The sequence below is a fragment of the Epilithonimonas zeae genome (genome assembly GCF_023278365.1).
GTDB lineage: Bacteria > Bacteroidota > Bacteroidia > Flavobacteriales > Weeksellaceae > Epilithonimonas > Epilithonimonas zeae_A.
On record NZ_CP075338.1, the window covers coordinates 2,363,623 to 2,478,965 of the forward strand.

Annotated in this window: 115 protein-coding genes and 1 riboswitch (2 of these 116 only partly in view); of the genes, 47 read left to right on the forward strand and 68 right to left on the reverse strand. The window is 36.2% G+C overall.

All coding sequences use genetic code 11. The features are described from left to right. The 31 genes from KI430_RS10535 to KI430_RS10685 form a co-directional block, all read right to left on the reverse strand. On the reverse strand, positions 1-171 hold the 5' end (the start) of the coding sequence (locus KI430_RS10535) for a DUF4403 family protein (RefSeq protein WP_248874626.1). Its footprint begins 1,209 nt before the window's first position; 171 of the gene's 1,380 nt are visible here — the first part of the coding sequence; it begins with the start codon at positions 169-171; its stop codon lies off the left edge, out of view. A 218-nt stretch (positions 172-389) separates the two neighbouring features. After that, positions 390-2,396, reverse strand: a complete 2,007-nt coding sequence (locus tag KI430_RS10540) for a glycoside hydrolase family 97 protein (RefSeq protein WP_248874628.1) — start codon at positions 2,394-2,396, stop codon at positions 390-392. Between the two features lie 110 nt (positions 2,397-2,506). Further along, positions 2,507-3,022 carry a 50S ribosomal protein L17 gene (rplQ, locus tag KI430_RS10545; protein WP_248874630.1) on the reverse strand — a complete coding sequence of 172 codons (516 nt, stop codon included), beginning with the start codon at positions 3,020-3,022 and terminating at the stop codon, positions 2,507-2,509. An 8-nt stretch (positions 3,023-3,030) separates the two neighbouring features. Then, on the reverse strand, positions 3,031-4,026 hold the full coding sequence (locus tag KI430_RS10550) for a DNA-directed RNA polymerase subunit alpha (protein WP_248874631.1): 996 nt from the start codon (positions 4,024-4,026) through the stop codon (positions 3,031-3,033). Positions 4,027-4,057: 31 nt separating this feature from the next. Then, positions 4,058-4,666, reverse strand: coding sequence for a 30S ribosomal protein S4 (rpsD, locus tag KI430_RS10555; protein WP_074236364.1), 609 nt, complete (start codon positions 4,664-4,666; stop codon positions 4,058-4,060). 19 nt (positions 4,667-4,685) lie between these two features. Next, a complete protein-coding gene (gene rpsK / locus KI430_RS10560) occupies positions 4,686-5,075 on the reverse strand; it encodes a 30S ribosomal protein S11 (RefSeq protein ID WP_027383298.1) in 390 nt (129 codons plus the stop codon). A 12-nt stretch (positions 5,076-5,087) separates the two neighbouring features. Beyond that, a complete protein-coding gene (rpsM, locus tag KI430_RS10565) occupies positions 5,088-5,465 on the reverse strand; it encodes a 30S ribosomal protein S13 (protein ID WP_074236363.1) in 378 nt (125 codons plus the stop codon). 14 nt (positions 5,466-5,479) lie between these two features. Beyond that, positions 5,480-5,596, reverse strand: a complete 117-nt coding sequence (gene rpmJ / locus KI430_RS10570) for a 50S ribosomal protein L36 (protein ID WP_007839480.1) — start codon at positions 5,594-5,596, stop codon at positions 5,480-5,482. Between the two features lie 10 nt (positions 5,597-5,606). After that, positions 5,607-5,822, reverse strand: a complete 216-nt coding sequence (gene infA, locus KI430_RS10575; protein WP_027383300.1) for a translation initiation factor IF-1 — start codon at positions 5,820-5,822, stop codon at positions 5,607-5,609. A gap of 8 nt (positions 5,823-5,830) precedes the next feature. Next, positions 5,831-7,210 carry a preprotein translocase subunit SecY gene (gene secY / locus KI430_RS10580; RefSeq protein ID WP_248874633.1) on the reverse strand — a complete coding sequence of 460 codons (1,380 nt, stop codon included), beginning with the start codon at positions 7,208-7,210 and terminating at the stop codon, positions 5,831-5,833. 10 nt (positions 7,211-7,220) lie between these two features. Continuing rightward, the gene (gene rplO, locus KI430_RS10585; protein ID WP_074236361.1) at positions 7,221-7,670 is read right to left on the reverse strand and encodes a 50S ribosomal protein L15; all 450 of its coding nucleotides are present in this window, start codon (positions 7,668-7,670) and stop codon (positions 7,221-7,223) included. 83 nt (positions 7,671-7,753) lie between these two features. Further along, positions 7,754-7,930, reverse strand: a complete 177-nt coding sequence (gene rpmD, locus KI430_RS10590; protein WP_027383303.1) for a 50S ribosomal protein L30 — start codon at positions 7,928-7,930, stop codon at positions 7,754-7,756. An 11-nt stretch (positions 7,931-7,941) separates the two neighbouring features. Beyond that, positions 7,942-8,460, reverse strand: coding sequence for a 30S ribosomal protein S5 (rpsE, locus tag KI430_RS10595; RefSeq protein ID WP_074236360.1), 519 nt, complete (start codon positions 8,458-8,460; stop codon positions 7,942-7,944). Positions 8,461-8,479: 19 nt separating this feature from the next. Next, positions 8,480-8,833, reverse strand: coding sequence for a 50S ribosomal protein L18 (rplR, locus tag KI430_RS10600; protein WP_074236359.1), 354 nt, complete (start codon positions 8,831-8,833; stop codon positions 8,480-8,482). Positions 8,834-8,844: 11 nt separating this feature from the next. Further along, complete coding sequence (gene rplF / locus KI430_RS10605; RefSeq protein ID WP_248874635.1) at positions 8,845-9,390, reverse strand: 50S ribosomal protein L6; 546 nt, start codon at positions 9,388-9,390, stop codon at positions 8,845-8,847. Positions 9,391-9,408: 18 nt separating this feature from the next. After that, positions 9,409-9,807: a 30S ribosomal protein S8 gene (gene rpsH, locus KI430_RS10610; protein WP_027383307.1), complete on the reverse strand. Its 399-nt coding sequence runs from the start codon at positions 9,805-9,807 to the stop codon at positions 9,409-9,411. Between the two features lie 126 nt (positions 9,808-9,933). Next, complete coding sequence (rpsN, locus tag KI430_RS10615; RefSeq protein ID WP_248874637.1) at positions 9,934-10,203, reverse strand: 30S ribosomal protein S14; 270 nt, start codon at positions 10,201-10,203, stop codon at positions 9,934-9,936. A gap of 3 nt (positions 10,204-10,206) precedes the next feature. Continuing rightward, a complete protein-coding gene (gene rplE, locus KI430_RS10620; protein ID WP_248874639.1) occupies positions 10,207-10,758 on the reverse strand; it encodes a 50S ribosomal protein L5 in 552 nt (183 codons plus the stop codon). Positions 10,759-10,768: 10 nt separating this feature from the next. Beyond that, a complete protein-coding gene (gene rplX, locus KI430_RS10625; protein ID WP_074236355.1) occupies positions 10,769-11,089 on the reverse strand; it encodes a 50S ribosomal protein L24 in 321 nt (106 codons plus the stop codon). 18 nt (positions 11,090-11,107) lie between these two features. Next, positions 11,108-11,476, reverse strand: coding sequence for a 50S ribosomal protein L14 (rplN, locus tag KI430_RS10630; protein WP_027383311.1), 369 nt, complete (start codon positions 11,474-11,476; stop codon positions 11,108-11,110). Next, on the reverse strand, positions 11,476-11,730 hold the full coding sequence (rpsQ, locus tag KI430_RS10635) for a 30S ribosomal protein S17 (RefSeq protein WP_015806738.1): 255 nt from the start codon (positions 11,728-11,730) through the stop codon (positions 11,476-11,478). Before rpsQ ends, rplN begins: the two co-directional genes overlap by 1 nt. Positions 11,731-11,742: 12 nt before the next feature. Continuing rightward, positions 11,743-11,928, reverse strand: coding sequence for a 50S ribosomal protein L29 (gene rpmC, locus KI430_RS10640; RefSeq protein ID WP_074236354.1), 186 nt, complete (start codon positions 11,926-11,928; stop codon positions 11,743-11,745). Positions 11,929-11,939: 11 nt separating this feature from the next. Then, positions 11,940-12,365 carry a 50S ribosomal protein L16 gene (rplP, locus tag KI430_RS10645; RefSeq protein ID WP_074236353.1) on the reverse strand — a complete coding sequence of 142 codons (426 nt, stop codon included), beginning with the start codon at positions 12,363-12,365 and terminating at the stop codon, positions 11,940-11,942. Between the two features lie 78 nt (positions 12,366-12,443). Then, positions 12,444-13,181 carry a 30S ribosomal protein S3 gene (gene rpsC, locus KI430_RS10650; RefSeq protein WP_248874641.1) on the reverse strand — a complete coding sequence of 246 codons (738 nt, stop codon included), beginning with the start codon at positions 13,179-13,181 and terminating at the stop codon, positions 12,444-12,446. An 8-nt stretch (positions 13,182-13,189) separates the two neighbouring features. Then, a complete protein-coding gene (rplV, locus tag KI430_RS10655; RefSeq protein ID WP_074236351.1) occupies positions 13,190-13,585 on the reverse strand; it encodes a 50S ribosomal protein L22 in 396 nt (131 codons plus the stop codon). 2 nt (positions 13,586-13,587) lie between these two features. Beyond that, positions 13,588-13,866, reverse strand: a complete 279-nt coding sequence (gene rpsS, locus KI430_RS10660; protein ID WP_027383317.1) for a 30S ribosomal protein S19 — start codon at positions 13,864-13,866, stop codon at positions 13,588-13,590. A 2-nt stretch (positions 13,867-13,868) separates the two neighbouring features. Then, the gene (gene rplB / locus KI430_RS10665; protein ID WP_074236350.1) at positions 13,869-14,690 is read right to left on the reverse strand and encodes a 50S ribosomal protein L2; all 822 of its coding nucleotides are present in this window, start codon (positions 14,688-14,690) and stop codon (positions 13,869-13,871) included. Positions 14,691-14,709: 19 nt separating this feature from the next. Further along, positions 14,710-15,000: a 50S ribosomal protein L23 gene (gene rplW, locus KI430_RS10670; RefSeq protein WP_074236349.1), complete on the reverse strand. Its 291-nt coding sequence runs from the start codon at positions 14,998-15,000 to the stop codon at positions 14,710-14,712. Positions 15,001-15,004: 4 nt separating this feature from the next. Continuing rightward, on the reverse strand, positions 15,005-15,634 hold the full coding sequence (gene rplD / locus KI430_RS10675; RefSeq protein ID WP_074236348.1) for a 50S ribosomal protein L4: 630 nt from the start codon (positions 15,632-15,634) through the stop codon (positions 15,005-15,007). Continuing rightward, positions 15,625-16,251: a 50S ribosomal protein L3 gene (gene rplC, locus KI430_RS10680; protein ID WP_248874643.1), complete on the reverse strand. Its 627-nt coding sequence runs from the start codon at positions 16,249-16,251 to the stop codon at positions 15,625-15,627. Before rplC ends, rplD begins: the two co-directional genes overlap by 10 nt. A 215-nt stretch (positions 16,252-16,466) precedes the next feature. Continuing rightward, positions 16,467-16,919 carry a low affinity iron permease family protein gene (locus tag KI430_RS10685; protein WP_248874645.1) on the reverse strand — a complete coding sequence of 151 codons (453 nt, stop codon included), beginning with the start codon at positions 16,917-16,919 and terminating at the stop codon, positions 16,467-16,469. Between the two features lie 119 nt (positions 16,920-17,038). Here KI430_RS10685 and KI430_RS10690 point away from each other — a divergent pair, with 119 nt between their 5' ends. Both KI430_RS10690 and KI430_RS10695 read left to right on the forward strand, forming a co-directional pair. Continuing rightward, the gene (locus KI430_RS10690; protein WP_248874646.1) at positions 17,039-18,028 is read left to right on the forward strand and encodes a hypothetical protein; all 990 of its coding nucleotides are present in this window, start codon (positions 17,039-17,041) and stop codon (positions 18,026-18,028) included. Further along, positions 18,025-20,541 (forward strand): hypothetical protein, encoded by a 2,517-nt coding sequence (locus tag KI430_RS10695; RefSeq protein ID WP_248874648.1) that lies wholly within the window; start codon positions 18,025-18,027, stop codon positions 20,539-20,541. Before KI430_RS10690 ends, KI430_RS10695 begins: the two co-directional genes overlap by 4 nt. 73 nt (positions 20,542-20,614) lie before the next feature. Here the strand turns inward: KI430_RS10695 and KI430_RS10700 are convergent, their stop codons facing one another. The 5 genes from KI430_RS10700 to rpsL form a co-directional block, all read right to left on the reverse strand. Next, positions 20,615-22,843 carry a zinc-dependent metalloprotease gene (locus tag KI430_RS10700; protein ID WP_248874650.1) on the reverse strand — a complete coding sequence of 743 codons (2,229 nt, stop codon included), beginning with the start codon at positions 22,841-22,843 and terminating at the stop codon, positions 20,615-20,617. 238 nt (positions 22,844-23,081) lie between these two features. Beyond that, complete coding sequence (rpsJ, locus tag KI430_RS10705; protein ID WP_002661363.1) at positions 23,082-23,387, reverse strand: 30S ribosomal protein S10; 306 nt, start codon at positions 23,385-23,387, stop codon at positions 23,082-23,084. Positions 23,388-23,404: 17 nt separating this feature from the next. After that, positions 23,405-25,522 (reverse strand): elongation factor G, encoded by a 2,118-nt coding sequence (gene fusA, locus KI430_RS10710; RefSeq protein ID WP_072953604.1) that lies wholly within the window; start codon positions 25,520-25,522, stop codon positions 23,405-23,407. A gap of 6 nt (positions 25,523-25,528) precedes the next feature. After that, the gene (rpsG, locus tag KI430_RS10715; RefSeq protein WP_089745130.1) at positions 25,529-26,005 is read right to left on the reverse strand and encodes a 30S ribosomal protein S7; all 477 of its coding nucleotides are present in this window, start codon (positions 26,003-26,005) and stop codon (positions 25,529-25,531) included. A 23-nt stretch (positions 26,006-26,028) separates the two neighbouring features. Continuing rightward, the gene (rpsL, locus tag KI430_RS10720) at positions 26,029-26,442 is read right to left on the reverse strand and encodes a 30S ribosomal protein S12 (protein ID WP_031503575.1); all 414 of its coding nucleotides are present in this window, start codon (positions 26,440-26,442) and stop codon (positions 26,029-26,031) included. 225 nt (positions 26,443-26,667) lie between these two features. Between rpsL and KI430_RS10725 the strand changes: the two genes are divergently transcribed. Then, positions 26,668-27,144: a Dps family protein gene (locus KI430_RS10725; RefSeq protein ID WP_248874652.1), complete on the forward strand. Its 477-nt coding sequence runs from the start codon at positions 26,668-26,670 to the stop codon at positions 27,142-27,144. 46 nt (positions 27,145-27,190) lie between these two features. Here KI430_RS10725 and KI430_RS10730 read toward each other — a convergent pair whose 3' ends face one another. Continuing rightward, the gene (locus KI430_RS10730) at positions 27,191-28,786 is read right to left on the reverse strand and encodes a hypothetical protein (RefSeq protein WP_248874654.1); all 1,596 of its coding nucleotides are present in this window, start codon (positions 28,784-28,786) and stop codon (positions 27,191-27,193) included. A gap of 99 nt (positions 28,787-28,885) precedes the next feature. Here KI430_RS10730 and KI430_RS10735 point away from each other — a divergent pair, with 99 nt between their 5' ends. The 6 genes from KI430_RS10735 to KI430_RS10760 all read left to right on the forward strand — a co-directional run bounded on the left by KI430_RS10735 (position 28,886) and on the right by KI430_RS10760 (position 37,671). Continuing rightward, a complete protein-coding gene (locus KI430_RS10735; RefSeq protein ID WP_248874656.1) occupies positions 28,886-30,520 on the forward strand; it encodes a T9SS type A sorting domain-containing protein in 1,635 nt (544 codons plus the stop codon). A 237-nt stretch (positions 30,521-30,757) separates the two neighbouring features. Further along, on the forward strand, positions 30,758-34,105 hold the full coding sequence (locus KI430_RS10740; RefSeq protein WP_248874657.1) for a methylmalonyl-CoA mutase family protein: 3,348 nt from the start codon (positions 30,758-30,760) through the stop codon (positions 34,103-34,105). An 84-nt stretch (positions 34,106-34,189) separates the two neighbouring features. After that, positions 34,190-35,464, forward strand: coding sequence for a hypothetical protein (locus tag KI430_RS10745; RefSeq protein ID WP_248874659.1), 1,275 nt, complete (start codon positions 34,190-34,192; stop codon positions 35,462-35,464). Positions 35,465-35,566: 102 nt separating this feature from the next. Continuing rightward, a complete protein-coding gene (locus KI430_RS10750) occupies positions 35,567-36,775 on the forward strand; it encodes an NAD(P)/FAD-dependent oxidoreductase (protein ID WP_248874662.1) in 1,209 nt (402 codons plus the stop codon). A 61-nt stretch (positions 36,776-36,836) separates the two neighbouring features. Then, positions 36,837-37,292: a YciI family protein gene (locus tag KI430_RS10755; protein ID WP_248874663.1), complete on the forward strand. Its 456-nt coding sequence runs from the start codon at positions 36,837-36,839 to the stop codon at positions 37,290-37,292. Between the two features lies 1 nt (position 37,293). Then, complete coding sequence (locus KI430_RS10760; RefSeq protein ID WP_248874665.1) at positions 37,294-37,671, forward strand: iron chaperone; 378 nt, start codon at positions 37,294-37,296, stop codon at positions 37,669-37,671. An 8-nt stretch (positions 37,672-37,679) separates the two neighbouring features. On the opposite strand, the gene KI430_RS10765 is transcribed toward KI430_RS10760, so the two are convergent. The 12 genes from KI430_RS10765 to KI430_RS18120 all read right to left on the reverse strand — a co-directional run bounded on the left by KI430_RS10765 (position 37,680) and on the right by KI430_RS18120 (position 48,809). Next, positions 37,680-38,204 (reverse strand): DUF4252 domain-containing protein, encoded by a 525-nt coding sequence (locus KI430_RS10765; RefSeq protein WP_248874667.1) that lies wholly within the window; start codon positions 38,202-38,204, stop codon positions 37,680-37,682. Positions 38,205-38,215: 11 nt separating this feature from the next. Continuing rightward, positions 38,216-39,547 carry a DUF4252 domain-containing protein gene (locus KI430_RS10770; protein ID WP_248874668.1) on the reverse strand — a complete coding sequence of 444 codons (1,332 nt, stop codon included), beginning with the start codon at positions 39,545-39,547 and terminating at the stop codon, positions 38,216-38,218. 100 nt (positions 39,548-39,647) lie between these two features. Further along, on the reverse strand, positions 39,648-40,370 hold the full coding sequence (locus KI430_RS10775) for a hypothetical protein (protein ID WP_248874670.1): 723 nt from the start codon (positions 40,368-40,370) through the stop codon (positions 39,648-39,650). Further along, positions 40,336-40,854 (reverse strand): sigma-70 family RNA polymerase sigma factor, encoded by a 519-nt coding sequence (locus KI430_RS10780; protein WP_248874672.1) that lies wholly within the window; start codon positions 40,852-40,854, stop codon positions 40,336-40,338. The genes KI430_RS10775 and KI430_RS10780 overlap by 35 nt, the downstream gene beginning before the upstream one ends. Before the next feature lie 203 nt (positions 40,855-41,057). Further along, positions 41,058-42,317 (reverse strand): serine hydrolase domain-containing protein, encoded by a 1,260-nt coding sequence (locus tag KI430_RS10785; protein WP_248874674.1) that lies wholly within the window; start codon positions 42,315-42,317, stop codon positions 41,058-41,060. Positions 42,318-42,420: 103 nt separating this feature from the next. Further along, on the reverse strand, positions 42,421-43,353 hold the full coding sequence (locus tag KI430_RS10790; RefSeq protein WP_248874676.1) for a 2-hydroxyacid dehydrogenase: 933 nt from the start codon (positions 43,351-43,353) through the stop codon (positions 42,421-42,423). Between the two features lie 74 nt (positions 43,354-43,427). Then, positions 43,428-43,955, reverse strand: a complete 528-nt coding sequence (locus tag KI430_RS10795; RefSeq protein ID WP_248874678.1) for an acyl-CoA thioesterase — start codon at positions 43,953-43,955, stop codon at positions 43,428-43,430. After that, a complete protein-coding gene (locus KI430_RS10800) occupies positions 43,927-44,604 on the reverse strand; it encodes a hypothetical protein (protein WP_248878299.1) in 678 nt (225 codons plus the stop codon). The genes KI430_RS10795 and KI430_RS10800 overlap by 29 nt, the downstream gene beginning before the upstream one ends. Before the next feature lie 91 nt (positions 44,605-44,695). Next, positions 44,696-45,367 carry a T9SS type A sorting domain-containing protein gene (locus KI430_RS10805; RefSeq protein WP_248874680.1) on the reverse strand — a complete coding sequence of 224 codons (672 nt, stop codon included), beginning with the start codon at positions 45,365-45,367 and terminating at the stop codon, positions 44,696-44,698. Between the two features lie 160 nt (positions 45,368-45,527). After that, entirely contained in the window at positions 45,528-47,630 is a 2,103-nt protein-coding gene (locus KI430_RS10810) for a TonB-dependent receptor (RefSeq protein ID WP_248874682.1), read from the reverse strand. A gap of 126 nt (positions 47,631-47,756) precedes the next feature. Further along, positions 47,757-47,847, reverse strand: a riboswitch (TPP riboswitch). Positions 47,848-47,871: 24 nt separating this feature from the next. Then, the gene (locus KI430_RS10815) at positions 47,872-48,540 is read right to left on the reverse strand and encodes a WG repeat-containing protein (RefSeq protein ID WP_248874684.1); all 669 of its coding nucleotides are present in this window, start codon (positions 48,538-48,540) and stop codon (positions 47,872-47,874) included. Positions 48,541-48,554: 14 nt separating this feature from the next. Beyond that, positions 48,555-48,809 (reverse strand): DUF2752 domain-containing protein, encoded by a 255-nt coding sequence (locus tag KI430_RS18120; protein ID WP_410744676.1) that lies wholly within the window; start codon positions 48,807-48,809, stop codon positions 48,555-48,557. Positions 48,810-49,271: 462 nt separating this feature from the next. On the opposite strand from KI430_RS18120, the gene KI430_RS10820 reads away from it, so the two are divergent. Further along, on the forward strand, positions 49,272-52,049 hold the full coding sequence (locus KI430_RS10820) for a bifunctional aconitate hydratase 2/2-methylisocitrate dehydratase (protein WP_410744655.1): 2,778 nt from the start codon (positions 49,272-49,274) through the stop codon (positions 52,047-52,049). A gap of 302 nt (positions 52,050-52,351) precedes the next feature. Beyond that, a complete protein-coding gene (locus tag KI430_RS10825) occupies positions 52,352-54,622 on the forward strand; it encodes an aconitate hydratase (RefSeq protein ID WP_248874686.1) in 2,271 nt (756 codons plus the stop codon). Between the two features lie 55 nt (positions 54,623-54,677). On the opposite strand, the gene KI430_RS10830 is transcribed toward KI430_RS10825, so the two are convergent. The 9 genes from KI430_RS10830 to KI430_RS10870 form a co-directional block, all read right to left on the reverse strand. Next, a complete protein-coding gene (locus tag KI430_RS10830) occupies positions 54,678-55,061 on the reverse strand; it encodes a hypothetical protein (protein WP_248874688.1) in 384 nt (127 codons plus the stop codon). Positions 55,062-55,071: 10 nt separating this feature from the next. Then, positions 55,072-55,623: an RNA polymerase sigma factor gene (locus KI430_RS10835; protein WP_245799089.1), complete on the reverse strand. Its 552-nt coding sequence runs from the start codon at positions 55,621-55,623 to the stop codon at positions 55,072-55,074. 223 nt (positions 55,624-55,846) lie between these two features. Next, a complete protein-coding gene (locus KI430_RS10840; RefSeq protein ID WP_248874691.1) occupies positions 55,847-56,422 on the reverse strand; it encodes an acyltransferase in 576 nt (191 codons plus the stop codon). 12 nt (positions 56,423-56,434) lie between these two features. Then, on the reverse strand, positions 56,435-57,157 hold the full coding sequence (locus KI430_RS10845) for an SDR family oxidoreductase (RefSeq protein ID WP_248874693.1): 723 nt from the start codon (positions 57,155-57,157) through the stop codon (positions 56,435-56,437). Next, a complete protein-coding gene (locus KI430_RS10850; protein WP_248874695.1) occupies positions 57,154-58,368 on the reverse strand; it encodes an ANL family adenylate-forming protein in 1,215 nt (404 codons plus the stop codon). Before KI430_RS10850 ends, KI430_RS10845 begins: the two co-directional genes overlap by 4 nt. After that, positions 58,356-58,586, reverse strand: coding sequence for an acyl carrier protein (locus KI430_RS10855; RefSeq protein ID WP_120212439.1), 231 nt, complete (start codon positions 58,584-58,586; stop codon positions 58,356-58,358). Before KI430_RS10855 ends, KI430_RS10850 begins: the two co-directional genes overlap by 13 nt. 88 nt (positions 58,587-58,674) lie before the next feature. Next, positions 58,675-59,361, reverse strand: a complete 687-nt coding sequence (locus KI430_RS10860; protein ID WP_248874696.1) for a LytR/AlgR family response regulator transcription factor — start codon at positions 59,359-59,361, stop codon at positions 58,675-58,677. Further along, positions 59,354-60,364, reverse strand: coding sequence for a sensor histidine kinase (locus KI430_RS10865; RefSeq protein ID WP_248874699.1), 1,011 nt, complete (start codon positions 60,362-60,364; stop codon positions 59,354-59,356). The genes KI430_RS10860 and KI430_RS10865 overlap by 8 nt, the downstream gene beginning before the upstream one ends. Then, on the reverse strand, positions 60,361-60,708 hold the full coding sequence (locus KI430_RS10870; RefSeq protein WP_248874701.1) for a hypothetical protein: 348 nt from the start codon (positions 60,706-60,708) through the stop codon (positions 60,361-60,363). Before KI430_RS10870 ends, KI430_RS10865 begins: the two co-directional genes overlap by 4 nt. A gap of 164 nt (positions 60,709-60,872) precedes the next feature. On the opposite strand from KI430_RS10870, the gene KI430_RS10875 reads away from it, so the two are divergent. The 3 genes from KI430_RS10875 to KI430_RS10885 all read left to right on the forward strand — a co-directional run bounded on the left by KI430_RS10875 (position 60,873) and on the right by KI430_RS10885 (position 67,352). Next, positions 60,873-62,972: a TonB-dependent receptor domain-containing protein gene (locus KI430_RS10875; protein WP_248874702.1), complete on the forward strand. Its 2,100-nt coding sequence runs from the start codon at positions 60,873-60,875 to the stop codon at positions 62,970-62,972. Between the two features lie 65 nt (positions 62,973-63,037). Beyond that, the gene (locus KI430_RS10880; RefSeq protein ID WP_248874705.1) at positions 63,038-65,161 is read left to right on the forward strand and encodes an outer membrane beta-barrel family protein; all 2,124 of its coding nucleotides are present in this window, start codon (positions 63,038-63,040) and stop codon (positions 65,159-65,161) included. A gap of 55 nt (positions 65,162-65,216) precedes the next feature. Then, positions 65,217-67,352 carry an outer membrane beta-barrel family protein gene (locus tag KI430_RS10885; protein ID WP_248874707.1) on the forward strand — a complete coding sequence of 712 codons (2,136 nt, stop codon included), beginning with the start codon at positions 65,217-65,219 and terminating at the stop codon, positions 67,350-67,352. A 42-nt stretch (positions 67,353-67,394) separates the two neighbouring features. Here the strand turns inward: KI430_RS10885 and KI430_RS10890 are convergent, their stop codons facing one another. From KI430_RS10890 to KI430_RS10910, 5 genes are all read right to left on the reverse strand, one after another. Continuing rightward, a complete protein-coding gene (locus tag KI430_RS10890) occupies positions 67,395-68,075 on the reverse strand; it encodes an RluA family pseudouridine synthase (RefSeq protein WP_248874709.1) in 681 nt (226 codons plus the stop codon). A gap of 16 nt (positions 68,076-68,091) precedes the next feature. Continuing rightward, positions 68,092-69,021 carry a hypothetical protein gene (locus tag KI430_RS10895; RefSeq protein ID WP_248874711.1) on the reverse strand — a complete coding sequence of 310 codons (930 nt, stop codon included), beginning with the start codon at positions 69,019-69,021 and terminating at the stop codon, positions 68,092-68,094. A 78-nt stretch (positions 69,022-69,099) separates the two neighbouring features. Beyond that, a complete protein-coding gene (locus KI430_RS10900) occupies positions 69,100-69,945 on the reverse strand; it encodes an alpha/beta fold hydrolase (protein WP_248874713.1) in 846 nt (281 codons plus the stop codon). 93 nt (positions 69,946-70,038) lie between these two features. Then, positions 70,039-70,854, reverse strand: a complete 816-nt coding sequence (gene panB / locus KI430_RS10905) for a 3-methyl-2-oxobutanoate hydroxymethyltransferase (protein ID WP_248874715.1) — start codon at positions 70,852-70,854, stop codon at positions 70,039-70,041. Positions 70,855-70,954: 100 nt separating this feature from the next. Continuing rightward, a complete protein-coding gene (locus KI430_RS10910; protein WP_248874717.1) occupies positions 70,955-71,668 on the reverse strand; it encodes a Crp/Fnr family transcriptional regulator in 714 nt (237 codons plus the stop codon). A gap of 95 nt (positions 71,669-71,763) precedes the next feature. On the opposite strand from KI430_RS10910, the gene KI430_RS10915 reads away from it, so the two are divergent. The 9 genes from KI430_RS10915 to KI430_RS10955 all read left to right on the forward strand — a co-directional run bounded on the left by KI430_RS10915 (position 71,764) and on the right by KI430_RS10955 (position 81,412). Beyond that, the gene (locus tag KI430_RS10915; RefSeq protein ID WP_248874719.1) at positions 71,764-74,142 is read left to right on the forward strand and encodes a heavy metal translocating P-type ATPase; all 2,379 of its coding nucleotides are present in this window, start codon (positions 71,764-71,766) and stop codon (positions 74,140-74,142) included. A gap of 111 nt (positions 74,143-74,253) precedes the next feature. Further along, positions 74,254-74,439 (forward strand): cbb3-type cytochrome oxidase assembly protein CcoS, encoded by a 186-nt coding sequence (ccoS, locus tag KI430_RS10920; protein ID WP_074236302.1) that lies wholly within the window; start codon positions 74,254-74,256, stop codon positions 74,437-74,439. Between the two features lie 15 nt (positions 74,440-74,454). Next, on the forward strand, positions 74,455-76,740 hold the full coding sequence (ccoN, locus tag KI430_RS10925) for a cytochrome-c oxidase, cbb3-type subunit I (protein WP_248874721.1): 2,286 nt from the start codon (positions 74,455-74,457) through the stop codon (positions 76,738-76,740). Positions 76,741-76,753: 13 nt separating this feature from the next. Continuing rightward, the gene (locus tag KI430_RS10930; protein ID WP_027383357.1) at positions 76,754-76,951 is read left to right on the forward strand and encodes a hypothetical protein; all 198 of its coding nucleotides are present in this window, start codon (positions 76,754-76,756) and stop codon (positions 76,949-76,951) included. Between the two features lie 21 nt (positions 76,952-76,972). After that, positions 76,973-77,851 carry a cbb3-type cytochrome c oxidase N-terminal domain-containing protein gene (locus tag KI430_RS10935; RefSeq protein WP_248874723.1) on the forward strand — a complete coding sequence of 293 codons (879 nt, stop codon included), beginning with the start codon at positions 76,973-76,975 and terminating at the stop codon, positions 77,849-77,851. 126 nt (positions 77,852-77,977) lie between these two features. Continuing rightward, positions 77,978-79,429 (forward strand): cytochrome c oxidase accessory protein CcoG, encoded by a 1,452-nt coding sequence (gene ccoG, locus KI430_RS10940; protein WP_248874725.1) that lies wholly within the window; start codon positions 77,978-77,980, stop codon positions 79,427-79,429. A gap of 13 nt (positions 79,430-79,442) precedes the next feature. Next, a complete protein-coding gene (locus KI430_RS10945) occupies positions 79,443-79,892 on the forward strand; it encodes a FixH family protein (RefSeq protein ID WP_248874727.1) in 450 nt (149 codons plus the stop codon). Continuing rightward, positions 79,883-80,620 carry a sulfite exporter TauE/SafE family protein gene (locus tag KI430_RS10950; RefSeq protein WP_248874729.1) on the forward strand — a complete coding sequence of 246 codons (738 nt, stop codon included), beginning with the start codon at positions 79,883-79,885 and terminating at the stop codon, positions 80,618-80,620. The genes KI430_RS10945 and KI430_RS10950 overlap by 10 nt, the downstream gene beginning before the upstream one ends. A gap of 27 nt (positions 80,621-80,647) precedes the next feature. Continuing rightward, positions 80,648-81,412: a hypothetical protein gene (locus KI430_RS10955; RefSeq protein WP_248874730.1), complete on the forward strand. Its 765-nt coding sequence runs from the start codon at positions 80,648-80,650 to the stop codon at positions 81,410-81,412. A 36-nt stretch (positions 81,413-81,448) separates the two neighbouring features. Here the strand turns inward: KI430_RS10955 and KI430_RS10960 are convergent, their stop codons facing one another. Genes KI430_RS10960 through KI430_RS10975 form a run of 4 tightly spaced genes read right to left on the reverse strand, consistent with a single transcriptional unit; the run spans position 81,449 to position 83,876 of the window. Beyond that, positions 81,449-81,922 carry a DUF6702 family protein gene (locus tag KI430_RS10960; protein ID WP_248874732.1) on the reverse strand — a complete coding sequence of 158 codons (474 nt, stop codon included), beginning with the start codon at positions 81,920-81,922 and terminating at the stop codon, positions 81,449-81,451. A gap of 56 nt (positions 81,923-81,978) precedes the next feature. Next, a complete protein-coding gene (locus KI430_RS10965) occupies positions 81,979-82,689 on the reverse strand; it encodes a TIGR00730 family Rossman fold protein (RefSeq protein WP_248874734.1) in 711 nt (236 codons plus the stop codon). Beyond that, a complete protein-coding gene (locus tag KI430_RS10970; RefSeq protein ID WP_248874736.1) occupies positions 82,686-83,399 on the reverse strand; it encodes an NDP-sugar synthase in 714 nt (237 codons plus the stop codon). Before KI430_RS10970 ends, KI430_RS10965 begins: the two co-directional genes overlap by 4 nt. Positions 83,400-83,444: 45 nt before the next feature. Then, the gene (locus tag KI430_RS10975) at positions 83,445-83,876 is read right to left on the reverse strand and encodes an RNase adapter RapZ (protein WP_248874738.1); all 432 of its coding nucleotides are present in this window, start codon (positions 83,874-83,876) and stop codon (positions 83,445-83,447) included. Between the two features lie 401 nt (positions 83,877-84,277). Here KI430_RS10975 and KI430_RS10980 point away from each other — a divergent pair, with 401 nt between their 5' ends. The 5 genes from KI430_RS10980 to KI430_RS11000 all read left to right on the forward strand — a co-directional run bounded on the left by KI430_RS10980 (position 84,278) and on the right by KI430_RS11000 (position 88,318). Continuing rightward, entirely contained in the window at positions 84,278-85,444 is a 1,167-nt protein-coding gene (locus KI430_RS10980) for an NTF2-like N-terminal transpeptidase domain-containing protein (protein WP_248874739.1), read from the forward strand. Between the two features lie 9 nt (positions 85,445-85,453). Beyond that, positions 85,454-85,990 carry an adenine phosphoribosyltransferase gene (locus KI430_RS10985; RefSeq protein WP_248874742.1) on the forward strand — a complete coding sequence of 179 codons (537 nt, stop codon included), beginning with the start codon at positions 85,454-85,456 and terminating at the stop codon, positions 85,988-85,990. Between the two features lie 81 nt (positions 85,991-86,071). Next, positions 86,072-86,776 (forward strand): tetratricopeptide repeat protein, encoded by a 705-nt coding sequence (locus KI430_RS10990; RefSeq protein WP_248874744.1) that lies wholly within the window; start codon positions 86,072-86,074, stop codon positions 86,774-86,776. 3 nt (positions 86,777-86,779) lie between these two features. Continuing rightward, positions 86,780-87,268 carry a 6,7-dimethyl-8-ribityllumazine synthase gene (gene ribH, locus KI430_RS10995; protein WP_248874746.1) on the forward strand — a complete coding sequence of 163 codons (489 nt, stop codon included), beginning with the start codon at positions 86,780-86,782 and terminating at the stop codon, positions 87,266-87,268. Between the two features lie 198 nt (positions 87,269-87,466). Then, positions 87,467-88,318 carry a neutral zinc metallopeptidase gene (locus tag KI430_RS11000; protein ID WP_248874748.1) on the forward strand — a complete coding sequence of 284 codons (852 nt, stop codon included), beginning with the start codon at positions 87,467-87,469 and terminating at the stop codon, positions 88,316-88,318. Between the two features lie 53 nt (positions 88,319-88,371). Here KI430_RS11000 and KI430_RS11005 read toward each other — a convergent pair whose 3' ends face one another. Further along, on the reverse strand, positions 88,372-89,226 hold the full coding sequence (locus KI430_RS11005; protein ID WP_248874750.1) for a helix-turn-helix domain-containing protein: 855 nt from the start codon (positions 89,224-89,226) through the stop codon (positions 88,372-88,374). Positions 89,227-89,615: 389 nt separating this feature from the next. Between KI430_RS11005 and KI430_RS11010 the strand changes: the two genes are divergently transcribed. The 19 genes from KI430_RS11010 to KI430_RS11100 form a co-directional block, all read left to right on the forward strand. Continuing rightward, positions 89,616-90,659 (forward strand): helix-turn-helix domain-containing protein, encoded by a 1,044-nt coding sequence (locus KI430_RS11010; RefSeq protein ID WP_248874752.1) that lies wholly within the window; start codon positions 89,616-89,618, stop codon positions 90,657-90,659. A gap of 704 nt (positions 90,660-91,363) precedes the next feature. After that, positions 91,364-97,933, forward strand: a complete 6,570-nt coding sequence (locus tag KI430_RS11015; RefSeq protein WP_248874754.1) for an Ig-like domain-containing protein — start codon at positions 91,364-91,366, stop codon at positions 97,931-97,933. A gap of 54 nt (positions 97,934-97,987) precedes the next feature. Further along, a complete protein-coding gene (locus KI430_RS11020) occupies positions 97,988-100,405 on the forward strand; it encodes a PKD domain-containing protein (protein ID WP_248874756.1) in 2,418 nt (805 codons plus the stop codon). Positions 100,406-100,430: 25 nt separating this feature from the next. Beyond that, positions 100,431-100,949 carry a hypothetical protein gene (locus KI430_RS11025; protein WP_248874758.1) on the forward strand — a complete coding sequence of 173 codons (519 nt, stop codon included), beginning with the start codon at positions 100,431-100,433 and terminating at the stop codon, positions 100,947-100,949. A gap of 131 nt (positions 100,950-101,080) precedes the next feature. After that, positions 101,081-101,449 (forward strand): helix-turn-helix domain-containing protein, encoded by a 369-nt coding sequence (locus KI430_RS11030; protein WP_248874760.1) that lies wholly within the window; start codon positions 101,081-101,083, stop codon positions 101,447-101,449. Between the two features lie 84 nt (positions 101,450-101,533). Beyond that, positions 101,534-102,289: an SDR family oxidoreductase gene (locus KI430_RS11035; protein WP_120212402.1), complete on the forward strand. Its 756-nt coding sequence runs from the start codon at positions 101,534-101,536 to the stop codon at positions 102,287-102,289. A gap of 65 nt (positions 102,290-102,354) precedes the next feature. After that, the gene (locus tag KI430_RS11040) at positions 102,355-102,870 is read left to right on the forward strand and encodes a class I SAM-dependent methyltransferase (RefSeq protein ID WP_248874762.1); all 516 of its coding nucleotides are present in this window, start codon (positions 102,355-102,357) and stop codon (positions 102,868-102,870) included. 14 nt (positions 102,871-102,884) lie between these two features. Beyond that, complete coding sequence (locus tag KI430_RS11045) at positions 102,885-103,235, forward strand: DoxX family protein (RefSeq protein WP_120212400.1); 351 nt, start codon at positions 102,885-102,887, stop codon at positions 103,233-103,235. A 26-nt stretch (positions 103,236-103,261) separates the two neighbouring features. After that, entirely contained in the window at positions 103,262-103,717 is a 456-nt protein-coding gene (locus tag KI430_RS11050; RefSeq protein WP_248874764.1) for a hypothetical protein, read from the forward strand. Positions 103,718-104,260: 543 nt separating this feature from the next. Next, positions 104,261-104,548: a hypothetical protein gene (locus tag KI430_RS11055; protein WP_248874766.1), complete on the forward strand. Its 288-nt coding sequence runs from the start codon at positions 104,261-104,263 to the stop codon at positions 104,546-104,548. A gap of 24 nt (positions 104,549-104,572) precedes the next feature. Further along, positions 104,573-108,997, forward strand: coding sequence for a DUF11 domain-containing protein (locus KI430_RS11060; protein ID WP_248874768.1), 4,425 nt, complete (start codon positions 104,573-104,575; stop codon positions 108,995-108,997). A gap of 63 nt (positions 108,998-109,060) precedes the next feature. Continuing rightward, complete coding sequence (locus tag KI430_RS11065) at positions 109,061-109,573, forward strand: hypothetical protein (RefSeq protein WP_248874770.1); 513 nt, start codon at positions 109,061-109,063, stop codon at positions 109,571-109,573. A gap of 580 nt (positions 109,574-110,153) precedes the next feature. Further along, positions 110,154-110,909: a hypothetical protein gene (locus tag KI430_RS11070; RefSeq protein WP_248874771.1), complete on the forward strand. Its 756-nt coding sequence runs from the start codon at positions 110,154-110,156 to the stop codon at positions 110,907-110,909. Between the two features lie 274 nt (positions 110,910-111,183). Continuing rightward, entirely contained in the window at positions 111,184-111,915 is a 732-nt protein-coding gene (locus tag KI430_RS11075; RefSeq protein ID WP_248874773.1) for a hypothetical protein, read from the forward strand. A 1-nt stretch (position 111,916) separates the two neighbouring features. Continuing rightward, positions 111,917-112,351, forward strand: coding sequence for a hypothetical protein (locus tag KI430_RS11080; RefSeq protein ID WP_248874775.1), 435 nt, complete (start codon positions 111,917-111,919; stop codon positions 112,349-112,351). Between the two features lie 66 nt (positions 112,352-112,417). Further along, a complete protein-coding gene (locus KI430_RS11085; protein WP_248874777.1) occupies positions 112,418-113,092 on the forward strand; it encodes a recombinase family protein in 675 nt (224 codons plus the stop codon). 839 nt (positions 113,093-113,931) lie between these two features. Next, positions 113,932-114,375: a hypothetical protein gene (locus KI430_RS11090; protein WP_248874779.1), complete on the forward strand. Its 444-nt coding sequence runs from the start codon at positions 113,932-113,934 to the stop codon at positions 114,373-114,375. 4 nt (positions 114,376-114,379) lie between these two features. Next, positions 114,380-114,934 carry a DUF4352 domain-containing protein gene (locus KI430_RS11095; protein WP_248874781.1) on the forward strand — a complete coding sequence of 185 codons (555 nt, stop codon included), beginning with the start codon at positions 114,380-114,382 and terminating at the stop codon, positions 114,932-114,934. Between the two features lie 93 nt (positions 114,935-115,027). Further along, positions 115,028-115,343, forward strand: partial view of a hypothetical protein gene (locus KI430_RS11100; RefSeq protein ID WP_248874783.1) — the 5' end (the start) only. 644 nt of this gene lie beyond the right edge of the window; the window shows 316 of its 960 coding nt (coding positions 1-316); it begins with the start codon at positions 115,028-115,030; its stop codon lies off the right edge, out of view.

A 115,343-nucleotide genomic window follows, 5' to 3' on the forward strand; every position in this document is an offset into this window, starting at 1 on the left:
TTTTACAGACTGATTGATGAGATTATTGATCTCCGAAATCGGGAGCGAAACAGGAAGTGTGATATTGGATTTGATTTTTGGCAAGGTATAAACCGGAGTTTCTGCTTGAGAAAAAGCAATCATACTTATCAACAAAAAATATATGGATGCGAATTTTCGAATTAGACTCATAAATGTTTTTAATAAAATTTGAAAACGTAAAATTAATGGTTTTATTGATGAGAAAAACAAAAGAGAGCAAGGAAATCTTACTCTCTTTTATTAATTTTCGTTGATATTTTAATCGAAAAAACGTCCTTCGGCAAGCCAGATGAATAGACCATTTGAAGAGTACCCCAAAAACGTAAGTTTGTTTTTGTTGAAACCTCCGGTAGTTTTTCAGAATTAGATTAAAGCTTCGTGAAAATAATAGCAACGCCTCCACTTCTGGCTAAATCAACAGACAAAATCGTTTTGCTATCCACTTCTTTTTCTTCGATGATAACTGGATAAGGATTGGTTTCATAATCCGCTCCCTTTCCATCTCTAAAAATCTTCGCTTTATATTTCTTGCCAGTATCTAAAAACTTCAAATCCAGTTTTACAGTTCTTGCATCTTTGTTGGTAATGCTTCCCAAAAACCAATTTTCAGACGCTTTATCTTTTCTTGCAACGGTTACAAAATCACCAATTTTTGCATCAGGAACTACAGTTTTGCTCCAATCCGTAGGACAACTTGTGATGAATTCAAAAGCCGGATTGTTTCCATAGTTTTCAATCATATCAGACGCCATCTGCAACGGACTATAAATGACAACAGATAAAGCCAATTGCTTCGCTAAAGTTGTATGAACTTTTGTATTCGGCAACACAGGATTTGTGAAATTGAAAGTCCCTGGCGTGAAATCAATCGGACCAGCCAAACCTCTTGTGAAAGGAATAATCGTCGTATGTTCCGGTGGGTTACCTCCATCTTTTGACCAAGCATCCCATTCTTGTCCGCGGACACCTTCCTGCGTCATTAGATTAGGTAACGTTCTTTGCAAACCAGTTGGCATCACAGGTTCGTGATTATCAATCATAATTTTGTGCTTAGCTGCTTCCTCAATGACTTTTCTGTAATGGCGAACACCATACTGGCTGCTGTGTGGTTGTTTACCGTCTAGCTTTCCGCCAACGTAACCTGTTTTCACGACATCAACACCATATTTTTTATAGTAAGCAAATGCATCACTCATTTGGCTTTCGTAATTCAGAGTGTTGCCAGCCGTTTCGTGGTGACCAATTAACGTCACATTTTTGGACTTAGCATAATCTGTTATTTTCTTGATATCAAAATCCGGATAAGGTTCAGAGAATTTGAAGTCTTTCCAATCTTCCCAACCTTTGTTCCAGCCTTCTACTAAAACTCCGGAAAAATTGTGTTTAGCTGCAAAATCGATATATCTCAAGACGTTTTCAGTTTTCGCACCGTGGTTTGGTCCCGCTTTCCAAGTGTATTTTTCCATATGGATGGCCCACCAGATTCCGATGTATCTTCCGGGTTTAATCCAGGAAACATCGCCTAATTTATTGGGGTCGTTAAGGTTTAACATTAATCTTGAAAGCATCAGATCTCCGGCAGATTTAGCAATAATCATCGTTCTCCAAGGTGTAACTGAAGGTGCTTTTGCAAACACTTTTTCTCCGGTTGCCCAAGGTGTAAGATAAGCTTTCAATTTGGTTGAAGTTTTATCTCCAGCAAGATTCATTGAGGCATAATCGGTTAGGTTGGCCTGATGAACAGTCAGGAATAGTCCACTTTTAGTCTCCATTGTCAAAGGTGTAGCTACAGTGTCTAACTTTGAAATTGGATTCGATTTAAATAAACCTTCATAGAATTCTGTATTATAAGGAATCGACCAGGTTTTGTGGTCATCAGCAAAATTGAATTCTGTCAACTCATCCATAATGACAAAGTCATTCAGATTTTTTTGCTTTGGAAACTCGTATCTGAAACCAAATCCATCATCAAACACTCTGAAATTAATAACAAACTCTCTTGCTGATTTTGAGTTTTCTTTGACAGAGACTTTCATTTCATTGTAATGATTTCTCACATCAATTTCTTCGCCCCAAGGTTGCTGCCAGGTTTCATCAAACTTAGAGTGAGAGATGTTCTTGACTGACAATTTATCTTTAAGAGAACTTCCTTTCAATTCAAAGCCGAGATAAGAATCATTCAGAATAGATTTCCCATCCTTGGAAACTTTGTAAAATACTTTACCTTGATTGGTCCCGAATTCTAATGTAATAGATCCGTCCGGAGATTTGACGATGTTATTTTTGAGATTTTGTGCATCTACTGTTGGAGAGAATCCAAACAGTAAGATGACGACAGATAAGATCTTGAGAAAATCTCTGCAGTTTACTTTCATTAATAATATTTTAAGGTTGTATATAATTACAAAAATAAACTTTTGAAACCAGTATGCACAAAAAAACCACCTCGAAGTGAGGTGGTTTTATATTTAAAAACTTAAAGTTCTTATTCTTCAGTTTTTTCTTCTGTAGCAGTTTCAGCAGCAGGAGTTTCTTCAACTTTAGCTTCTGTAGCTTCAACAGTTGCAGCAGCCTTAGGTGCAGCAGTAGATCTTCTACTTCTTCTAGTTGTTTTCTTCTCTTCTGCATTTGGATTGTAGATATCGTTGAAATCTACCAATTCAATTAATGCCATATCAGCAGAATCACCAGCTCTGAAGCCAGTTTTGATGATTCTTGTGTAACCACCATTTCTTTCAGCGATTTTTGGAGCTACAGTTCTGAACAATTCAGTAACAGCTTCTTTACTTTGTAGGTAAGAGAAAACAGTTCTTCTATTGTGTGTTGTATCTTCTTTAGCTTTAGTAAGGATTGGTTCCACGTAAACTCTTAAAGCTTTCGCTTTAGCAACAGTAGTGTTGATTCTTTTATGTTCAATTAGTGAACAAGCCATGTTAGAAAGCATTGCTTTTCTATGCGGAGCTGTTCTACCTAAGTGATTTATTTTTTTACCGTGTCTCATTTTAAGGATTATTTATCAGCGTCTAACTTATATTTTGCAACATCAAACCCGAAATTTAGTCCTTTTGAGTGAACCAATTCTTCAAGTTCTGTTAAAGATTTTTTACCAAAATTTCTGAATTTCATCAAATCAGACTTACTGAAAGAAACAAGCTCTCCAAGAGTTTCTACTTCAGCTGCTTTCAAACAGTTAAGGGCTCTTACAGAAAGATCCATATCTGCTAGTTTTGACTTAAGAAGTTGTCTAGTGTGAAGTGTTTCTTCGTCATATTGGATAGAAGCTTTCACAGCCTCTGTCTCTAGAGTGATTCTCTCATCTGAGAACAACATGAAGTGATAAATCAAAATCTTAGAAGCTTCTGTTAAAGCATTCTGAGGTGTGATAGATCCATCAGTTTCGATATCCAATACCAATTTTTCGTAGTCTGTTTTTTGCTCTACACGATAATTTTCGATACTGTACTGTACTTTTTTGATAGGTGTAAAGATAGAGTCGATCGCAATAGTCCCAACAGGAGCATTGTTTGATTTGTTCTGATCGCTCGGAACATATCCTCTTCCTTTTTCTATGTTGAAAGTAATCTCAAACGTAACATCCTCAGCCAAGGTAGCAATTAACAAATCTGGGTTAAGAACTTCAAAATTTACAATTGATTCTCCTAGATCTCCAGCTGTAACCACATTTTTTCCAGAGATTTTTGCAGTTACCTGCTCAGTTCCTGGGTTTTCTGTCTTAGCTTTTAGACGAAGTTGTTTAAGATTAAGAATGATTTCCGTAACATCTTCAATCACTCCTGGTATAGTTGAAAACTCGTGCTCTACGCCTTCTATTTTGATAGATGAAATAGCATATCCTTCCAGAGAAGAAAGTAAAACTCTTCTCAATGCATTACCGATAGTAAGCCCGAAACCTGGTTCCAAAGGTCTGAATTCGAATTGTCCTTTAAAATCAGTTGAGTTTAACAGGATTACTTTATCGGGTTTTATAAATGTTAAAATTGCCATAGTCTGGTTGAGCAAAAATTTGAAAAAATTATTATTTAGAGTATAATTCGACGATCAACTGTTCTTTGATATCTTCAGGAATCTGAATTCTCTCAGGTGCACTTGTGAAAGTACCAGTTTTTTTCTCGTCATTGAATTGTAACCACTCATAATTTGCTTTGTATGCTAAAGCGTTAGAAATTACTTCAAGAGATTTTGATTTCTCTCTTACTGCAATCTCGTCACCAGCTTTTAGCAAATAAGAAGGGATGTTAACTAGTTCTCCGTTCACAGTGATGTGTCTGTGAGAAACCAATTGTCTAGCAGCAGCTCTTGTTTTAGCAAAACCTAGTCTGTAAACAACGTTATCCAATCTTGATTCACAAAGTTGTAAAAGAACTTCACCTGTTACACCTTTGCTTCTATGAGCTTTATCAAAAAGGTTAGCGAATTGCTTTTCTAGAATACCATAAGTATACTTAGCTTTTTGCTTTTCAGCTAGCTGAGTAGCGTATTCTGATTTTTTCGCACCTCTTCTTTTGTTAGGACCGTGTTGTCCTGGTGGTTGATTTTTTCTTCTCTCGAAGTTTTTATCGTCTCCGTAAATTGCCTGACCAAATTTTCTAGCAATTTTTGTTTTAGGTCCAATATATCTTGCCATAATGGGTAAATTCTAAAAATTAAACTCTTCTTCTTTTAGGTGGTCTACAACCGTTGTGAGGCATAGGCGTCACGTCAACGATTTCACTTACTTCGATTCCAGAATTGTGTAAAGTTCTGATTGCAGACTCTCTACCAGCACCTGGACCTTTTACAAACACCTTAACTCTTCTAAGACCAGCTTCGAAAGCTACTTGAGAACAGTTTTCTGCAGCCATTTGAGCTGCGAATGGAGTATTCTTTTTAGAACCTCTGAATCCCATTTTACCGGCAGAAGCCCAAGAGATAACTTCTCCTGCTTTATTTGTTAAAGAAATGATGATGTTATTGAAAGAAGCCTGAATATGCGCTTCACCAATAGCCTCAACTTTTACTTTTCTTTTTTTAACTACTTTAGTTTGTTTTGCCATAATTCCTAACGATTATTTACTTGCTTTTTTCTTGTTAGCAACTGTTTTTCTCTTTCCTTTACGGGTTCTAGAGTTGTTTTTCGTTCTCTGGCCTCTTAAAGGTAGTCCTAGTCTGTGACGTATTCCTCGTTGGCATCCTATGTCCATCAATCGCTTGATGTTCAATTGCACTTCAGAACGTAATTCTCCTTCAACTTTTACGTTGTCTGAGATATAACCTCTGATTGCAGCCAATTCATCGTCATTCCATTCGTTGACTTTCTTGTCTTCGCTGATTCCAGCGTTTTTCAAAATTTCTGAAGCAGTACTTCTTCCAACACCGTAGATGTAAGTAAGACCGATAACGCCTCTTTTGTTCTTTGGTAAATCAATACCTGAAATTCTCGCCATAATTTAATTGGTTCTTAACCTTGTCTTTGTTTAAATTTAGGGTTCTTTTTGTTGATTACGAATAGTACGCCTTTTCTGCGTACAATTTTGCAATCAGCACTTCTTTTTTTGATAGATGCTCTAACCTTCATTTTGTTAATTTTAATATCTAAAAGTTATTCTCCCTTTAGTCAAGTCATAAGGAGAGAGTTCGAGTCTTACCTTGTCTCCAGGTAAGAGTTTTATATAATGCATTCTCATTTTACCAGAAATATGGGCAATTAAAACATGCCCATTCTCTAGCTCTACACGGAACTGCGCGTTGGAAAGTGCTTCCGTAATCACGCCGTCTTGTTCTATATGTTTCTGTTTAGCCATTTATTCTATTAAAGGTTTGATGATCTTGATAATTTAGATTGCATCAACCCATCATAATGATGGTTCAGCAGATATGTGTTAATTTGTTGAACAGTATCCAAGATAACTCCAACCATAATTAACAACGATGTACCCCCAAAAAAGAGAGCAAATCTATCTGTCTGAACAAACGCTCCGTGCACTATTGCCGGAAGGACTGCAAAGATAGACAAAAATATTGCACCAGGCAAAGTTATTTTGGATAAAATATCATCCAAGTAATCTGCCGTTTCTTTTCCAGGTCTAACCTTAGGAATAAGCCCACCATTACGCTTCAAATCATCAGCCATCTGATTCACAGGAATGGTAATTGCTGTATAGAAAAATGAGAAAATTATAATCAATAACGCAAACAATACGTTGTATTGCCAGCTAAAAACATTCTTGAAACCAGCCAAAAACGTATTTGATTCATCAACTTTCGTAAGTAATCCAGGAACAAACATTAATGCTTGTGCAAAGATGATTGGCATTACACCTGCGGCATTCACCTTCAATGGGATCCATTGTCTAGCGCCTTCCATCAAGTTTCTGCTTACCCCACCTCTGGCCTGAGCTCTACTTACATACTGGATTGGGATTTTTCTTACTGCTACAGATAATATGATAGCTAATAAAATTACCAATAACCAGAATACAATTTCTACTAAAATCATGATGCTTCCTAATCCACCTTTACCATTCTGTGTTAGAACTTCTTGGTAAAAAGCCGTTGGAAGATCCGCAAGGATACCCACCATAATCAAAATAGAGATACCATTACCAATACCTTTGTCTGTAATCTTCTCTCCTAACCACATTGCAAATACAGAACCTGCTACCAAAATAATAATACTTGGTAACCAGAACATCAGAGATGCCGGATCAACATAATATGCTGATGAGAACTGTGAATAAGGTAAAAAGAATTGCGTAACAGATGTCAAATATGATGGCGCCTGTACAAGACAAACTCCGATAGTTAACCATCTGGTAATTTGGTTCAAAGTATTTCTTCCACTTTCGCCATCTTTCTGTAACTTCTGAAGATAAGGAATAGCCATTCCCATCAACTGTACAATAATAGATGCCGAAATGTATGGCATGATTCCCAATGCCATAATAGAGGCACGGCTAAAAGCTCCACCTGTGAAAGATGACAATAAACCCAAAAGGCCGGCCCCTTGTTGGTTCCCGCCTTGATTTTGGTAATGTTGTAATAAGTTTCCTACTTCTGCCGTGTTAATTGCAGGAAGAGAAACATAAGATGCGAATCTATACACAAGGACCAAAGAAAGTGTCAGGATAATTTTATCCCTCAGCTCTTTTAGACTCCAAATGTTTTTAAGTGTTTGTATAAATTCTTTCATTAGTTATTAATTAAAGAGTAATTGCTTTACCTCCTGCTTTGTTGATTGCCTCTTCAGCAGACTTAGTAAACTTATCAGCAGAGATAGAAACACCAGATTTCAAATCACCTCTTCCTAAGATTTTTACTAATTCGTTTTTAGATGCAAGACCGTTTTCTACCAATACGTCTCTAGTGATATCACCAGTGATGTTTTTAGTATCGATCAAAGTTTGGATAGTATCAAGATTGATTGCTCTAAACTCTTTTCTATTAATATTTTTGAAACCAAATTTAGGTAGTCTTCTTTGCAAAGGCATCTGTCCACCTTCGAAACCGATTTTCTGAGAATAACCAGCTCTAGCTTTCTGACCTTTATGTCCTTTTGTTGAAGTACCACCGTATCCGCTTCCTTGGCCTCTACCAATTCTTTTTGTGCTGAATGTAGAACCAGCTGATGGTTTTAAATTATTTAAATTCATTGTTGTATTGTGAGATTATAGATTAAAAGATAAGAGACAAGAGACTGCTAAAAACAAGTCTCTTTTCTCTATGTCTATTGTTCTTATTTCTGAACTTCTAATAAGTGACTTACAGAAGCGATCATTCCTAAAATAGAAGGCGTAGCTTCGTGTTCTACAACTTGTTGAAGTCTCTTAAATCCTAGTGCTTCAAGTGTTCTTTTTTGAGTTTTAGAACGATTAATAGCACTTCTAACTAATTTTACTTTGATTGTTGCCATTGCTATATTGATTAACCGTTAAACACTTTACTTAGAGAAACACCTCTCATTCTTGCAATTTCTTCTGGTCTTCTGATATCCAACAATGCGTTGAAAGTAGCTTTCACAACATTGTGTGGGTTAGAAGAACCTTTAGATTTTGACAATACATCGTGTACACCTGCAGACTCTAGCACCGCTCTTACCGCACCACCTGCGATAAGTCCTGTACCGTGAGAAGCTGGTCTCAAAAAGATATCAGCACCTCCGTATCTAGCAGAAGTTTGGTGAGGAATTGTGTGATTGATTACAGGAACCTTCACTAAGTTTTTCTTAGCATCTTCTACAGCTTTCGCGATAGCAGAAGCAACTTCCTTAGATTTACCAAGTCCGTAACCGATAACACCATCTTCGTTTCCTACAACAACAATTGCAGAAAATCCAAATGCTCTACCTCCTTTCGTTACTTTAGTTACTCTGTTAACAGCAACCAGACGATCTTTTAATTCTAATCCTCCAGGTTTAACTCTTTCTATATTACTATCTACCATGTTTTCTAGATTTTTAAAATTAGAATTTAAGACCTGCTTCTCTAGCACCGTCAGCAAGAGCTTTCACTCTACCATGATACACAAAACCATTTCTATCAAATACAACACTTTCGATACCTGCTGCTTTAGCTTTAGCTGCGATAGCTTTACCAACTGCTACAGATACTTCTACTTTCGTTCCTTTAGCGTCTACACCTTTCTCTCTAGAAGAAGCTGATACTAATGTTTTACCGTCTTTGTCATCTACCAATTGAGCGTAGATTTCTTTATTACTTTTGAATACAGATAATCTTGGTAATTCTGCAGATCCGGAGATCTTCCCTCTTACTCTTCTTTTGATTCTGATTCGTTTTTCAACTTTTGTTAATGCCATTTTCTTAAATTTTATGCAGATTTACCGGCTTTTCTTCTAATGATTTCGCCCACGAATTTCACACCTTTTCCTTTGTAAGGTTCAGGTTTTCTGAAAGATCTGATCTTAGCAGCCACCATTCCAAGAAGTTGATTATCGTAAGAAGATAATGTAATGATCGGGTTTTTCCCTTTTTCTGTCAATGTATCCAAAGTCACTTCTTTTGGAAGTTCCAATACGATACCGTGAGAAAATCCAAGAGCCAATTCTAATCTTTGGCCATTGTGAGATGCTCTGTATCCAACTCCTACTAGTTCTAATTGCTTAGTGAAACCTGTAGAAGTACCAACAACCATATTGTTGATAAGCGCTCTGTATAAACCGTGAAGCGCTTTATGTTCTTTTGAGTCAGAAGGACGAGTGAACGTAAGTACACCGTCTTCTTGTGAGAAGCTGATTCCTCCTGTAAGCTCCTGAGATAATTCTCCTTTAGGACCTTTAACCGTTACAACACCTTCTTTCTCGGTAACTGTAACTCCAGCAGGAACTTCTATAATTGCTTTACCAATTCTTGACATTTTCCTTGTTTTAAAAAATTAATATACGTAGCAAATTACTTCACCTCCCACTTTCTCTTGTCTCGCTTTTTTATCAGTCATTACTCCTTTAGAAGTAGAGATAATAGCTACACCTAGTCCGTTAAGTACTCTTGGAAGTTCCTCAGAACCTTTGTACTGACGAAGACCTGGTCTAGAAGCTCTTTGAATTGACTTGATAGCAGGCTTGTTTGTTTGCTTATCATACTTCAAAGCGATCTTGATAGCTCCTTGAACTGCATTATCCTCGAACTTGTAGTTCAAGATATAACCTTGGTCAAAAAGAATCTTAGTGATCTCTTTTTTGATTTTCGATGCAGGAATTTCCACCACTTTGTGGCCTGCGCTTTGTGCGTTCCTTACTCTTGTTAGGAAATCTGAAATTGGATCTGTTACCATTTCTTTGTTTTAAATTATTGGTTAATGACAACCAGTATTGAAAAGACTTGAAGATAGAGATATCAGAATCTGACATCTCTATCTTTAGTATCTCAACAACTTAATTGCCTCGATTTTTTTAATTGCTTACCAACTAGCTTTTTTAACTCCTGGGATAAGACCATTGTTAGCCATTTCACGGAAAGTTACTCTGGAAATACCGAATGTTCTCATGTATCCTCTTGGTCTTCCTGTTAGTTTACATCTGTTGTGTAATCTTACAGGAGAAGCATTTTTAGGCAATTTCTGTAATGCTTCATAATCTCCAGCTTCTTTCAAAGCTCTTCTTTTTTCAGCATATTTAGCTACAGTAGCTTCTCTTTTGCGCTCACGCGCTTTCATTGATTCTTTAGCCATCTCTTAGTTCTTTTTGAAAGGTAAACCGAAGTGAGTTAATAATGATTTTGCTTCTTTATCAGTTTTCGCAGTTGTTACGAAAGTGATGTCCATCCCTTGGATTTTTTTCACTTTGTCAATCACGATCTCTGGGAAGATAATCTGCTCAGTAATACCTAAGTTGTAGTTACCTCTTCCGTCAAATCCTTCAGCTTTGATTCCAGAAAAATCTCTAATTCTTGGAAGTGCAGAAGAAGTTAATCTATCTAAGAATTCATACATTTTATCAGCTCTTAGAGTAACTCTAGCTCCGATTGGCATACCTTTTCTTAGTTTGAAAGCAGCCTCATCTTTTTTAGATAGAGTACCTACTGCTTTTTGTCCAGTGATAGCAGTCAATTCTTCTACAGCATAATCCACGATTTTTTTATCTTGAACAGCTGCACCAAGTCCTTGGCTTACAACGATTTTCTCCAATCTAGGAACCTGCATAACAGATTTGTACCCAAATTCTTCCATCATTGCAGGAACAATTTTCTCTTTATATTGTTGTTTTGGTCTTACTATATATTCCATCGTAATTTAATTATAAAGTTTCACCGGTAGTTTTAGCTACTCTTACTTTTTTATCTCCGTCTACTTTGTAACCTGCTTTAGTAGCTTTACCGTTTTTGTCAACTAGTGCTACGTTTGAGATATGTAAAGAAGCTTCTTTTTCTACAATCCCACCTTGAGGGTTAGAAGCAGATGGCTTAACGTGTTTTTTCACGATGTTTACACCAGCAACTACAACTCTTGGATCTTTACCTTCTTTTTTGATTACTTCAAGAACTTCACCTTTACTACCTTTATTTTTTCCAGTAGTAACTAGTACATTATCTCCTCTTTTTATTTTAACTTTTGTCATTTTCTTAAAATTTTAAAATTAAAGTACTTCAGGAGCTAATGAAATTACTTTCATATATTCTTTATCTCTCAACTCACGAGCAACTGGTCCGAAAACACGAGTTCCTCTCATTTCACCAGCAGCGTTTAGAAGTACGCAAGCATTGTCTTCGAATTTGATGTAAGATCCATCTTTTCTTCTAACTGCTTTTTTAGTTCTTACTACAACTGCTTTAGAAACTTGTCCTTTTTTTGCATTACCTGATGGTGTAGAATCTTTGATAGTTACAACGATTTTATCACCAACTGAAGCATATCTTCTTCTAGTACCACCTAGAACTCTGATCACTAGTACTTCTTTTGCACCTGTGTTATCAGCAACTTTTAGTCTTGATTCGGTTTGTAACATTATTTAGCTTTTTCTATGATTCTTACTAATCTCCATCTTTTGCTCTTGCTCAAAGGTCTAGTTTCAGTGATTAAAACTGTATCTCCTTCTGTGCACTCATTGTTCTCATCGTGTGCAGTATATTTTTTCGTTTTCAAAACGAATTTACCGTACATTGGATGTTTTACTCTGGTAGTTTCGCTAACAACAATAGTTTTTTCCATTTTATTGCTGGAAACTATTCCAATACGTTCTTTTCTTAAATTTCTGTCCATTGTAAAAAGGAATTATTGTTTGTTAGTTAACTCTGTGTTAAGTCTTGCAATCGTTTTTCTCAAATCTCTGATCTGAATTGGATTTTCAACTGGGCTAATTCTGTGAGCTAATTTCAATTTTGAATAGTTAGCTTTAGCTTCAGCCAATTGTACGTTGATATCCTCTACGCTTAAATTCTTGATGTCAGCTTTTTTCATTTTAATAGAGATTATTGAGGTTTAACGAAATCGTTTGCAACTACGAACTTAGTAACGATTGGTAACTTCTGAGCAGCAAGCCTAAGAGCTTCTTTTGCAACTTCATAAGGTACACCACCAAGTTCGAACATTATTTTACCAGGTTTTACTACAGCTACCCAATATTCTACAGCTCCTTTACCTTTACCCATACGTACTTCCGCTGGCTTTTTGGTAATAGGTTTGTCTGGGAAAATTTTGATCCATAGTTGACCTTCTCTTTTCATATATCTTGTAGCAGCAATACGAGCTGCTTCAATTTGTCTTGCAGTAACCCAAGCTCCCTCAGTCGCTTTGATTCCGAATGTTCCGTATGCAAGTTGATTACCTCTTTGAGCAATCCCCTTCATTTTCATCTTATGAACTCTACGGAATTTGGTTCTTTTTGGTTGTAACATAATTTCTTAAATTTTAGATTTTAGAATTTAGATTTTAAAAAAGTAACGGTCATTTAAAAACTATCCTCTAAAATTTTATTAATTATTTCTTCTTGGTTTTCTGTCTCCTCTTTCTCCTCTGTCGTTTCTCTCGTTTCTACCGCCAGCAGGTGCTTTTTTCTGTTGTCCTATAAGTGGAGTAAGGTCTCTTTTACCGTAAACCTCTCCTTTCATAATCCAAACTTTAACACCTAACTTACCGTATTGAGTCAATGCTTCACCGATGTGATAATCGATATCTGCACGGAAAGTAGATAAAGGAATTCTTCCTTCTTTGAAGTTTTCAGAACGTGCCATTTCAGCGCCGTTCAATCTTCCAGAGATTTGAACTTTGATTCCTTCTGCACCCATTCTCATTGTAGAAGCGATAGCCATTTTCACAGCTCTTCTGTAAGAGATACGGTTTTCAATTTGTTTAGCAATGCTATCAGCAACTAAAACTGCATCTAACTCAGGTCTTTTGATTTCGAAAATATTGATTTGAATATCCTTACCTGTAAGTTTCTTCAATTCTTCTTTCAATTTATCAACCTCTTGTCCACCTTTACCGATGATCAAACCTGGTCTTGCTGTAGTGATTGTAACTGTTACTAATTTAAGTGTTCTCTCAATATAAATTTTTGAGATACCACCCTTAGATAATCTTGCTTCAAGGTATCTTCTGATTTTGTAGTCTTCCGCGATTCTGTCTCCATAATCGTTTCCGCCAAACCAGTTAGAATCCCATCCTCTGATGATACCTAATCTGTTACCAATTGGATTTGTCTTCTGTCCCATACCTTGAATTAATTTTTAGTACCTAAGATTAATGTAATGTGGTTTGATCTTTTTCTGATTCTGTAACCTCTACCTTGTGGCGCTGGTCTTAGTCTCTTCAATTGTCTTGCACTGTCTACAAATATTTCTTTAACGATTAGGTTAGCCTCTTCGATATCAGCACCTTCGTTTTTTGACTGCCAGTTTGCGATAGCAGAAAGCAATACTTTTTCTAATTTATTAGAAGCGTCTTTCTTAGAATATTTAAGAATAGATAAAGCTTTTTCTACCTCTACTCCTCTAATGATATCAGCAACTAATCTCATTTTTCTTGGAGAAGATGGGCAATCGTTGTGTAACGCTTTTGCTACATCTTGGTTTGCTATTTTACGTGCTAATGCACTTTCTCTTTTTCTTGATCCCATGATTATCTACCGCCTTTATTTTTGTTACCACCGTGACCTCTGAAAGATCTTGTCGGAGAAAATTCGCCTAATTTGTGTCCAACCATGTTTTCTGTAACATAAACAGGAATAAAAGATTTCCCATTGTGTACAGCGATAGTTTGACCTACAAAGTCTGGAGAAATCATAGATGCTCTAGACCAAGTTTTGATTACAGTCTTCTTACCAGACTCTACATTTGCCTGAACCTTCTTATCTAAAGTATGATGAATGAATGGTCCTTTTTTAAGTGATCTTGCCATAATTATTTTCTTTTAGATACGATGTAACGGTTAGACACTTTGTTTTTCTTTCTAGTTTTGTAACCTTTAGCCGGCATACCGTTTCTAGATCTTGGGTGACCTCCAGAAGAACGTCCTTCACCACCTCCCATTGGGTGATCAACCGGGTTCATTACTACTGGTCTTGTTCTTGGTCTTCTACCTAACCATCTGCTTCTACCAGCCTTACCTGATACAGTTAACTGATGATCTGAGTTAGAAACAGAGCCAACCATTGCGATACATTCTGTAAGAATCATTCTAGATTCACCAGAAGGTAACTTAACGATTGCATATTTTCCATCTCTAGAAGTTAATTGAGCTGAAGAACCAGCACTTCTTGCTAAGATCGCACCTTGACCAGGCTTCAATTCGATACAAGAGATTACAGTACCCAATGGAATATTTTTCAATTTCATTGCGTTACCTACATTTGGCTCTACATTCTCTCCAGAAACAATCTTCTGATCAACTTTGATCCCGTTTGGAGCGATGATATATCTTTTCTCTCCGTCTGCATACTCCACCAAAGCGATGAAAGCAGTTCTATTTGGATCGTACTCTACAGTTTTTACCGTAGCTTCAACATCGAATTTGTTTCTTTTGAAGTCGATAATTCTGTATTTCTTTTTGTGTCCACCGCCGGTGTAACGCATGGTCATTTTACCAGTTTGGTTACGTCCACCTGACTTTTTAATACCAACTGTTAGAGATTTCTCTGGTTTGTTGGTAGTAATTTCCTCAAAGTTATTAACAACTCTGAATCTCTGTCCCGGGGTGATAGGTTTTAATTTTCTAACAGACATTACTATTATTTATAATTAATTAATTTGTTGCGAAAATATCAATAACTTCTCCAGCAGCTAGTGTTACCACAGCTTTTTTCAATTTATTGGTCTTTCCAACTTGAAGTCCTTTTTTTGTATGTTTAGCAGAAACTTTAGGCGCATAAATCATCGTTCTAACGTCCGCTACTTTTACACCGTAAGCTGCTTCTACAGCACCTTTAATCTGGATCTTGTTTGCTTTTGGAGCAACCAAGAAAGAATAAGCACCTCTTAGATCTGTAAGATAGTTTGCTTTTTCTGAAATAATTGGTTTAATAATAAGTGACATTGATTTATTTCTTTAAGTTGTCCTGAAATTTTTCTACTGCACCTTCTAAGAAGATAATCTCACCTGCGTTGATCAAATCATAAGAAGAAATCTCGTTATAATTCAACACTCTTGTTTTAGGCAAGTTTCTTGAAGATAAATATACATTCTTGTTAGCCTCAGGAAGTACGAATAATGATTTCTTACCTGTAAGAGTCAAAGCATCCAACAAAGTGATGAATTCTTTGGTCTTAGGAGCATCAAAACTCAAGTTCTCTAAAACTTTGATACTGTTATCTCTCAATTTTTGAGACAAAACAGATTTTTTAGCCAATCTCTTAAGCGCTTTGTTCAATTTGAATCTGTAGTCTCTTGGCTTTGGACCAAAAACTCTACCTCCACCTTTGAAAGTTGGGGACTTGATATCACCATATCTCGCAGATCCTGAACCTTTTTGCTTTTTAAGCTTTCTTGTAGAAGCAGTAATTTCGCTTCTTTCTTTTGATTTATGAGTACCTTGACGCTGTGCAGCAAGATATTGCTTAACCTCTAAGTAAACCGCGTGCTGATTTGGCTCAATTCCGAAAACTGTTTCGTCAAGAGTTACTTTTCTTCCGGTTTCTTTTCCTGATGTATTTAATACTACTAGTTCCATTTCTTGATAATTACATAAGAATTTTTAGCTCCCGGAACAGCACCTTTTACTACTAAAAGATTTTGCTCTTCATCTACTTTTAACACTTGAAGGTTTTGAACAGTTACCTGCTTACCTCCCATTCTACCAGCCATTCTCATCCCTTTGAATACTCTCGAAGGATCCGATCCAGCACCGATAGAACCTGGAGCTCTAAGTCTGTTGTGCTGCCCGTGAGTTGCTTGCATTACACCTCCAAAACCGTGTCTTTTAACAACACCTTGGAAACCTTTACCTTTAGAAGTCCCTGTTACATCCACATATTCACCTTCTGCAAACATGTTAACTTCTACTAAATCTCCTGTTTTAACATCGTGTTCGAATGCATTTCTGAATTCTACTAACTTAGCTTTAGGAGCTGAACCAGCCTTTTTGAAATGACCAGCTAACGCTTTACCAACGTTCTTCTCACTCTTGTCATCGAAACCTAGTTGTACGGCAACATACCCGTCAACCTCTTCGGTTCTGACCTGTAAAACCGAGCATGGACCTGCTTGAATAACTGTACAAGGAATGTTTTTTCCTTCTTCGCTAAACAAAGATGTCATACCGATTTTTTTACCAATAATACCTGACATTATTTATATATATCTATTATATTTAAACTTAGCATTTTAGCGGGTTTCGTAATATTCTATGTCTGAAATAGGCATACTCCTTCCCTAAAATGAGTGTGCAAATTTATGAATATTTTTTATATTGACAAATAAATATTCAGAAATTATTTGATTTTTTGTGAGTTACGAGATTTTGGTAAAAAATTCTCTTTTTGACTAAGGTTAAAATGTCAGATTTATAATTCCGGATTTGCATCGTTGTATTTGCTATGGTGTTTTTTCTCCGCAGCATCTATAGAATAACATTTATGAATATTCTCTCTTTGCTTGGACAGCTCTGCAATTTTCACAAAATAAGCGTGTAGCTGATCCAACTCTTTTTCCGTCAGATCTTCTATATCTACCATTCTGTTGCTGGCCTGTTTACTCGCTGCGATGAGTTCATTCAGTTTTAATTGGATCGCTTTTCCATCTTTGTTCTGAGCTTTTTGGATTAAGAAAACCATCAGGAATGTAATAATCGTAGTTCCGGTATTGATTACCAGCTGCCAAGTTTCTGAATAATTGAAAACTGGACCACTTACTGCCCACAATAACACAATCAAAACAGCTCCTATAAAGGCGTATGAACTGCCAGTGAAATTAGTAGCCCAATTGGAAAATTTTTCGAAGAGATTTTTATTGTTCATTTTTTTTATTTTCAAAGTTAGACATTCGGGTGGATTATGAGATGGAATTTATTTTCCGGCTTTTACTTTTAATCTTTCATTTTAATTATTAATATTAGACTTCTTAATTATAAGTGTCTATGAAAAGTATTTTGCAGTGTCTGATTTGTATTTTGCTTCTGACCAATTGCAGTAAAACCAACAACAATCACGATTATGGTTTCTACTATTGGCGATCGACTTTTAATCTCAACAAAAAGGAACAGCAAACACTCAATAAATGTAAAGTGGAGAATCTCTACACAAGATTCTTTGATATTGTTAAACAGAATGACCAATTTTTAGAAGTTGGGATTATTAATATCAACAAAGAAATTTCGACTGACAAAAAAATCGTTCCCGTTATTTTCATCACAAATGAGACTTGGTTCAATATCAAACCAAATGATATCCGGTTTTTGGCTGATAAGATTAATGAACGTATTAATAAAATCCATTCAAATCATAAGCTTAATCTTGAAAACGAAATCCAAATCGACAGCGACTGGACAGCTTCTACAAAAAATGATTATTTTAAATTTCTGCAAACACTGAAACAAATTTCGAAGAAAAATATCACTTGCACGCTTCGGCTTCATCAGGTGAAAGATAAATTGCAAACCGGAATTCCGCCGGTTGATAAAATGTATCTAATGTGCTACGCCACGTCTTCGCCATTGGAAAATCAAATTGAAAACTCAATTCTGGATGTAAGAACTTTGAAGTCCTATCTGCGAAATCTGGAGGATTACCCTTTAAAACTGGATATCGCCTTGCCTATTTACTCTTGGGGAATCGTGACCAATCATCTTGGAAAGAAAAAGCTGATTAATGCATTAACGGCAGAGGAATTGATGCAAAATAAAAACTTCAAAACAATCAATAAAAATAACTTCGAAGTTTTGAAAGACGATTTCTATTTTGGACTTTATCTTAATAAAGGTTTCAAAATTAAAATCGAGGAGATTGCCGAAAAAGACATTATAGAAAGTCTTAATTTTATAGATGAAAAGCTAAACTATCCATTCCATATTATTTACTATCATTTAGACGAGCGATTCACCAAAAACTATAACACCCTTTTCCAATGAAAAAAATATTAATCACCGCTACCATATTTTTAGGATTCAACCAAAATTACAATGCTTGTGGCTGGTATGACCCAGATTATGATTATTTCAATCTGTTTGCGCAGGACATTATTCATAACAAAACCTATGAGCCTTTTCTTCTTACGTACAGCAGTCATTTTTACGGTTATAATTATGATGAAAAGCTTGACAAAAATGTTCCGGATGAGAATATAGAATCCTGGGTTATATATTTTGACAACAAATTGACTTATGACGAAACCAAAGCCCTTATCACAAAGGTCGATATCAAACATCTGAATAACCTAAAGAAAGGACAACTCACGCATCAGCTCTTCCAAAAACTGGGAAAAGGTTTTTATACCAAATATCAGGAAGCGATGGATTATCTGATTCAAGCGAAGTATATGGAACCTTACATGCGTATCAATTATGTTGAGAATCCTGATTCCTATTCTTACCGGACAAGCGATCCTAAAGACAAAAATGCGACTCAACTGAATTATGCTAAAACCAACGCAGCCTTAATTTCACTTTACAAAGCTGCTACCAATCCGGAAATCAAATTGAGATATGCGTACCAAATCGTTCGCTTTAATCATTACTCCAGAAAATACAAATCTGCTGTGGACGCTTTCCAAACTTACGTGGAACCATTGAAGCTGAAAAACCATATGTACTATTATGCACTCGACCAAAAAGCAGGTGCAGAACGCGGGCTGAACCAATTGGACAAAGCTAACTGGGATTTTTTCCAAGTGTTTAAGAATACGAAGAATAAGAAAGAAAGTGCTTACAACTCTATGTTTTTGGCGACAGATAAAGACTTCAACAAAATCTTAGCACAGGCCAAAACGCCGGAAGACAAGAATATGGCTTACTTTCTCCTGGCTTACAACTCTTTCAACAACCCAGTTCCGATTATGAATAAAATGATTGCGAACAACACAGAATCAGATATTTTGAAGGTTTTAACTGTGCGCGCTATTAATCAGCTGGAGAGGAATTATTTGGTGGTGAATCCTTACTGCAATGATGACCAATGCGAGCACTTCCGAAACAAAAGATTGCCCGTCTACGCGCCAGACAATTATTCGGAGGAAAGCAAAGACTTTGCTAAGGATTTGGAAGCAACCATCGTATCAGCCAAAAACAAACAAGGCAATGATGAGTTCTGGCAAATCTGCGAAGCTTATATTAAATTCCTGAATACCGATTACAAAGGAAGTCAAACCATCCTGTCTCAAATCAAAACCACAGACAAGCAATATCTGGCAGAAATAGATAAATTCAAAATGCTGAATGAAATTGTTTCTCAGCCAACCATCACACCGGCATTTGAAAATCTGATCATGAAAAAGTACGCCACCATTTTTGAGGAAAAAGTTCAAACCAAAAACTGGGAAACTATGCCGGCTACCAAAGATTTTGTGCTCGACATCTTGGCCAACCGCTACTTTATAGAAAAGCAGGATGCCAAATCTTTTCTGATGAACAACAGCCTTTCCGATCTGCAGTACAACCCGAACTCAGATTTGGTGAGAAAGGTAGAAGCTTTCTATAAGAAGTCTAACAAAACCGCTTTGGAAAATTACCTCGTGAAGAAAATGGAAGATGTAGCCGATCCGGAGTCTTTCTTCAATGTGATCTATGGCGACCGAGCGATGCGATTGGCGGATTTCCAAAAAGCACAGGAGTATTACCAGAAAGCCAAAAATTTCAAAGGTATCCCAAGACTGGTATATGAATGGAACAAAGATGGCACAAGCTATGTCCAGAAACCTATGACTTTTGAGAATGGTGTTTATAATGGTTTTAATAATATTTCGAGTCTCGTTTTCGGGTATAATGTTTGGGAGAGTTTCCAGAGTAAGCCAGAAGAATCTATGAAAGCAGAAGGTCTTTCCAACTTCCCATTCATTAAAAACAAAATGAACAAAGTAGAGTTGGCAGATGCTGTAATCCAACTTGAAAATATAGGAAAAGGGAATGACGACAAAGCCAGACTAGCGAATCAGTTGTTGGGGAATCTGCTTTACAATACTTCGGTTCTTGGTTATTTTCGTGAGTTGTTTGTAATGGATGTTGATAATTATAATGGTCCTAAGTTTGAGTTTGGGAACGAGCTGCAATCACCATTTTACCTTTATTACAAAAACTTCTCCCGCAGAAGTTATGTAGAAGCGGACAACTTTGACATCGCTATCAATTACTACAAAAAAGCACTGAACTTGTCAAAGGATAAAGAGAACCAAGCCAGAATCCTATTCCAGATGGCAAGCGCTGAGCAAGGCAAATATTACCAGTGGGCAGCCAACAATCCACTGAAGATAGAATACAACGATCCGAACTATGATGAAAAATACAAGCAAAAAGAATTGCTGTTCAACAAAACCAAGAATGATAAATACAGAACAGCGTTTGCTCAGTTGAAAGCCGACTATAGTCAGACCGCTACTTATAAAAATCTCCAAAGCAGTTGTCTGTATTTTGGGTATTATACCAAAAAGTAAGATTGATTTTGATTAATGAAAAAGCCGCCTCAGATTTTGAGGCGGCTTTTGGTTTAAATAAGATTGTGTTATATTATTGCTTAACGAATTTCGTTTTAACAACTGTTCCGTTATCATCGATATTGATGAAGTAAACACCTTTCGTCAATTGGTTTACTGATACTTTTCCTGTAGCCAAAGTTCCTCTGGAAACCACTTGTCCAGCAGCATTGAAAATCTCGTAAGATGAAGTTGAGGAAACGTTAGAAACATTCAAAACATCTTTTACCGGGTTAGGGTAAACTTGTACTGATTTTTTGTTTACATCATTAACAGCTAATTCAGTTTTAGTAATCGTAAAGTTTGCATCAGAAACATCAAAGAAAATATTACCGTTAGCTTTTACCATAATTCTTGCAGTAGTAGTATCTATATTCGGAAGGATTACAGATTCTGACCCATCATTAGGAACAGATGTTGCTAAAGCAGACCAAGTTGTACCGCCATCTGTAGAAATAAGGATATCAACATTAGCACAATTTACAGGAGCTGCAGTAGTAGATGCCACATCCCAAGTTACTGTTTGTGTGCTGGCACCAGCATAAGTTACTGCTGTGTTCGGAACTGTCACTTTAAACGGACCAGAAGCTGCATTAACAGTTACTTTCATATCATCATAAGCATTTGCTCCTCCACCAGTTTTATTATCTCTTACAGTTAATCTGAAATTAAGAGTTCTTGCTACATTTGGAAGATATTCTACGTTCAATTCTGTTCCAACTGTAAATAAACTTCCTGCTAAAACGGTAGTCATATTTGGGAAATATCTTGTTGGTGAAGTTGTTGGTAAGTAAGATCTGAAATTAACACCAGATGTCTTGGTTGCCGTTGGGTTAGCAGTAGTGGAGTTTTGAAGATCAAATTGTTCCCAGTCATAAGTAAGCGCATCGCCATTGGCATCTGTAGCAGAACCAGTCAATGCAAAAGGTGTACTCTTAGGAATAGTATAATCTGCACCTGCATTTGCAACAGGAGCCGCATTGCCTGTAGCCGTATTTACACCGCAATTGCCGGCTGTACTTTTCATATAATTTGTAATATCTCTAATAGATGCAGAGTGGAAATAAGCGTCAGAATGTGGCTGAACATCCTTACTTGTAATACCCGCATAGCCCATTATCGTAGAACCAGAACCTGGCTCCATCTGGGAAGGATTACCTTCCGCACCGTGAGTAAAGGTGTGCCATCCACCAAATTGATGTCCAATTTCGTGTGCAACATAATCAATATCAAAATTATCTCCAGATGGAGCACCAGAACCTGGAGAAGTAAATCCTTGCCCTTTGTGATCATACCATCCGTATGTAGAATTATATGTATTAGTACTATTACATACACATCCGATACATCCTGCTGATCCACCACCGCCAGAACGTCCAAATAAATGTCCTATATCATATTTTGCATCGCCGATCCCGTAGGTTGTGCCCATCAAAACAGCTTTTAATTCATCATTCCAAGCACCAGAAGCTCCAGTAGAGGCTGGTGAATATGGGTCTGTACTAGAATTAGTAAAGATAATATTTTCTTCCTCGGCAATTAGATTCATATGAATTGCAAACTCATTTTCAAAAACACCGTTTACACGGGTCATTGTTGTATTCATTCTAGCTAATGCGTTCGCAACAGATCCAGCCCAAGCGCCATATTCTCCTGTACAAGAAAGTGCTAGTCTATAAGTTCTCAATAATCCATCATCCGCACTTTTGCTATCTGCATTTTGAGAATTGCCTTTTACCGTATTTGGAAGTTTACATTCAAATTCTTTGGCTATACCTTTATCATCTGTTCTTTTGAAAACAACATATGAGGATAAATCTGTTGCATAAGGTTCTATGATATCCATAGTTTTATCACTATGCATTTCCATAGTAGACAATCCAAGAGGAGAAACACTGAAATAAATTTTAGAATTTCCAAATACACTTTCTCCAACATACGAACGAATATCCGTATATTTTGCCTGCAAAGCTGGTTCGAAATTCGACTTTTCATAGATTCTGAAATCTTCGAATTCGCCATTAGAGTCTGGGAAGCTCACAATAATTTTTGATTTTACATACTCCGTACTCTTGGGTGCACCTTGTAACGTATTTTTCAATGCTGTATAATCCAAAGCATACAAACTTGGATTTTTAAGAAACTGCTTACCTTCTTCAACAGCAGATTTGTTTGAAACAGTTGTTTTTTTCCACAACTTTCCAGTTTGCGCAACTCCAGCTAGGGAAACTGAAATCAACGCAAATGATAAAACTTTCTTCATATTTTTAAAATTAAGTCGACAAATGTAATATTTTATTATCAATATATTGTTAATTTTAAAATAACATTATAATTTTAACAAATTAATTTAATGTATCTATAAAATTATACTGTTTTGATAAAAATTCTAAATATAATTTTAAGTTTATTTTAAGGTATCATAATTTATTACTAACAAAAAATCCCTCTTCTTTCGAAAAGGGATTTATATCAATATGATAAGCCAAAAGGCTCGATTATCACACTTTAATTTCTACGTCAACTCCTGAAGGAAGTTCTAATTTCATTAGAGCATCAACAGTTTTAGAAGAAGAAGAGTAGATATCCATTAGTCTCTTGTGAGCTGATAATTGGAACTGCTCTCTTGCTTTCTTGTTTACGTGCGGAGATCTCAACACTGTGAAGATTCTCTTGTTCGTTGGCAATGGAATTGGACCGTTTACAACAGCACCGGTAGCCTTTACCGTTTTTACGATTTTCTCAGCAGACTTGTCTACCAAGTTATAATCGTAAGATTTAAGTTTTATTCTGATTCTTTGTGACATTTCTTGTACTTTAAAAATTAACCTTTTGCTTTAGCGATGATCTCGTCAGCAACGTTTTGAGGAGTAGCCTGGTATTTCTCTAATTCCATAGAAGAAGTAGCTCTTCCTGATGAAAGTGTTCTTAGAGTTGTAACATATCCAAACATTTCAGAAAGTGGAACTGAACCTTTAATTACAACAGCACCGTTCTTTTCTTCCTGACCACTGATCGTACCTCTTCTCTTGTTAAGGTCACCAATGATGTTACCCATATATTCTTCTGGAGTTACAACCTCCAATTTCATAATAGGCTCCATAATTACCGGCTTAGCAGCACGTCCCGCTTCTTTGAATCCTAATTTAGCAGCCATTTCGAAAGAAAGTGCATCAGAATCCACCGCGTGGAAAGATCCATCTTTAAGAGTAACTTTAATACCTTCAACTTCGAAACCAGCCAATGGACCGTTCTTCATTGCAGCTTTAAATCCTTTTTCAATTGCAGGAACAAATTCTCTAGGAACGTTACCACCTTTGATCTCATTGATGAATTCTAAACCAACTTTACCTTCGTCTGCAGGTCCTAGTTCAAATACGATATCAGCAAATTTACCTTTACCACCAGACTGCTTTTTGTAAACTTCTCTGTGGCTGGCAACTTTTGTTAAGTTTTCTTTGTACTCTACCTGAGGTTGTCCTTGGTTTACTTCAACCTTGAACTCTCTTTTCATACGGTCTACAATGATATCTAAGTGAAGCTCACCCATACCAGAGATGATCGTTTGTCCAGAAGCCTCGTCAGTTCTCACTGTAAACGTAGGATCTTCTTCAGCCAATTTAGCTAGAGCGTTACCCATTTTATCCTGGTCAGCCTTAGTTTTAGGCTCAACAGCGATACCAATTACCGGATCAGGGAAAACCATCGATTCAAGAACGATTGGGTTTTTCTCGTCACACATTGTATCACCAGTTTTGATAGACTTGAATCCTACAGCAGCACCAATATCACCAGCTTCAATATATTCTACCGGGTTTTGCTTGTTAGCGTGCATCTGATAGATTCTAGAGATTCTTTCTTTATCTCCTGAACGAGTGTTCAAGATATAAGAACCTGCATCTAGTCTTCCAGAGTAAGCTCTGAAGAATGCTAATCTTCCTACGAAAGGATCGGTAGCAATTTTAAATGCTAATGCTGCGAAAGGCTCATCTACAGATGGCTTTCTTGTAATTTCAGCATCAGTTCTTGGGTCAGTACCTTTGATATCATCTTTATCCAATGGAGAAGGCAAATATTTACATACTGCATCCAACATAAACTGTACTCCTTTGTTCTTGAATGAAGAACCACAAGTCATTGGGATAATAGATAAGTCGATAGTAGCAGCTCTCAATGCAGCATTGATTTCTTCTTCTGTAATTGAATCCGGATCTTCGAAGAATTTCTCCATCAAAGTTTCGTCATATTCAGAAACAGCTTCTACTAATTTCTCTCTGTATTCAAGAACTTCATCCTTCATATCTTCCGGAATTGGAACTACCTCGAAAGTAGCACCTTGTCCAGCTTCATCCCAGATGATCGCTCTGTTTTTAATTAAGTCAACTACACCTTTGAAATCCTCTTCAGCACCGATTGGTAAAACGATTGGAACTGCGTTTGATCCTAACATTTCTTTAACCTGGTTTACCACGTTAAGGAAGTCAGCACCTTGTCTGTCCATTTTGTTTACGAATCCCATTCTAGCAACTTTGTAGTTGTCAGCAAGTCTCCAGTTTGTTTCAGACTGAGGCTCTACTCCATCTACTGCAGAGAATAAGAATACCAATCCATCCAATACTCTCAAAGATCTGTTTACTTCTACAGTGAAGTCAACGTGTCCCGGTGTATCGATGATGTTGAAGTGGTAAGGTTTAGTTTCTGGAAGTGGTTTTCCCTGGTCTGTTGGGAAATTCCAAGAACAAGTAGTTGCAGCAGAAGTAATAGTAATACCTCTTTCTGCTTCCTGCTCCATCCAGTCCATTGTAGAAGCACCATCGTGAACTTCTCCAATCTTGTGGTTTACACCTGTATAGAATAAAATCCTTTCTGTAGTGGTAGTTTTACCTGCATCAATGTGAGCAGCAATACCAATATTTCTTGTAAATTTAAGATCTCTTCCCATTTCAGATTAGAATTTGAAGTGTGAGAAAGCCTTGTTAGCTTCCGCCATTTTGTGAGTATCAGATTTCTTTTTGAAAGCAGCACCTTCTTCTCTTGAAGCAGCTACTACTTCGTTAGCTAATTTCAAAGCCATAGACTTATCATTTCTAGCTTTAGAATATTTGATTAACCATTTCATAGCCATAGAAATTTTTCTATCAGCTCTGATTGGCATAGGAATCTGGAAGTTAGCTCCACCTACTCTTCTAGAACGTACTTCTACGTGAGGCATAACGTTTGTTAATGCATCTTTCCAGATTTCAAGGGCTGTTTTCTCAGTTTCTCCTTTTTTAGTTTCTACAATGTCTAATGCATCATAGAATATTTTGAATGCAATAGATTTTTTACCATCTAGCATCAAGTTGTTTACGAATCTTGTTACCAATTGATCATTAAACTTTGGATCTGGTAACAACGGTCTTTTTTTCGCTTTTGTCTTTCTCATTGTTTCTGTACCTTATTTAATGATTACTTTTTCTTACCTTTAGCTGGTGCAGCAGCTGCCTGACCTGGTTTTGGTCTCTTAGCCCCGTACTTAGATCTTCTTTGTGTTCTTCCGTTTACTCCAGCAGTATCCAACGCACCTCTTACGATGTGGTATCTAACTCCTGGTAAATCCTTAACTCTCCCTCCGCGTACCAATACTATCGAGTGCTCTTGAAGATTATGTCCTTCGCCCGGGATATAGGCGTTAACTTCTTTACCGTTTGAAAGTCTTACCCTTGCAACTTTTCTAAGTGCAGAGTTAGGTTTCTTAGGAGTGGTAGTATATACTCTCGTACATACACCTCGTCTTTGTGGACAAGAATCAAGGGCAGCCGATTTACTCTTCTTGGTAAGTGCGACTCTTCCTTTTCTAACTAATTGTTGAATAGTAGGCATTTAATTGCTTTTTATTTTAGGGTGCAAAAATATGAATAATTTTTTAATCCACAAGTAGTTATGGAAAATTAATTTATGATAGAATTTTCCAATATGATTGTTTACCACTTTTTATCAATATTATCTCATTGATATCGATTTTGGAAAGATTATTGATAATTACCGAAGCATAAAATCAAGAAATATCAATTTCAAATATATTCATTAATATAAATTATAAAAACTATGAAAAACGCAGTATTAATCGGACTAAAAGAAGCCGATTGTATCAAAATTGCAGACAAACTGAATGTCTTATTGGCGAACTATTCTGTTTTTTATCAGAATACCAGAGGTTCGCATTGGAATATCAAAGGAGAACAATTCTTCACGCTTCATCCAAAATTTGAAGAACTATACAATAGTTTGGTGCTGAAAATAGATGAGATTGCAGAAAGAATCTTGACCTTAGGCGCAACGCCAGCGCATAATTATTCTGATTATCTGAAAGTTTCTACCATAAAAGAAAGCAAAGAAGTCAGTGATGGAAATAAAAGCGTTGAAATTATTTTAAATTCTTTCAAAGTTGTGATTGATCTTCAAAGGGAACTTCTCGACATTACAGACGAAGCTGGAGACGAGGGAACGAACTCTCAAATGAGCGATTACATCACAGAACAGGAAAAAGAAGTTTGGATGTACAATTCTTACCTTGGAAAGTAATTTTGAAATTTAAATATAAAATCCAGCTTACGTAAGCTGGATTTTTTTATTTATAGATATAGTAATATTGAGTTACATTTTTATTGAGATTGAATTTCTGCAAATTCTTTCTTAAAATATTCGCATCATTTTTATTAAACGAATACCAAACCACTCGATTCTGAGCTGTACCTCTATTATTCTCAATTTTCCAAGAAGCAACAGGAATCCAGCTTTCAGGAACTTTATCAGGATACCAATTTGGATAAATTACTGCTACTTTATAATGGTTTTTAGAAATGTAATTGGATAAAAAGCGATCGTATTTTTCATTAAAATCAATTTCATTTAATTTTTTGTTTTCAACATAAAACTTAGCAACATCTGTAGATCCCAAACCTACAATATCTAATAACTGTACATTACCGAAATAGGCAATGGCCCCGATATCATTTGCAACAGCTTTCTGTCCTTTGTAAAATTGATTCAGAAATTTTCCCATTTCTACTTGCTGTTCTTCAACATTTTTGGAAGAAACTTTCAAAACAGGATGAGAATAGACCAACCGATAAATCCCAACCAAACAGAAAGCAACAAAAGAACCAACAAAAATCAAATTATTCAAATTTCTCTTATTAATCTTTAACTGTTTAAAATATTCGATAGCTAACGGAATCAAAATCATTACCAGCATTATCATCAAATAATTTTCATAGCGATACTTGATCATTGCAAAAAGACTTTGCAGAATAACAGTTCCGAAGACAATAAATAAGATTTTATTATTTCTAAAAAGAGTTTGAAAACCTTGTTTTTTGTAAGAATCAAAAAGAATAACAAGTGCACAAATAATTGGGAAAAGAAACAGCTTGTAAAAAGAAATATTAAGTAAAATACCTTTCTTGAATATTGCCCAGATGCTCATCAGCATATTACCTTCCGGATAACTTCCTTTGATAATGACAGAATTCGGGAAGAAAAAACCACCTTCGTGAATAGAAATTAATCCAAAAATCACAATTGGTAAAAATCCAACTACGAAGATTAGAAATCCTTCTTTGAATTTTCGATCAATTAATAAAATCAATCCTAAACAAAACACGAAAAACATACTTTCAAACCGAATCATTGATAGAAAGAAAATCACAATCAATAATTTAATAAAATCTAATCGTTTGAAACTGGACTCGATATTTTTCTTGATAAAATAAATGGCCAATACGGACAACAGCATATGAATCGTCTGCTCCATACCCAGAAGTACCATAATATATAATAAGGACACAGGTAAAAAAACAAGCAGACCTAACCTCAATTCTTTTTCAGAATAAAAATCTTTGAAAAATTTGTAAATCCAATACACTGTAAAATATCCGGCCGCGACATTTATTATCATTGGATAATATACATTGTCGCCAAAAATCTTGATTAATGAACTTAATATTAAAGTATAAAGAATGGAAGATGAACCACTATCAAAACTATTAAAATTGATTGACCAAAATCCCGATTCCCCAAATTTTCTAGCGATTGCTAAATGGATATAAGCATCATCAATAGGATAAATAAATTGGTTACCAAACAACTGAGAATAAGAATATAAAAAATAAAATCCTGTGATAATGGTGAACAGACCGATGTAATAGAATAGATATTTTTGCATAGTTTTCCAATTGCTGAGCGAAAATAATCATTAATTTTTTAAAAATCAGATTAACTAATTCTATTATCTCTTATATTTGCTCATTAATCTTATACACAATTGAAAAAAATTCTATTCTTTTTACTGATTTCCAATTCCTTGTTCTCACAATGGAGTATTTCCAATGCAGAACGCAGCGCATTGATCAGTATATACAACGCTACAGATGGTGAAAACTGGAACAGAACTTGGGATTTGGAAAAGGATCCACGCAACTGGTTTGGCATTTCTGTGAAAAATGGAGCCGTTACAGAACTTAATCTTACAGGCAATGCGCTTAAAGGTAATTTCCCATCCAATTTAACATCATTCCCGAAACTTACGAAGCTAGATCTTAGTAATAATCAACTCTTCGGCGACGTAGCTGCAGGGATTTCTTCCCTTACTTTGTTAACAAAATTGGATATTAGCAATAATAGATTGACCGGAGATCCAACCCAATCCTTAACAGGGCTTTTCAATGTAGATGATCTGGCTTTGGGAGGAAATTTATTTACGATTCCGGATGTTAATGGTTTGTTGCAAAACTTCAACAATATCAAAACGCTGAATATTTCCGATCTAGGATTAATTACCATTCCTGCAAAAATCACAGCTTTCACCAATCTTGAAACTTTGATTCTTGATAACAATCCAATTCCGGTTAATGCTTTTGGAAATATTGCAAATCATCCCAAATTGACAAATCTTTCTTTATCCGGATTACAATTAGCTCAAGTCCCTGCTCAAGTTTCTCAGTTGACACAGCTGACAAGCCTTAACTTAAGCAACAATAATATTACCGAGCAAAACTCTTCAGGTTTATCAACTTTAACAAATTTGGTTTGGTTATCTTTAGAAAACAATCAGTTAGCTCAGATTCCGTATCAGATTCCGCAACTTAAAAAATTGCAAACACTTAATCTTGGAAGAAACAAAATTTCTGGTGGTGTTTCTTTATTGACAGGCTTAACAAATCTTCAGCAATTATTCCTGAACAACAATTTGCTTTCTGGTAATTTCCCATCAGAATTTCTTGCGATGCCCAAATTATTGATGCTAAATCTTAACAGCAATCAGCTTTCAGGTGATCTCAACGACAGACTTCCTCCCATTACACACCTCAGCAATAATAGATTCAATAAGGCACAGCTTTCCAATTATATGGTTGATTATAATGTGCAAACCGATTTAGATTATTCGCCTCAGCGTTACGATGGTTTGAAAGAAGTTTTAGGCGTTATCGGCCAACCTGCGAAGTTAGATCAGTCCTTATCTGGTAGCGATTACACTTTTACCTGGTACAAAAATCTGGATCAAAAAACCAATACAACCACTGCGGATCTCAATTTCGCAAGTGTGGAAGAATCAGACTATGCCACTTACACTGCAGAGGCTTACACTTATTCTGTTTTGGACAATTCAGTGGTTTTCGATTTGTCGCTTTTCAGAGAGCCGATTTCTTTGGTTAAAGTCTTGGGCACAGAAGAATCTGCAAAATACTTCAACATCTACCCAAATCCGACTTCCGAATTCTTGAATATTGTAAGCACAAAATATGACATTCAGAAAGTTCATATTTACGATTTGAGTGGAAAACAAATGCTATCTGAATCCAAATCCAGAATCGACGTCTCCAAACTTCCAAGCGGCGTTTATATGCTGATTATCAAAACACAGGAAGGTAATAAAAACTTCAAGTTCATCAAACAATAATTTTTAGGAGCTTAATCCCGCTTTCCGCTCATACTCCTCGCGCAGCCACATCTCCCAAGGCTTGCTGTGGGGTAACCGCTGCAATCGGGGCTATAGAATTTTGTTTTCAATCACCTAAAAAAAACTTTCAAACCCTCCCACTCTCAACTCTCAAACTCTCACATTCCAAACATCCATATTCCCTTCTCATTGCCATTTCCCAAAAAATATTATCTTTGGAAACTATCGATTTAAGAAATGGAAAGCACAAAATATACACCTAAAAACAAAGTAAGAATCGTAACCGCAGCCTCGTTATTTGACGGTCACGATGCTGCAATCAATATCATGCGTCGTGTGATTCAGGGAACAGGATGCGAAGTTATCCACCTTGGACACGACAAATCTGCTGAAGAAGTGGTAAATACAGCTATTCAGGAAGATGCCAATGCGATTGCCCTAACTTCTTATCAAGGTGGTCACAACGAATATTTCAAATACATCTACGATCTTTTAAGAGAAAAAAACTCGCCGCAAATCAAAATCTTTGGTGGCGGCGGCGGTGTAATTCTACCTGAAGAGATCGAAGATATTATGGCTTACGGAATCGACAGAATTTATTCTCCGGACGATGGCCGTGAGCTTGGTTTACAAGGAATGATCGATGATTTAGTGAAAAGATCAGATTTCGCAACAGGAAAAGAAGTTACGGCAAACGATTTAGATTCAATTAGTTTTCAAAATTCTACAAGTATTGCTAAAATCATTTCTGCGGTTGAAAACTTTTCAGAAGAAAAACCTGAATTAGTTGCAGCAATCGATGAAAAATCAAAAGATTTAAACATTCCTATCATTGGTATTACAGGAACTGGTGGAGCGGGAAAATCTTCATTGACAGACGAATTGGTAAGACGTTTTATCCGTTCAAATCCTGATAAAAAAATTGCCATTATTTCAATAGACCCTTCGAAAAAGAAAACCGGAGGTGCACTTTTGGGAGACAGAATCCGTATGAATGCGATCAATGATCCGAGAGTATATATGCGTTCGATGGCGACAAGAGAAAACAACGTTTCGGTTTCTCCGTTCATTCATTCAGCTTTAAATGTGTTAAAATTGGCTCATCCTGATGTTATCATTTTAGAAACTTCAGGTATTGGACAATCAGGCTCGGAAGTTTCGGATTTTGCTGATGTTTCAATGTATGTGATGACTCCTGAATATGGAGCTTCAACACAGTTGGAAAAAATCGATATGCTGGATTATGCAGATTTGGTTGCTTTAAATAAATCTGATAAAAGAGGAGCTCTTGATGCGCTTCAGGCGGTAAGAAAACAGTTCCAGAGAAACCATTTGTTATGGGAACAGCCATTAGATGAAATGCCGGTTTATGCAACAAAAGCATCTCAGTTCAATGATCACGGAACTACAGAGCTATACAACAGACTAGTTTCTAAAGTCAACAATAAATTTGCTGGTTTAAATCTACAAGGTTTTGTTGAACAGGAAATTACAGACGAAGTAACGATCATTCCTCCAAAAAGAGTTCGTTACCTTTCTGAAATCGTTGAAAACAACAGACAATATGATGCCAACATTGAAAAGCAAGCTGAATTAGCCAGAACAATGTATCATATTGATGGTGTTAAAAAAATTATCTCCAATGAAGCTTTGGACGCTGAATATCAAAAAGCTGAAAAAGAACTTCAACAGGAAAATATCGACTTCCTAAAAACCTGGGATGATACGAAAAAAGCTTTCCACGAAGAGTTTTACTCCTATTTTGTAAGAGGAAAAGAAATTAAAGTGGAGACCTCAACAGAATCCTTATCCCATTTAAGAATTCCAAAAATTGCGTTACCAAAATACAACGATTGGGGTGATTTAATTAAATGGAAAGGTCAGGAAAATCTTCCCGGAGGATTCCCTTTCACAGCGGGAATTTATCCTTTCAAAAGAACCGGAGAAGATCCAACAAGAATGTTTGCCGGAGAAGGAGGCCCTGAAAGAACCAACAGAAGATTCCACTATGTTTCTGCGGAAATGCCTGCAAAGCGTTTGTCTACAGCATTTGACTCTGTAACTCTTTATGGGCAGGATCCGGCTTTACCACCAGATATTTATGGTAAAATCGGAAATGCGGGAGTTTCTATTGCAACTTTAGATGATGCTAAAAAACTATATTCAGGTTTTGATTTGGTGAATGCATTGACATCCGTTTCAATGACCATCAACGGTCCTGCTCCAATGTTGTTGGCTTTCTTTATGAATGCAGCGATCGACCAAAATGTTGAAAAATATATTGCTGAGAATAATCTTGAGGCTAAAGTTGAGGAAGTTTTAAAAGCAAAATTCGACGACAAAGGTTTAGCAAGACCGAAATATAACGGCGAATTGCCACCTTCCAATAATGGTTTAGGTTTAAAATTATTAGGAATTACAGGAGATGAAGTCATTCCTGCAGAAGCTTATGCTGAAATTAAAGCTAAAACGATCGCAACTGTTCGTGGAACTGTTCAGGCAGATATTTTAAAAGAAGACCAAGCTCAAAACACGTGTATTTTCTCTACTGAATTTGCCTTGAGATTGATGGGTGACGTTCAGGAATATTTCATCAAAGAAAAAGTAAGAAACTTCTACTCTGTTTCCATTTCAGGATATCACATTGCAGAAGCGGGTGCAAATCCGGTTTCGCAGTTGGCATTTACTTTGGCAAATGGTTTCACGTATGTTGAATATTACTTGTCAAGAGGAATGGACATCAATGATTTTGCACCGAATTTATCTTTCTTCTTCTCCAACGGTATCGACCCTGAATATTCAGTAATCGGGCGTGTGGCGAGAAGAATCTGGGCAAAAGCTATGAAGTTGAAATACGGCGCTGATGAAAGAAGCCAGATGTTGAAATATCACATTCAAACTTCAGGACGTTCACTTCACGCTCAGGAGATTGATTTTAATGACATTAGAACAACCCTTCAGGCGCTTTACGCAATTTACGATAACTGTAATTCATTGCACACCAATGCTTATGACGAGGCAATTACCACTCCGACTGAGCAGTCTGTTAGAAGAGCGATGGCGATTCAATTGATTATTAATAAAGAATTAGGTTTAGCGAAAAACGAAAATCCGCTTCAAGGTTCGTTTATTATTGAGGAATTGACGGATTTGGTGGAAGAAGCTGTTTATGCAGAATTCGACAGAATTACAGAAAGAGGTGGTGTTTTGGGAGCAATGGAAACGATGTACCAACGTTCAAAAATTCAGGAAGAATCAATGCATTACGAATGGTTGAAACACACTGGGGAATATCCGATCATCGGAGTAAATACTTTCTTAGGGAAAGACGGTTCGCCAACCGTTCGTCCGGGAGAAGTGATCCGTTCGACTGAGGAAGAAAAGCAATTCCAGATTGAAATGCTTCATAATTTCCAAAATTCTAATCAAGATAAATCTGCAGAAGCTCTGAAAACTTTACAACACGCAGCAATCAACCAACAAAACTTATTCGAAGTGATGATGGATGCCGTGAAATACTGTTCTCTTGGACAGATTACCAATGCTTTGTTTGAAGTGGGTGGTAAGTACAGAAGAAATATGTAGGCGAAGGTCGCCAGCCAGTTATTTAAAATTAAAATCTCAAGGAAATTCTTTGAGGTTTTTTATCTTTATCATCAAAATATAATTATGAAAACGCCACTTATATTGTTGTTTACTCTTATCGTTTGTTTTACGAAGGCTCAAAAAAACGAGGGGTGCAAAAGTTCTCAAAAAACAAAATATGAGGATAGCTTAAGAGATAAATGGAAAACCTATTCCTTTAAACCCATCTCTAAAGAAGATGCTTTAAAACCTCTTTTCGGTTATATTGAAATTGATTATGTTAATAAGCCTGCAAAATTCGAAGACATTGTTGATTCCTTGCATATACAAGTCAAACAAATATTAGCAGAAAAGAAAGTTGATGAAAACGATTTTGAAAAAGAGCTAATGATTCGGGATTCTTTAGGAAAAATTGAAGCTGCTAAAATAATCGGGAATATATCTAAACCATTTGTCATCAAAAGTGAAAAAAGAGCTAATAAATGGGCAATCCTTTTTGAAGACTTTAAATATGACGAAATGCTGGCCTTTGGTTCCGGATATTGGCTATCTCTTTCTGAAGATGATGGAAAGTCTTGGAAAAAATATTATACAGGATTAACCGGAGGTAAAAATTATTACTTCAAAAAAAATTCTAACCCTTCTCTTTGGCGCGATGACAATCATATTCAAATAGAAGCCGACATTGTTAGGATGACCGAAGAAAGAGCACATCCAATGCCACCACAATATGAAACAGTAAAGGACAATGCATTAATCGTTTTAAATATTGCTGACATTTCAAAAGATTCTGACGGAGATGGATTAACCGATATTGAGGAAAAAAATCTTTTCTTAAATCCTTTTTCAAAAGACACTGATGGTGATGGAATTGTAGACTCTGAGGATATGAATCCGAGATTTGCAAGTACTTCTAACGATTTTATAAAGCTTTATGAAGGAATCATGTTTGGGGAAAATGTACAATCTGACGGTAAACACCCATACGAAGACCGTACTATAGACCTAACAAATCCTTTGAAGAAAGATGAAAAATCCGAACTGCAACAAGATGAACTTCTAGAAGATTTTCATTTCTTGAATACGACGAAACTTCTAGTAACAAGCGACCCCAACCTTCAAAGAATCAATCCAAAGCATTATAAAATTATTATTTTGACGCCAAAAGAATTCGAGGAATATCAAAACCTGCATCATTCAGAACTTGAGAAGCTAAACTATTCTCCTCTATTCAAATGTGATAAGGACTCTAATTCATTTTTATTAGACTCCAGCGCATCTTATTCGGGACAAACATATAAGATACAAAGAACGAAAATAGGTTGGAAAATTATAACAATCTCAAGCTGGATTTCTTAATACCTAATCAATTTCTGAATTTATAATCGAGAAATATTCATTCTCAAAAATCCAACGGTTTACTTTTTGATTAGAACAAAAATCAAATCAGAAATAAACTATATGAAACTAAAATCTCCCGAACCATTTTGGCTCGTCAAGGATGGATTGAAAAATTCTTACCCTTCACTCCGAGAAAATATCGAAACCGAAATCCTCATCATCGGAGGTGGAATTACCGGTGCTCTTCTTGCCCATCAAATGATAAAAGACGGTTATAAAACTGTTCTAGTTGACCGTCGCGAAATCGGGAATGGAAGTACGAGCGCAACAACTTCTATGCTTCAATATGAGATTGATGTTCCGCTGTTTGAACTTTCAAAAATGATTGGACGAAAAGGTGCTGAAAAATCTTATTGGGCGTGTTATAATTCCATTGATGATTTGCAGAAAATCTCGAAAGAAGTCAAATCTGATTGCGGTTTCAAGAAAAAACAATCGCTTTATTTTGCTGCCTTCAAAAAAGATGTTGATGATTTAAAAAAGGAATTTGAAGCTAGAAAAGCAGCGAAGTTTCCTGTGAAATGGCTTTCTGCTAAAGAAGTTAGCAAAAAATTTAAAATCGAAAATACATTTGGCGGAATCATTTCTGAACAAGGCGGAAGCATTGATGCATTTTGCCTGGCTCACGACATTTTACATTACAATCACAGAAAAGGATTGCATATTTTCGATAAAACAGACATTATTAAATTCGATTACAAGAAAAATGGAGTTACCGCAACAACAGATTACGGAAACACCATCAAAGCCAACAAAGTGATTTTCTGCAATGGTTTCGAAAGTACAGAAATCATAAAAGACAAATTTGTCAATCTTCTTTCTACTTATGCCATTGTTGGTGAACAATGTGATAAAGAATACAACAAAGAACTCAACGGGTTACTGGTTTGGAACACAGCCAGCCCTTACATCTATATGCGTACAACTGATGACAACCGAATCTTGATTGGTGGCGAAGATGAAGAGTTTGTGGATGCACAAAAACGAGATTCTTTACTATTTGATAAAGAGCAAAAGCTGGTTAAAAAAATTAATAAATACCTTCCTAGAAATAACTTTAGAACCGATTTTGTTTGGGCTGGAACGTTTGGAGAAACCAAAGATGGATTGCCTTATATTGGACAACATCCGAATTTTCCAAGCGCCTATTTTGTATTAGGTTTTGGCGGTAATGGAATTACATTTTCGGTCATCGGGATGGCAATGGCTTCAGATTTTCTTAAAGGTAAAAAGAATGAATTGACAGAATATTTCAGGTTCAGACGATAATTGTCTTATGTCAATTTGAGATTTCATTTTTTGTTCTAAATTTGAAATAAAACTTCAGAAGATGAAATCACTATTTACCATTCTTTCCTTAATTCTATTTTCGTCATTCATCAATGCTCAAAATAAAGGATTTGACCAAAAATTGGCAGATTCTCTTGGTGCAGACCAATACGGGATGAAATCTTATTATCTCGTGATTCTCAAAAAAGGAAAAACGGAAATTACAGACAAAGCCAAGAAATCAGAATTGATGAAAGGTCATATGGACAACATCGGCAAATTGGCAAAAGATGGAAAATTGATCGTCGCTGGACCAATGTTGGAGAAAAATCCAAATGATTATAATGGGATTTTCATTTTGAATGCGAAAACTAAAGAAGAAGCTGAAAGTTTAGTTTTGACCGACCCATCTGTAAAGTCAGGAATTTTTGATGTTGAAATTTATAAATGGTATGGTTCTGCCGCGCTTCCACTCTATCTGAAATCTCACGACAAGGTAACCAAAGTTCATTTTTAAAATGAAAGCCTACAAAAACTTTGAGGATTACTTTTCTGATTTTAATTTAGAAATTATTGAGAAATTAGAGCGAATCAGAATTGAAATTAAGAATGAAATTCCGGAAGTTGAAGAATGCATCAAATATGCAATGCCGACTTTTACACTTAACAATAAGAACTTAGTTCATTTTGCGGCTTATAAAAATCATATTGGAATTTATCCCGGTCCGGAAGCGATTGTTATTTTTGAAAAACAATTGGAAAATTATAAGACTTCAAAAGGTGCTATTCAGATCCCATTGTCTTCAAAACTTCCTTTAGAATTAATCAAAAAAATTGCAGTTTATAGAAAATCCAAGATTCTCCAAGCACAAAAACCACTACAAAATAGTGGTTAATTGAAAATTTAGTTTCTATGGATTTTGATTTGATTTTTTTCTGTTGCGTTAATGATTTTTGAAATGTCATCCGGCGAAAATTTCCCTTTTACATCAACAAAAATACTTTCGTCATTATCATCATTAACAGTGATTATCATTCGCTTGATTAAGTCTTTTGACTGTTGTGCATTGATGCTAATAAGCTGACCTTGTTGTTTTACAGACATCCATTCTTCGTAATTATTCTTGGTGAGATATTTCTGAAATTCTGCCTTCACAGGTGTTTTGGAACTTTCAACAATCAGAACTTTCACATCACTGATTTTCTTTACCAAGTCTATGACTTCCTGACTTTCGCCATCTTCTCTCAAAGCATTCTTCACATAAGATTTAGCCAAAAAGGTAGGAACATTGATGCTGACAAAAGTTGAATTTTCTTTGAATCCCGGATTGTCAAAAAAATCGGTGTGAACTTTATTTTGAGAAACCATACACGACTGAAGAAAAAAACCGACAATCGTCAAAATAATGATGTATAAGAATCTAATCATAACTTTAGTTTTTAGTTGATTGAGTTAATAGTTGAGCCTGTTCTTTCGTTGGCAGATTTTGTCACTTTAGAAGGATTTCCTCTGTATTGTACAGACGCTGCGGATGTTGCACTAGCTGTTAAACTTTCGGTTGCATTGATTTTCACACTTGATCCGGAAGATGCATCTACAACAGCCGACTTGGTTACGAAGTCTCCTGCTGAGATAGAACTTCCACTGCTTGCGCTGTAAACTCCCGAATCTGCTTTTCCTGTTAATTTGATTGAGCTTCCGCTGCTAGCTTCCAAAGCTAGAGACTTAGTTTCAAGATTGAATTTCACACTTACTCCAGAAGAAACATCTATTGCTGTATTTGTAGAGATTTTAAAGTCTCCCGAAACCTGTGACCCAGATGAACAGCTTGCTGCAAAAGTAGTTTCACTAACAGGTGTAACCGCTTTGAAAGTGGAACCTGATTTAGTAATCAATTTTGATAATTTTGGTCCGGAAACAATCACTTTAAGGCTGTTGAAATTCAGATTCTTAACACCTTTGTTTCTAACAAAGATTTTCAAAACACCGTTTTCAACTTCTGTGATAACATATTGTTGTTTTTCAGGTTCTACTTTTACTACTACACTTTGCTTTGGACTTTGACTAAATTCTACATCAACACCAGATGAAGTTTCTATGCCGTTGAAAGCAGGAACATTTCTCTCGCTTCCAACATTTGACGCACCAGAATTATTTGTCGTTGTAAAAGTTGTTGTTCCTGAACCGTCAGTTATCGAATGAGTGGATGTGCTGGTCTGAGAAAATGTAGATGAATTAATGGTTTTTGCAGGATTAATAGAAGTTACATTTTGGCTCTCCTCCATCATTTTGCTCACATCATCCATAGAGATTTTTCCGTCCAGCATCATCAGAACAGAACTGTCTTCTGACATAATGTTAAGAATCAAATTATCCATAACATTCGCTGTGATATCCTGAGCCATAAATTTGATTTTAGCATCACGGTTGTTCACGGTCACCAGTTCCTCATACTTCATATTTTTAAGAGAATTGGAAATTTCTTTCTCTATTTTTTTCTCATCTATGAGAGGATTTTTTGATGTTTCCGGTTTTTCCAGAATCAGCATTTTCAGTCCATTAACCTTGGCAAGCAAAGGCTGTATTTTACCTAATTCTTCGTTATCGATTTTAAGGTTATTCAATAACTTGAACATAGGTTTTGCAATCTTGATAGAGGTCACACCTTCTGTGTCCTGATATTTATCAAAGAGCTTATTAAGTTCTTCTGTTTGTCCGAAAATGTTAGTGGACAGAAGAAATAATACGATGAATATTGATATTTTTTTCATAATTAATTTTATAAATTGTTGTCTAAGGTCTTATGCAATCGCCATTTCGTTAGTACTATTTCAGAAGATTCGTAGATAGCGATTTCATTTTGATTAATATTTAAAAATTAAGAATCCTGTAAAAATCCAATGATTGATTTTGGGCAGATTCTGCGTGATTTATGGTTTGGGTAACGTTACTTGCAAAATAATTAAAAGTATCCTCTGTTATAGCAATAGCTTCCTGCTCATTGTAGATTGGTTTTCCATTGATGATAACATAATTCGGATTGTAATCTGAATCTGAGTTTACTTGAGTTTGAACTTGAATATCAGTTTTAATTTGTTTTGGTTTATGAGAAGCGAATTGTGGTGTTGATTGCTGATTATCAATTGTATTTTTCTTCTCTATTTCTTGCTTTTCTGGCTGTGTATTTTTTTGAGCTAAAACTGGCTGTCGAGTCTGAGTTTCTTCAACTGGAGTAACTTTTGGAGCTTCAACTTTCTTAGGCTTTACATTATGATTAGCCACTTGTGGTGCTATATTCTCAGGATTATTGAACATCCAAAATCCACTGATTCCCATTAGCAGAACCAAACTTGCAGCCATCCAATATTGTGTGTAAGATCTTCTTTTTACAACCGGAAGTGCAACTATTTTTGGCTCTTCAGTTTTCTTCAGAAAATCCTCGAAGCTTATATCTAATTTATCCTGTTTCTCTTCATTCAGAAAAGAAAAATAAGGATTATCGCTTTCGTTTTTGAGAAACAGATGTTCTTCCGGCGTCAGCTCTTCGCCTTCGAAGAATCTAGATTCCCAATCCTTGTATCTGTCTGTTTTCATATTCATAAAGTTTGTTAATAGAATCTTTCACTTTTTGTCTGGCTCTCATCAGGTTTACGCGGACTGCGTTTTCCTCCATCTCCATAATTTCCGAAATCTCCGAAATCTCATATTCCTCGACATCTTTTAAGTGAATGACCATTTTTTGTTTCTCGGGCAGTTGGTTGATGAATCCCAAAATCTGCTCCCTCATATTATTGGTTTCTATCTGATAAAGCTCTGACTGATGTCTTGTCTGGCTTGCAAATCCGAGTTTAACTTCGTGATGTTTCAGTCGGTTCAGACATTCGTTTTTTACACTTCTCAAGGCAAAACTTTTTAGATTTTCTACAACCAACAGTTCATCTTTTTTTTGCCAGAACTTCATCATCAGATCCATTACAACATCTTCGGCTTCATCTGCGCTCATCAAGAACTTTTTCGCAAAACGATACATCTCATCCTTGAGAATATATACCGTTTGTTTAAAGTTGTCTTGAGTCATAGATTCAGTTTAATGTTTGAGGTTAAAAGTTTTTATTCTTGAAACCTTATCAATTCTTGGTTGTTTAAAAGTAAGACATTTGTCAATCAGAATTTATTACATCAAAAATAAAAAAAGAACTTTAATAATTATTAAAGTTCTGATAATCAATTTATTATTTTTTATAATATTTTTATATTTCTGTCGTTATGTTGCGTGGTTATTTATTCTCCAGCATTCACATTTGCAGAATCACTTTCCGTCGATGTACCTTTAGGATTCATTGTTTTGTTGAATTTCTCCATCTCGAAAGGGAAATTTTCAAATAACCCAGATAATGACAATGCGGAATAAACTCTTTGTGAGTACTTGTTTCCAATGGCGATAATCGTCACTTTTGATTTCAGAAGATGCGCAAAAACCGAATTGGTTCCGTGCCACCAACCATTGTGATAAGTCAGTTTTTCTCCGTTATCAAACTCCTTCATACGGAAACCGAGACCATAATTGTTGATTCCTTTTTTCTCGTTGCTGTAAGGTTCGAAGATTTTGTTGGCTAATTCCGGTTTCAAGAAATCTTTTGAAAATAGCGCAACTGAAAAATTCAATAAATCTTTTGGTGTTGTGTAAACGTTTTTATCGCCATAAATCAAGTCCAAATTTGCCAATGGATACAGTTTAAAACCGCTGTAGAACGATTGTGAAGCTGTAGGAATATCTTTTTTCTGGAATATAAAAGTATGATTCATTTTCAACGGTTTGAAAACAATCTCCTGCATTGCTTCCGGGAAAGGCGTTGCCGTCACTTTTTCTACAATTAGCGCAAGCAAAGCAAAGTTGGTATTGCAATACATAAAACCAGTGTTGGAAAGTCGTGCCAGCTCTGGTTTGTATTTAATCAGCATATCCAAAACATCCTGATTCGTAATGAAATCTTTTTTGAGCTCTTCCGGAGCAGGTTTGATGCCTTGGTCAAAATGTTCGTATTTTGGAAGTCCACTTCTCTGTGACAACAAACTGAAAACCGTAATATCTTTATAAGGAAACTTCGGAAAAAACTTAGTTATATCATCTTCCAATCTTAGCTTTCCTCCTTCAACCAGTTTCAAAACAGCCATTGCTGTCATTGTTTTGCTAACCGAAGCCACGTGCAGTGGTGTGTTTTCATCAATTGGCATTTGTTTATTTTCTCTGCCAAACCCTCTGTATTTTTCGAAGATAATTTTATCGCCTTTCGCAATAAGAATTCCGCCACTTAGGTCGCCTTGTTCCCAGACTTTCTGATAATAATTATGGATAAGTGGGAGAATTGTAGATTCGTTTTCTAAAGTAGATTCTGCAGGCGTAAATACTTTGGATAAATCAACATTGCTGTAATTGGGAAGTTTGGATTGGTAAATTTCTGCTGTTTCTTCTTTTTGTTTTTTGCAGGAAATGATGGTTGCAACTGCTAAACCGACTGTAATTATTTTTCTAAAATTCATTGTTCTCCAAACTTCGTTAAGGCTCGCAAGTTAACATAAAATGAGTCTTTAGAAGACACCAATTTTCTTAAGAATTGTTAAATGTGGAGAAATTTTTCGAGACTTAATTTTTAAAATTTGCAAGAATTTTATCAACAATTACCTGAGCCAATTTTTCTTTGCTCTGATGCGTCCAGCCGCCAATATGCGGGGTAACAATCACTTTTTCAGAGTCTAACAAATACTTCAAATCCTGATTTTCTGTTTCCAAGTTTTCAAAAGAAGACTTTTCATACTCCAAAACATCCAGACAAGCACCTAAAACCTTACCCGATTCAATGGCTTGTACTAAAGCTTTAGTTTTTAAATTTTTCCCACGAGCTGTATTGACGAAATAAAAATTCTTTTCCATTTTAGAAATAAAATCTTCATCAATCAAATAATTAGTTTCGTCCGTCAAAGGAATATGAAGACTTAAAATATCAGCTCTTTTTTGAAGTTCATTCAAAGAAACCTGCTTTGCAAATTCATCGGAAAGATTAGGCAAAATATCATAGAAAACAACCTCAACACCAAAACCTGAAAGTCTTTTCGCCGTGGCTTTTCCCATATTTCCGTAACCAATGATTCCGAATATTTTTCCTAGCAATTCATCACCACGATTCTCTTCGCGTTTCCAAATTCCGTTTTTGACTTCGTTGGAAGCGATGAATAATCGGTTCATTAGAATTAACAACATTCCAACAACGTGTTCAGCAACAGAATCTCGGTTTCCTTCCGGCGAATTAATCAACTTGATTCCCAAATTGTCAGCCGTTTCAATATCGATATTTTCCATTCCGGCTCCCACTCTGGCAATGAACTTAAGATGAGAAGCTTTGGTCAAAAAGTTCTTGTCCAATGGAATTCGGCTTCGGATGATAATTCCTTCATAATTCTGGATTTTTTCCATAACCTCATCATAACTGGAAGTATAATCTGCATCGAAAACAAAACCTTTCTCAGAAAGTTGTTGCTCTATCAATGGATGGTTGGTGTCTAATAATAAGATTCTCATAAATAATTATAAATGATAATTTATATTTGATAAACGATAAAAAAGAAACGGAAGAAAAAATCTTCCGTTATTAATTATATTTCGATTTCTCCTGCAAACAATTTTTTCAATTCTACAGAATCTGTTGGTTTCATTCTTCCGGAAAGAATCAGGGACAATTCTTTTCTTCTAAGTGCTGCATCAAAACGTTTCACCTCGTCTTCTGTTTCCGGCTCTATATTAGGAATCGGAATCGGGCGATTGAATTCGTCTACCGCAACAAAAGTATAAATCCCTTCGTTGGTATGAATTTTTGTCTGATTAATCGGGTCATCCAACCAAACATCCACGTAAACTTCCATCGATGTAGAAAATGCTCTGGAAACTTTGGATTCCAAAACTACAATTCCACCTTCAGGAATCGGATGATTAAAAGAAACGTGATTCACAGAAGCTGTTACAACTCTTCTTTCACAATGTCTTGTTGCTGATATAGAAGCCGCTCTGTCCATTCTTGACAATAGTTCGCCTCCGAAAAGATTTCTTAATGAATTGGTTTCGTTGGGTAAGACAATATTCGTCATTACCGTAAGGCTATCTATTGGTTTTTTGGATTTTTGCATTAGTTGTAGGTTTTATACTATCTATTTTAATTGAATCTTGTTTGGGAGCAGCCAAAACTTTTGGTTTCTCAGCTGTTTTGACATTTTTTTTTGTCGGAATATTTGATGATTTTCCGAATATTAATTCTTGGTCTCCAAAAAGAAATAATGCTGCCGCTCCAACAACAATTATACTTAGAAAAGTCCAGATGACACCCTTATTGAAACTGTAATCTTCTGTGAAATTATTTTTTGATTTTAAAGTTTTAAGATGTTGCAAATCCACTTTTTCAAAACCAAAAACATCGTCATCATTATCTGTTACTTTAACAACCTTGTTATCTTCGTTTAATTGATATTGTCCAAGATTTTCAAGATTCAGAACATTTTCTGTCTGTAATTTCTGAAACCACTTTGCTACTTCATTTTTAAGGTTCATCTGAACAATGAAAAGATTGGAGTTGGTTTCATCAGCAATATATTTTGCTAACTGATTGTCGTAACCAGACGGATTATACTCGAAAGTAACCGTTTCTTTCGGAGGAATAATAATAGAGTTTTCTGCATCAATTTTAGCAGATTCCTTGGTAAGTTCGAAAACACCAAATTCCGGAACTTCTGCCCTATTATGCTTCAGAAGATATTGATATAAAAGATATTCAAAATTCATCGCCACAAAACTACATAATTTTTGATGTTAAAGAAAATATAAAAGGTTGCTTTTACAGCAACCTTTTTGATTTGATATGAATTAATTAAAGTTAGTATGCAAATTTCACAACTTCTGAGATGTTGTTTCCAGAAATCGTTGCCAAAAACATTCCTTTTTGAGAAAGGCTCAAGTCAATTGGATTTCCATTTGCATTTACTTTTAAGGTCTTGACTACTTTTCCTCCAAAATCATAGATTGTAATATCCAGATTTCCTTTTACAGAAGTAAATAATTTCCCGGCTGCAACCTGCGATTTCGTTTTTCCATTAACATCCGAAACTGCCATTGTAGAGAGCGTTGTTGGTCCAACAACTGAAGAATCACCCGATTGTTTAGTTGCACCGTTCTGCTTATCTTTGAAAACAATTCCCACTTTCTGAACTGTTGTGCCGCCAGAGACAATATTATTGGTATTGGTAAATGTTTTTGTATTCAAATCAATAATACCAACATAAGCATTATCAGCTGCGCTCCAATTCATTGTAACATTAGAATTGTTCCAAGAATCATCGTAAGAGATATTTGCAGAATTATCAGCTTGGGTAATCCAAGTATGGACATAAAATGTTGGAACTTCAAACCCCGGATCATAAAATGAATAATCATTAGCTGCGCCATAAGTTAGTTTAAAAACGCCAGCGCTTACAACTTGGGTTGTTAATTGAGCTGATAAAGCCACACCTGCAAGCATAGCAAGTGCTAAAGAATAAAATTTTCTCATAAATGTTAATTTTTAAGGTCTATATAAATCATTCAAAACATTCCTCACAAAAATGTTTTGAAGTATCTGTAAATCTAATATTAATTTTAAGTTAACAGTGAAAAATTTACAATAAGACCTTAAAAATAACATAACTAATTAATAATCAGACTTAAAAATTTTATTTAAACTTCAAAGAAACCCCAAAAAGGAAGTTAATTCCGGCTTGCGAGAAGTAATATGGTCCACTAAAACCGTTGTTGACATACTTGGTATTAGTAAAATTATTTAATAAGAATCTAAAAGTCACTTCTTGTTTCTGCAATGGCAATTTGTAAGACATATTAAAATCCGGGACTAAGTAATCTTTCAATTGATTATCAGCAGTTTCAAGATTATCCAAATATTGTTTACCCACATATTGTGCTGTAACACCCAAATTGAAATTTTTAAATGGCGAATAAACCACATTTCCATTCGCAATGATATTAGGCGAAAAAGAAATATCAGAATCTTTCAAAACAACATCTGTGTCATTTTGAACCGAATTGATTTCCTTAATCTTATTCTGACTCAAAGATAGATTGGCTCCTAACTGAACTTTTTCTGAAAGTCTGCTTTGAGCGGATAATTCAATTCCTAATCTATAACTTTTGTCCACATTTTCACGAATAAACTCGCCTATATTGTTGATTCTACCAGATAAAACCAACTGATTTTGATAATCCATATAATAGGCATTAGCCGTCAACACAACCTTTCCAAATTGCTGTTCCCAACCTGCCTCAAAATCGTGTAAAGTTTCTTCTTTTGTACTCGGATTTGCAAAAAGATCATCTCGGTTTGGTTCACGATGTGCATTGGCGTAAGAAAGGAATACTTTCCCATTTTCGATATTATAATTAATCCCCACTTTCGGATTAAAGAATGTCCATTTCCTATCCAAATCCAAACCTTCCTTATCACCTTGAGTAATTACTTTTGTGTCATAATCAATGTTTCTTAATTGCAAATCTCCAAAGAATTCGAATTGATTTAACTTATAAATTGCTTTTGCAAATCCTGAAATTTCATTTTTCAAAGATCGGTTTCTATAATACTCAAACTCGATAATTTCCGGAATAAAAACGCCTGTTACATTTCCAAAGTGTTTTCCATAATATTGATTGGCAACCGCTCCAATATTCAAATCAAGATTCCCCAATTTTCCATACAAAGTAGAAATCACTCCATAAAAATCGTTATCCAACCATTTTTTTCTGATGAAATCGCCGTATTCTTCTTCAGTTCCATTCACCAATTGATTCGGCAAATTATATCGTGCAAAAGGATCGCCTTGTTTGTAATTTTCATAATAACCTTTTCCTTTGGTATAATGCGCTGTAGTTTCTAATTTCCAATTGTCTGAAAATCTTTGATTCCATAATAACTGATAATGATTTTGTCTGTAATTATCAGTCTCATTATCATAAAAATCTACGATATTTTCCCAATTTGCATCATAGATTGCTCCGGAATAATTGAACTTTGGATCAGTCTCCCAAGTTGCTCTATCAACACCATTCCAAGCTTGATAAGTTTTTTCTTTTCCTCCAAAAGCTAAAAACCTTAACTCCGTATTTTTCTCCTGAAACAAAGCAGAAAAATTATAAGAATGAAGATTGGAAGAAGCTCTGTCAATATACCCATCAGAATGGATATGCGTATATCGTCCCATCACAGACAAACGGTTCTTCCAGAATTTCCCCGAATTGATTTCTGCAGAATATTTGTAAGTATTGAATGAGCCATAAGAGTCATCCGTTTTTACAGAAAAAGCATCTTCCGGATCTTTGGAAATCACATTAACACTTGCTCCAAAAGCAGCTACTCCACTAGTTGAAGTCCCAACACCTCTCTGAATCACAATTTGCGATGCAGAGCTTGTCAAATCCGGAACGTTAACAAAGAAAGTCCCTTGAGATTCTGAATCGTTATAAGGCACACCATTCATCATCACATTGATGCTAGTTCCCGCTGTTCCTCTGATTCTAAAACCCGTATAACCAACACCATTTCCTGCATCGGAAGTTGAAATGACGGACATTTGATTTTTCAAAAGAATCGGCAAATCCTGGCCCAAATTTTTATCTGCCAAATCTTTTTGGACATTAATAATTGCTTTCGCAGTTGGAGTTCTTTTGGTAAATTCTACAGCCTGAATACTCGTAACTTGCGTAGAATCTGTAGTTTGAGAAAAATAAAATGGAGCAATGAACACTCCTAAAAAAATAAATCCTTTCATTCTTTTAAATTTAATTGTTAAAATTTATGAGAATAAAAGGGGCGATTATGGTTATAAATGATTTTTGATGATTGATAAATGATTTTTTATAACGTTATTATTAATCGCTCATCTTTTATCATTCATCATTTATAATGAATGTTTCCCTAAACAGCATTATCTGTTCTAGGTTCATTGGGTATAATCTCAGCTTGTTACAGCACCCCTTAAATTTCTGACTGCGAAATTAGAAAAATTTTAATTAATACGCGTGATTATTTTTATTGATGTAAAAATATTGATTTCCATCTTTGGAAACTTCAAACAGATTAGCCGTTTTCCAGCTTAGATTAGTTTTGATATCATCATAAACAAATGGGATAACCACTTGATTGTTTTTATTAATCACACCAAATTTATTATCCAAGACAGCTACAATCATTGGGTTTTCTTTATCACTATCTAAAACATACAACATCTGATACTGTGGATAGATTTCAAAATCTTTATAGTTTTTATAATCAACATTTTCTTTGCTAACCAAACCATAAAAACCATTCATTACAAAAGCTTTATATTTTGGAGACTCGTACGGCAAAGCGCATTTTCCCAAATCTTCATTTTTATAATGGTAAACTCGCGTTCCTTTTCTATCTATTCTGTAGGAAATTTGATTTTTCTCAACCGTTGCATAATCCGCAGAACCATAAATTCTAACTTTTTTATTGGGAGAATTTAGCAAGTTACAATCTTCGGAAAAGAACATTGCGATGTGATATTCGGCTGGTATTACTACTTTACCAGATTGGTTGACGTAACCTGTTTTCTGATTGATTGTCTGAGGAATAAGCGCAGGAATTGCTGTATCCTTCATTTGAGAATATGTCGCAAGAAAGAAGCCTGTGAGACATAAGCTTAATAATTTTTTCATCGTTGGTTTGTGTGTTAGAAACTTTCGAAAATACCTTTATAATAATCGGTATTTCTGAATAGCGAAAATAATAAAACTATTATTAAAACGACTAAAAAAAACAATTTACTTTTCAAAAAACGATAAGTCCAGCTTGTTTTAGTATAAGTTTTAGAAAATCTTAACACAAATAATAATATCACGAAAGGAATTGCTATCACAAATAAAGGATTATATCGAAAGGCTTTTGAAAATCTGAAATGGAGTAATTCGTGAAAAGCCCTTTGCACCCCACAACCTGCACACTCATATCCCGTTAATTCTTTTAGCGGACATTTTAAAAAATACGGATTTGTTGACGGATCGAAGAAAAAATAAATGGAAATCAAAATCAGGAAAAAGACAAAAACGCCTATCTCTTTTTTTTTACATTTAATTAATTGACTGATTTTCAAAACAATGCAATTTCACCTATTTCTGATCCCAAAATAAAAATTATTATGATAAAAATATAAATAATAGACAAAAGACATCTAATTTATTTTTAATCTAAATTATTCTATTCTTAAAAAAGCACAGAATTTCGTAAATTTGGGCGAATTTAATAAGAAATTAAATTTCATCGATAGAATCAGGAATTTATTTAAATAAAAATCTGAAAACTATCTCACTACACATAGATTTTGTTTCTATATGAGTCTTTCAATAGTAACAAATCTTCTAAATTAAAGAATGAAAAGACTTCTATTATTATGAATTATCAGGATTACATCCAAGAGATTGAAGAAAGAAAAAGCCAAGGGCTTCATCCAAAGCCGATTGATAGCGCTGATTTATTGAGCGAGATCATCTCACAAATCAAAGACACAAATAATGAATACAGAGCAGACTCTCTTAAGTTTTTTATTTATAACACTTTACCGGGTACCACAAGTGCTGCTGGTGTAAAAGCTAAGTTTTTAAAAGAAATTATCTTAGGCGAATCTGCCGTAGAAGAAATCACGCCATCTTACGCATTCGAGTTATTGTCTCATATGAAAGGAGGCCCGTCAATCGGAGTTTTGCTTGATTTGGCTTTAGGAAATGATGAAGCTACAGCAAAACAGGCTGCTGAAGTTCTTAAAACTCAGGTTTACTTGTATGACGCTGATACAGCACGTTTAAAAGAAGCTTACGAATTAGGAAGCAAAATCGCTAAAGATATTTTGGAAAGTTATGCCAAAGCAGAATTTTTCACTAAGCTTCCTGAAGTTCCAGAAGAAATTAAAGTGGTGACTTACATCGCTGCAGAAGGTGATATTTCAACAGATTTATTATCTCCGGGAAATCAGGCACACTCTCGTTCAGACCGTGAATTGCACGGAAAATGTATGATGTCTCCTGCTCAACAGGAAGAAATAAAGGCTTTACAGGCTCAACACCCTGATGCAAGCGTAATGCTGATCGCAGAAAAAGGAACAATGGGAGTTGGTTCTTCCCGTATGTCGGGGGTAAACAACGTTGCACTTTGGACAGGTAAACAGGCAAGTCCTTATGTACCTTTCGTAAACATTGCTCCAATCGTAGCTGGGACAAACGGTATTTCTCCGATCTTCTTAACAACAGTTGACGTAACCGGAGGTATCGGAATCGACCTTCAAAACTGGGTGAAAAAAACCGACGAGAACGGACATCCTGTTCGTAATGAAAATGGAGATATTGTTTTGGAAGAAAAATATTCTGTTGCTACAGGAACTGTTCTTACCATCAATACGAAAGAGAAAAAATTATACAACGGAGAAACTGAATTGAAAGATATTTCAAAATCATTTACTCCACAAAAATTAGAATTTATCAGAGCGGGTGGTTCTTATGCCATCGTTTTTGGTAAAAAAATCCAGACGTTTGCTGCTAAAACTTTAGGAATTACTCCTCCAACGGTTTTCGCGCCTTCTAAAGAAATTTCTATTGAAGGACAAGGTTTGACTGCGGTTGAAAAAATCTTCAACAGAAATGCAGTGGGTGTTACTGAAGGTAAATTATTACACGCTGGTTCTGATGTTAGAGTTGAAGTTAATATCGTTGGATCTCAGGATACGACTGGTTTAATGACTGCTCAGGAATTGGAATCGATGGCTGCAACGGTAATTTCTCCCATCGTAGACGGAGCTTATCAGTCAGGATGTCATACGGCTTCGGTTTGGGATAAAAAAGCTCAGGCTAATATTCCTAAATTAATGAAATTTATGAACGATTTCGGGGTAATCACAGCTCGTGACCCGAAAGGTGAATATCACGCAATGACAGACGTTATTCACAAAGTTCTTAACGATATTACGGTTGACGAATGGGCCATCATCATCGGAGGTGACTCTCACACAAGAATGTCTAAAGGGGTTGCTTTCGGAGCTGATTCAGGAACAGTAGCTTTGGCTTTGGCAACAGGTGAAGCATCAATGCCGATTCCTGAATCTGTAAAAGTGACTTTCAAAGGCGAAATGAAGGAGCATATGGATTTCCGTGATGTGGTTCACGCAACTCAGGCTCAGATGTTGAAGCAATTCGACGGAGAAAACGTTTTCCAAGGAAGAATTATTGAGGTTCACATCGGAACTCTTCCGGCTGACCAGGCATTTACATTCACAGACTGGACTGCAGAAATGAAAGCTAAAGCTTCTATCTGTATTTCTGAAGACGATACTTTGATCCAATCATTGGAAATTGCGAAAAGCAGAATCCAGATTATGATTGACAAAGGAATGGATAACAAAAACCACGTTCTTCAAGGTTTAATTAACAAAGCAAACAAGAGAATCGAGGAAATCAGAACTGGTGACAAACCTGCCTTGACTCCGGATGCTAATGCAAAATATTATGCTGAAGTTGTTGTAGACCTTGACGTAATCGTTGAGCCAATGATTGCTGACCCGGATGTAAACAACGAAGATGTTTCTAAAAGATATACGCACGATACCATCAGAGACCTTACTTTCTACGGAGGTGAGAAAAAAGTTGACCTTGGTTTCGTAGGTTCTTGTATGGTTCACAAAGGTGACTTGAAGATTGTTTCTCAGATGTTGAGAAATCTTGAAAAACAAAATGGTAAAGTAGAATTCCAGGCTCCATTAGTAGTTGCGGCTCCAACTTATAATATCATTGACGAATTAAAGGCTGAAGGCGATTGGGAATTATTAGAGAAATATTCAGGTTTTGAATTCAACGATGCTGCTCCGAAAGGCGAAGCCCGTACACAGTATGAAAATATGATGTACCTTGAGCGTCCTGGTTGTAACCTTTGTATGGGAAATCAGGAAAAAGCTGAAAAAGGAGATACTGTTTTGGCAACTTCTACCCGTCTATTCCAGGGAAGAGTTGTTGAAGATTCTGAACGTAAAAAAGGAGAATCTCTACTGGCTTCGACTCCGGTAGTTGTTTTATCAGCGATCAAAGGAAGAATCCCAAGTATCGAAGAATACAAAGAAGCTGTGGAAGGAATTGATTTAACGACTTTCGTTCCATCGATTAAAGAATTGGTAACTGTTGGTCATTAATCGATTTTGAATTAAAGTCGAAAGACTTTTTAGATATTAAATGGAAGATTTCTTTTGAAGTCTTCCATTTTTTGTTTAGAATCTTTCCATTTAAGACTTTTTAAAATTATTTTAACCTATGTCAATGATAAGATTTTCATTTTTTGCTTAACTTGATAGACATAAAACATTGTGATTATTCAACTTATTAATCCTCTTTTAAAAGCTATAGGAATAGTATTTGATAAATCATTACAGTAAAATTCTCAACTTCAAGCCTTGAATTTTGGGAATTAATTTAACAATAAAAATAAAATCGAGATATGACTTTTGACTTGGATATGATCAAAAAAGTTTATTCTGATTTCGAAACCAGAGTAAACGAAGCAAGAGCTTTTATGGGAAGACCTCTTACTTATTCAGAAAAAATTCTTTGCGCTCACCTTTTTCCATCACAGGTAAAAGAAGCATTTAAAAGAGGAGAATCTTATGTAGATTTTGCTCCGGATAGAGTGGCAATGCAGGATGCGACGGCGCAGATGGCTCTTTTACAATTTATGCAGGCTGGAAAGAAAAAAGTCGCTGTTCCATCAACGGTTCACGCCGATCACTTGATCCAGGCAAGAGTGGGTGCAGCCAAAGATTTGATCGAAGCTGAAAACAAAAATAATGAGGTTTATCAATTCCTACAGTCAGTTTCTAATAAATACGGAATTGGGTTCTGGAAAGCTGGTGCTGGTATCATCCACCAAGTAGTTTTAGAAAATTACGCTTTTCCTGGCGGAATGATGATTGGAACCGACTCTCACACTGTAAATGCCGGCGGACTTGGAATGGTCGCTATCGGAGTTGGTGGTGCTGATGCAGTTGACGTAATGGCTGGAATGGCTTGGGAACTTAAATTCCCTAAAATGATTGGTGTTAAATTAACAGGAAAATTAAATGGTTGGACTGCTCCAAAAGATATTATTTTAAAAGTGGCCGGAATTCTAACCGTGAAAGGCGGAACGGGTGCTATTGTGGAGTATTTTGGAGAAGGTGCAAATTCTCTTTCTTGTACAGGAAAAGGTACAATTTGTAATATGGGTGCGGAAATCGGAGCGACAACTTCCATTTTTGAATACGACCAAAATATGAGCAAATATCTCCGTTCAACTGATAGAGAAGATTTGGCTGATGCGGCTGATGCAATTGCTCATGTGCTGAAAGCAGATCCAGAAGTTCACGCCAATCCGGAAAAATATTATGATGAAGTGATTGAGATCAATCTTGACACTTTAGAGCCTTATCTCAACGGACCTTTCACTCCGGATTTGGCAACACCAATCTCGCAAATGAAAGAAATTGCTGAAAAAAATGGTTGGCCAACAAAAATCGAAGTGGGATTGATTGGTTCTTGTACTAACTCATCCTATGAAGATATCGCAAGAGCAGCTTCTGTGGCAAAACAAGCTAAAGAAAAAAATCTTGAAGTAAAAGCTGAATATACAATCACTCCAGGTTCAGAGCAAGTTAGATTTACGGTAGAAAGAGACGGTTTCCTGAAAACTTTTGACGAAATCGGCGGTAAAGTTTTTGCTAATGCTTGCGGACCTTGTATCGGACAATGGGCTCGTGAAGGGGCTGAGAAACAGGAAAAAAACACAATTGTTCACTCTTTCAACAGAAACTTCTCAAAAAGAGCGGACGGCAATCCGAACACTTATGCTTTCGTAGGTTCACCGGAATTGGTAACTGCGATGGCAATTGCAGGAGATTTGAGATTCAATCCTTTGACAGATAAATTAAAAAATAAAGACGGTGTCGAAGTGATGCTAGATCAGCCAAGCGGAGATGATCTTCCAAGATTAGGATTTGATGTAGAAGATCCTGGTTACATTGCTCCTGCAGAAGATGGTTCTAATGTAGAGGTAATCGTATCTCCAACTTCAGACAGACTTCAGTTATTAGAAGAATTCCCAGCTTGGGATGGACAAAATATCACAGGCGCAAGATTACTCATCAAAGCTTATGGAAAATGTACCACCGATCACATCTCTATGGCCGGGCCCTGGTTGAAATACAGAGGTCATCTTGACAACATTTCCAATAATATGTTAATTGGTGCTGTGAACGCCTTCAATATGGAAACCAACAATGTTAAGAACGAATTGGATGGCCAGTACAAACCAGTTCCTGATTCTGCAAGACAATATAAAGCTGCAGAAATTCCAACGATTGTTGTCGGTGACGAGAATTATGGTGAAGGTTCTTCCAGAGAACACGCGGCAATGGAACCAAGACATCTTGGTGTGAGAGCTGTTCTGGTAAAATCTTTTGCCAGAATCCACGAAACCAATCTTAAGAAACAAGGAATGCTTGGATTAACCTTTGCAGACAAAGAAGATTATGATAAAATCCAGGAAGATGATACAATTAATTTCTTAGATTTAGATCAATTTGCGCCAGGTAAACAACTGACTTTGGAGTTTGTTCACGCTGATGGAACTAAGGACATTGTTAAAACGAACCATACTTATAATGCCGGACAAATTGCATGGTTCAAAGCTGGTTCTGCCCTTAATCTTATTAAAGCAATGGAAAAAGAAAGTTAAAAAAACTTTACTTTACAGATATAAAAAAGTCTCACAATTTGCGAGACTTTTTATTTTATACTTTACTTTCTTCTGTTCGAGGTTCTTCTGGTCTGCAGAATTTGGATTCGAATCTCTGTTTCCACATCTCTTTAAACTTTTCACGCTCTTCTTCGCTGCCACAGAATTGGGTTTCGAATTTCTGCTTCCAGCTTTCTTTCATAGCATCTTGCCCGTCAAAGTGATGTCGACTCCCGAATTTTTTCTTTCCGTTAAATCCTCCGAATAAAATCTTTGATAAGACCAAAATTCCCAGAGATTGCCAATAATTAATCGCTTTCACGCCTAAAATGTCAGGCAAAAGGATGTTCCAAAGCCATTGGAAAAACCAAACAAACAAACCTATCGCTGCAATAATGCAAGGAATAGCTAACCAAAATTTCTTTTTATTTCTGTTCATCTCTTTAATATTAATCGTTCAAATCATCATAAAGACTTTGCAATCTTTTGCGCAGATGTTTTACTGCGTATGATTTTCTACTAATGATTGTTTTTATGTTTTCGCCTTCTTCGTCAGCAATTTCTTGTAGCGTTTTATCTTCCAATTCATTTTGGATATAAACCCGTTTTTGTTTTTCCGGTAGTTCGTCCAAAGCTTTCATCAACTCATTCCAGAACATCTCTTTGAAAACACCTAGTTCCGGACTATTACTATCATCAGCCAAAAGAATATCTTTTACATTCAGTTCGCCATCCTCATCCTGATAGACAAAATCTTCAAGAGATTCGCTTTTCTTTTTTCTGTAGCTGTCGATGATTTTGTTTCTGGTAACCGAATACAACCAGGCACCAACATTTTCCAACTCGTTCAAGTTAGTCAATCGGCTGGTCTGAAACCAAACTTCCTGCAGAATATCTTCCGCATCTTCTGTCTTTGCCACTTTAGAGTTAATAAAGCGCAAGAGCTGGGAACCGTAATTTTTTACGACTTCCGTAATCGATGCAGATTTTTTTTCGGCCATTTGCTGTAAAGATAGCGACTCCATATGAATATGACGACGCTGATTTTTTTTTACTTTAAAAATTTTTATTTTTTTCTAAAGTATCATTAAAATATTGAATTACATGCAGCCCGGCTTGAGCGGAAATCCTTTTTATTTTTTTGAAAAAAAATAAAAAGATTGACTTCGTCGAACCACTCCGTTAGGTTTGGGAGCGAAAGATGGAAATAGCTGCCCAAATAAATTACATCAAAGGCAACCTCATCAATTCGTGTTTTCCGAAGATGATGGAATTGGCTGGAACGTTTCTGGAAATAACGCAATTTGCACCAATAATACAGTTATCGCCAATTGTTACGCCTTTGAGAACAGTAACATTACTATAGATTTTCACATTTTTACCAATGATGATTGGTGCTGTATTGAATTTGTTTTTGTGCCAAACGTATTCTGGTTTTGTATCGAAAGCGTGGTCGTGATCATAGAATTTGCAGCCTTCAGCAATACATGTATCATCGCCCAATTCTATTTTATCTAGACAATTGATGGAAATATAATGACTGAGATCTACATTATTTCCGAAAATCAATGTTCCTCCGTTTCTTATTCTAATGGCATTATGATCTCTCCAAATAACATTTGTTCCAATCTTGAATTTGGCATTATCATCCAGCTCAAAAGTAGTCGCCTTTCCTATTTTAAGATCTGAATGAAGCGTGACTCCGGAATGCGAGTTTAGAATACTGTAGGAATATAGCTTCTCGATTTTCGCAATCGTTTTTGGAATGATATTCAATGCTTTATATATTAAATTGATCATCGTTTTGTGTTTTTATAATGTTCCGGAATCTACAAAAATTTCTTGTCCAGTAATCGATTTTGCTTTTTCACTTGCTAGAAACAAAACGGTTTCTGCCACAGACTGCATATCGGTTTCTTTTTTCAATGCGGTTCTTTTGAAGATTCTATTTTTGTGATCCTGAGTCAGTTTGGCATTCATTGCGGTTTCCATATAACCAGGAACAACGATGTTGGAACGGATCCCTCGTTCGCCCCATTCTCTGGAAATATTTTTGGAAAAAGACTGCAAAGCACCCTTGGAAGCCGCATACATTGACAAACCTTTGTAACCTGTATGCGCACTGATCGAAGAAATATGAATGATGCTCCCGGAAACCCGGTTATAAATCATATTTCTGATGGCATATTTTGTCAAAAACATTGGCGAATACAAGTTGACATCGAACATTGTTTTCAAATCTTCGTAATTAAGATTCGTAACAATATCATCATAAGCCATCGCTGCATTGTTAATTAATACGTGAATTGGAATTTGATTTTTGACAAAATCTTTGAAAACTTCTTGTTGGATGTTCTCCGGATTGGATAAATCGAATGTCTTGAAGAAAAAGTTCTCCGGATAGTGTTTTTCAAGATCTTTTAATTCTTCAGATTCGGTTCTGCTGATGCCATAAACCGTATGTCCGTTTTCCAGAAACAATCTGCTGATTTCTAAACCGACACCTCTGGAAACTCCCGTTATCAATGCGTTCATACTATTTTCTTTTTTCCGGTTCTGGTTAATTCTATTTTATCAACAAAAGTTATTTTCCTGGGAATTTTGAAATTTTGAATCTTTCCGTTCAAGAAAAATCTCACCTCTTCTTCCTTCAATTCGGTATTTGGGTGCAGTTCGATTTCGCAACAAATGATATTTCCTAAAACAGCATTGGCTTTTCCATAAACTCTTACATTTCGGATATTGGAATGTTGGGTTAATTCATCTTCAACTTCGTAAGGATTCACTTTGTAACCGCCGACATTGATTAATTCATTTTTTCTGGATGTGAATCGGAATCTCCTTTGCTCATCATCAATCCACTCGATCAAATCGCCAGTGGCATAGAAATCATCAATCAAATTTAGTTGTGTTGTTTTTCCAAATAAATCTTTATGAATATATAATTCATCATCAACTACTTTTATCAATCTAATGTGTTTTTCCGGAACAAAAAACTCATCATTCTGAGAAGAGAACAAAGGTCCTGTTTCCGTAGAACCATAAACATTGTTGATTCTTGCATTAGTAAAAGCTTTTTCTATTTCCGAAATCAAATAAGCATCAGATTTTTCGCCACCAACAGTAATTTTCTTGACTGAATCAAAAGATTCTTTCAATGGCAAAAGCAATCGATAAAAAGTTGGTGTGGATGAAAGATTCGTGATGCTGTATTTTTTGATCGAATCAATTATAAAATCTTTTGGTGCCAGAAAAACATTAACCAAAAGATTTTGATTCAATATTGCTTGAAAGAAAACTTGTACACCCGCAACGTGAGTCGGATTAAATGCAAACCCCCAAACATCATCTTTTCTTTCATCAGAAACGTTAATCTTTCTGATCAGATTTTTTAAGGGATGCGTGAATTTTCTTGTAAAGCCAGTCGTTCCCGAAGTAAACAATGTGATCTCTGACTGAGAATTTTTAATCGAATTAATCAATTCTTCAACTGACGAGAATTTTTTCGGGTTCTCGATTTTGATTAATTGATTAATCTTTAAATCGTTTGACTGGATCTCTTTTTCAGAAATATCAGAATCCATCAACGCAATATTTTTCTCATTGACCAATGCAAAAATCCAATTGAGAAAAAAAGACTTCAAATCCGGGTAAATGTAGCAATCTGTGTATGAATCAGAAGTGTTGACTTCTGTCAGAATTTCCTCGTAAGACAAAGAAAAATTCTGATCTATTAAGAAAAACATTGAAGTTTTGTATAGATTTCGTTGATTGTATTGACCAAACCATCTTCAAAGATGTCAACCCCGAATTCTTCTTCAATTTTTACAGTAAGTTCAGCAAGATCAAAAGAATCGAAATTAAGATTTTCTCTAAGGGTCTGTTCCGGAGTAATTTCCAGAACGGGTTCTTCGAATTTATTCTTTTTGATGGAGTTGATAATTGTCAATAATTTTTCTTGCATCGTTATGTGTTTCTTGCAAAATTAACAATATTTCTGTTTTGTTTACAATTGGAAGAGAAGAAATTTAGAATATTATGGATATAAACTATTATTTTTTAATTTTCAAAAAGAATTCGGATTTGTAAGTTTCTCCGATTGGGATTTCGATTTCGGAATTTATAGAGACATTTTTTACATCCATTTTCTCGATTTTATCAATGTTGATGATAAAAGATTTATGAACTCTTGCAAAATTCTCAGGCAGTTGATTTTCCAGAGATTTCAAAGTCTCAAGAACGATGTATTCCTGATTTTCAGTTTTGATATTGACATAATCTTTGATACTTTCTATAAAAAGAATGTCACTGAAATTGACTTTATATTGCTGTCCCGAAGATTTCACAAAGAAATAAGAATCCAGCGAATCTTGACTGACAGCAAAACGTTCTTGCGCTTTCAAAGCACTTTTTTCAAAACGTCCAAAAGAAATTGGTTTTAGAAGATAATCAACAACATTATGTTCGTAGCCTTCCATAGCATATTCTGCGTAAGCTGTTGTAAGAATATATTTCAGCTTATTGCCGACGATTTTCATAAAATTGATTCCCGTGAGTTCCGGCATTTGAATATCCAAAAAAATCAAATCAGCTTCGTTTTTCTGAATATACTCTAAAGCTTCAATCGGATTTTCTGTAGAAAAAACTAAATCCAGAAAGGGCATTTTCTCCACATAACTTCCTAACAAAGAAACTGCGAGCGGCTCGTCATCAACAACAATACATTTAATTTTATTCATTTCTCAAATCAATTCTTAAATCTACGGTAAAATCGGTTTCAGTTTCGATAATATTCAGTTCGTGTTTTTTTGGATAAAGAATTTCCAGTCTTTTTTTCACATTCCCAATTCCAATTCCTGAAAGTGAATCTTTGGAACGTTGTTTTTTAAAATTATAAAGATGAAAATGAAGTTTTTGATTCTCATCAGAAATTTTCAAAGTAAATCCTTTTCCTGAAAAATCACCGTGTTTGAAAGCATTCTCTACAAAAGGAACGAGAAGCATTGGCGAAATATTAAGATTCGGAAAATTGATTTTCTTCTCAATGATTAATAATTCCGGATTTTTAATCCTCAATTTTTCAAGCTCAATCAGACTTTCAAGATAACCTATTTCTTTTTCCAATGAAATAAAGTCTCTTTCTAAATCTTTCGTACTGTATCTCAGCAATTGGCTTAATTCTTCAATTGCAGGTAAAGATTTATCTGACTTCTGATAAACTAAAGAGTAAATATTATTCAAAGTGTTGAAGATAAAATGAGGATTGATTTGCGTCTTCAAAGCCTGAAGCTCTGAATTCTTTTTTTCTTCTATCAATTGTCTCTTTTCAACTTCTGCATCAGACATTAATTTAAACAAACAAAAAACCGTGCTTATAAAAATCGTGGTACTGCTGTAATAGATATTATCATAAAAATAAAAACTCAAAGATGTTTTCTCATTGTAATTCCTGATCCCAAAAAAATAAGGCGAGAAAATCTCTTCCACACAATAGCGAATCAATACAAAACAAAAAACACTTAAAAGAAAAGCAAGCAGTGTTTTGGAGAGATTTTGAATATTGAAGAACTTCGGAATTACAAAGAAATAATTGATGTAAAAACATATAAAACTTGTAATAGCAAAGGTTATTTTAAAATAATCGGCATCTGCTCCGAATACTAAATAAGGAAATATAAAAGTTCCGAGAATGTAAATACACCAATAAAATATATGAAGAAATAAAAGCTGTTGTTTTTTCATCGTAGTTCTTTGTGATTAATTAGAATCGGTTTATTAGACGAATAATGCAAATGTATAGAAACCATTTCCGCATTTTTATTTTTTAAAATCAAGTTACTTTTTTTAGGCAATCTGTAAGTAAACTCAGAATTAGCCGATATACTTTTCTGCATTTTCAGTTCAGAAACCATTTCTACTTCTTTATCTGATATATTTTTAATGGATAAAGTTGCAGGCGATTTTACTTTATTAATAATGATGCTATCACCGGAAGCTATCGTCAGCGTTTTCCAGACATCTACTCTATGATTACCAATACAGGAAACCGTAGATATTAAAATTAGAATGAGTATTAATTTTTTCATAGCTCAAAAGTAATAACAACAAAAAGATTTCGACGGGCAATTTCTATGAATCCCGATTTTTTATCGATGAAAATATTTTGGTCGGATTAAAGCCGGGTCAAATCTAAATGCTATTTCATAAAAAAAGCTTGGAAAATACCTTTGTCTCAACAAAATCAAAAATTATGAAACTAAAATATCTATTTATCGCCAGCTTACTTTCAACAGCAACTTTTGCTCAGAATCAAAAAGACAGTCTTAAAGAAATTGAACAGGTTAATATTCTTGTGAAGAAAAAATTATTGGAGAGAAAAGCTGACAGATTGATCTTCAATGTGGATGCATCAATCGCTTCACAAGGAATGGATGCCGGCGAAACGCTTGCCAATGTTCCAATGTTGAAAGTGGATGAGAATCTCGGAACCATTTCCATCACAGGAAAAAGTAACGTAAATGTGATGATAAACGGAAAAATGCTGAATCTTTCCGGAACTGCTCTTTTGAATTATCTGAAATCGATTCGTTCTGAAAACATTTCTAAAATTGAAGTGATTACAACACCGCCTTCCAAATATGAAGCACAGGGAAACAGTGGACTTATTAATATTATTCTAAAGAAAAATCCGAATCTAGGTTTTAGCGGAAATATCAGCACAGGTTTGACACAGAGGACCTATTTCAACGGAACAAGCAACGGAACTTTGAATTATCAAACCGAAAAGCTTAGTTTAAGTTTAAAAACAAGCTACATTGATGGGGCAAAACGCTCTAATGAAAGATATACTATACTTGGAGAATCCCAGAATTACAGTGAGTCTACACGAAAAGATATGTGGCAGGATTTGATTCCAAGCATTAATGTATCTTACAAAATCAATAAAAACTCAGAAGTTGGAATGGAATATATTTTCGGACATGAAAAATCAGGAATGGATATCTTTAACACAACAAGAAACATCAGTCCTGATTTGAAAGAAAAAAATCTTTTGACCAATACTTTTCACAGGGAAAAATCACCGACTCATACTTTCAGTACTTATTATGATATGAAGTTGGATTCGCTTGGGAAAAAAATAAGTTTTGCAGGTAATTTTTACAAAAATAATAACGATACCGAAGTTAATTTCTCGACTTTGAATCTTCCTGAAAATACAATTCAGGATGTGAAAACTTTGTCAAAAATCACACCTCAGATTTTCTCTGTTCAGGGCGACTTAGAATTGCCATTTAAATTTGGAACGATTGAAACAGGCCTTAAATTCAATCAATTCAGAAACTCTGCAGATTTGAAATACCTTGATTTAAAAGACAGTCAATATATCATCGACGACAAAAAAAGCAGCACCTTTAGATATCAAGAAGAAAATTATGCAGTTTACGCAAGTTTTGCTAAGAATTTTGGTGAACATTGGGAAACGAAAGCGGGAATCCGATATGAACATACGTTTGTAAAAAGCACTGCGAATCAATTCGATTACGGACAATGGTTTCCTTCGGCTTTTGTCTCTTACAAAGAGGATAAAAATGTGTTCAGTCTTTCGTATTCAAGAAGAATTAACCGACCAAGTATGAGCAACTTGAATCCGTTCCGCTGGTACGAAAATCCATATTCTTATTCATCAGGGAATCCTTTATTGACGCCTTCTTACATCAACAATTATGAATTAGGTTATACGTATAACAACAAGTTTTCGACAAGCGTTTATTATCTTAGATTGACTAATGCTTTTGGACAAATCGGTTACTTGAATGGTATTTCTCAAAATGGAGATTATCAGAATTACTATAACAATAATTTTTATGGAGCTAATGTTTCTTACACAGATACTTTCTTCAAATTCTGGGAAGCCACTATTTCTGCAAACGCATCTTATCAAAACTCAGAAGTTTTCAATATCAGTGCGGAAACATCCAAAGGAACTTCGGTAAGTTATTCTATCAACAATACATTCATTTTAAATAAATCAAAAACAGTTTCTCTATTCCTAAACTACGACCAAAGTTTACCTTACAAAAACGTGAATTCTTATTTCCATAATTTCTCCAATCTGAATTCCGGAATCAAGTTTTCTCTAATGGAAAAGCAACTTCAAATCAATGCAACGGTGACGAATATTTTTGCTCAGAGATTCCGTGGAGATATGTATTTCAGAGATAACAGTCAGCATTTCAATAATTATTGGGATGGAAGAAGTTTCCGTTTGAGCGTGAATTATACTTTCGGAAATAAGAAAAAATTCAGTAAGAAGGATATCAAATTTGAAGAAAAAGACAGAGCGAACTAAACTTCATTTGATAAATCTAATTAACATAATGTAACAAATCCTGCAAATCAGTTGTCAATAATAGTATGAAGAAATCAATACTTTTTGCCTCAGCATTATTTAGTACATTATCTTTTGCCCAGACACAGGATACTGTAAAAGTTCAAAACATAGAAACCGTAACGGTGGATGGAAAGAAAAAAATCATCGAAAGAAAAGTGGACCGTTTGGTCTACAATGTTCAGAATTCGATGGTTTCGGAAGGAAGTTCGGGAACAGAGGTTCTTGCAAACACGCCTTTGCTGAAAGTGGATGAAGAACAAGGCTTGCTTGCGATTGCCGGTAAAAGTGGCGTTTCCGTAATGGTAAATGACCGAATGCTAAATCTTTCCGGCGCTGAACTGATGAACTATCTGAAAAATCTGCGTTCGGAAAATATCTCCAAAATCGAGGTTATCACAACGCCACCTGCAAAATATGAAGCTCAGGGAAACAGTGGAATCATCAATATCATTCTGAAAAAAAATCAGAATCTTGGCTGGAGCGGTTACACCAATACCTATTACCAACAATCCACTTATGGAGGTTTTGGCGGCGCGCTTGGTTTGAATTATCAAAACGAGAAACTAAAATCTTCGGTTAAATTTCGAGGTTATGATAGTGAAAAAAGGTCAGTCGAAAATTATAAAATCATTGGAGAAAGTTCCAGCATCAGTCGTGACGACAGACGTGATATGAATGACGGGCTGGGAATGAATGTAAGTTTGGATTATTCTTTGAGTGAAAAAGCCAATGTTGGATTAATCTATGATTTGGCCAAAGGTCATTCTAATATGGACATCAATTCTGTTTCCCGTTATTTCACTAACGATGTCAATACATTGAATACAGATACAAATTCCAAACACCGCTCCACCTCAACTTCTCAAATGCTGAATCTTTATTATGACCAAAAGTTAGGCGAACATAAATTAAGCTTCGGAGCCAATTATTATGGCAATCTTCCGGAAACCAATGTCAATTTTGTGACCACCGATTTGTCTGATCAATCTGACCAAATTGTAAGAAATCTATCTTCTGTAGATTATAAAATCTATTCCGGACAGGGCGATTTGACACTTAATTTCAAAAACATACAATTGGAAACAGGATTGAAATACAGCCAGTTTTCCAATAATTCTGACATAGGTTATTTTAATTTTACTAATAACAATTACGTCATCGACCCAAAAAGAAGTAACCTTTTCAATTATGATGAGAAAAACTATGCAGCCTATATCAGCGCAAGCAAAGATTTCGGAGAAAAATGGTCGGCAAAATTTGGTTTGCGTTATGAATATGCAGAAACAAAAGGTTTCTCTCCGACGACTCAATCCAGTTCAGAAAATAATTATGGGAAGTTATTTCCAACAGCATATATTTCTTACAAAGCGAATGATAATAATCAATTCAGCATCAATTACTCGAGAAGGATAAACAGACCCTACTTCCGAGCTTTGGACCCGTTCCGTTGGTATTCCAACCCGAATAGTTATTATGCTGGAAATCCAAGTCTTCAGCCTTCATTCAATCATAATTTTGAATTCAATTATATTTTCAAAAGTAAGTTTAATGCAAGTTTATATTATGAAAGAAGTCTTGCCAATTTTGACCAGATTACATTCATTGACGGCGTTAGTATTGTAAGCACTTTTCATAATTATTACAATCAGGATACTTATGGTCTTAATCTTAATTATACTGATACGTTTTTCAAGATTTGGGAAACCAATTTATCGACTTCGCTCAGCTACAGTGACACACAGATAACAAAGTACGATGCTATTGCGAGAAACGGACAATCATTCTATTATTCGGCTAACAATACTTTTCAACTGAATAAGGCAAAAACATTTTTTTTCTTTGCTAATTACTGGCAATCTTTACCTTCCAAAGGAGGAAACAATTCTACCAAAAACAGATATAGTGTAAATGCTGGTATCAAAATGAGTCTAATGGAAAAAGCCTTGCAGATGAATCTTTCCGTAAACGATATCTTCAAAACATCTGGTTATAGAGGAAGTGTTTATTTTAAGGATAATATGCAATCTTTTGATAATTATTGGGATGCAAGAAGATTGACTTTCAGTGTGACTTACAATTTTGGAAATCAAAAGGTGAAAGCCAACAACAGAAATGTCAATTTTGAGGAAAAAAACAGAGCTCAATAGTTTATTAATGTAACAAATTAAGTTTTTGACAGTCTAATCCATTACAAACTAAACTATGAAAGTAAAATCTATTCTTCCAATCTCGGCTCTATTTCTAAGTCAAATCTACTTTGCCCAGGAGACTAAAAAAAAAGAAACAGACAACAAGGAAAAACAGATTGAAGCGGTAACAATTACCAAAACTAAAAAAGCTGTTGAACAAAAAGCAGACAGAACTATCTACGATTTTTCTGAACAGCCACATCTTAATTCCGGAAATACATTAGAAGGTTTACAAAAAATCCCTGGGTTGGTAGTTTCCGAGATGGCGGGAATGATTTATCAGGGAAAATCGCTGGATGTTTATATGGACGGACGACCGCTGAATATCTACAGCACGCAACTAACAGCTTATCTGGAAGGACTTCCTGCAAACAGCATCGAGAGAATTGAAATCATTACACAGCCTGGGGCAGAATTTCCTGCAACTTCTGGTGGCGCGATTATCAATATTATCACAAGCAGAAATGCAAAATCGTATTTGTCTGCAACTTATGCCGGAGGTTATCGTTTCAGTAATTATGACCATTACAGAAGTAAGTTCAATAATAGTTTAACACTCAACTCAAAAAATAAATGGTTTGGATGGCAGCTGAATGTCGGACAAAATTATAATGAAAGCGAAACAAAATCCACGATTGACGAAATCTCACGACTTTACAATGATAACGTCAACAGAAATCAATATTTGCGAAGTGCTTTCACATTTGATATCGGACAAGACCGACTGCTTTTGAATTATAATCTTTCGCTAGGTTCTTCTGACCGTTACGTGGACAAGTATTCTCTATTCAACGGCACCGAATCCACCGGCCGAGATATCATTGACCAAAGCAATACACGAAATGAGGTGACGGCGACGTATCAGAAAAAGTTTGACGATAAGAACAAAAAACTGGAATTCAAAGGTTCTTATACTAACTTCATTAATGATTTTGCGCAAGCAAGTCTAATTATAAAACCAGATCCAAATGCTTCGGAAAATGGTTCTAATCAGAATGTTTACAATTTCAGAGTAGATTATGCTCAGCCAATCAAGGTTTTGGATGAAGGAAAATTGAGCTTAGGTGCTTTCTATGACCAATTGGAATTTTCAGCGGATAATTTTGGCGTAGAAAACTTGGATTACAAGAGTAAAACGACAGCTTTTTATTCCGAAGCCAGTGCAACCAAAGGCAAAATGGATTTTGTTTTGGGACTTCGTGGAGAGTATTACAACATCAATGGGACGAGTCTCAATTTTGATAATGGAAATTATGATAACCTGAGACCGTTTGAAAAATTCAAAGTGTTCCCCAATGCGAGTATTCAGTACAACATTATTCCAAAAATCGCTTTCTTTAATATTAATTATAACAAGAAAATCACATTACCGAATGTTGCCAATCTGAATCCAAACAACACAAGGTACGGAAATGAAAACATCGATTTCTCAGGAAACCCAAATCTTCAACCAACGATTTTTGATAATTTCGAGATCAAGTTAAGTGCGTTGAATTATGCATTCATCGGATATAATTTCACCAATGCAAAAAATCAAGTGGTTCAAATCGTGGAGAGAAAAGGCGATGTGATTATTCAAACAAGCGACAATCTTGACCGTTTGAAAACGCATAATTTCAATATCGGATTCCCAATTCCTTTGGCCATTTTCAATACGCCGTTCAAAGACATTATGAAAATGGATATGAATCCTGACCAGGTGAGTTTTATTTTCCTCTATGGTTCTTACCAGTTACAGCAAATGGACCAGATTATCAATCCGAAAGGTTACTGGACATATAATGTTTCCGGACAGTTTATTTTGCCATACAAAGTTAAGTTCAATGCCAATTACACGTATCTTACCAAAGGAAATGAATTCTTTTATTATCCAAACAAATCATTCTATAACACATTGAATTTATCACTGTCAAGGAAATTCAATAAAGACAGAATGACGTTGACCTTGTTTGCTAATGATGTTTTCAATACCAACGAAACAAATCTGAGGACAACTAACGCACTTCCAAACGTGTACATCAGAAATAAAAATGACACGAGAAACTTTGGACTTTCTTTCAATTATAAAATCCCGACGAAAAATAAGTTGGCGAAAGAATCTCCAAACCTGCTTAATCAGGAGAAAAAAGAAGAAACGTCCACTTTATAAAAACTAAAAAAACCGAAAGGAATATTCGGTTTTTTTATTAATTTATTCTTCACAAGCTTTCCAGACTGCATCGTTCTGCGGAACTGGCGCTATGATTTGTATATTCTCTTTTGTTACGGGATGAATAAATTCCAATTTCCTGGCGTGAAGAGAAATTCCTCCATCAGAATTGGAACGAGGCGCACCATATTTTAGATCACCTTTGATTGGAACTCCGATTTTGGAAAGCTGAGCACGGATCTGATGATGTCTTCCTGTTTCCAAATCGACTTCCAATAGATGATAATTGTCTAAGGTCTTGATCAAATTGTAGGTAAGTATCGATTCTTTGGCGCCTGCAGTCGGCTTGGTATAAACGATTGCTTTATTATTTTTCTCGTTTTTCTGGAGATAATGAATCAATCTCTGCGAACTCGGAATCATCTCTTTTCCGACAATCGCCCAATACGTTTTTTTAACTTCACGATTCTTTACCATCTGAGTCAATCGGGAAAGCGCTTTGGAGGTTTTGGCATAAATTACCAAACCTGAAGTTGGTCTATCAATCCTGTGAACCAAGCCAAGGAAAACATTGCCCGGTTTTTCATCTCTTTTTTTGATGAAATCTTTAATCAGCTCCAGCAAAGACAAATCACCGGTTTTATCACCCTGAACGAGTTGTCCGGCTTTTTTGTTGATGATCATCATATGATTGTCTTCGTAAACGATTTGAGAAGATTCCATTAGTTGCTATACTTTGTTAAAAAATAAATGGTCCAGCCCATTCACTGCTTTTATCTCCACAGTTAGACTTCACATAAAAACCTTTCCAATTACAATACATATTGCTTATTGCAATAGATTTGTTAGAGGTTGTAAAAGTTTGAGCGGTTGGAGCGCTATTCACATCCTGGATCAGAGAGATTGTATAACTCTGCGGACTTCCATAAGAATCCCAGGTAAAGCCTCTTGTTGCACCTAACTCAACATTACAACTTCCTGATATGACATAGCTATTCAGATTAAATGGCTTTGGACAAGAAGTTCCTGTTGTATAAGTGAATTTTTTGAACTGATTAGGATCGCCGTCTGAACAAAAAGTTCTGACATAAAAATCGTAAGCTGTTTCATATGGAAGGTTCTTTATTGAAATAGAAGTATTCCAGCCCTCTGTTTTTTGCCTTATTCCTGTACCTAATTGAAACCCTGCCGGTCCATATTCCACTTCATATTGATAAACACTTCCAGAAGAATATGAAAATTGCAAAATAAGCTCATTAAGATTGTATTGATAAAACTGTACAGATGTATTTCCTTTACACTGGCTTGGTTTAGTTGTAACACTAGAGAGTTTATATGGCGCACTGCTTTCTGTACTGCTACAAATTCCTGTGATATAAAAATCATAAGTAGTGGATGAAGCCAGATCACCTATCTCTGCATAAGTATTTGAAGTTGTGAAAGAAGTTCCCGAGCCTTGCGAAAACCCTGTAAGTCCATACTCTATTTTATAAGAATTGGTACCGTTTCCGGAAGAGTAATTGATTGTTATAGTAGAGCTACTAGCGCTAAAAGAAACATTGCTCACTTTTCCGCAACTGCTTCCCTGTTCATCTGTATGTTCTTCTCTTGAACATCCTAACAGACATACAATTAATAGTAAATAAAAGAAATTTGTTATTTTCATCATTGTTGTGTTTAATTGCTGTAAAAATATTATTTTTTATAATTCCAGCAATAACAACCTGTTTTTTTATCTGATATTTTTTTATTGATGTTGTTGCAGAAGCCACTTCGGGATTTCGTCCACGAGTTCTGCAGAAAGGATATTGTTGTGGTATTTGTCTTTATATTCCCAAAGAAAAACTTGGCCCTTAGACTTCATTTCATCAAAAAATTTGAAATTGCTTTGAGGAAAATTATCCGTATCCAAACTTCCGTGAACAATCCAAATCGGCATTGTGAGAAGTTTATTCATTTTATCAAATTGAGAAATTCCGGAAACATTAATTGCAGCTGCAAACAAATCCGGTCTTTTGGAAATTGCATTAGAAGTTGTCGCGCCTCCCATAGAAAATCCCATCACGTAGATTCTGTCGCGGTCAATATTTTCATTAATAACTAAAGAATCAATGGACTTCAATACTAAATCCAAATGCTCATTAGACTCAGAAACTTTGACATTTCTGCTCTCATCGAGATGATAATTGGAGGAACGAATTGGGAATTGCGGTGCTAAAACATACACCGGATATTGTTCTCTGTTTTCGGGGAGAAGCCACATTTTGGACAAAACGCCCATTTGAGAAGTATTATTTGTACCAATTGCACCAGAACCGTGAAATACCAAAACCAATGGATATTTCTTATTTTGTTCAATTTTCTTTGGTTTTAGAAAACGATAATTCACAGCTACTTTTCCATTATCAAATTTTCCAGCTTTAAAGTCGGAATAATCCAAACTCTTGATGTATTTGATTCTGGCTAATGATTGTAACGAATCGGCTTTGTCATGAAATTCAGTCTTAGTTCCATACTTCATTTTCTGCGAAGTGCAGGAAAATAGAAAGACAACTACAGAAAGTAACAATGAAACTTTAAGCAACTTTAACATTGGCGATATTTTAAATTAAACCCTTTCAGAATTAAAATTGACATACGTCGAATCTACTATTTCTGAAAGGGTAAATTTTATTTTGAATTAATTTTAATAACTCTCCTTATCATTTGGGAAATCAGAACTTTTCACATCTTTTACATACTGAGAAACTGCACCTGTAATTTCTGAATAAAGGTCAAGATATCTTCTCAAGAATTTCGGAGAAAAACCTTGATTCATCCCAACCATATCGTGATAAACCAAAACCTGTCCGTCACAATCCGGGCCTGCTCCAATTCCAATTGTTGGAATAGAAATACTTTCCGAAGCTTTTTTAGCAAGCGCTGCCGGAATTTTTTCCAAAACAACCGCAAAACATCCTAATTCTTCCAACAATTTGCAGTCAGAAATCAATTTCTCCGCTTCCGCATCTTCTTTGGCTCTTACTTTATAAGTTCCAAATTGGTAAATACTTTGAGGAGTCAACCCAAGATGTCCGCAAACAGGAATTCCTGCATTCACTATTTTTCTGATGGAATCTTCAATCTCTTTTCCACCTTCGATTTTCACAGCGTGAGCACCACCTTCTTTCATCATTCTCACAGCCGATTCTAAAGCTTTCTCAGGATTACTTTGATAAGTTCCAAACGGTAAATCTGCTACAACCAAAGCTCTTTCAACACCACGAACAACACATTGCGTATGATAAATCATTTGGTCAAGTGTAATCGGTAAAGTCGTCTCGTGACCAGCCATTACATTCGCCGCAGAATCTCCAATTAGTATAGAATCCACACCGCCTGCGTCCACCATTTTTGCTGTTGTAAAATCATAAGCCGTCAGCATTGTAATCTTCTCCTTATCGAATTTCATTTTTCGTAAGGTTTCAGTCGTGATTTTTTTAATTTCAGAATGTACAGACATAGGAATTATTAATGATAAATTATAAGTTATAAATGATTTAAAATAAGAATGATAAATGTACGATGAATTGAAAATCAATTATCATTTTATCGATTATCACTTATATAACCACGTGACCAAGCTTGATTAACTTTTCTCTGTTTAGGATTTTGATGTTTCTTCCTTCAACAACAATCAAATCATCTTGTTTGAATTCCGAAATCAATCGGATAGCACTTTCTGTTGCAGTTCCAATCAGATTGGCAATTTCTTCTCTGGTCAAAGAGATTTTGATAAAACCTTCCGGGTCAGTTCCCAGCTTTTGTTCCAGCAAAACTAGAATTTCTGCCAATCTTTCTCTTACCGTTTTTTGTGCAAGGAAGGTTACAGTGTTTGCAGATTCGCCCAATTCATAAGCAATTTTTTGAAGCATTGCGTAAGATAGTTTTGGGTCAACTTCTAATAATTTCAAGAAAATATCAGATGGTAAAAACTGAACTTTCATTGGTGTCATTGCTTCTGCTTTGGCCTGGAAATTTTCTCCGCAAAGCAAAGAACGGTAACCTATCAAATCATTTTCTTTGCAGAATCTCAGAATCTGGTCTTTACCATAAACACCTGATTTCGATAATTTTGCAGTTCCTTTTTCGATAAAATAGACACCTTTCGGCGACTCGCCATCGTCGAAAACGACATCACCTTTTGAGAATTCCAGAACTTTGAGTGCATTGCTGTAAACTTCAAAATCTTCGGGATTAAGACTTTCGCGCAAAGATTCTTTGTTAAATGCTTTTGAGAAATTTTCTTCTATAACCAATTGTTGTTCAAGAGACATACCTATGACATTTGTCAGCAAAAATAAGACTTTTTAACACTACATACCAAGATTTTTGACGTAATTTTGCAATCCAAATATCTGAGTATTTTTTAATGGCAGAACAATGCTTTCACTGTGGTCAGAAAATCGACAAAGAAAGACTTCTTTTCGATGAAAAAATCTTTTGCTGCAACGGTTGTCAATCGGTTTATGAAATTCTGAATTTTCACAACCTTGACAATTTTTACAATATCAATAAAAATTCCGGAATCAGACCGAGCAACGAGAACAACGCTCAGTTCGATTATCTGGATACACCCGAAATTTTCACAAAAGTTGTCGATTTTTCAGAAGGCGGAACAACGCTTGTGACTTTCAAAATCCCTGTTATCCATTGTTCTTCTTGTATTTGGCTATTGGAAAGTCTTCACACCATCAATAATAAAATCAAATATTCTCAGGTTAATTTCACAAGGAAAACAGTTCAGATCTCTTTCAAAGAAGACGAAATAAAACTGAGTGAAGTTGCAAAATTCCTGACCAATCTTGGTTACAAACCAGTGATTAATCTGGAAACAGCAGAAAAAAAGCAGGACAAACTTGACAAAAGCCTATTAATCAAATTAGCTGTTGCCGGTTTTGCTTTCGGAAATGGGATGTTTTTCAGCTTTCCAGAATATGTTTCTGGAGACGACGTTTGGTTTCATTCATTCAAACATTTATTCAGAATCATTTTATTCCTGCTGGCAACTGCAGTTGTATTTTACTCTGCTTCGGATTATTACAAATCAGCCTGGTATGGTTTGAAAAACAAAATCATCAACATCGATGTTCCAATTGTTCTGGGAATTTTTGTGCTTTATGGAAGAAGTATTTACGAAGCTGTAACAGATTATGGCCCAGGTTATTTCGATACACTTTGCGGATTACTGTTCTTTATGTTGCTTGGAAAAACCTTTCAAAAAAGAACTTACAATTCATTATCCTACGACAGAGATTACAAATCTTTCTATCCGATTGCCGTTACCAAAGTCGATTTTGACGGAAAACAGGAAAATATTTTGTTATCCGAATTGGCTGTTGGCGACAGGATTATGGTTAGAAATCAGGAAATCATTCCTGTAGATTCTATTTTGATCAAAGGTGAAGGTAACATAGATAACAGTTTTATCACTGGAGAATCTGCTCATATTTCTAAAAAACCTGGTGACAAAATTTTTGCCGGCGGGAAACAATCAGGTTCGGTTTTAGAATTGGAAGTCATCAAAAGTGTTGACCAAAGTTACTTAACACAGCTTTGGAATAAAGAAGCGTTCAAAAAGTTCGAAACTGGTCTTGATACAATGACCAATACGATTAGTAAATATTTCACATTCATCATTTTAGGAATCACTTTAGTTGCAGGAATCTATTGGTCAACTATTGATTTTGAAAAAATGTTCCAAGTGGTTTCTGCGATTCTGATTGTTGCCTGTCCTTGCGCTTTAGCTCTGTCCGCACCGTTTACTTTTGGTCACATTATGAGAATTTTGGGTCGAAATAAATTCTATGTTAAAGACACCTTGACTATCGAGAGACTGGCAAAAGTTGACACATTAGTTTTTGATAAAACAGGAACTATTACTGAGAATAAAAAGACGAATATCAAATTCATCGGAACAGAAATCGGGGAATTTGATTTGAGAAATATTAAGTCTTTGCTTAAAAATTCCAATCATCCACTTTCAAAATCGCTTTATGATTTCATTGATGTAAATGATGATTATTTTGAAATTGAAGATTTTGAGGAAATCTCAGGTAAAGGTTATCAGGGAAAAGTAAGAGGAATTACTTATAAAATTGGTTCAGCTAATTTCACTGGGCAAGAATCTCAAAATATGGAAACGGCGGTTTACATTAGCAAAAATGGAGAATTCATCGGTAAATTTATTTTTAAAAATGAATATCGAAATAATCTGGCTCAACTTTTCCATAATTTAAAAAATTACGGAATCAATATTTTGAGTGGCGACAACTCTTCTGAAAAACCAATTTTGGAAAAACTGATTCCATCAATTTCTGAAATGAAATTCAATCAAAATCCTGAAAACAAACTGGATTTCATCAAAAAACTTCAGGACGATGGTAAAAAAGTGGCAATGCTTGGCGACGGATTGAATGACGCTGGTGCTTTAAAACAAAGTAATGTCGGAATCGCTATTGCAGACGACAGCAACTCTTTCACACCATCATCCGACGTGATTATGAACGGCGAAAAAATCCCTGAATTGGATAAATTTCTAAAACTTTCCAAAGATGCTATCAAAATTGTAAAATTCACATTCATAATTAGTTTGTGTTACAATGTTGTTGGAGTCGGGTTTGCAGTTTCAGGACATATGCATCCACTTTTTGCTGCTATTTTTATGCCTTTAAGTTCTGTAACTGTGGTTACTTTCACAACACTTTCCACTTGGCTCAGAAGTTCTAAATATTTCAAGATAAACATTTAGAACGCCTTTATTTAGAGTGATTATAAATTATCCATATTTCGGCCATTCTGACCAAAGTCAGTAATTTTCACTAAATTTGACGACTGTTTTATCTTAAATTTGCGAGCAGATATGGAGATTCTCTATTTAATGATTATTTGCAGCGTTTCTTTAGCTGCTATCTTCTTGGTTATCTTTATAATTGGAGCAAAAAAAGGACAGTTTGAAGATGATGAATCGCCTGCCGTTAGAATTTTATTTGACGATGAGGTGAAGACAGATAAGGAGACGGAAACTCCTAAAAATGAAAATGAATAATTGCTATTTGTAGATATGGAAACACAAAAATTTAGTTATGACAACGGGATTGTTCGCGCCTTTCTTATTGCGACAGTCGTTTTCGGTTTAGTAGGTTTTTTATTGGGACTTACGGCTGCGTTGTTACTATTTTATCCTGAATTACCGGAATTTTTCCTGGGAACAGACGACCCAACAATCAGAACGCTTAGAAGTGAAGGATTGCAGGGATTGGTTCATTCTCAGGGTGCCTTTGGATTTGGTCGTATTAGAATGATGCACACCAGTATGGTGATTTTCGCATTTGTGGGGAACAGCTTTTTCTCAGGATTCTACTACTCTATCCAAAGACTATTAAAAACAAGAATGTGGAGTGATACGCTGTCTTGGATGCATTTCTGGGGATGGCAATTGATGTTGGTGACAACAATTATCACATTCTTTATGGGTCTTAACACCTCCAAAGAATACGCAGAACACGAATGGCCGATTGATCTTTTGATTTTGGTTGTTTGGCTTATTTTCGGAATCAATATGTTCGCAACAGTTGCGATTAGAAGAGTAAGACATTTGTATGTTGCGATTTGGTTCTACATCGGAACTTGGGTTGCAGTAGCAATGCTTCACATCTTCAACAACTTAGAAGTTCCATTATCTTTCTCGACTTGGAAATCATACTCAGCTTATGCAGGTGTTAAAGATGCCTTGGTACAATGGTGGTATGGTCACAATGCGGTTGCATTCTTCCTGACAACCCCTGTTCTTGGGATGATGTATTACTTCGTACCAAAAGCAGCTGACAGACCAGTTTTCTCATACAAATTATCCATTATCCACTTCTGGTCATTAATCTTCGTATATATCTGGGCTGGTCCACACCACTTACAATATACTTCTCTACCAGCTTGGGCTCAGGCAGTAGGAACAGGTTTCTCCATTATGTTGATTGCACCATCTTGGGGAGGAATGTTGAACGGACTTCTTACACTAAGAGGAGCTTGGGATAAAGTAAGAGAAAATCCGGTTCTTAAATTCTTTGTTGTGGCTGTAACTTGTTACGGTATGGCAACTTTCGAAGGTCCACTTTTGGCAACAAAAACAGTAAACAAAGTTGGTCACTTTACAGACTGGGTTATTGGTCACGTTCACTTAGGAGCATTGGGATGGAACGGATTTATGGCATTTGGTGTTATTTATTATTTAGTTCCAATTCTGTGGAGAACCAAATTGTGGTCTGTAAAATTAGCTAACTGGCATTTCTGGTTAGGAACTTTCGGGATTATTTTCTACGCCGTTCCATTGTATATCTCAGGATTTACACAAGGTTTGATGTGGAAGCAATTCAATCCAGACGGAACTTTGGTTTACAAAAACTGGTTGGATACTGTAACAGCAATCCTTCCATACTTCAAAATGAGATTTGTTGGAGGTTTCTTATATTTCTCCGGAGCCATTCTTATGGTTGTAAACTTAATTGCAACAGCTAGAAAAGGTTCTTTCCAAAAAGATGTTTCTGCAGAAGCACCAGCTTTGGCAAACGTGAAAAAAGGAAGAAAAGAAGGCGAAACATTCCACCTTTGGTTAGAAAGAACACCACTTTATTTATCAATATTATCTTTCATTGTATTAGCAATTGGAGGTTCTTTGGAAATCCTTCCTACTATTTTTGTAAAAGATAACGTCCCTACAATTTCTGCGGTTAAGCCTTATTCTCCGCTGGAATTAGAAGGTAGAGATATCTATATCAGAGAAGGTTGTAATGCTTGTCACTCTCAAATGATTCGTCCTTTCCGTGATGAAGTTGTAAGATTCAACGGAAAGAATGGACAATACTCTAAAGCTGGGGAATTCATCTATGACAGACCATTCCTTTGGGGTTCTAAAAGAACAGGTCCGGATTTGCAAAGAGAAGGTGGCGCAAGACCAGATTCTTGGCACTTTAAGCATATGTACAACCCAAGGTCTACATCTGCAGGTTCTATCATGCCTAGATATCCTTGGTTGATTGAAAATACGCTTGACAGAAGCAAATCTAAAGCTAAATTGGAATTGATGAAAAATACTTTCGATGTTCCTTATACAAAAGCTCAAATCGACACAATGGATTCTTGGATGAACAACCAAGCCAGTGCAATTGTGAAGAATGTCTTCTCAGAAGCTGCCGATGTTAAAAAATCTTTTGCTGAAGCTAAAGATGCTAAAACAAAAGCTGGCGAGCAATTTGTACCACTTGAGAAGAGAGAAATCGTAGCATTGATATCTTATCTGCAAAGATTAGGAACGGATATCAAAACAACTGAAGTAAAAACGGCTAGTAATTAAAATTTAAAACAAAATGATTCCGCAAAGTTTTAAAGACATCGTCTCCAATGTGGAAAACGCTGGTTTTTTCCAAACTTTAGCAATGATAATCTTCATCTTGTTCTTTGTAGTTGTGGTTTATATTGTAATCAACAGACCAAAGAAATATTATAGCGAAGAAGAAAATGCACCTTTGGAAAAAGACCACGACGATGACAAATTTACTTTGTAACTCTATTAAAGATAATTAACTATGAAAAGAAGAACACCTGTTTATATTAATATTCTAATTGTTTTAGGATTATTACTGGTAGTGTTTTATATGTTCTCGCAGTCATCTGACTTTTTAACGTCCAGATATTTCCTGGGAACAGCTTTAATCAGTGTTATAGTCGTATTCATTCAAACTGCAATTGGTGATTTGATTGAAAACGAAAAATTTAAAAAATTAACTGACGCTGAAAAAGCAGCTTATCTTAACGAAACCAAAGTTCCATATTTCCAATATTTGTGGAATGGCGCATTCAAAAGTCAAGGTGAGAAAGAAGAAAAAGACATTCTTATCGACCACGGATTCGATGGAATTATGGAGCTTGACAATCAGCTTCCAAAATGGTGGTTAGGTCTTTTCTATTTTGGTACAGCTTACTGTATTTTATATATCTCATCTTATTTCCTGACAGATTTTGCGCATCCATACAAAGAGTATGAGCAAGAATACAGAGAGCAAACGGCTGCAATTAGCGAATATATGGCTACAGTTACTCAGCCAACTCTGGAAACAGCTGTTTTCTCAGAAGACAATGTAGAAGCTGGAAAAGCTGTTTTCGAAACGAACTGTGTTTCTTGTCACGGTGAAGGTGGAAAAGGAGGCATTGGTCCTAACTTGACAGATAATTTCTGGATTAATCAACCTGAGAAAACTTTGTTCAAAAATGTTTTCTATATGGTAGATAACGGTAGTAAAAATAACCCAACAATGCAGGCTTGGGGTAAAAATGGTGTAGTGAATGGTTTTGAAATGCAGGCTGTAGCAGCTTATGTTTATCATATCAACCAAGAACAGGCGCCTATTACTGAAGCACAAGGTGGCGCTGCTCCTCAGGGGACAGAAGCACACTGGGAAAAATAAGCAGTAAACAACTTAACATACAAAGAGATTGTCACAAGGATATCGTTCTATTCGGAATGATATTTGGAAAATGAATTAATAATTACAATTCGTTTTTTGGACAATCTCTTTTTTTATCTAAATATTATGAGTGGGACAGAAAAAAAATACAACGAGGCTGAAAGCTGGGTGGTAGAAGCTGAGACATTCAGAGACTCTGTTGGAACAATGGATAATACCGGAAAAAGAAGATGGGTATTTCCAAGAAAACCAAAGGGTAAATATACCAATTACAGATATTTGGTTAGTATTGTATTGTTAGCAATCTATTTTGTAATTCCTTTTCTTAAAATCAATGGTAATCCGGTTCTTTTATTCAATATTATAGAACGCCAATTCTTCATTTTTGGACAGCCATTTTATCCGCAGGATTTCTTTATTCTTGCTTTAGGCGCCATTGCTTCATTAATATTCATTATTCTTTTCACAGTAGCTTTCGGAAGGATATTTTGTGGATGGATTTGTCCGCAAACCATCTTTTTGGAAATGATTTTCCGTAAAATAGAATACGCAATAGAAGGCGACAGAAATAAGCAGATAAGATTAGACAGCCAAGCTTGGGATTCTGAAAAAATATGGAAACGTTCTCTTAAATGGACAATATTCATCATCATCTCATTAGTAATAACCCACATTATGTTTATGTACATCGTAGGTTATGAAGAAGTTTTGAGAATAATGCAGGAAGGTCCATTTGCGAAACCAACCAATTTCTTGGTAATGATTATGTTCACGGCAGCTTTCTACTTTGTATTTGCTTGGTTCAGAGAGCAGGTTTGTACAATGGTTTGTCCTTATGGTAGATTGCAAGGTGTTTTGATTGATAAAGAAACCATCAACGTTTTTTACGATTATAAAAGAGGAGAAAACCGTTCCAAATGGAAAAAAGGAGAAGACAGAAGAGCGCAAGGAAAAGGCGATTGTATCGACTGTAAGCAGTGTGTTGTTGTTTGTCCAACAGGAATCGACATCCGTGATGGTTTACAAATGGAATGCGTGAATTGTACAGCCTGTATCGATGCCTGCGATGAAGTAATGGTAAAGGTGGGTCTTCCACCAGGATTGATTCGTTATGCTTCCGAAAAGGAAATTGAAGAACAACAACAGTTTAAGTTCTCCGGCAAAATGAAAATCTACTCTGTCATATTAGCTTTGTTAGTCGGATTCCTTGGATTCTTGCTTTACAACAGAGGACAAATGGAAGCTAAATTCCTGAAACCTCCAGGCTCAACATTCTTTGTAAGAGACGGAAAAATTACTAATACATATAATTATACTTTCCTCAATAAATCGAACGAAACAAAAACTGTTATCATCAAGATTATCGAACCAAAAAATGGTGAAATATCTTCAGGTACAACCAATAAAATTGTTTTGAAGAGAGATGCGATGATAAAAGGAACCATCAATGTAAGTTTCCCAGAAAGTCAAATCAAATTGTCTAAACAAAATCTCGAATTGGGCGTGTATGATATGAACGGAGAATTATTGGATTCTTACAACACTTACTTTGAAGGGCCATTCAAATTTCAATTTTAAACCTAATTAGAGTATGAAAAAATTACATTGGGGACACGGTTTGGCGATAGCTTTAGGATGTTTTATACTGTTCATCTTGTTTTTGATTTTCATCTTCCCGATGGGGAAACAGAATGCAGAAATGATTTCCAATAATTATTATGAAGAAGAATTGCAATATCAGGATATTATTGATGCAAAGAAAAACGCAGCTCAACTAAAAGAACAACCAGTTTATAAAGCAACCAATGAAGGAATGATGATTTCTTTTCCGGAGAGCATCAAAGTGGATGGTGATAAAGTTAATTTTGTATTATTCAGAACCGAGGATTCTAATCTGGACGTGAAAAAAGAAGTCGGTTTACAGCACAATGTTTTCCTGATTCCTAAAAAAGTATTATCCGCAGGTTCATATACCTTGAAACTGAAATGGACAGAAAATAAAAAATCATATCAGATAGATTACGATATTCTATGGAAATGACCTTCATCATATCAGCGATTGGATTAGGCTTTGCTTCCGGCTTCCATTGTATTGGGATGTGCGGTCCTATCGCTTTATCTATGGGTCTTACCAAAAATCAGAAAGCTAATTTCTACTTACAAAACATCACTTATCAGTTCGGCAGAATTCTGACTTACTCTTTTCTGGGAGCAGTTCTTGGAATCATTGGTCAAAGCTTTGAGTTGGCCGGTTTTCAAAAATACTTAACAGTTTCAGTCGGAGTTTTATTAATTATAATGGCGATTTCTTCTTTTGGAGGAAAAGACTTTGCTGCCAAAATTCCTTTTGTTTCAAAAGCTTTGTTGAGAGTTAAAATGCAATTAGGAAAAATCCTCCAACGACCAGATTACAAATCCCGTTTCGCCACAGGAATCTTGAACGGATTCTTACCTTGCGGTATGGTTTATATGGCATTAACCGCTTCCTTAGCAGCAGGCGGAATTTGGCAAAGTTCAGTTTTTATGCTATTGTTCGGGTTGGGAACATTTCCGTTTATGTTTGCTGTAGTTTTCTTGGGAAACTTCATCACAACTACCTTTAGAGTAAAAATATTAAGAGTCATTCCTGTGATGATGATTGTCTTAGGCGGATTATTTGTTTTGAGAGGTTTGGAGTTAGGAATTCCTTACGTTTCTCCACATTCCGAAGCTTTGCACGTTCAGCATTCTAAACAAGGTTTTCATCTGGACCATACGAATTGCCATTAGTAATTTTAAATCGATAACTTAAAATCAATGAAAATCAAAACTATCATCCGGAAAGCAGTCCTCATTTTCTGCGGCTTATTTTTGCTTCACTCCTGCTCTATTTCTACAACCAATCATTATCACGCTGACAAAAAAATGAGTTTTGCCACAGATATTGATATGTCTCAGGCTTTGGAAATGATGAAGTCTTTTATGCCGGATTCTCTTAATCAAGGTGCTGATTTTATGAAAATGGAAAAGTATCCTCGCGATTGGCAAAATATATACGAGATTCAGAAAATGGAAGGAAAAGTCGCGACCAATCCTGACTCCATAAAACTGATGAAAAAGATATTCTTCAAAGGTAATTTTGATGCTGATAAGTTCAAAGGTTTCTCTGTAAAATCTGACCCATTGACTAATGCTGAATTAGCTGGAGTTGGCACACTATTAGGCAAAGAAGGTTCTATGATGAACAATACAGCTTTCGATGACTGGGATGGGAAATCTTTGAAAATAGATATGTCAAAACTTCAGATGTCTCCAAGTGATTTTGAAGCACTCTTGAAAGGTGGCGAAACTGATGGACAAACCACAAAAGAAGATATCGACGGGTTCCTAAGTATGATGGATATGGATTTGAAAAACAAATTAGTCTTCGATAAGAAAATAAAATCAATCACAGGAAAACATGATTGGATTAAGAAGGTTGACAACAAAACAATCGAAGTGAATTTCAATCTTAAGGAAATGATGGATAAAAATCATCAGTTCAAAGACAAGGATAACATCATTATTATCGAAACAGAATAAATAAAAAAGTCGGCTAATGGCCGACTTTAATTTTATCTAGAAAGTAACTTCTGAACTTTCTTTTCCTTTCTGGAAATTGAGCGTTTTCAGAGCGCCTTTGTAAGTAATATTCATAATATTAACTTGCTTTGGAAACTGTCCAATCAGGATGCTGTTTTTGATCTTCAAACTGGAAATATCTGAGACATTGGCAACTTCATAATACACCCAAACAGATTCACCATTCACCTGGCTTCCTGTGAAAGTCAAGGTTTTTGCAGCGCCATTAACAGCAACATCTACATTGTTGTTAACATATTTTTTAACCTCTGCTTCAAAACCCGCAGTTGCCGGATCAATCTTTACAGCTTGCGAAATATGGTTCGTATTCAATTTAGTTGTAAATTTCAACGTTTTGCTTCCATCAATATAATCCACTTTGGTCATTGAGGAGAAGAAGTCAAAATCTTTAAAACTGAAAAAACTGATTAACAAAATTCCCAGAGATAATATAAATATTGATTTTTTCATTTTTGTAATGTTTTAACAAATTTAATATAATATTTGGTCAAATTATATGCCACAGATTAGAAATTCACACTTACAGAATATTTGTCATAGAAAGCTTTGATGTGCGCCACCGCATCTTCGGCCGTATCCACAACACGGAAAAGCGAAAGGTCTTGCTCGGCAATCAAGCCTTCTTTCAGCAAAGTTCCTTTGAACCAATCCAATAATCCGCTCCAGAACTCACTTCCCACCAAAACAATTGGGAACTTTCCGATTTTGTTGGTTTGAATTAAGGTCAAGGCTTCTGACAACTCATCCAATGTTCCGAAGCCTCCTGGCATTACTACAAAACCCTGAGAATATTTCACAAACATTACTTTTCTAACGAAAAAATAATCAAAATTGATATTATAACCTTTGTCAACATAAGGGTTAAAGTGTTGTTCGAAAGGCAGTTCGATATTCAAACCTATCGATTTCCCGTGTCCGCTTGCACCTCTGTTACCAGCTTCCATTATTCCTGGTCCACCGCCAGTAATTACTCCGAAACCGATTTCCGTGATTTTCTGCGCAATATCAGAAGCCATTTTATAATAATAGCTGTCTTCTTTTAATCTTGCAGAACCAAAAATGGAAACACACGGCCCAATTCTCGCCATCTTTTCGTAACCATCTACAAATTCAGACATTACCCGGAAAACCATCCAGCTGTCTTTTGTAATCGTCTCGTCCCAGGTTTTTTGTCTCAGACTCTCCTGTAATCTTTTATCTTCGTCTTGTTGTGTCATTTGAATAGTCTTTCTGCTTCAGTAACTGATTCTGGTTTTCCAACATCGATTAGGTTTGCGGTGTGTTGGTAACCGATGATGATATCTTCTTTCATCAGATCCATATATTCATCCATAATAGAGAATTTTCCGGTTCTGGTCATCTTCTCAAATATCTCAGAATTCACACAATGAACACCACTGAAAGCCAATTCTCTTAATTTGAAAATACCGCCAACTACAGTTTTTTTATTTGTAGTCAAATTTTTCCAGCCTTTAAGATACATTTTATCATTGAACATCAGTTTTCTGGAACTGTCTCTGTCAGAAACCGCCAAAGTAATCATTCCTCCTTTGATTTCGTGAAGCTTGATAAAGTTTGTGATATTAAGGTCAGTCAGGATATCAACATTCATTATCAGGAATGTCTTTTCGTTTTCCAAAAATTGTTTGGCGAACAAAAGTCCACCGCCCGTTTCCAGAAGTTCTTCTGACTCGTTGGAGATTTCGATATTAGCGCCGAAGTTATCATTCTCAGCTAAAAATGCCAGAATCTGTCCTCCAAAATGATGGATATTAATGACAAAATCATTAATCCCGTAACTCTGGAGATATTTTATATTTCTTTCTAAAAGCGCAACACCGTTAACTTGCGCCAAAGCTTTCGGATGGTTGTCTGTGAAAGGTTTTAGTCGGGTCCCCATTCCCGCAGCAAATAGTAATGCTTTCATACTTGTAAATGATAATTAATAAATGATGGATGATAAATCTTAAAATTAATTATCACTTATCGATGACAGATTGAGGTGTAATTGCTCGTCGTGGTGGATTTTAACTTCTGCTTCAGGATATTTCTCCTTGATGAATTCCGAAGTTTTAATAGCAGAATAAACCGAACGATGTTGCCCGCCGGTGCAACCAAAATTAATTTGCAGATTCTCAAAACCTCTATCCAGATAATTCTCTATAGTGATGGAAAGAAGACTATGAACTGATTTTAAAAACTGAGGCATTTCTGTTTTTTGCTCCAAAAACTCCTGCACACCAATATCATTACCTGTTTGTGATTTATATTCTTCTATTCTTCCTGGATTCAGGATTCCTCTACAATCGAAAACGAAACCACCGCCGTTTCCCGAATCATCTTTAGGAATTCCTTTCTTTTTATAAGAAAAACTGTGAATATCAATAACCAATTTGTTCTGCATTAACTTTAATTTTCCGTAAAGTTACCCTTTTTAATTTTCTTTGAAAAAATTTGATTGATTTAAGTCTTATTTTGAATTAAAATTAGAATAAAACCAAAGTGAAAATTTTTCACTTGGCTTTGTTCGTCCTTTGTATATCCTATGTTCGTCCTTCGTTCGTCCTAAGCATATCGGATAATAATTAACTAAAATTTATTTTTTAAAGAAATATTTAAACACGATTTACCTTTATTGTTTGTTTTATTCTAATTTTCATTCTTGATATTTTATTAAAACTTAAACCTGGAAAAAATCAAATCAAATAGAGATTTTATGGATTTTAAATTTAATTTTGCATATTAATTGATATAAAGGTTTGCGAATCAAACATATTCCTTACTTTTAAAAATAAATCACACAAAATGAAATTTATAAAATACTGTCTCTTAGCAACTTTATTATTCTTTATGGTAGGTTGCAAAAAAACAAGTGTTGATGGGAGCAGCCGCAAAAGCTTCCAGGAAAGTATCAATGATATGGCTTCCAGCTTACCAACATTGAAACAAGTAAAATTCAACGAAGCCTTGTATATCTTGAAAACTTTTGGTGTAGAAGCTGAAGGCGACATTGCAGAAATCACGGCACTTGGAAAACTTCTGGATGGTAAAAAAACGGCTGAGATTTTCGCAATGGCAGACCAAGTGGCTCAGAAAAACGGAATCGCATGGAGCAGTACAGCACCGCCAAGTCTTGGCGAGATGAATATTTTTGGTAATGTTGCAGCTTCTGAAAAAGATCCAAATGATATTGACGCAGCGAGTCTTAGCATCAATGTAAGAAATATTGCCGGTGATAGTTTAACCGGTTCAAAAGGTTTGATCATTATCCCACAATTATTAGATAACAACGGAAAAAAAGTTGACTTCGAAGGTGCAGCCTTGGAAACCATTATGGAAATTTCCAGTGGTGGTAATAAGATTTCTACTTCTAAAAACCTGATGCAAGATCCAGCTTTCAGAGGATTCACTGTTCTTTATGCTAAACTTCCGAAAGAGAAAATCTTTGAAGAAAAAATTGATATTAAGTTGACTGTAAAAACAACCAAGAAGTTATTACAGATGATAAAAATGGGCGTTCCTGTGAATGGTCAAGCACTTTACACGCCTCCGCCGCCAGTTGTAGCAGACTCACTTCAAGTTCCTACATCTACAGTTGACCCGCAAACAGGCGAAACCATTGTAACGCCACCACCAGCTCCAAAACCAGTCGCTTCTGATCCAAAAGCAACGGTTACAAAATTTTTGAACAACCTGTCTTCTCAGAACTTCAAAGCAGCTTATGAGTCTTCTGACAATCCAAATTGGGGATCTTACGACAAATTCTCCAATCCAAATTCAGGTTTTGGTTCGGTTAAGAATATCAGTGTAAAAAATATTGCGGTACCTTACAACAAAGATAATTCTGCAAACGTGAACGTAACTTATGACGTGACCGACAAAAACGGAAAAACCACTTCTCTGAATGTGACTTACGGACTAAAGTCTGTTAACAACAATTGGAAAATCACCACTTATAAAATCAATCCTTAAAAATAAAAAATGGCATCTGCGGAATTAATCAAGAAATTAGAAGAAACAATAGACAACATTCCGGACTTTCCGATTCCGGGAATCCAGTTCAAGGATATCTGTCCTATTTTTCTTCAACCTAAATTATATGAAGAGGTCATCGCAGATTTAGCCAATTTCAGCCGAGGCAAAATTGATGTAGTTTGTGGTATAGAAAGCAGAGGTTATCTTTTCGGGATTGCCATTGCCGTTGCTTTGGATGTTCCATTTGTATTAATTAGAAAAGCCGGCAAATTACCGCCTCCTTTCATCGGAGAAAAATATGATCTGGAATATGGCTCAGCTGAAATCGAAATGAAAACAGGACATTTGAAAGAAGGACAACGCGTTTTGATTCACGATGATCTTTTGGCAACTGGCGGAACAACAGAAGCCGCAGCAAAATTGGTTGCAAAGCAAGGCGCAATTCCTACACAATTCAGTTTTTTAATTGATTTGAAAGATTTGAATGGTGTGGAAAGACTGAAGAAATTTAACTCCGAAGTCTATTCGATACTTCAATATTAAAATATTTTCTCTCATCAGAAAAATAAGTTTTTGCAAATCAAAAGGAAAGCATTAAATTTGCACTTCATTTACTAAAAAATTATGGCAGATCTACATAACAAAAAGAACGAACAAGAAGGAAAAGAAACTGTAGAATTCTTCAGAGACCTAGATAAAGAGGCACTGAACATAGAATCTTTCCTTGAAAAAAATGCAAGAACATTGAGTATCGGTTTCGGTATTTTGATTGTTGCAGTTCTTGGTTGGTTTGGTTACCAGCAGTTCATTTTGGGTCCTAAAAACGAAGAAGCTACAAGAAGCTACCTGGCTGCTCAGAAAAACTTAACCGATGGTAAAGAAGATTTGGCTTTAGGTGGAAAATCTGTTGCAAACCCAGGCTTCATAGGGACTTATGAAGAATATGGAAGTACAAAAGCTGGCAAATTATCTGCTTACAATGCTGGTCTTATAGAATTCAAAAAAGGGAATTATCAGAAAGCTTATGACTTGTTAGACAAATTCAGCTCTGGCAACAAAGTTTTGGTAGCTCTTAAATATGGTGCGATGGCAGACTGTCTATCCAACCTTAACAAAGCTGATGATGCTTTGGCTATGGCAGACAAAGCTTCTTCTGCATCAGATGACGCTTACACATCTTACTATTTCACAAAAAAAGCAGGAATGCTAGCTTTGGCACTTAAGAAAAATGCCGATGCTAAAAAATATTTCTCTGCGATTGAGGAGAAATACCAGGATTATGACAATGGTCAATCTGACGCTTTTATAGAAATGACAAAATATTATTAAACAATGGCAACAACTAATCTTTCAGATTATAAGCCACTCAATATAACCAATGCCGATGAATATTCTATCGGCATTGTTGTTTCTGAGTGGAACGATTTCGTAACCTACAATCTTCGTAACGGTGCTATCGAAACCTTAAAAGCAGAAGGCATCAAAGAAGAAAACATTCATATTTATTACGTTCCCGGCGCATTCGAATTGAGCTTTGCAACGATGAAACTTTGTCGTTCCAACAAGTTTGCAGCAGTCATTGCCATTGGCAATGTGATTCGTGGTGAGACGCCTCATTTCGAGTTTGTTTGTTCAGGTGTTACGCAAGGCATCAAAGACTGCAACATATTGACAGATACGCCAGCTATTTTCTGTGTTCTGACAGATGATACCAAAGAACAATCTATCGCAAGAAGCGGCGGAAATCTTGGCAACAAAGGTGTAGAAGCTGCAGTCACAGCATTAAAAATGATAGATTTCAATACGAAGTTTTCTCTCTAAGTATTAAATTTTAGGAGCTTAATCCCGCTATCCGCTATATCTTTTTTGTTTTTCAGAACATTTTACCATCAAAAGAAACGATGACTATAAAAACAAAAAAGGATGCCGCTACTATCGGGGCTATTGACAAACAACGGCATAATTTTTAGCTCTAGCTACAAAAGAATTTCTTAATTTTAAAAACACAAAATATTAATTATGAAATGGACAAACGACAGAAGTGACAATGTAGACGACAGACGCGGCTCCGGAGGTGGTGGCGGAATGTTGGTTGGTGGTGGCTTAGGAACCATCATTATTGCAGCCATCGTATTCTTCCTCGGAGGCGACCCCTCTGCAATTTTACAAAATGGCACAACTTCTTCCCCACAACAAACCGAACAAAGACAACTTTCCAAAGAAGAACTTAGCATTGGTCAAATGGTAAGTATGCTGACTAAAGAAAATGAGCAGACCTGGAACAAGGTTTTCCAAGAAAACGGAATACAGTTCAGACCAGCTAAAGTGGTTCTTTTTGAAAACGGAACAGAATCTGGTTGTGGCGCAGCCCGGTCAGAGATGGGACCTTTCTATTGTCCTGCAGACCAAACCATTTATATGGATATGAGCTTCTTCAATGAACTGCAGCAGAAGTTTGGGGCTCAGATTGGACAATTTACAGTGGCTTATGTTCTGGGGCACGAATATGGCCATCATATCCAAAACTTACTGGGAACACTGGATAAAGTCCATCAATTAAGCCAAAGAGGAAGCGAGACCCAAGCCAATCAAATCTCTGTGGCCAACGAATTACAAGCCGACTTCTATGCTGGATTATGGGCAAAGCAAACCGATAGCAGAGAAAAATTTTTAGAACCAGGCGATATTCAGGAGGCAATGAGTGCAGCCGCGGCTGTTGGTGATGATAATATCCAAAAGAGAGGTCAAGGTTATGTGAACCAAGAAAGCTTTACCCACGGTTCTTCTGCGCAAAGAGAAGAATGGTTTATGAAAGGCTACAATACCGGAGATATCAGACAAGGTGATACTTTCAGCACTCTACTTAGATAGTATTACAATTATTTAAAAAAAAATAAAGCCTTGGATATCCGAGGCTTTTATATTTAAACTATCAACATATTATTGTAATTATTATCTAATTCTGTTTTCAGCTGTTCTATAAAACTGGAAGGCGTGAGCCCTGTTTCTTTTTTGAAAACTACTACGAAAACCTGTGGCGAGGTATAACCACACTCATCTGCCAAATAGCTAATCTTGTATTCTCTGTATTTAGGTTCGTCATATAGCTTTTGGATAATATAATTCATCCTTAACTTATTAATATAACCAGTAAATGTTTGATTTCTATGCGTATGGATAATCTTGGATAAGTATTTTGGATTGGTTCCTTTTTGACTCGCTAAAGCAGTAAGCGTAAGCTCCTTTTTCAAAAATCTTTCCGAAGCTTCAAAAGCAGCCAGCTTTTTCAAAAGTTTTTTCTCCGTATCTTCGGATATATTGATTCGATCTTTTATATTATTATTTCTATCTGTATAATTACTCCTTAATGTAACATCCGTATTTTTTTTAACATAGGATGGAGTTGGCTTATCCTTCAATGCTTCAAGTGCTAAATGGTAATTATCTTTAATCTTTTTATCTCTTTCACGAAAAAACAGCCACATCAATACAAATACCAAAACGGTAAGTGATGAGAACAAACCTATTATTTTGATTAAGCTTTTGTTGTGCTCATCTTTCAGTATTTTCGTGTATTTTTTAATCTGGTCTTTTGTAGAAATCTTTTTCTTTGGATCGGAAGACTCTAAAGTTTTTGAATACAAAGATGGATTAATTGAATTTCCAACCCAATTATATCTACCGAGAATTTGTGTTCCGCTAAAATGAATTGACTGAGATTTTACAGAGCCAAACACTGCAAAAACACACAACAGGATTAACATTTTACCCAAGTCCATACTATTATTGTGTTTTTTGTTTTTAGAGAAATTAATAACATCAAACAAGCAACATTCCTCCATCAACAGTAATTATACTTAAATTTTTGATAATATTAATTCATTATTATTAGCATTTCTAAAATTACAAAAAAAATATAATAATGTCTGTTAATTTCTAAAAACATTTTTTCGGGTATAAAAAACATTTAAAAATCATCTTAAAACACTAACAATCAATATTGTTTATTTGTAAATAAAAATGTTAAAATCCCGAATCTTTTCCCGAAATCAAACAACATTAATTCTGTCATTCTTCTACAAAAGAGTTGCATTGTTTGTTTCCTGTGACTAATATTGGGGTATACTATTAATCTGATAACATGGAACAAGTGATAAATAAAAATGGTATGCAAAACCAATTTTTTTCTCAAAAAAAAAGATTGTTTTATTTTGCAATGTTCCTTTTGAACTTCGGAAGTATAAATGCTGCCTCTATTTTCAATAATACCGGATTTTTGGAAAAAGAGCTTAAGCAAAATGAAACAAAATTTGACAAAAATGATGTCAAAGTAAAGATTAACAAAGACACTTTATTGATTTTTACTAAAGACATGGTCATCGTAAGCCAGATTGATCCAGAAAAATCAAAATTACTTCAATCTGATAAGCATTTGAATAATCAAATCAAAGGATTTGCGGACAGTATAGATCCAAAATCCAGATACAAGGTGGTTTATGCGGACATCAAAGACAATCTGAACGTTATCAATGAACTTGGAAACAACATTTCTATTGCAGAAATCATTCACGATCATCAAGATCATTCCGCCGTTTATATTAACAAGAGTATATTATTCATCATTATTCTTCTACCATTTCTATTATTAGGCTATTACTATAAAAAGGGCAAAAACACATCAGAACAGAATTATGAAGACATTATGGAGAATCTCAAGACTTCTGCTCCTGAGATTTCTCCAGACCTTGAGACCGAGACATTGTACACTCCAGAATGTACAGAGCACAAGACAAAAACAATGTCCATTAATGACGACACGGTTAAACACATTCTTGCAAGACTGGCAAAATTTGAAAAATCGCAAAAGTACCTGCGACAGGATATGAGCTTATCTGGACTGGCAACCTATCTTGACACCAACAACAAATATCTTTCAGAAATCTTAAAGCAATACAAAGGAAAAAAATTCAGTGACTATATTAATGGATTGAGAATTGTTTACATCACAGAAGTACTTTATAAAAATCCTATCTATCGGGAATACAAAATCAGTTATCTTGCGGAAAGCTGTGGCTTTGGCTCAAGAGAAGTATTTGCGGTTGTTTTCAAAAAAGAAACAGGCATATCGCCGTCTTATTTTATTAATAACTTAAAAAAGGATATAAGAGAGGAGCAACCACCTACCAATCTGATTGCATTAAATCAACTATAATAAAATAAATGGCCTTAATGAGGTCATTTTATTTTTTTTTGTAAAGTATATAAAAAAAATATTAACTTGCACCACTGAAAGTTACAATTGTAATTTTAAAAATAAACACAACAAAAAACAAACACAAATGATAAACAATTTCAGATCTAAGGCTATTCTGCAGTTAGAATTTCATGAAAACAATACAGCACTTATTATTACAGGTTAATAAATCTGTATTTCTTTGTGCGCTTTTGTTTTTGACAGACTCCCTCAATGAATCAATTGAGAATATTAGCAATTAATAAAACACAACAAAAAAACACGCAAATGATTAATCACTATTTTTTCTTCGAAAATTTATTCAAGCGCTTTATCTAAGACCGCTTAATTGTCTATATCTCTACTTCTACCTAAGTGAGATAAATCTTACGATTATTTTTTGGGATGTTATATCCCTTATTGCAAAACCTAAAATTATTTTACATTAAGTATAATAATTTCAGTTGGTAATATCTAAACAATAAATGATGACAAACAATAACACTATGATGATAAAACATTTAAAAAGTACAAATAAAGGGTTGGAAAATCTCTTTTTTTTGGCGCTTGACTTATTCCGATGGTTTCATCGAAAAGATCGTGACATCCCGAAATTGAAATTGCTATTATTCTCGGCACTAGTCTTTGCGGGCATGCCCCTTTTTAAGACACAATGTAATACCGTGTGTAACAGCAATTATGGACTCAACTCCAATAATGATGCAGCTAGTATTGAGTACGATAATATAATTTCTGGCAATAATAATACAATCATTAAGGAATCTGATGGTACATTCAAAGTATTTGGTTATGGTATGGCCAGCAATGGTAGTGGTAATGTCCTCAGCCCTTTAGTCATTAACAGTACCAACTTTCCGGGTCTGCAAGGTACAGTCTTAAAAGCTGCTATTGGAGATAGCCAGGCCGTTGTACTAACTACACAGGGCTTATATGCTTGGGGACATACAGGCTCTTCCATGCTATCTAGTACTGTAAAATCAACTGCCGCTATGGGACCAGTGACCATTGCAGGAAGTAATACCTATGGTCTGCCACAAGGGGTGGAGCCAGGAAACGTTAAAAGTTTATTTGGTACTTCCAATACATTGGCATTGCTAACTTGTAGCGGGGAAGCATGGGTATTAACACAAACCGCCAGTGTAGCAGGTGTTGGTTTGTCGACCGCAAATCATATCTGGAACCGCGTAACTACTTCAGAGTCTGGCAATCCTACTTTGAACAACGTGGTAGCCCTAAGAGGTGGACCAAACAATCTTATTGCCTTGCTTGCTGATGGTACACTATGGACTTGGGGAAGCTACACTTATTTGGGTGATGGTACAGCTTATGCGACCAGAAATAGAGCAACCAAAATGACTTTGCCTAACCCTGCAGGTATTATCAAAATGATAGGAATGGCAAGTTTTATTGGTAGTTATTATGTATTATATACAGATGGTAATCTGTATGCTATGGGAGATAATGCAAACAGACAACTTGGGGATTGGACAACTACTACCCGAACAACCTGGATACAGCCTAAGTACACTTCCGCATCGGGTGCTGCGATGAGTAATATTCGTTGGATTTCCCCAACAGAACATTATGATTCTTATCAGGCAATCAATGTTCTTACAACAACCGGTCAGGTATATAATTGGGGAACGAATTATCAGAGTAAACTTCGAACAGGAGGTGGAAGCTCATCGACTGTAGGTATTGATCCTGGCAGTCCTACTACAGACCGGATACTTGCAGTAGAGTCAGGAGGGATGCAAACTATTGTTATCAAAGCCTGTACACAGAATTTTGGCTTTGCAGGAAATCAATATTATGGCAATGCAGGAGATGGTTCTAACACTGTGAATGCAACAAGAGTACCTTATTATTATACCACTGCCCCTGTTAATGTATGTGGAGCTAATGCCATTACAACAGCTGGAACACCTGTGTTTAATACAGGTTTACCAACCAATAGATGTCAAGGTGCTGGAACGGTAACCTACACAGCTACGTCTTCCGGAGGAAGTGTTTCTTATAGCCTTACACCTGCTGCTGCAGGAACGATCGATAGTGCCACGGGTGCTGTTACGTATAATGCGTCATGGTCAGGGACTGCTGTTATAACAGCAACTGATAATGGCGGTTGCGGTACACCAGGAACAGCAACGTTTACAGTAACTGTAGCTCCTGCGCCTGCTACCCCGGTATTTAATAGCGCTTTATCAACTCAAAGATGTACAGGAGCAGACACGGTAACTTATACCGCTACATCTTCCAACGCAGACAGTATAACATACACTATTACAAATACCGGTACAGGAACGCAGCCAACCATCAACCCTGCAACGGGTGAGGTAACCTATGCCGCCAACTGGAGTGGAACGTCAACAGTTACTGCCACCGCAAGCGGATGTAGCACAACAACATCTTCTACTTTCACAGTAAGCACAGCAGCAATCCAGGCAGTAGCAGATGCTGCTACGGGACCGTCTGCTACACCATTAGCAATCAATGTTTTAACCAATGACCTTTGCAGCCCTGATCCTACTACATTAACCATTGCAACACAACCTGCAAACGGTAGTGTACAGATTGGTGCAGGAGGCATAGTGACCTATTTACCCAATGGTGATTTTTCAGGAACGGATACATTTGTCTATAGGGTATGTACTGGTCCTTCAGGCGCATGCAGCCAGGCTACGGTAACAGTTACTATTGAGGCCAACCTGACTGACGTATGTAGTACCGCCGGCTTACCTAAAACGTTTTATCTGCCTTTCCCGGAAAATGCGGAACTGAAAAAAGCACTAATGAGTGCGGGAAGTGATGCAGTAAGTAATAATACTGCCAACGCCAGAAGGATTATTGGTATTAGAGCCAATTACTCTAATACGCTTATCTATTATGACCATTGGGAAGATGGTTATGAGCCTACAGCAGGAACGCGTACACAAACTACTACGGAAATCTGGGGAGACGGGAACACCTCCAACGGTGTTGCTCCCGGATATCCGACAGATATTTTTCCGGAAGGGGCTATCATTACATTAGATAATAACAATCCTTACAGAACAGGAGATGGCAGAACCCCTACCGAAACCACAATACAATATGATGGTAGAGATAAAATATATTCTACCAAGCTACTGACCCTCACCAAAGTTACAGGTAGTGATGCAACTTTCTCAGTACAAAATACCAAAGGTAATGTGATCGATACCAACAAATTCGGGCGATTGTTCGTAGTTCCTTTTGGAGAGAATATTAGCTCTCTACTGAATCCTAATATTGCGACTACAGTTTTCGACTATACTTCTCTATTTGTAAGAGCGTCGGAGAACGGTACTATAGTACAGCTGGATTATAATGGAGATGGCGTGGTAGATGTTACATCGCCAACACTTGCAGAAGGAATGGTATGGTTCTATGAAGGAACTGCTGGCCCACCCCCAGGTAATAAAACCAGAGATACAAACAAGTCAAATGATATAAAATCCGGTGCTGTGATCACCAGTAACAAACCGGTGGGTGTAGATCTTGTTTTTGGAGGGATAGATAACTATGGAACCAGAAATATTCCATTGCTGCCAGGTAACTTTTATGGAAGCACCTACTACTCTCCTGTTTACACAACCTTGGCTACTGCTCCTGTATACGCAGTATTCACAAACAGTTTGAATGAAGATATAACAGTGAATTGGAAAAATGGACTTGGAGGCAATGGCAGCATCATAATTCCAGCCAAGGGTTATACATCTTTGGAGATGAATCAAGCCACTGCTTATAAGTTTGAGAGCGCTAACGGGAAAAGCTATACAGCTGTCACAATCGTAGATGCTGATGCTAATGGTTTAGCTTATGACTGGGCATTTAATATGATTCCTGGAGAACAACTGACGAACTTTACAACGACAGCTTGGGCACCAGGCATGGCTTCTGCCGGAGCTGCTAATCCGGTATGGATCACTCCTACCAAGAGTACCACAGTATATGTTAAATATACTGGCAGTGTCATAAGTACAGCGCCAGGATCGACAAGTCCTTGCGGTTTGAAGTATGATGTGGCCTACACGCTCTCGGAGCTACAAGCACAAAAGGTTTTTACCAGCACAGGAAACGGAGGTATGTCCTTCTTTACTTGTGACGGGACACCAATCTCCGCTGTTTATGGCCAGGATTCATCTGTTGCTGCAGTAAGTGGAGCTACTACATTGGATGCAGGATTTACATTGGATCCTCAATGTGTAGATTTTGTAATATTTGCAAACGATGACCAGTCTCAAACCTATCCTAACATCCCAGTAACTATAGATATCCTGAACAATGATGTAGGAAGAGTATCTCCAACTACTGTTACTATAGTGTCTCAACCAACAAATGGAACAGTAGTAGTCAACCCGGACGGAACGGTAACTTATACACCCAACCCTGGGTTCTCTGGTACCGATACTTTTAACTACCAGGTTTGTAATTCTGACAGATCATTATGCAGCACCGCTGTTGTAACTGTAAACGTAGGCTGCCTTGATGCTGAGATGAAGCATATCCTGACAGGTAAAATATTTGACGATACCAACAAGAATGGTGCTAATGACAATGGAGAAGGCGGAATTGCCCATACTGTTAATCTGTATCTTGATGCTAATGGTAACGGTGTATTAGACAGTTCTGAGAACACTCCCGTAGAATCTGTAACTACCACTAATACCGGCGCATACGTTTTTGATCGTGCTACTCCTGTACCAACTACCCAGGCTTCCCATGATTTTGCTACAGCCAGCTACAGTGCAGGAACAGGATGGTCTACCAACTGGATAGAAGAAGGTGAAGCAACAGCTGCAACTACTGGGAACATTCAGATAGTGTCAGGTGAGCTTCGTATTACAGGTAATACTGCCGTAGCAGTCAGAAGATCTGTTAGTGCACCAACTACTAATGCCTTGTTGTCATTTGATTACAGAACTGCCAACCTGGATGGTCTTCCATATAAAACACTTTTAGTAGAGGTAGCTCCTAGCGCAACAGGGTCTTGGACAACTCTTGGATACTTATATAGTACTACAGGATATACAAACGGAAAAAAGGTTTATAATATCCCGGCTTCGGTTGTGACTGCAGGTACGACCATTCGTTTCAGAACAACAGGAGCTGGCAATCACTTCTTTTATATCGATAATGTAGCAATACAGTCTATACCAACCGTTAATTATATTGTGCAGCTTGCAGAACCTCTGCCTACTAACAGTTACCAGACTTTGCCTGTATCTCCACAGAAAGGTTATGCAGTAGCATTTAGCGGTTATAAAACCAGCTGTTCAAATAACTTTGGGCTTGCGATTTGTTCTGCAGCAGGCACAATGCCAGCTGTTAACTCTTCTGTAATGGCAAACTGTTCTTCTGGGACTGTTAACCTTAATACACAAGCACATACAGGTACAGTACCTTCAGGCAGTACATTATTATGGTTTACAGATGCTGCACATACTACAGCTGTAGCAGATCCTACATCGGTAGGACCAGGTACATATTACGCTTTCTATTATAGCTCGGGTGGCAATTGCTATTCTGCGCCATCTCAACCTGTGAATGTAACGATCAACACAACAACCATAATTGCACAGCCAGATAGCACGCCGCAAAACATTTGTGTCAATGGTACGGCTACACAATTAAGCGTTACAGCTAATAATGCAATAAGTTATCAATGGTATTACAGTGACGCCGCAACTGGCGGATCTGTAACAACAGTTACCGGTGCTACATCATTCACTTACACACCGCCTACTGTTGCAGCTTTTGCTACAAGATATTATTTCGTAATCGTAACGGGAACTTGTGGTTCTGTAACCTCATCGCCGCGTACGCCGGTTACAGTTAATGCCTATCCTACTTCTGTATCGATAAGCCCGACAACGCAGACTGTAACCCTTAATAGTACTCCTACTAATCTTACAGCTACAGCAACAGGTGCTACTACTTACCAATGGTATAGCAATACAAACAATAGTAATACCGGAGGGACTCTGATAATTGGAGCTACATCCTCTACTTACACACCACCAACTAATGCTTTAGGCACTTTATACTACTATGTTGTGGCAAGCAGCGGTTCAGGATGTGGTACAACATCAGCAACTGTTCAAGTTAATGTAACAGCAGCTTGTACAGTAGGTAGCATAGCTCCTGCAGTAAGTTCGCCTCTGTTCACATCTTGTCCAAGTGGAGTAGCCAATCTAAACAATGCGCATACAGGAACTATACCTGCCAACGCAAGCCTGGTATGGTTCAGAGATACAGCCCATACAGATCCAGTATCCAATCCTACCGCTGTAGGTGCCGGAGTCTATTATGCGTTCTATTACAGTAGTGCGGGGAATTGCTATTCTCCAGCTTCTAGCCAGGTTAATGTAATTGCCGCTGTATGTTCTACGTGTACAGCGCCAGCAGATCCTCAACAGAGGGATCTTAATCAATGGCTTCAAGTTAATCCAGCACCATCAGGTTCTGTGATCCAATGGCATACTTCTGCAACCCCATCTTCAACAAGTTTGTTGAGCAGTACTAACATATCTGTAAGCTCTACCCCTACAGAGTATTGGGTGTACTATTATAACACCTCTACCAACTGCTACAGCCCTGGAAGCAAATTAATCACGGTGACTAATATTTGTTGTAATATCCCTACGGTTAATCTTAATACAACACAATATGCTGCACCACCAGATGGTTCTACATTGGTATGGTACAGCACAAGAAACCATTTGAATGGAACTCTTGTCAATAATTCTGCAGCGGTAGGTGAAGGCGTTTATTGGCCTTACTTCTTTAATGCTTCTACCAATACATACACTATGGCGGGTGCACCTGTATTAGTTGCGATTGACGATCTGTGTGCTTGTTACAAGCCGGGAGCAACAACCGGAGGCACTGTGCTAGACACCAAAGTAGGTATCTCAGCTTTGGGAAGAGCTGGCGCAACAGATGCTGATAACTGGCCAATGACCCGTAAAGGCGGACACATTGCATTGGAATCTAAAACCAAAGCTTTTGTACCAAACCGTGTAGCATTCTCGGATGCGGATAATGATCCTTTTACACCGGACGTTCCAGTGGGTATAGCTCCAGCTAACTTTGTAGAAGGGATGATGGTGTATGACACCACCAACAAATGTATGAAACTATATACTACTATGGATAATGGTTTGAGCTACGCATGGTATTGTATCTCTACCCCAACTTGTCCGGATTAATAGAGATTCTAATTATAGAAATAACCGTTTATTTTATTATTAAAACACAACACAATGAAATTTTTTAATACATATATTTTATTCTTCGTATTTCTGTTAGTAGGATCGTCTATGACATCAGCACAGAACTGTACTGTGAATGCCGGTGGGACTACTAAAATATGTGGAACCAGCTATACGCTGCAAGGCAGTGCGAATAATTCTACGTCTGGTAATCCAACCTGGACAATTGTATCTAAACCCGCAGGTGCTCCTGACCCGGTCATCAGTAATATCAATTCTTATACACCGAATGTAACGGGGATGACGTTCCCAGGAGATTATGTGTTCCAGATTGCACAAAACTGTACCACGGGCAGTGTAACATCGCAGGTAACAATTACAGCTCCTGGTGATGTCTCTACTTTTACGGCAGGCCCGGATATTACCAATGTTAATGCAACAGTGGGTACGGTAAATCTAAATGGTGTGGTACCCGCAGGTTATACAGCACAATGGAGCGCATACAATATATGGCGATACGAAAGATCAAGTGGAATAAAAACATCTCAAAACTCAACCTTTGGATCCCCTAATTCTGCTTCTACCACATTCAGTCTGATTAAAAAGGCTGATCACGATATTGATCCTGCCTATGTTGTTACTTTAAGAATTACATCCATTTATAACCCCAACTGTTTCTATGAGGATACAGCCATAGTCCGCTTTATCCCAAATCCACAAATCGTATTACCTCTAATTACAAGTAATTGTGTTACTCCAACAGGCAATACCTTTATTGCTTTAAGTAGTACTTCTCCAATTTTTGGTACGACAACTACAGGTTCCGCTGGTAACCCTACTTACGGAACCAATATATCAATGAACGTTACCAGCCAGCCTTCCGGAGCTAATATGACATATTGGAGAATTTTTGATGGATTATTTTATTTCACAGGAGCCAATACACCTGGAACTTATAAATTTACAATTACTGTTACAAATGCTGCAGGAACTTATACTACGCCAGAAATTACTTATATTAATTCAGGTACGCCACCTAATGTAGTCTCGTTCCTGGTACCTTCTGACCCGGAACAGATGATGGTCTACTTTAACGCCAACAGTGGTGGAGAAGTACATTGTGGTATTGCAGGCAGCACCACACCTATTACTTTCCGTTATACACTGGACCCATCTGATCCTGTTACCAATACTTCTAATGTATCTGTCTCTGGTGTAACTCCTCCGGGTGGCGCACCAACTTATGTAACAGGCGGGGCGGGTACGGCCAACCGAAGTGTGACTGTAACGCCGCCAGCAGGCGGGTGGCGTGTAGGAACTTATAAATTTACAATTTATACATATAATGGAACATGTAATGGACCTAGTCAATCTTATTACATTCATATTTCCGATGGAGCAAGATCTAATGTTAGTGTAAATAATACTGTGGTTTGTTATCCTGGTTCAGGCGTTGTAACAGCAACCGTTCAATTGCCTGCAGTATATAAAGGCGTGGTTAACAGCAGCTACTTTCAGGATTTTGTAGGAAGATATGATTTCACAACCCTTTCTACGCCAAACGGAGCTGCTACTCCAACATTTGAGGCTGCCAATCTAAGATCTTTCACTTCCACTTCTACAGTAATTGGTAACCTGACAACTGCTGGTGTCTATACCTTCAAAATTAAATTAGCTCCAAATACTAGCGGTGTAGGCGAATTTTTAGATCAAGAGTATGCCTGTTCCGGAGCTTCCTTGGAAAGTACTTTTACTGTTACAGTAGCACCGCAGATTAATTCTAATGCGGGAAGTGATCAGGATGTGATTTGTAATGCCACCATATCATTAGCAGGAAATAATCCTGGTGCGGGAACAGGAACATGGTCAGTTGTATCCTCACCTGCAGGAACATCACCGGTATTCTCCAATGCTTCATCACCTAATACATCGGTATCAGCTTTGAGCGAAGCAGGAACATACACCTTCCGATGGACTATTACTACTGGCGACTGTGTAAGTACAGATGATGTTACCGTTACCATCCAGGCTTGTCTTAGCATTTCCGGCACTGTTTTTAATGATGCGAATAGCAATACTGTAATCGACAGTGGTGAAGCGGGTACTTCTGCAGGAGGAAGCTATATTTATTTGGTGGACAGCAGCGGTATCATCGCTAACAGCACACCTGTTAATTCTAATGGAACTTACAACATCAATGTAGGTGCAAATAACAATTACACCTTGCAGTTGTCTCCTAATATTTATCCGGTAGGAACTAATACTGCGACAACCCCAATTAATCACAACATTCCGGGATGGGTAACGACTGGTGAAAACAAAAACAATAATACAGGAAGTGGAGACGGAACCCCTGACGGGACACTATCTGCTACAGTAACTAATTCAAGCTTTACCAATTATAATTTTGGTATCAAAGCGTGTGCGGCAGGTACTACTCCGCCTATTTTTGATGCAATAACTGGTTAATTACATTCATATTAAAACACACACAATGAAAACAAATATTATAACCTCATTATTATTAATAGCAGCGGCTACTGGTATTAAATCCCAGGTCGCCATTGGAAAAACCAGTGTCACCAACAACTCTGTTTCTTTGGAATTCTCAGATGCTGAAAACAAAGGAATGATACTTCCCTATATAGAAAACAAATCTGCTATCACAGAAAACGGTTCTGTAATTTTTGACAATACGGATCATAAAGTAAAATATCTAAAAGATAACAGCTGGTTTGATCTCTCTGTAGATACTACGGGTAAATCCGATATCGCTATCCAGACCTCCAAAACGGAACTTAGTACTGCTAAAACAACTATAGGAACCAATACAGCAATGGATAGCAATGGTATTTTGGTTCTGTCTGATGCCAACAAAGCGATGATCCTTCCAAGAGTAGCCAGCCCGCACCTTAATATCATCAATCCTGCACCGGGAATGATGGTTTATGACACCACCAAGAAGCAGCTTGCCGTTTACAATGGGACAGTTTGGTCTTTTTGGAAGCCATAACCCGACACCATAAAACAGGATAATAATTGATACTGTTATTATAGATAGACCTTTTCCCTAACAGAGCTTTCAGCCATTAGTTTGTTGCCTTGAAAATCTGTTAGGGATTTTTTTCCTTAATCACTACTCCAATGAATAAGCCTACTCTACGTAAAAACGAAATCGCTGAACAATACCTTACCTTTCTGGATAGGCACATTGATGATGTCATAAAAGGTAATGAACAGGAATTCTTCAGTATCAAGCATATTGCCTCTACCCTAGCCGTATCGCATACCCATTTTACAGATACCATAAAGAAAGTTTTGGGTAAGCACCCTTGCTTTTTCTACGATGAAAAAATTATTGAGAAGGCTAAAGAAATGCTTGGGGAAAAAGATATGCAACCAAGTGTTGTTGCCAAAAAACTGACTTATGATCCGTCCAACTTTTCTAAGTTTTTTAAAAAATGGACAGGTGAAACACCAGGGATGTATAAACTGCATTTTCAGCAGGTATAATTCCAAAAAACCGAAGTTTTCACCATGATTTTCGGCTTATAAAATGACATATTTGTGTATCTATAAAATCAAAAAATCATTATTATGTCAAAACACGATGTGAAAGGGAAAGTGATCCTTATTGCCGGAGGAGGCAAAAACCTTGGCGGATTATTAAGCAGAGATTTTGCTGCAAAAGGTGCAAAATTAGCGATTCATTACAACAGTGAGAGCTCGAGAGCAGAAAGTGAAAAAACTTTGGCTGATGTTCAGGCTCTTGGTGCAGAAGCATTTTTGTTTCAGGCTGACCTTACGAAAGTTGAAAACATTACTAAATTCTTCGATGAAACCATCAGCAAGTTCGGAACTATTGATATCGCTATCAATACGGTTGGGATGGTATTGAAAAAGCCTTTTACCGAAACTACAGAAAAAGAATACGATACAATGTCTGATATCAACTCGAAGGTTGCCTATTTCTTCCTGCAGGAAGCTGGGAAAAAAGTAGCCGATCACGGGAAAATTTGCACGATTGTAACGTCTCTTCTTGCGGCTTACACAGGGCTTTATTCGACTTATGCAGGAATGAAAGCACCTGTTGAGCATTTCACAAGAGCGGCTTCTAAAGAATTCGGGGCGAGAGGGATTTCTGTAACAGCAGTTGCGCCCGGACCAATGGATACGCCATTTTTCTATGGCCAAGAAGCTGATGATGCCGTTGCTTATCACAAGTCTGCTTCTGCGCTAGGTGGTCTTACCGACATCAAAGATATTGCCCCATTGGTAGAGTTTTTAGTAACTGACGGATGGTGGATCACTGGTCAGACTATTTTCGCTAACGGCGGATACACGACGAGGTAATAGAGTATTCATAAGCTCTTTCAAAGTTGGGAATTGGAAAAGCTTCAATTCCCAATTTTTATTTTATGGAGATCAGCGAAGCTAAATTATTGCTACCAGAATTAACCTCAACCCAGTATGAAATATGGGCAGACTTAGGTTGTGGAAGCGGAACTTTTACTTATGCTTTAGCCGAAAAATTATCAAGGGAGAGTAAAATATTTGCTGTTGACAGAATCCGACAAACATTTTCAGAACGGTATGACCAGGCAAAGATTGATTTCATACAAGCTGATTTTGAAAACGATGATTTGAATATTTCTTCTCTGGATGGGGTTCTTTTAGCCAATGCCCTGCATTTTGTAAAAGATAAAGCAAGATTAATTCAAAAGCTGGAAGAATATTTTGAGCAAGGAAACGGAAGGTGGATTATTGTAGAATATGATCATTCGGTTTCGAACCAGTGGGAGCCCTATCCAATTCCTTTTGTTCAGTTGAAGTTGTTATTCAGTCAATTTGGTTATTCAAAAATTGAAAAAATAGGCGAAAGAAAGTCTGTTTTTGGCGGAACAATGTATTCGGCTTTCATTACTAAAACTTAAAAAAATTAATTACGATGATACTTAAAATTATAAATGGAATTCTAATTTTGGTTGCCGTTTTTATGGGCTTCAAACAAGGATATGCTATGTTTTCCGGAAAGCCTGAAATGATGGAGATGTTCGGAAAATGGGGTTTTGGAAAAACCGGACTGATGATTAACGGAGCTGTTACTATTCTTGCAGCAGTATTAATTCTTTTTCCAAAAACTTTTGTCTGGGGAAATTTTCTGATGGCAGCGGGAATTTTGCTGATTATCTGTTTTCATTTATTAGATAAAGACTTCAAAGGTGTAATGGTTGAGCTTCCATTTCTGCTGCTTAATCTGTTGATTATCTATCTTCAGCATCCTTTAAAGAGTGCTTAATTAATGATTCTAAAAACACACAAATGATGAGAAAAATATTATTTGCAAACTTTTCAGCATTGGTGCTGTGTTCTGTAACGGCCTGTACACAGACTAAAAGAGAAAACACACAAAAGATATCTGAAACTAAACATTTAACCCTTAAAAAAACACAACAAACTATGGAATTATCAAAAATCACCAACCCGACAGTCAATGCTGCAATGACAGCTTGGCAAAATGGCGACAGCAAAACTTTCTTATCTTATTTTACAGCTAATCCCACAATGACGGATGATGGCAGCCCGAGAAGCTTTCAGGGATTTGTAAAGGAAGCCTGTGGCGAAGAGAAGTTTCTGACGATAGACTCTGTAGAAAATGACGGAAAAGATATTACCGGAAATTTCAAGGCTGGAAAATGGGGAACTTTCAAGGTTTTCTTCAAATTTCATCAGAATTCTGATGGCAAATTCGACCGTTTAGACATCGGGCAGGCTCATTAAATTCTTAATCTTTAATATTAAAGGATATTTTGCTTACCAAGAAAGTGAATTACTTGACTGCATTTTTAATATAACTTACAACCACTTTAGTTTTCCAAACAAAGAGTTTATATATCTAAAATACTTCTCAAAGAATTTTCTTTTAGAATTTGTTTTTGTTTTTAAGTAATGATGTATTGGATGTCATTACTTTTTTATGTCCTAATGATGCAAGAAAAAAAAGGAATTTATTAAACATTATTATTTCAATCACATTCGTAAAATAATTAAATTAAATTAAAATATCCTCAACAAATAAGGCTAAATCATTGTAAAATAAAAAATTTAACAACTGGATTAACCCATTAGTAACGGTATCATTTTTCAGAAATCCTCACATGCTGATTTAACAATATTTTAACATATTTGGTAAATTGCTTAGGGAATCGTAAAGATCTTTGAAGTTTTAATGAACCTTTTCAAAGATAGACCATTACGACAACGGCAACGTTTGCAGGCTTAGCAAGATTGATAAATAATTCAAGTAATTTTAAAATATTGAAGATGAATACAGCACTATTGGTGAAAATTCTTCTTTTTACAGGATTTTTTACACATGCTCAGGTTGGCATCAATACTGCTACGGCCAAAACCATTTTAGATGTTACCTTAAAACCAGCAAACGACACTATTTTATACGGCATCATCCTTCCAATAATAACTGGAGATCAATTACGTACCAAAAACTATACTGTAAACATTCCCTCTCCTACGGAAAACCTGGATGTTGATAGTGTTTCAAGAATAAGGAATCTTACTGAGAATCCCAGCACAAACGTAATCAACCTTTGACCATTACTATTAAAAATACATATTATGATTAAATTCTATTCTAAACACTTATTTGCGTTGCTAAAATTAATAGTATCTGGTCGTGACATAACGCAAAATGTGACGAAAAATACAATTTTAAAAAGAAATCAAATCAAGAACCATATCTTGAGAAACAATCTTATAAGGTTTTGTTTAATATTAATAGGTTGTTATATTGGTGCGCAAAACATCAGTAATCCGGATTTTGAGAATTTCTCACAATGCCCAAATGCCCAAAGCCAGCTAACCAGAGCTACAGGATGGACACAGCCTACAACTGCAGGTACTCCGGATTATATGAATGTCTGTACTCCAACTAGCGGGTCTAGCCTTACACTTAGCCCACAGACACTTACAGCCCAAAGCGGAACTGGTTTTGTAGGAGGTTATGCGGAAGTAAATAACTCTCCACTTAACAATTACAAAGAATATCTTACCAATAGGTTATCATCTCCCCTGATAGCAGGTATTACTTATAGTTTTTCTTTTTATGTAGCTCACATGTTCGGCGGGTCGCCTTCCGCATTTTTACCTGTTTTAACATATGTCGATCTTCCAGCATCAGAACAAGGCTTTATCGGCGCAGTATTTTCGACAACATCTCCTTCTAATAGCAATACAGTGGGTGGAGGAAGCTTTGCACCACTACTTAATTCCTTTGGTAGTGGCAGAGTTTTAATCCCCGCAAGCAATACCGATGTTTATGGAGCAACATCCCGTAATAATTGGGTAAAGGTAACATTGCAATATACTGCGGTAGGAGGTGAAGAGTATATGACAGTAGGTCAGCTTAGACAAGGTGGAGCTACTACTTTGGCCAATGCACAGGGAGTATATTATCTGTATGATAATTTTTCGCCATCTCTCGCTCCAGTTACAGTGCTTACTAAAAGTGTATCTCCTTCTACTATTGTTTCCAATGGTACAGCAACATATACTTTTACTCTTAACAATACGGCTGCCGGTAGTGTTGCACAGACTAATCTTTCATTTACAGACAACCTTCCAAGTGGACTTAGGCTTGCCGCAAATCCTAATGTTACAGTTACAGGATTGACAGCTGGAACCGTAACTGCAAATCCAGGCGGAACATCCATAGCAGTTGCCGGTTATAATCAAGCAGCTAATACAACTGCCACCATTACTGTTAATGTTACCAATATGCCCGGTCAAGGCAATCCGAGTTGCGGAAGTAATCCAACTGCCTTTACTAATACATCAGCAAACATATCAAACCTTAGTGGCAATATCACAAACAGTATAGGTAATGTATGTCTAATTGTATCGCCCACACCTTTTGCATGCGACTCTAAAATGTATCTGGTTCAAAATGCCAACAGTGCAATATACAATATCACCTCTTCTACCAATCCATTTACTTATCCTATTATTGGTTCACCGGCAGGCTATCAATATAATGCAACCGGGCTTAATCCAATAGATGGATATATCTATGCAATGCGAACCTTTAGTAATAATCTTCTTAGGATTGATTCCAGTGGAGCCATTACAGATTTAGGAGCTATCTCCGGCTTACCCGCTGCAACCGGAACCACAAATTACAACAGTGGGGAGATAGATCATCTCGGGAATTACTACATTAAGCACTCCGGCTCCAATAGTACAATATACAGAGTTAATATAGCATCTTTGACGGCTGTACCAATTACTTTATCACAAGCTACTGATCCTTCTGACTTAGCATACAACGTGGTTACAAATCTCTTATATGGCGTTGCTTTAGATGGCAGGCTATTTTCTATTAACCCATCGACCGGAACAGTAAGTTTTATAGGTACCTCTCCCGGAGCGGCAACCTTTGGAGCCCTTTTTGGTTCAAGTACCGGCGAAATCTACGGGGTTAATAATGCCGGTGGTTTTTTTCAATTTAATTTGACAAACGGAAACAGAGTGCAGGTTTCCTCTGCACCAGCAAGTGGAAATAACGACGGAGCCCATTGCGTTACTGCTCCAATTACATTTGATGCAGATCTATCTGTTACCAAAACAGATGGAACAAGCACTTATTCAGCTGGAACAAATACCGTTTATACTATTGTAGCAAGAAATAATGGTCCTTTTGGGGTACAAAATGCTACCGTATCCGATCTGTTACCGGCCGGAATTCCAGCTGCAAACATGTCATACACAGCTGTGGCTTCTGCCGGAAGTACAACTTCTGTAACAGGTACACAAACGGGTGCTATTAATGATTTGATATCGCTCCCTGTAAATGGTACAGTCACCTACACTGTGACAGTAAATATCCCTTCAACATTTACAGGAAATCTTGTAAATACAGTAACAATAACAGCCCCAGCCAATATTAATGATACCAATACAGCAAATAATCCAGCAACAGACACCAACGTCTCAGTATGCAGCTTGGGATTAGACTCTGATGGAGATGGCATCTCTGATGCATGCGATCTTGATGATGATAATGATGGAATTTTGGATGCAGTAGAATCACCAAATTGTTTTTATGCAGATTATGAAGTAAGAAAAACCATATCTTCTATTACTTCTCAGTTTACAACGACCGATAGTTTTGGCTTATTATACAATTATATTGTCGAGAATACTGTAGCCGCAGGTTTCAATTTTACAACTGCTGTAGCTTTAGCGTCCAATCCTGCGGGAAGTAATTTATTTACCATTGAATTTAATAAACCTATTGCTCTTGGGTCGCTTATACTAACGGATAATATTTCCAATACTGCCGCCGCAAGAGCAAGGTTATTCGGATCCAATGACAATATTACCTATTTGCAATTGACTTCTGCTGAAAGCAATATCAACACCGCTACAGGAACTACATTCACAATCGACCAAAACCAGGCAAAATATAAGTATTATAAAATTCAGACCACCGTTGCCGGAGCCATTGCCACAACAGACTATATTGGGGAAATCATACCTATTGTAGCATCTAATTATATTCCAAGCGAATATCCGAAAGCTACTTGTACAGATGATCTTGACGGCGATGGTATTCCAAACCATTTGGATTTGGATTCTGATGGCGATGGTTGTTTTGACGCTTTTGAGGGTGATGAGAATGTTACTCTAGGACAATTAAATGCTAATGGAAGTATTAATAGTGCTGTAGATGTTCAGGGGGTTCCTGTCTTAGTCAGCTCAGGAGGAACCGCAGATATTGGTGGAGATCAGGGACAAGGAAATGGGCAGTCAAAAAGTGCATTAAAAAATGATTGCTTAGATTCTGATAACGATGGTCTTGTTGATTGGATCGATCTTGATGATGATAATGACGGAATACTGGATTTAACAGAATGTCCGAATACATATATAGTAAGACCTGTAGTAACTTCTTCCATAACAACGGTGAATACTATTACTGTGGGAGATATCCAAACAATTGCTAATGCTGAAGGAGCTGGAGGTACAGGCAGCGGTACGGTTCCACACTGGTATACCAATGCGGTAAATAATCTTCCGGTTGAGATCAGTATGAATATGCAGGCAGCTTCTATCATCGATAATATTAAATTATATGATCCTTGGGGGTTTAATGAATGGATCAAAGATTTTAAAATAGAATTTTATAATAACAGTAATGTACTCTTGGGAACTGAGAACTTAACAGCGCCGAATCAATATGCCCCGGGGACAATTTTAAGTTTTTCAAAAGAATATTCAAATGTTACAAGTCTCAAGTTTACTATTATTTCTGACCAAGGTTATAATACTTTAAATCCTCGCCGGGTTTCTCTATCTGAATTGGTTTTTCTCGATTTACAAATTTGTGATACAGATGGAGATGGAGTCCCTAATCGTTTGGATCTAGATTCTGATGGTGATGGATGCTCTGATGCGATAGAAGGTGCAGCAAATATCTCAACAGGTCAGCTTGTAACAGCTGGAGGAACTGTAACAGGAGGAAGCACTACTGTTAATCAAAATCTTTGTAATGCTCCAGGATGTGTAAGTCCAAGTGGAACGAATATGGGACTTCCACAGTTTTTAACTCTACCATCAGGATATAGTAATACTACGGGACAAGGCACGGGAGATTCGCAAAATGCGCTGATAAATAGCTGTCCTACATTTTGTTACAAACCAGGACTCACAACCGGCGGAACTATTTTGGACACCAAAGTTGGAATTACTTCTCTGGCAAGAGCAGGTGAAACAGATGCTGACAATTGGCCAATGGTAAGAAAAGGAGGATGGATTGCATTAGAATCCAAAACAAAAGGCTTGGTTGTAAACAGAGTTGCTTTCAGTGATGCTGACACTAACCCTTCCACTCCGGATGTTCCTGTAGGAATACCGTCGGGCGATTTTGTAGAGGGAATGGTAGTCTATGATACTACTAATCATTGTTTGAAAATGTACACCTCTACAGATAATGGTGTTACCTATCATTGGTATTGTATATCTACACAGACATGCCCGGACTAAGAACACAATACATTAATATAAAAAACATTTGTGATGAGAATAACAGATTCTAAGAACAGTACAATGAAAAAAAATTTAGGAGTAGTATTGATTTTTGTAACAATTGTTATTAAATCTCAGGTCGCTATTGGCAAAACCAACGTTACCAACCCATCGGTTTCGTTGGAGTTCGCCAATACAGAGAACAAAGGAATAATCGTCCCATATATAGAAAACGCAACCAGCATTACTGAAAACGGGACTGTTATTTATGATGTGACCGATCACAAGATGAAATACCTGAAACAAGGAAGTTGGTTTGATTTGAGTATTGATACTACCGGCCAGGCTAACATTGCCATACAGCAATCCAAAACCGAGCTTACCACAGCTAAAACTATGATTGGAACAAATACATCAGACCCGGCTAATGGGATTTTAGTACTTTCCGATACCAACAAAGCGATGATTTTACCAAAAGTAGCAAGCCCTCATCTTAACATCATTAGTCCTGCGCCAGGGATGATGGTTTACGACACCGTGAAAAAACAACTTGTTGTTTACAACGGAACCGTTTGGTCTTTTTGGAAACCCTAAAATTAAAATCTTAAACGATGGACACACAAATACTTGATAAGATTTTAGAAGAAACTATGATTGGCAAATCTCGGCACGAGACTCAAAAATTTTTCGGGAGACCTGCAGATTACAAGACACGTAATGAGAGAACTTATATATTGAAAACTTATTGTTTTGGGATATTTTCAAAAAAAATTCATCTCTATTTTCACAAAGGTAAATTAAGAGATTATTATATTGGGATTCTGTAATTATAAATCAGTTTATATTAATTAAAATAGCTTCTATATATAGAGTGTGAGAAATAAAAATTAAAGAAGATGTACCCAATAACGGAGTAACTATTCGATTTTTCAATAATTAAAATTTATTTAGGAAGAGCAGGCTTAAGTCTGCTTTTTTAATTATGTAACACTTTGGTTTTAAGCAAAAAAAAGCATTGAAAATCGAATGATTAACAATGCTTTTAAGTACCCGTAACGAAACTCATTACGAACCAAGTCTATCTTGATCTCAAGAAACTCTACGACCTGAAACCAGTCTTAGAGCAAGCTGGCTTATACCCTTTACCACAAACTTCACAATACTCTGTAAGGTTATGATGGAGAAGGCTTACACAACGATTCCAATTGGGTTAATACAATTTGCTGTTACCAGAAGAAAACTCAATCATCTTAAAATATACATTTTTCTAAAGTGCATATCCAGCAGTCATTTGTCTGTGAAAGATGATAGCTATAAAGTATGGGCTAAAGAAATAGGAATCAACGTAAAAACCTTTAAAAGCTGTCTGGATTGGATGCTGAAAAAAAGATGGCTTTCTTTTAACTCCAAGAGACAATCGTTACGGGTAGTAAGCTATGTTCAACTCAAACGACAATACAAATTAAACTCACAAACTTCTCTAAAATTTGACAGAGATAATTTCAAGGACTTCCGTGGACTTTGTGCTGCTGCACTCATAGGATTTTACAGGAACTCAAAAAAATTTACGGATAAGAAAAATAAGGTGTCGGGTGTAATTAATGGAATACCCAGTATGAATACCTCTTATCCTAAAAATTATTATGACCTTCCTGTAAGGTACTTTGCAGAATGTCTGGGCGTTTCTGTCACCACAGCAGAGAACCTGAAAAAAGAGGCTCTAAAATACGGTTTTATTTCAGTCAAGAAAAATTATTATTATGCAGAAGACTTCAAAGGCAAAAAAATTCCTACCGAATTTATCAAGTATAATGTCGAAAAATTAGATAAAGGGCATTATTTTATATCAGCGAGGGGCATCTTGATAAAAGGTGCTGACCTCATCAAAATCAATATCCATTTGAAGCGGAAATTTAAAAAAATTGATTAGGAAAAAATATGTACAGTAATAATGGGGTATCTAGGGGAAGAGAAAATAACTCTTTTACAGCCCTACTCTCTAAGCTTTTTATACTCTGTAAAAATAATACAGAAAAGTAATAGAAAAGTAGAAACAGGTAGGAATTACAGGAAGAGGTAGAAACTCTGAAAACTGGAAAGCCAGAAAGCTAATGAGGAGTTCAGAGACTTATCTTCTTAAAACATAACCAACAGATAATCAGTAATTTATTTTCGCATGTGCGAAAATTTTCATAAATTTATGTATGATAAACATTAAGATAGTTACTGCAAGTTTTGAGAGTTTAAATACCAAAACTTATGAAGGCTATACACCTATAAGCGTTGTAGGTAAAGTCTATGGAAGTTTCAGAAACTCAGAGAGAGTAAAAAAGATGGTAGGATTTAGTATTTTCAGAATGTACAGCAATCAGAGAGCAGGAGACTTTTTAGCCTGCAATCTGCTCTACAGAAAGAAACTTGAAAAGAAGGGAGCGGAAAGATTACTAAGGAACATCAGACAGTTCTGCGAAGAAGAAAATACAACTAAGGCAGTTTTGCTTGGATATGGAGAAGGTGACGAGTTTTGTTACCGCCACATCTTTGCAGACTTTTTAAGAGCCAACGGGATCCCCGTAAAAGCAGAGACTAGCATTGACCAGAACGTTCAGCAAGAATACTGGAGTGATGACATTTACAAACTTCGAGGTCATTTTAATCTAAAGGATAAGTTTGTAGGGGAAACTTTAGAAGCTATGGAATGGACGTTTGCCAGCACAATGCAAAACAACCCTCATTTTTATTCAATTCGTGAAAAATTTGGTAATAATTCCACTTTTTTACAGATAGTTTCTCACATACGGTATTTCGGAGACTTGGTTGAGTTTGAAGATATAATTTACAGGGTCTGGACTTACAGAAACCATTCGTACTGGTCAATACCGAGCGACTTACTCAATGAAGATGTGGATTTAATAAACAGGAAAATCAATTTGTAAAATGGACAAATTAGACACATTTAAGGTAGTTGTGAAACAAAATAGAACTTCTACTCAACTAAAAAAGGCAAGACTTCTAAAAGCAATGGAGAAAACTTTGGGAGTAATCCAGCCTGCTTGCAGGATGGCAAGAGTAAACAGACAGACTTTCTACAACTGGCTTAAATCAGATTCCCAGTTTAAAGATGACTATCAAGAAGTGTTAGAAGATGCGTGTGATTTTGCAGAAATGTCTTTGATACAACAGATTGCTGATGGTAATACTACAGCAATAATATTTTTCTTAAGTCATAAAGCAAAACACAGAGGCTGGGGTCTTCCTAGTTCGCAGAAAGTAAATAATATGAATCAGAAACATTCTAATGATTTGGAAAGTATGTCGGATGAAGAGTTAATGGCAATTATCAATAAAGAATATCATATCAAAATCACTTGAATTTATTTCGTTACAAATCATAAACGAGCGTTCAAGAAACATTACAAACAAACCAAACTACTGAAAATGAAAAAATATATTGCTTACTACAGAGTATCCACCAAACAACAAGGAAATTCAGGCTTAGGGCTAGATGCGCAAAGAACAATGGTTAGAAACTATCTCAAAGAAGATGATATTTTGATTGACCAATTCGAGGAGGTTGAAAGTGGAAAGAACGACAACAGACCTCAGCTACTTAAAGCCATAGAAAAAAGCAAGACTGAAAGTGCAACCTTGCTCATCGCCAAATTAGACAGACTCAGCCGTAACGCTGGGTTTATCTTTTTATTGAAGGATAGCAATGTGGATTTCAAATGCTGTGATATGCCACAAGCAGATTCAGTTACAATCGGTATTATGGCTGTTCTTGCACAGGAAGAACGTTTACTTATCAGCAAACGAACTACTGATGCACTCCAAGAACTCAAGTCCAAAGGTATGAAACTTGGCAATCCAAAGAATCTAACTCCAGAAGCCAGAAAAATGGGAAGCGAAGCGATGAGGTTGAAGGCTCTGCAAAATGAGAACAACAGGAAGGCAACCGCACTAATTGTTTCTCTACGAGATGCTGGGAGAAGTTACAACAAAATTGCAGATGAACTCAATAAAAGCGGTTTCAAGACCAGCAGAGGTTGTGATTTTACCTCATCACAAACTCTCATTTTGTATGACAGATTTTTAAAAAGCCAAGCCGTTTGATTTTAAATTTGGTTTCTCAAATAATCCAAACTACTGAAACTGGAAAATCCAGCACAGAGAAATATCAGCTTTAGAACTGGTTTAACAGGCTCTAAAATGCATGGAACTGGTTTAACAGGTACTAAAGATTTTGGAACTGGTCTAACAGGTTCTATAAAATCAAATGAAAATATAACATATTAATAATCAACAACATAATATTTACGTCATATTCTCTATTCTTCGTAGAAACAAGAAAAATCAAGGGTGTAATTCTAAAACACCCACTATTTTTAGCCCTATTCTTGGAAAATATTTTTAAAATTTGATAGAAAGGTCAAAAAAGGATTTAAAATTCTATGATAAAGGAGTAACACCACAGAAGAACAAAAGTCTCTATAATATAAGAAAAACCATCAAATTTCCAATGTCAAACCATTAGCAACACTACTCTAAAACACCCATCAATAAAGAGATTTTCGCATCTACGAAAATTAATTGAAAATAATTTATATATTTGCTAATAACGAAAAAACAAAAAAATTATAAGAATAAAATAAGGTTGTAAATAACATATAGATATTGCGTTAAGCAGTCCATTTTTTCCATTCAAATCTGACAATTTAAATAGGCGAAAGAAAATGACTGGCTGATGCACCCGTTACGGGTGTGTTTTGCTTCATTTCTTTTGCTGGGTTTTGTCAGAACCTGAATGGAGAGTGAATGTCATTACACACCTTTCTATTTTTGGTAACTCAAATCTATATGAAAAAGAATCTTGCTCAAAACTCAACCAAATTATTCTCAAATACGGAAAACCGTAAAAAACTTCTCAGAATTAACTTTTATTTCGCATTCTGATGAAATATAGCAAGTTGATTTTTGGAAGCATTGCAAGCCTTATTCTCGGGACTTCAATCTACATTCTTTTTAGGTCATCCACCCTGAAAGTATTCTCTTGGCTGAATTATTTTGGAATAAATATCCTTGACAGCAACATTAGAAAATCTGCTTTGGAAGTTTCTAAAAACATTCCAGACTGGGTTTTGCTGTCTCTTCCAGATGGGCTATGGCTGTTCTCCTATGTGTGTCTGATGCTCTATATCTGGAAAAACTCTATTACAATTCAGAATCTATTTTGGATTAGTATTATCCCAGCTATCGCCATCGCTTCCGAGGTTGCACAATGCTTCGGGATTTTGCAGGGAACTTTTGACCCAATGGACTTAATGCTGTACATACTTGGAGGTGTCCTGCCTCTACTCATCTTTAAAAATTCAATTAATTATGAACTTAAATTTTAACATTATGAACAAAAATTTCAAACATCTGGTTTCTGCCTCTGCATTCGCATTTTTCTTATTTATCGCTATGGGTAGCGGAGACGATAAGAAATCCCCCTCAACATCATCCAGTTCGAGCGAAACTGGTGCAACATCGGAAGCTAAAGCCAGCTACAAGAAAGTAGGAGAAACTCTGCCAACAGAATATTTTGAGGTGACCGTAAACAAGGTTAGCGTACAAAACTCCGTAAGTACAGGCAATCAGTTTTCGGATTTGAAACCAGAATCTGGAACACGCTACCTCATCATCAATACCACCTTCAAGAATACAAGCAACGAGAGCCGTATGCTGATGGACGGAGAAGTTTTGGTAAACTATAATGGTAAAGACTATACTTTCGACAAATCTGAAACAGTAATGGCAGAAGGCTTTGGATTATTACTTGACCAAATAAACCCATTGACAGCTAAAACAACTAATCTGGTTTACAAGATTCCGGCAGAACTGAAAGGAACAGCTTACTATAAACCTGGGCGTTCTGGAAGTGATGACCTGATAGACTTGGGAAATATAGAATAAGCTTTTAAAAAAATTTCAGATATCGTATAAATTAAGTATTTGTACGATATTTTTTTGATAAAAAAATATTACTTTTATTGTAGCTCAATAATTATGAAAACAACATTTCCTTTACAAGAAGTAATTGAAGATATTATCAATACAGAAAAATCTTTATCTTCGGCTTTAATTAGGCTAAATTACTTCGGTCGATTAATAAATAATGAAGAATTAATCAATTTTACAAACAATGAGCTGAATGGTTATGGGGCAAAGGACGATGTTCCAATTTATAGAAGAACGGTGGGTACATTAAGGGTCACATTACAGGCGTATACTGAAAAATATTTTAAGGTTCTGCCCATCTCGATGCTTAAAAAACCATATGATGAAATGTTCAGATTTGTTAAAATAAAAGAGGGTATTGCCG

Bases quoted from the DNA above. Each gene is read 5' to 3' on its own strand.
- KI430_RS11070 (WP_248874771.1), top strand. From the start codon at position 110,154: ATGATGGAGAAGGCTTACACAACGATTCCAATTGGGTTAATACAATTT.
- fusA (WP_072953604.1), bottom strand. From the start codon at position 25,522: ATGGGAAGAGATCTTAAATTTACAAGAAATATTGGTATTGCTGCTCAC.
- KI430_RS10700 (WP_248874650.1), bottom strand. From the start codon at position 22,843: ATGAAGAAAGTTTTATCATTTGCGTTGATTTCAGTTTCCCTAGCTGGA.
- KI430_RS10745 (WP_248874659.1), top strand. From the start codon at position 34,190: ATGAAAACGCCACTTATATTGTTGTTTACTCTTATCGTTTGTTTTACG.
- KI430_RS10890 (WP_248874709.1), bottom strand. From the start codon at position 68,075: ATGGAATCTTCTCAAATCGTTTACGAAGACAATCATATGATGATCATC.
- rplF (WP_248874635.1), bottom strand. From the start codon at position 9,390: ATGTCAAGAATTGGTAAAGCAATTATAGAAGTTCCTGCTGGAGTTACA.
- KI430_RS10855 (WP_120212439.1), bottom strand. From the start codon at position 58,586: ATGCAAGAAAAATTATTGACAATTATCAACTCCATCAAAAAGAATAAA.
- rpmD (WP_027383303.1), bottom strand. From the start codon at position 7,930: ATGGCAACAATCAAAGTAAAATTAGTTAGAAGTGCTATTAATCGTTCT.
- rpmC (WP_074236354.1), bottom strand. From the start codon at position 11,928: ATGAAAAAAGCTGACATCAAGAATTTAAGCGTAGAGGATATCAACGTA.
- KI430_RS10865 (WP_248874699.1), bottom strand. From the start codon at position 60,364: ATGAAAAAACAACAGCTTTTATTTCTTCATATATTTTATTGGTGTATT.
- KI430_RS10840 (WP_248874691.1), bottom strand. From the start codon at position 56,422: ATGATCAATTTAATATATAAAGCATTGAATATCATTCCAAAAACGATT.
- secY (WP_248874633.1), bottom strand. From the start codon at position 7,210: ATGAAAGAATTTATACAAACACTTAAAAACATTTGGAGTCTAAAAGAG.
- rplD (WP_074236348.1), bottom strand. From the start codon at position 15,634: ATGGAACTAGTAGTATTAAATACATCAGGAAAAGAAACCGGAAGAAAA.
- KI430_RS10930 (WP_027383357.1), top strand. From the start codon at position 76,754: ATGATTCCGCAAAGTTTTAAAGACATCGTCTCCAATGTGGAAAACGCT.
- KI430_RS10970 (WP_248874736.1), bottom strand. From the start codon at position 83,399: ATGAAAGCATTACTATTTGCTGCGGGAATGGGGACCCGACTAAAACCT.
- rpsN (WP_248874637.1), bottom strand. From the start codon at position 10,203: ATGGCTAAAGAATCAATGAAAGCGCGTGAGCGCAAAAGAGAAGCTACT.
- ccoN (WP_248874721.1), top strand. From the start codon at position 74,455: ATGGAAACACAAAAATTTAGTTATGACAACGGGATTGTTCGCGCCTTT.
- KI430_RS11005 (WP_248874750.1), bottom strand. From the start codon at position 89,226: ATGGACTTGGGTAAAATGTTAATCCTGTTGTGTGTTTTTGCAGTGTTT.
- KI430_RS10880 (WP_248874705.1), top strand. From the start codon at position 63,038: ATGAAGAAATCAATACTTTTTGCCTCAGCATTATTTAGTACATTATCT.
- KI430_RS10870 (WP_248874701.1), bottom strand. From the start codon at position 60,708: ATGAAAAAATTAATACTCATTCTAATTTTAATATCTACGGTTTCCTGT.
- KI430_RS11030 (WP_248874760.1), top strand. From the start codon at position 101,081: ATGAATAAGCCTACTCTACGTAAAAACGAAATCGCTGAACAATACCTT.
- KI430_RS10685 (WP_248874645.1), bottom strand. From the start codon at position 16,919: ATGAACAATAAAAATCTCTTCGAAAAATTTTCCAATTGGGCTACTAAT.
- rpsC (WP_248874641.1), bottom strand. From the start codon at position 13,181: ATGGGACAGAAGACAAATCCAATTGGTAACAGATTAGGTATCATCAGA.
- KI430_RS11095 (WP_248874781.1), top strand. From the start codon at position 114,380: ATGAACAAAAATTTCAAACATCTGGTTTCTGCCTCTGCATTCGCATTT.
- KI430_RS10850 (WP_248874695.1), bottom strand. From the start codon at position 58,368: ATGTTTTTCTTAATAGATCAGAATTTTTCTTTGTCTTACGAGGAAATT.
- KI430_RS10780 (WP_248874672.1), bottom strand. From the start codon at position 40,854: ATGACTCAAGACAACTTTAAACAAACGGTATATATTCTCAAGGATGAG.
- KI430_RS10910 (WP_248874717.1), bottom strand. From the start codon at position 71,668: ATGTCTCTTGAACAACAATTGGTTATAGAAGAAAATTTCTCAAAAGCA.
- rpsD (WP_074236364.1), bottom strand. From the start codon at position 4,666: ATGGCAAGATATATTGGACCTAAAACAAAAATTGCTAGAAAATTTGGT.
- KI430_RS10755 (WP_248874663.1), top strand. From the start codon at position 36,837: ATGAAATCACTATTTACCATTCTTTCCTTAATTCTATTTTCGTCATTC.
- KI430_RS10820 (WP_410744655.1), top strand. From the start codon at position 49,272: ATGAATTATCAGGATTACATCCAAGAGATTGAAGAAAGAAAAAGCCAA.
- KI430_RS10725 (WP_248874652.1), top strand. From the start codon at position 26,668: ATGAAAAACGCAGTATTAATCGGACTAAAAGAAGCCGATTGTATCAAA.
- KI430_RS10795 (WP_248874678.1), bottom strand. From the start codon at position 43,955: ATGCAAAAATCCAAAAAACCAATAGATAGCCTTACGGTAATGACGAAT.
- KI430_RS10730 (WP_248874654.1), bottom strand. From the start codon at position 28,786: ATGCAAAAATATCTATTCTATTACATCGGTCTGTTCACCATTATCACA.
- KI430_RS10825 (WP_248874686.1), top strand. From the start codon at position 52,352: ATGACTTTTGACTTGGATATGATCAAAAAAGTTTATTCTGATTTCGAA.
- KI430_RS10885 (WP_248874707.1), top strand. From the start codon at position 65,217: ATGAAAGTAAAATCTATTCTTCCAATCTCGGCTCTATTTCTAAGTCAA.
- panB (WP_248874715.1), bottom strand. From the start codon at position 70,854: ATGTCTGTACATTCTGAAATTAAAAAAATCACGACTGAAACCTTACGA.
- rplN (WP_027383311.1), bottom strand. From the start codon at position 11,476: ATGTTACAAACCGAATCAAGACTAAAAGTTGCTGATAACACAGGTGCA.
- KI430_RS10955 (WP_248874730.1), top strand. From the start codon at position 80,648: ATGAAAATCAAAACTATCATCCGGAAAGCAGTCCTCATTTTCTGCGGC.
- rplQ (WP_248874630.1), bottom strand. From the start codon at position 3,022: ATGAGACACGGTAAAAAAATAAATCACTTAGGTAGAACAGCTCCGCAT.
- rpmJ (WP_007839480.1), bottom strand. From the start codon at position 5,596: ATGAAGGTTAGAGCATCTATCAAAAAAAGAAGTGCTGATTGCAAAATT.
- KI430_RS10805 (WP_248874680.1), bottom strand. From the start codon at position 45,367: ATGAGAAAATTTTATTCTTTAGCACTTGCTATGCTTGCAGGTGTGGCT.
- KI430_RS10935 (WP_248874723.1), top strand. From the start codon at position 76,973: ATGAAAAGAAGAACACCTGTTTATATTAATATTCTAATTGTTTTAGGA.
- KI430_RS10975 (WP_248874738.1), bottom strand. From the start codon at position 83,876: ATGCAGAACAAATTGGTTATTGATATTCACAGTTTTTCTTATAAAAAG.
- KI430_RS10540 (WP_248874628.1), bottom strand. From the start codon at position 2,396: ATGAAAGTAAACTGCAGAGATTTTCTCAAGATCTTATCTGTCGTCATC.
- ccoS (WP_074236302.1), top strand. From the start codon at position 74,254: ATGGAGATTCTCTATTTAATGATTATTTGCAGCGTTTCTTTAGCTGCT.
- rpsK (WP_027383298.1), bottom strand. From the start codon at position 5,075: ATGGCAAAACAAACTAAAGTAGTTAAAAAAAGAAAAGTAAAAGTTGAG.
- KI430_RS10895 (WP_248874711.1), bottom strand. From the start codon at position 69,021: ATGATGAAAATAACAAATTTCTTTTATTTACTATTAATTGTATGTCTG.
- KI430_RS11040 (WP_248874762.1), top strand. From the start codon at position 102,355: ATGGAGATCAGCGAAGCTAAATTATTGCTACCAGAATTAACCTCAACC.
- KI430_RS10875 (WP_248874702.1), top strand. From the start codon at position 60,873: ATGAAACTAAAATATCTATTTATCGCCAGCTTACTTTCAACAGCAACT.
- infA (WP_027383300.1), bottom strand. From the start codon at position 5,822: ATGGCTAAACAGAAACATATAGAACAAGACGGCGTGATTACGGAAGCA.
- KI430_RS10750 (WP_248874662.1), top strand. From the start codon at position 35,567: ATGAAACTAAAATCTCCCGAACCATTTTGGCTCGTCAAGGATGGATTG.
- ccoG (WP_248874725.1), top strand. From the start codon at position 77,978: ATGAGTGGGACAGAAAAAAAATACAACGAGGCTGAAAGCTGGGTGGTA.
- KI430_RS10800 (WP_248878299.1), bottom strand. From the start codon at position 44,604: ATGAATTTTGAATATCTTTTATATCAATATCTTCTGAAGCATAATAGG.
- KI430_RS10815 (WP_248874684.1), bottom strand. From the start codon at position 48,540: ATGAAAAAATTATTAAGCTTATGTCTCACAGGCTTCTTTCTTGCGACA.
- KI430_RS10960 (WP_248874732.1), bottom strand. From the start codon at position 81,922: ATGAAAAAATCAATATTTATATTATCTCTGGGAATTTTGTTAATCAGT.
- KI430_RS10550 (WP_248874631.1), bottom strand. From the start codon at position 4,026: ATGGCAATTTTAACATTTATAAAACCCGATAAAGTAATCCTGTTAAAC.
- KI430_RS10980 (WP_248874739.1), top strand. From the start codon at position 84,278: ATGAAATTTATAAAATACTGTCTCTTAGCAACTTTATTATTCTTTATG.
- KI430_RS10830 (WP_248874688.1), bottom strand. From the start codon at position 55,061: ATGAACAGAAATAAAAAGAAATTTTGGTTAGCTATTCCTTGCATTATT.
- KI430_RS11060 (WP_248874768.1), top strand. From the start codon at position 104,573: ATGATTAAATTCTATTCTAAACACTTATTTGCGTTGCTAAAATTAATA.
- KI430_RS10790 (WP_248874676.1), bottom strand. From the start codon at position 43,353: ATGAGAATCTTATTATTAGACACCAACCATCCATTGATAGAGCAACAA.
- KI430_RS11020 (WP_248874756.1), top strand. From the start codon at position 97,988: ATGAAATTTTTTAATACATATATTTTATTCTTCGTATTTCTGTTAGTA.
- rplC (WP_248874643.1), bottom strand. From the start codon at position 16,251: ATGTCAGGTATTATTGGTAAAAAAATCGGTATGACATCTTTGTTTAGC.
- KI430_RS11045 (WP_120212400.1), top strand. From the start codon at position 102,885: ATGATACTTAAAATTATAAATGGAATTCTAATTTTGGTTGCCGTTTTT.
- rpsS (WP_027383317.1), bottom strand. From the start codon at position 13,866: ATGGCAAGATCACTTAAAAAAGGACCATTCATTCATCATACTTTAGAT.
- rpsL (WP_031503575.1), bottom strand. From the start codon at position 26,442: ATGCCTACTATTCAACAATTAGTTAGAAAAGGAAGAGTCGCACTTACC.
- rpsE (WP_074236360.1), bottom strand. From the start codon at position 8,460: ATGGTAGATAGTAATATAGAAAGAGTTAAACCTGGAGGATTAGAATTA.
- KI430_RS10950 (WP_248874729.1), top strand. From the start codon at position 79,883: ATGGAAATGACCTTCATCATATCAGCGATTGGATTAGGCTTTGCTTCC.
- KI430_RS11025 (WP_248874758.1), top strand. From the start codon at position 100,431: ATGAAAACAAATATTATAACCTCATTATTATTAATAGCAGCGGCTACT.
- KI430_RS10785 (WP_248874674.1), bottom strand. From the start codon at position 42,317: ATGAATTTTAGAAAAATAATTACAGTCGGTTTAGCAGTTGCAACCATC.
- rpsG (WP_089745130.1), bottom strand. From the start codon at position 26,005: ATGAGAAAGACAAAAGCGAAAAAAAGACCGTTGTTACCAGATCCAAAG.
- rplE (WP_248874639.1), bottom strand. From the start codon at position 10,758: ATGGAATATATAGTAAGACCAAAACAACAATATAAAGAGAAAATTGTT.
- KI430_RS10740 (WP_248874657.1), top strand. From the start codon at position 30,758: ATGGAAAGCACAAAATATACACCTAAAAACAAAGTAAGAATCGTAACC.
- rplW (WP_074236349.1), bottom strand. From the start codon at position 15,000: ATGTCACTTATTATTAAACCAATTATTTCAGAAAAAGCAAACTATCTT.
- KI430_RS10695 (WP_248874648.1), top strand. From the start codon at position 18,025: ATGAAAAAAATATTAATCACCGCTACCATATTTTTAGGATTCAACCAA.
- rplB (WP_074236350.1), bottom strand. From the start codon at position 14,690: ATGTCTGTTAGAAAATTAAAACCTATCACCCCGGGACAGAGATTCAGA.
- KI430_RS10835 (WP_245799089.1), bottom strand. From the start codon at position 55,623: ATGGCCGAAAAAAAATCTGCATCGATTACGGAAGTCGTAAAAAATTAC.
- KI430_RS10765 (WP_248874667.1), bottom strand. From the start codon at position 38,204: ATGATTAGATTCTTATACATCATTATTTTGACGATTGTCGGTTTTTTT.
- ribH (WP_248874746.1), top strand. From the start codon at position 86,780: ATGGCAACAACTAATCTTTCAGATTATAAGCCACTCAATATAACCAAT.
- KI430_RS10985 (WP_248874742.1), top strand. From the start codon at position 85,454: ATGGCATCTGCGGAATTAATCAAGAAATTAGAAGAAACAATAGACAAC.
- rplR (WP_074236359.1), bottom strand. From the start codon at position 8,833: ATGGCATTAACAAAAGTTGAAAAACGAATCAGAATCAAAAGAAGAGTA.
- KI430_RS11035 (WP_120212402.1), top strand. From the start codon at position 101,534: ATGTCAAAACACGATGTGAAAGGGAAAGTGATCCTTATTGCCGGAGGA.
- rplP (WP_074236353.1), bottom strand. From the start codon at position 12,365: ATGTTACAACCAAAAAGAACCAAATTCCGTAGAGTTCATAAGATGAAA.
- KI430_RS11050 (WP_248874764.1), top strand. From the start codon at position 103,262: ATGAGAAAAATATTATTTGCAAACTTTTCAGCATTGGTGCTGTGTTCT.
- KI430_RS10690 (WP_248874646.1), top strand. From the start codon at position 17,039: ATGAAAAGTATTTTGCAGTGTCTGATTTGTATTTTGCTTCTGACCAAT.
- KI430_RS11075 (WP_248874773.1), top strand. From the start codon at position 111,184: ATGATAAACATTAAGATAGTTACTGCAAGTTTTGAGAGTTTAAATACC.
- KI430_RS11085 (WP_248874777.1), top strand. From the start codon at position 112,418: ATGAAAAAATATATTGCTTACTACAGAGTATCCACCAAACAACAAGGA.
- rplO (WP_074236361.1), bottom strand. From the start codon at position 7,670: ATGAATTTAAATAATTTAAAACCATCAGCTGGTTCTACATTCAGCACA.
- KI430_RS10775 (WP_248874670.1), bottom strand. From the start codon at position 40,370: ATGAAAACAGACAGATACAAGGATTGGGAATCTAGATTCTTCGAAGGC.
- KI430_RS10915 (WP_248874719.1), top strand. From the start codon at position 71,764: ATGGCAGAACAATGCTTTCACTGTGGTCAGAAAATCGACAAAGAAAGA.
- KI430_RS10770 (WP_248874668.1), bottom strand. From the start codon at position 39,547: ATGAAAAAAATATCAATATTCATCGTATTATTTCTTCTGTCCACTAAC.
- KI430_RS10945 (WP_248874727.1), top strand. From the start codon at position 79,443: ATGAAAAAATTACATTGGGGACACGGTTTGGCGATAGCTTTAGGATGT.
- KI430_RS11010 (WP_248874752.1), top strand. From the start codon at position 89,616: ATGCAAAACCAATTTTTTTCTCAAAAAAAAAGATTGTTTTATTTTGCA.
- rpsJ (WP_002661363.1), bottom strand. From the start codon at position 23,387: ATGTCACAAAGAATCAGAATAAAACTTAAATCTTACGATTATAACTTG.
- rpsH (WP_027383307.1), bottom strand. From the start codon at position 9,807: ATGGTAACAGATCCAATTTCAGATTTCCTAACAAGAGTAAGGAACGCA.
- KI430_RS11080 (WP_248874775.1), top strand. From the start codon at position 111,917: ATGGACAAATTAGACACATTTAAGGTAGTTGTGAAACAAAATAGAACT.
- KI430_RS10900 (WP_248874713.1), bottom strand. From the start codon at position 69,945: ATGTTAAAGTTGCTTAAAGTTTCATTGTTACTTTCTGTAGTTGTCTTT.
- KI430_RS10845 (WP_248874693.1), bottom strand. From the start codon at position 57,157: ATGAACGCATTGATAACGGGAGTTTCCAGAGGTGTCGGTTTAGAAATC.
- KI430_RS10990 (WP_248874744.1), top strand. From the start codon at position 86,072: ATGGCAGATCTACATAACAAAAAGAACGAACAAGAAGGAAAAGAAACT.
- KI430_RS10965 (WP_248874734.1), bottom strand. From the start codon at position 82,689: ATGACACAACAAGACGAAGATAAAAGATTACAGGAGAGTCTGAGACAA.
- KI430_RS10860 (WP_248874696.1), bottom strand. From the start codon at position 59,361: ATGAATAAAATTAAATGTATTGTTGTTGATGACGAGCCGCTCGCAGTT.
- KI430_RS10810 (WP_248874682.1), bottom strand. From the start codon at position 47,630: ATGAAAGGATTTATTTTTTTAGGAGTGTTCATTGCTCCATTTTATTTT.
- KI430_RS11090 (WP_248874779.1), top strand. From the start codon at position 113,932: ATGAAATATAGCAAGTTGATTTTTGGAAGCATTGCAAGCCTTATTCTC.
- rplV (WP_074236351.1), bottom strand. From the start codon at position 13,585: ATGGGATCAAGAAAAAGAGAAAGTGCATTAGCACGTAAAATAGCAAAC.
- rpsQ (WP_015806738.1), bottom strand. From the start codon at position 11,730: ATGGACAGAAATTTAAGAAAAGAACGTATTGGAATAGTTTCCAGCAAT.
- KI430_RS11065 (WP_248874770.1), top strand. From the start codon at position 109,061: ATGAAAAAAAATTTAGGAGTAGTATTGATTTTTGTAACAATTGTTATT.
- KI430_RS10760 (WP_248874665.1), top strand. From the start codon at position 37,294: ATGAAAGCCTACAAAAACTTTGAGGATTACTTTTCTGATTTTAATTTA.
- rpsM (WP_074236363.1), bottom strand. From the start codon at position 5,465: ATGGCGAGAATTTCAGGTATTGATTTACCAAAGAACAAAAGAGGCGTT.
- rplX (WP_074236355.1), bottom strand. From the start codon at position 11,089: ATGACAAAAGTTAAAATAAAAAGAGGAGATAATGTACTAGTTACTACT.
- KI430_RS11000 (WP_248874748.1), top strand. From the start codon at position 87,467: ATGAAATGGACAAACGACAGAAGTGACAATGTAGACGACAGACGCGGC.
- KI430_RS11055 (WP_248874766.1), top strand. From the start codon at position 104,261: ATGAATACAGCACTATTGGTGAAAATTCTTCTTTTTACAGGATTTTTT.